Origin of the sequence: Corynebacterium sp. HMSC036E10, from assembly GCF_001836265.1 — a bacterium.
In the GTDB taxonomy this organism is placed as follows: domain Bacteria; phylum Actinomycetota; class Actinomycetes; order Mycobacteriales; family Mycobacteriaceae; genus Corynebacterium; species Corynebacterium coyleae.
In genome coordinates this window covers 112,981-210,361 of sequence record NZ_KV827977.1, presented here as the reverse complement: position 1 = coordinate 210,361, position 97,381 = coordinate 112,981, and the positions used below count along the sequence as shown (strand labels likewise).

90 protein-coding genes, 1 tRNA gene and 1 pseudogene (1 of these 92 cut by a window edge) are annotated in these 97,381 nt (G+C 59.8%); 72 read left to right on the top strand and 20 right to left on the bottom strand.

What is annotated here, in order from left to right:
• Window positions 1–279 precede the first annotated feature (279 nt).
• The 22 genes and pseudogenes from HMPREF2736_RS04900 to HMPREF2736_RS04795 all read left to right on the top strand — a co-directional run bounded on the left by HMPREF2736_RS04900 (window position 280) and on the right by HMPREF2736_RS04795 (window position 22,121).
• Window positions 280–351 (top strand) — tRNA-Val (locus HMPREF2736_RS04900).
• Between the two features lie 184 nt (window positions 352–535).
• Complete coding sequence (locus tag HMPREF2736_RS04895) at window positions 536–1,135, top strand: copper resistance CopC family protein (RefSeq protein WP_070423061.1); 600 nt, start codon at window positions 536–538, stop codon at window positions 1,133–1,135.
• Window positions 1,136–1,144: 9 nt separating this feature from the next.
• Complete coding sequence (locus tag HMPREF2736_RS04890; RefSeq protein ID WP_070484859.1) at window positions 1,145–1,801, top strand: copper chaperone PCu(A)C; 657 nt, start codon at window positions 1,145–1,147, stop codon at window positions 1,799–1,801.
• A 14-nt stretch (window positions 1,802–1,815) separates the two neighbouring features.
• Entirely contained in the window at window positions 1,816–3,051 is a 1,236-nt protein-coding gene (locus tag HMPREF2736_RS04885; RefSeq protein WP_070816232.1) for a Dyp-type peroxidase, read from the top strand.
• 110 nt (window positions 3,052–3,161) lie between these two features.
• The gene (gene thrS, locus HMPREF2736_RS04880) at window positions 3,162–5,219 is read left to right on the top strand and encodes a threonine--tRNA ligase (RefSeq protein WP_070829016.1); all 2,058 of its coding nucleotides are present in this window, start codon (window positions 3,162–3,164) and stop codon (window positions 5,217–5,219) included.
• Window positions 5,131–5,787, top strand: a complete 657-nt coding sequence (locus tag HMPREF2736_RS04875; RefSeq protein ID WP_083284803.1) for an ATP adenylyltransferase — start codon at window positions 5,131–5,133, stop codon at window positions 5,785–5,787. The genes thrS and HMPREF2736_RS04875 overlap by 89 nt, the downstream gene beginning before the upstream one ends.
• Window positions 5,780–6,415, top strand: a complete 636-nt coding sequence (gene pgsA / locus HMPREF2736_RS04870; protein WP_070570439.1) for a phosphatidylinositol phosphate synthase — start codon at window positions 5,780–5,782, stop codon at window positions 6,413–6,415. The genes HMPREF2736_RS04875 and pgsA overlap by 8 nt, the downstream gene beginning before the upstream one ends.
• Window positions 6,416–7,354: a phosphatidylinositol mannoside acyltransferase gene (locus tag HMPREF2736_RS04865; protein WP_070770963.1), complete on the top strand. Its 939-nt coding sequence runs from the start codon at window positions 6,416–6,418 to the stop codon at window positions 7,352–7,354.
• A 3-nt stretch (window positions 7,355–7,357) separates the two neighbouring features.
• Window positions 7,358–8,428 (top strand): annotated as a pseudogene (locus HMPREF2736_RS04860) (glycosyltransferase family 4 protein); the annotation flags it as partial.
• A gap of 109 nt (window positions 8,429–8,537) precedes the next feature.
• Window positions 8,538–8,900 carry a hypothetical protein gene (locus HMPREF2736_RS04855; RefSeq protein WP_246822054.1) on the top strand — a complete coding sequence of 121 codons (363 nt, stop codon included), beginning with the start codon at window positions 8,538–8,540 and terminating at the stop codon, window positions 8,898–8,900.
• 70 nt (window positions 8,901–8,970) lie between these two features.
• Window positions 8,971–9,723 carry a YebC/PmpR family DNA-binding transcriptional regulator gene (locus HMPREF2736_RS04850; protein ID WP_070829014.1) on the top strand — a complete coding sequence of 251 codons (753 nt, stop codon included), beginning with the start codon at window positions 8,971–8,973 and terminating at the stop codon, window positions 9,721–9,723.
• Window positions 9,724–9,817: 94 nt separating this feature from the next.
• Entirely contained in the window at window positions 9,818–10,369 is a 552-nt protein-coding gene (ruvC, locus tag HMPREF2736_RS04845; protein WP_070451330.1) for a crossover junction endodeoxyribonuclease RuvC, read from the top strand.
• Window positions 10,366–10,980: a Holliday junction branch migration protein RuvA gene (gene ruvA, locus HMPREF2736_RS04840; protein WP_070829013.1), complete on the top strand. Its 615-nt coding sequence runs from the start codon at window positions 10,366–10,368 to the stop codon at window positions 10,978–10,980. Before ruvC ends, ruvA begins: the two co-directional genes overlap by 4 nt.
• Window positions 10,981–10,991: 11 nt before the next feature.
• A complete protein-coding gene (gene ruvB, locus HMPREF2736_RS04835; RefSeq protein ID WP_070423072.1) occupies window positions 10,992–12,068 on the top strand; it encodes a Holliday junction branch migration DNA helicase RuvB in 1,077 nt (358 codons plus the stop codon).
• 33 nt (window positions 12,069–12,101) lie between these two features.
• Window positions 12,102–12,392 carry a preprotein translocase subunit YajC gene (gene yajC, locus HMPREF2736_RS04830; protein WP_070451334.1) on the top strand — a complete coding sequence of 97 codons (291 nt, stop codon included), beginning with the start codon at window positions 12,102–12,104 and terminating at the stop codon, window positions 12,390–12,392.
• Between the two features lie 155 nt (window positions 12,393–12,547).
• Window positions 12,548–14,491: a protein translocase subunit SecD gene (gene secD / locus HMPREF2736_RS04825; protein ID WP_070451336.1), complete on the top strand. Its 1,944-nt coding sequence runs from the start codon at window positions 12,548–12,550 to the stop codon at window positions 14,489–14,491.
• Window positions 14,491–15,654, top strand: coding sequence for a protein translocase subunit SecF (gene secF, locus HMPREF2736_RS04820; protein WP_371326412.1), 1,164 nt, complete (start codon window positions 14,491–14,493; stop codon window positions 15,652–15,654). The genes secD and secF overlap by 1 nt, the downstream gene beginning before the upstream one ends.
• Before the next feature lie 33 nt (window positions 15,655–15,687).
• On the top strand, window positions 15,688–17,283 hold the full coding sequence (locus HMPREF2736_RS04815; protein WP_246822053.1) for an ABC transporter substrate-binding protein: 1,596 nt from the start codon (window positions 15,688–15,690) through the stop codon (window positions 17,281–17,283).
• 60 nt (window positions 17,284–17,343) lie between these two features.
• Complete coding sequence (locus HMPREF2736_RS04810; protein WP_070423077.1) at window positions 17,344–17,922, top strand: adenine phosphoribosyltransferase; 579 nt, start codon at window positions 17,344–17,346, stop codon at window positions 17,920–17,922.
• A 50-nt stretch (window positions 17,923–17,972) separates the two neighbouring features.
• Window positions 17,973–20,249, top strand: a complete 2,277-nt coding sequence (locus tag HMPREF2736_RS04805; protein WP_070570426.1) for a RelA/SpoT family protein — start codon at window positions 17,973–17,975, stop codon at window positions 20,247–20,249.
• A 50-nt stretch (window positions 20,250–20,299) separates the two neighbouring features.
• Window positions 20,300–21,025 (top strand): serine hydrolase domain-containing protein, encoded by a 726-nt coding sequence (locus tag HMPREF2736_RS04800; RefSeq protein WP_070829010.1) that lies wholly within the window; start codon window positions 20,300–20,302, stop codon window positions 21,023–21,025.
• A gap of 862 nt (window positions 21,026–21,887) precedes the next feature.
• Window positions 21,888–22,121 (top strand): serine hydrolase domain-containing protein, encoded by a 234-nt coding sequence (locus HMPREF2736_RS04795; RefSeq protein WP_070829009.1) that lies wholly within the window; start codon window positions 21,888–21,890, stop codon window positions 22,119–22,121.
• Between the two features lie 108 nt (window positions 22,122–22,229).
• On the opposite strand, the gene HMPREF2736_RS04790 is transcribed toward HMPREF2736_RS04795, so the two are convergent.
• Window positions 22,230–22,493 carry a hypothetical protein gene (locus HMPREF2736_RS04790; protein WP_070423079.1) on the bottom strand — a complete coding sequence of 88 codons (264 nt, stop codon included), beginning with the start codon at window positions 22,491–22,493 and terminating at the stop codon, window positions 22,230–22,232.
• Window positions 22,494–22,584: 91 nt separating this feature from the next.
• Entirely contained in the window at window positions 22,585–23,535 is a 951-nt protein-coding gene (locus tag HMPREF2736_RS04785) for a peptidylprolyl isomerase (RefSeq protein ID WP_070423080.1), read from the bottom strand.
• Window positions 23,536–23,704: 169 nt separating this feature from the next.
• Between HMPREF2736_RS04785 and hisS the strand changes: the two genes are divergently transcribed.
• A complete protein-coding gene (hisS, locus tag HMPREF2736_RS04780) occupies window positions 23,705–24,991 on the top strand; it encodes a histidine--tRNA ligase (protein ID WP_070829008.1) in 1,287 nt (428 codons plus the stop codon).
• On the opposite strand, the gene HMPREF2736_RS04775 is transcribed toward hisS, so the two are convergent.
• Genes HMPREF2736_RS04775 through HMPREF2736_RS04765 form a run of 3 tightly spaced genes read right to left on the bottom strand, consistent with a single transcriptional unit; the run spans window position 24,978 to window position 28,085 of the window.
• Entirely contained in the window at window positions 24,978–26,372 is a 1,395-nt protein-coding gene (locus HMPREF2736_RS04775) for an L-serine ammonia-lyase (protein ID WP_070484848.1), read from the bottom strand. The genes hisS and HMPREF2736_RS04775 overlap by 14 nt on opposite strands.
• Before the next feature lie 53 nt (window positions 26,373–26,425).
• The gene (locus HMPREF2736_RS04770; protein WP_070423083.1) at window positions 26,426–27,148 is read right to left on the bottom strand and encodes a CBS domain-containing protein; all 723 of its coding nucleotides are present in this window, start codon (window positions 27,146–27,148) and stop codon (window positions 26,426–26,428) included.
• Between the two features lie 16 nt (window positions 27,149–27,164).
• Window positions 27,165–28,085, bottom strand: a complete 921-nt coding sequence (locus HMPREF2736_RS04765; protein WP_070451349.1) for a KPN_02809 family neutral zinc metallopeptidase — start codon at window positions 28,083–28,085, stop codon at window positions 27,165–27,167.
• A gap of 169 nt (window positions 28,086–28,254) precedes the next feature.
• On the opposite strand from HMPREF2736_RS04765, the gene aspS reads away from it, so the two are divergent.
• From aspS to HMPREF2736_RS04685, 16 genes are all read left to right on the top strand, one after another.
• Window positions 28,255–30,066 carry an aspartate--tRNA ligase gene (gene aspS, locus HMPREF2736_RS04760; RefSeq protein ID WP_070423235.1) on the top strand — a complete coding sequence of 604 codons (1,812 nt, stop codon included), beginning with the start codon at window positions 28,255–28,257 and terminating at the stop codon, window positions 30,064–30,066.
• A gap of 8 nt (window positions 30,067–30,074) precedes the next feature.
• Complete coding sequence (locus HMPREF2736_RS04755; RefSeq protein WP_070829007.1) at window positions 30,075–31,415, top strand: phosphotransferase; 1,341 nt, start codon at window positions 30,075–30,077, stop codon at window positions 31,413–31,415.
• A 4-nt stretch (window positions 31,416–31,419) separates the two neighbouring features.
• The gene (locus HMPREF2736_RS04750; RefSeq protein ID WP_070451351.1) at window positions 31,420–32,784 is read left to right on the top strand and encodes a replication-associated recombination protein A; all 1,365 of its coding nucleotides are present in this window, start codon (window positions 31,420–31,422) and stop codon (window positions 32,782–32,784) included.
• A gap of 71 nt (window positions 32,785–32,855) precedes the next feature.
• Window positions 32,856–35,525 carry an alanine--tRNA ligase gene (gene alaS, locus HMPREF2736_RS04745; protein WP_070484844.1) on the top strand — a complete coding sequence of 890 codons (2,670 nt, stop codon included), beginning with the start codon at window positions 32,856–32,858 and terminating at the stop codon, window positions 35,523–35,525.
• A 111-nt stretch (window positions 35,526–35,636) separates the two neighbouring features.
• The gene (gene ruvX / locus HMPREF2736_RS04740; protein ID WP_070423088.1) at window positions 35,637–36,125 is read left to right on the top strand and encodes a Holliday junction resolvase RuvX; all 489 of its coding nucleotides are present in this window, start codon (window positions 35,637–35,639) and stop codon (window positions 36,123–36,125) included.
• 2 nt (window positions 36,126–36,127) lie between these two features.
• Window positions 36,128–37,279 carry an endolytic transglycosylase MltG gene (mltG, locus tag HMPREF2736_RS04735; RefSeq protein WP_070829006.1) on the top strand — a complete coding sequence of 384 codons (1,152 nt, stop codon included), beginning with the start codon at window positions 36,128–36,130 and terminating at the stop codon, window positions 37,277–37,279.
• 20 nt (window positions 37,280–37,299) lie between these two features.
• A complete protein-coding gene (locus tag HMPREF2736_RS04730; RefSeq protein ID WP_070829177.1) occupies window positions 37,300–38,139 on the top strand; it encodes a shikimate dehydrogenase in 840 nt (279 codons plus the stop codon).
• 56 nt (window positions 38,140–38,195) lie between these two features.
• On the top strand, window positions 38,196–38,615 hold the full coding sequence (locus HMPREF2736_RS04725; protein ID WP_070451359.1) for a prepilin peptidase: 420 nt from the start codon (window positions 38,196–38,198) through the stop codon (window positions 38,613–38,615).
• Window positions 38,616–38,652: 37 nt separating this feature from the next.
• Window positions 38,653–39,879, top strand: a complete 1,227-nt coding sequence (aroC, locus tag HMPREF2736_RS04720; protein WP_070829005.1) for a chorismate synthase — start codon at window positions 38,653–38,655, stop codon at window positions 39,877–39,879.
• Between the two features lie 97 nt (window positions 39,880–39,976).
• Window positions 39,977–40,456, top strand: coding sequence for a shikimate kinase (locus tag HMPREF2736_RS04715; protein WP_070829176.1), 480 nt, complete (start codon window positions 39,977–39,979; stop codon window positions 40,454–40,456).
• Window positions 40,457–40,497: 41 nt separating this feature from the next.
• A complete protein-coding gene (aroB, locus tag HMPREF2736_RS04710) occupies window positions 40,498–41,550 on the top strand; it encodes a 3-dehydroquinate synthase (RefSeq protein ID WP_070829004.1) in 1,053 nt (350 codons plus the stop codon).
• A 3-nt stretch (window positions 41,551–41,553) separates the two neighbouring features.
• Window positions 41,554–41,988, top strand: coding sequence for a type II 3-dehydroquinate dehydratase (gene aroQ, locus HMPREF2736_RS04705; RefSeq protein WP_070423092.1), 435 nt, complete (start codon window positions 41,554–41,556; stop codon window positions 41,986–41,988).
• Window positions 41,988–43,079: an aminopeptidase P family protein gene (locus tag HMPREF2736_RS04700; protein WP_070451367.1), complete on the top strand. Its 1,092-nt coding sequence runs from the start codon at window positions 41,988–41,990 to the stop codon at window positions 43,077–43,079. The genes aroQ and HMPREF2736_RS04700 overlap by 1 nt, the downstream gene beginning before the upstream one ends.
• Window positions 43,080–43,130: 51 nt before the next feature.
• Entirely contained in the window at window positions 43,131–43,694 is a 564-nt protein-coding gene (gene efp, locus HMPREF2736_RS04695) for an elongation factor P (protein WP_070451369.1), read from the top strand.
• On the top strand, window positions 43,694–44,251 hold the full coding sequence (gene nusB / locus HMPREF2736_RS04690) for a transcription antitermination factor NusB (RefSeq protein WP_070829003.1): 558 nt from the start codon (window positions 43,694–43,696) through the stop codon (window positions 44,249–44,251). The genes efp and nusB overlap by 1 nt, the downstream gene beginning before the upstream one ends.
• A 165-nt stretch (window positions 44,252–44,416) precedes the next feature.
• Window positions 44,417–47,833 (top strand): choice-of-anchor M domain-containing protein, encoded by a 3,417-nt coding sequence (locus HMPREF2736_RS04685; RefSeq protein ID WP_371326409.1) that lies wholly within the window; start codon window positions 44,417–44,419, stop codon window positions 47,831–47,833.
• Window positions 47,834–47,867: 34 nt separating this feature from the next.
• On the opposite strand, the gene HMPREF2736_RS04680 is transcribed toward HMPREF2736_RS04685, so the two are convergent.
• Entirely contained in the window at window positions 47,868–48,335 is a 468-nt protein-coding gene (locus tag HMPREF2736_RS04680; protein ID WP_070451375.1) for a YbjN domain-containing protein, read from the bottom strand.
• Entirely contained in the window at window positions 48,332–48,814 is a 483-nt protein-coding gene (locus tag HMPREF2736_RS04675; protein WP_224212667.1) for a YbjN domain-containing protein, read from the bottom strand. Before HMPREF2736_RS04675 ends, HMPREF2736_RS04680 begins: the two co-directional genes overlap by 4 nt.
• Window positions 48,815–48,971: 157 nt before the next feature.
• On the opposite strand from HMPREF2736_RS04675, the gene pyrR reads away from it, so the two are divergent.
• The 11 genes from pyrR to metK all read left to right on the top strand — a co-directional run bounded on the left by pyrR (window position 48,972) and on the right by metK (window position 60,498).
• Entirely contained in the window at window positions 48,972–49,532 is a 561-nt protein-coding gene (gene pyrR / locus HMPREF2736_RS04670; protein WP_070423098.1) for a bifunctional pyr operon transcriptional regulator/uracil phosphoribosyltransferase PyrR, read from the top strand.
• Window positions 49,533–50,471 carry an aspartate carbamoyltransferase catalytic subunit gene (locus HMPREF2736_RS04665; protein WP_070423099.1) on the top strand — a complete coding sequence of 313 codons (939 nt, stop codon included), beginning with the start codon at window positions 49,533–49,535 and terminating at the stop codon, window positions 50,469–50,471.
• The gene (locus tag HMPREF2736_RS04660) at window positions 50,468–51,751 is read left to right on the top strand and encodes a dihydroorotase (RefSeq protein ID WP_070451380.1); all 1,284 of its coding nucleotides are present in this window, start codon (window positions 50,468–50,470) and stop codon (window positions 51,749–51,751) included. The genes HMPREF2736_RS04665 and HMPREF2736_RS04660 overlap by 4 nt, the downstream gene beginning before the upstream one ends.
• Window positions 51,752–51,755: 4 nt before the next feature.
• Window positions 51,756–52,217, top strand: coding sequence for a carbamoyl-phosphate synthase domain-containing protein (locus HMPREF2736_RS04655; protein ID WP_070816216.1), 462 nt, complete (start codon window positions 51,756–51,758; stop codon window positions 52,215–52,217).
• Between the two features lie 22 nt (window positions 52,218–52,239).
• Complete coding sequence (carB, locus tag HMPREF2736_RS04650) at window positions 52,240–55,614, top strand: carbamoyl-phosphate synthase large subunit (protein ID WP_246822051.1); 3,375 nt, start codon at window positions 52,240–52,242, stop codon at window positions 55,612–55,614.
• Window positions 55,614–56,432: an orotidine-5'-phosphate decarboxylase gene (gene pyrF, locus HMPREF2736_RS04645; protein ID WP_070829001.1), complete on the top strand. Its 819-nt coding sequence runs from the start codon at window positions 55,614–55,616 to the stop codon at window positions 56,430–56,432. The genes carB and pyrF overlap by 1 nt, the downstream gene beginning before the upstream one ends.
• Before the next feature lie 231 nt (window positions 56,433–56,663).
• Window positions 56,664–56,987, top strand: a complete 324-nt coding sequence (gene mihF / locus HMPREF2736_RS04640) for an integration host factor, actinobacterial type (RefSeq protein WP_070423240.1) — start codon at window positions 56,664–56,666, stop codon at window positions 56,985–56,987.
• 2 nt (window positions 56,988–56,989) lie between these two features.
• Window positions 56,990–57,577, top strand: coding sequence for a guanylate kinase (gene gmk / locus HMPREF2736_RS04635; protein WP_070423104.1), 588 nt, complete (start codon window positions 56,990–56,992; stop codon window positions 57,575–57,577).
• A gap of 13 nt (window positions 57,578–57,590) precedes the next feature.
• Entirely contained in the window at window positions 57,591–57,905 is a 315-nt protein-coding gene (gene rpoZ / locus HMPREF2736_RS04630; protein ID WP_371325710.1) for a DNA-directed RNA polymerase subunit omega, read from the top strand.
• Window positions 57,906–57,978: 73 nt separating this feature from the next.
• Window positions 57,979–59,208: a bifunctional phosphopantothenoylcysteine decarboxylase/phosphopantothenate--cysteine ligase CoaBC gene (gene coaBC / locus HMPREF2736_RS04625; protein ID WP_141761586.1), complete on the top strand. Its 1,230-nt coding sequence runs from the start codon at window positions 57,979–57,981 to the stop codon at window positions 59,206–59,208.
• A 72-nt stretch (window positions 59,209–59,280) separates the two neighbouring features.
• Window positions 59,281–60,498 (top strand): methionine adenosyltransferase, encoded by a 1,218-nt coding sequence (gene metK, locus HMPREF2736_RS04620; protein ID WP_070829000.1) that lies wholly within the window; start codon window positions 59,281–59,283, stop codon window positions 60,496–60,498.
• On the opposite strand, the gene HMPREF2736_RS04615 is transcribed toward metK, so the two are convergent.
• The 3 genes from HMPREF2736_RS04615 to HMPREF2736_RS04605 are packed head-to-tail and all read right to left on the bottom strand — an operon-like array spanning window position 60,495 to window position 62,699.
• Complete coding sequence (locus HMPREF2736_RS04615) at window positions 60,495–61,343, bottom strand: hypothetical protein (protein ID WP_070828999.1); 849 nt, start codon at window positions 61,341–61,343, stop codon at window positions 60,495–60,497. The two genes, metK and HMPREF2736_RS04615, sit on opposite strands and share 4 nt — an antisense overlap.
• 3 nt (window positions 61,344–61,346) lie before the next feature.
• Entirely contained in the window at window positions 61,347–61,751 is a 405-nt protein-coding gene (locus HMPREF2736_RS04610) for a hypothetical protein (RefSeq protein WP_070828998.1), read from the bottom strand.
• An 18-nt stretch (window positions 61,752–61,769) separates the two neighbouring features.
• Window positions 61,770–62,699 (bottom strand): polysaccharide deacetylase family protein, encoded by a 930-nt coding sequence (locus HMPREF2736_RS04605; RefSeq protein ID WP_070828997.1) that lies wholly within the window; start codon window positions 62,697–62,699, stop codon window positions 61,770–61,772.
• Window positions 62,700–62,886: 187 nt separating this feature from the next.
• On the opposite strand from HMPREF2736_RS04605, the gene HMPREF2736_RS04600 reads away from it, so the two are divergent.
• The 18 genes from HMPREF2736_RS04600 to secG all read left to right on the top strand — a co-directional run bounded on the left by HMPREF2736_RS04600 (window position 62,887) and on the right by secG (window position 81,286).
• Window positions 62,887–64,896, top strand: a complete 2,010-nt coding sequence (locus HMPREF2736_RS04600; RefSeq protein ID WP_070828996.1) for a primosomal protein N' — start codon at window positions 62,887–62,889, stop codon at window positions 64,894–64,896.
• Window positions 64,897–64,935: 39 nt separating this feature from the next.
• Window positions 64,936–65,436 carry a peptide deformylase gene (def, locus tag HMPREF2736_RS04595; RefSeq protein ID WP_070829174.1) on the top strand — a complete coding sequence of 167 codons (501 nt, stop codon included), beginning with the start codon at window positions 64,936–64,938 and terminating at the stop codon, window positions 65,434–65,436.
• Between the two features lie 2 nt (window positions 65,437–65,438).
• The gene (gene fmt / locus HMPREF2736_RS04590; RefSeq protein WP_070820273.1) at window positions 65,439–66,365 is read left to right on the top strand and encodes a methionyl-tRNA formyltransferase; all 927 of its coding nucleotides are present in this window, start codon (window positions 65,439–65,441) and stop codon (window positions 66,363–66,365) included.
• Window positions 66,362–67,840, top strand: coding sequence for an RsmB/NOP family class I SAM-dependent RNA methyltransferase (locus tag HMPREF2736_RS04585; protein WP_070828995.1), 1,479 nt, complete (start codon window positions 66,362–66,364; stop codon window positions 67,838–67,840). The genes fmt and HMPREF2736_RS04585 overlap by 4 nt, the downstream gene beginning before the upstream one ends.
• Before the next feature lie 9 nt (window positions 67,841–67,849).
• On the top strand, window positions 67,850–68,512 hold the full coding sequence (gene rpe, locus HMPREF2736_RS04580) for a ribulose-phosphate 3-epimerase (RefSeq protein ID WP_070423113.1): 663 nt from the start codon (window positions 67,850–67,852) through the stop codon (window positions 68,510–68,512).
• A complete protein-coding gene (gene ribD, locus HMPREF2736_RS04575) occupies window positions 68,509–69,504 on the top strand; it encodes a bifunctional diaminohydroxyphosphoribosylaminopyrimidine deaminase/5-amino-6-(5-phosphoribosylamino)uracil reductase RibD (protein ID WP_070614998.1) in 996 nt (331 codons plus the stop codon). Before rpe ends, ribD begins: the two co-directional genes overlap by 4 nt.
• A gap of 3 nt (window positions 69,505–69,507) precedes the next feature.
• On the top strand, window positions 69,508–70,095 hold the full coding sequence (locus HMPREF2736_RS04570) for a riboflavin synthase (protein ID WP_070614999.1): 588 nt from the start codon (window positions 69,508–69,510) through the stop codon (window positions 70,093–70,095).
• An 11-nt stretch (window positions 70,096–70,106) separates the two neighbouring features.
• Window positions 70,107–71,423, top strand: coding sequence for a bifunctional 3,4-dihydroxy-2-butanone-4-phosphate synthase/GTP cyclohydrolase II (locus HMPREF2736_RS04565; protein ID WP_070829173.1), 1,317 nt, complete (start codon window positions 70,107–70,109; stop codon window positions 71,421–71,423).
• Window positions 71,424–71,442: 19 nt separating this feature from the next.
• On the top strand, window positions 71,443–71,928 hold the full coding sequence (ribH, locus tag HMPREF2736_RS04560) for a 6,7-dimethyl-8-ribityllumazine synthase (RefSeq protein ID WP_070423117.1): 486 nt from the start codon (window positions 71,443–71,445) through the stop codon (window positions 71,926–71,928).
• 72 nt (window positions 71,929–72,000) lie between these two features.
• Window positions 72,001–72,534: a PH domain-containing protein gene (locus HMPREF2736_RS04555; protein ID WP_244268731.1), complete on the top strand. Its 534-nt coding sequence runs from the start codon at window positions 72,001–72,003 to the stop codon at window positions 72,532–72,534.
• A gap of 3 nt (window positions 72,535–72,537) precedes the next feature.
• Window positions 72,538–74,598: an excinuclease ABC subunit UvrC gene (gene uvrC, locus HMPREF2736_RS04550; RefSeq protein WP_070451404.1), complete on the top strand. Its 2,061-nt coding sequence runs from the start codon at window positions 72,538–72,540 to the stop codon at window positions 74,596–74,598.
• 89 nt (window positions 74,599–74,687) lie between these two features.
• Complete coding sequence (rapZ, locus tag HMPREF2736_RS04545) at window positions 74,688–75,596, top strand: RNase adapter RapZ (protein ID WP_070615004.1); 909 nt, start codon at window positions 74,688–74,690, stop codon at window positions 75,594–75,596.
• Window positions 75,596–76,576, top strand: a complete 981-nt coding sequence (gene yvcK / locus HMPREF2736_RS04540) for a gluconeogenesis factor YvcK family protein (RefSeq protein WP_070423121.1) — start codon at window positions 75,596–75,598, stop codon at window positions 76,574–76,576. The genes rapZ and yvcK overlap by 1 nt, the downstream gene beginning before the upstream one ends.
• A gap of 54 nt (window positions 76,577–76,630) precedes the next feature.
• Window positions 76,631–77,620 carry a DNA-binding protein WhiA gene (gene whiA, locus HMPREF2736_RS04535; protein WP_070423122.1) on the top strand — a complete coding sequence of 330 codons (990 nt, stop codon included), beginning with the start codon at window positions 76,631–76,633 and terminating at the stop codon, window positions 77,618–77,620.
• Between the two features lie 260 nt (window positions 77,621–77,880).
• Window positions 77,881–78,891, top strand: coding sequence for a type I glyceraldehyde-3-phosphate dehydrogenase (gene gap / locus HMPREF2736_RS04530; protein ID WP_070423123.1), 1,011 nt, complete (start codon window positions 77,881–77,883; stop codon window positions 78,889–78,891).
• Window positions 78,892–78,984: 93 nt separating this feature from the next.
• Window positions 78,985–80,196 carry a phosphoglycerate kinase gene (pgk, locus tag HMPREF2736_RS12650; RefSeq protein WP_070770984.1) on the top strand — a complete coding sequence of 404 codons (1,212 nt, stop codon included), beginning with the start codon at window positions 78,985–78,987 and terminating at the stop codon, window positions 80,194–80,196.
• Window positions 80,197–80,208: 12 nt separating this feature from the next.
• Window positions 80,209–80,982 (top strand): triose-phosphate isomerase, encoded by a 774-nt coding sequence (gene tpiA / locus HMPREF2736_RS12645; RefSeq protein ID WP_070615009.1) that lies wholly within the window; start codon window positions 80,209–80,211, stop codon window positions 80,980–80,982.
• Window positions 80,983–81,049: 67 nt separating this feature from the next.
• Window positions 81,050–81,286 carry a preprotein translocase subunit SecG gene (gene secG / locus HMPREF2736_RS04515; protein ID WP_070423126.1) on the top strand — a complete coding sequence of 79 codons (237 nt, stop codon included), beginning with the start codon at window positions 81,050–81,052 and terminating at the stop codon, window positions 81,284–81,286.
• A 7-nt stretch (window positions 81,287–81,293) separates the two neighbouring features.
• Here secG and pgl read toward each other — a convergent pair whose 3' ends face one another.
• The 5 genes from pgl to tkt are packed head-to-tail and all read right to left on the bottom strand — an operon-like array spanning window position 81,294 to window position 87,720.
• Window positions 81,294–81,992, bottom strand: a complete 699-nt coding sequence (gene pgl / locus HMPREF2736_RS04510) for a 6-phosphogluconolactonase (protein ID WP_070423127.1) — start codon at window positions 81,990–81,992, stop codon at window positions 81,294–81,296.
• Window positions 81,989–82,909, bottom strand: coding sequence for a glucose-6-phosphate dehydrogenase assembly protein OpcA (locus HMPREF2736_RS04505; protein WP_070828994.1), 921 nt, complete (start codon window positions 82,907–82,909; stop codon window positions 81,989–81,991). The genes pgl and HMPREF2736_RS04505 overlap by 4 nt, the downstream gene beginning before the upstream one ends.
• Before the next feature lie 22 nt (window positions 82,910–82,931).
• Window positions 82,932–84,449 carry a glucose-6-phosphate dehydrogenase gene (gene zwf, locus HMPREF2736_RS04500; RefSeq protein WP_070828993.1) on the bottom strand — a complete coding sequence of 506 codons (1,518 nt, stop codon included), beginning with the start codon at window positions 84,447–84,449 and terminating at the stop codon, window positions 82,932–82,934.
• 1 nt (window position 84,450) lies between these two features.
• Entirely contained in the window at window positions 84,451–85,542 is a 1,092-nt protein-coding gene (gene tal, locus HMPREF2736_RS04495) for a transaldolase (protein WP_070828992.1), read from the bottom strand.
• 6 nt (window positions 85,543–85,548) lie between these two features.
• On the bottom strand, window positions 85,549–87,720 hold the full coding sequence (gene tkt / locus HMPREF2736_RS04490; RefSeq protein WP_371326408.1) for a transketolase: 2,172 nt from the start codon (window positions 87,718–87,720) through the stop codon (window positions 85,549–85,551).
• 155 nt (window positions 87,721–87,875) lie between these two features.
• On the opposite strand from tkt, the gene HMPREF2736_RS04485 reads away from it, so the two are divergent.
• On the top strand, window positions 87,876–88,793 hold the full coding sequence (locus tag HMPREF2736_RS04485) for a heme o synthase (protein ID WP_288870091.1): 918 nt from the start codon (window positions 87,876–87,878) through the stop codon (window positions 88,791–88,793).
• A 10-nt stretch (window positions 88,794–88,803) separates the two neighbouring features.
• Here HMPREF2736_RS04485 and HMPREF2736_RS04480 read toward each other — a convergent pair whose 3' ends face one another.
• Genes HMPREF2736_RS04480 through mptB form a run of 5 tightly spaced genes read right to left on the bottom strand, consistent with a single transcriptional unit; the run spans window position 88,804 to window position 94,112 of the window.
• The gene (locus HMPREF2736_RS04480) at window positions 88,804–89,781 is read right to left on the bottom strand and encodes a quinone oxidoreductase family protein (RefSeq protein WP_070828991.1); all 978 of its coding nucleotides are present in this window, start codon (window positions 89,779–89,781) and stop codon (window positions 88,804–88,806) included.
• A gap of 1 nt (window position 89,782) precedes the next feature.
• The gene (locus HMPREF2736_RS04475; RefSeq protein WP_070828990.1) at window positions 89,783–90,736 is read right to left on the bottom strand and encodes a COX15/CtaA family protein; all 954 of its coding nucleotides are present in this window, start codon (window positions 90,734–90,736) and stop codon (window positions 89,783–89,785) included.
• 45 nt (window positions 90,737–90,781) lie between these two features.
• Window positions 90,782–91,570 (bottom strand): ABC transporter permease, encoded by a 789-nt coding sequence (locus HMPREF2736_RS04470; RefSeq protein WP_070828989.1) that lies wholly within the window; start codon window positions 91,568–91,570, stop codon window positions 90,782–90,784.
• Window positions 91,571–91,574: 4 nt separating this feature from the next.
• A complete protein-coding gene (locus tag HMPREF2736_RS04465; protein WP_070570366.1) occupies window positions 91,575–92,501 on the bottom strand; it encodes an ABC transporter ATP-binding protein in 927 nt (308 codons plus the stop codon).
• A gap of 6 nt (window positions 92,502–92,507) precedes the next feature.
• Window positions 92,508–94,112: a polyprenol phosphomannose-dependent alpha 1,6 mannosyltransferase MptB gene (gene mptB / locus HMPREF2736_RS04460; protein ID WP_141761601.1), complete on the bottom strand. Its 1,605-nt coding sequence runs from the start codon at window positions 94,110–94,112 to the stop codon at window positions 92,508–92,510.
• A gap of 194 nt (window positions 94,113–94,306) precedes the next feature.
• Between mptB and HMPREF2736_RS04455 the strand changes: the two genes are divergently transcribed.
• The 3 genes in view from HMPREF2736_RS04455 to sufD are tightly spaced (each overlapping or abutting the next) and all read left to right on the top strand, a layout consistent with a single transcriptional unit that may run on beyond the window.
• On the top strand, window positions 94,307–95,011 hold the full coding sequence (locus tag HMPREF2736_RS04455) for a helix-turn-helix transcriptional regulator (RefSeq protein ID WP_070423137.1): 705 nt from the start codon (window positions 94,307–94,309) through the stop codon (window positions 95,009–95,011).
• Window positions 95,004–96,449, top strand: coding sequence for a Fe-S cluster assembly protein SufB (gene sufB, locus HMPREF2736_RS04450; RefSeq protein ID WP_070570362.1), 1,446 nt, complete (start codon window positions 95,004–95,006; stop codon window positions 96,447–96,449). Before HMPREF2736_RS04455 ends, sufB begins: the two co-directional genes overlap by 8 nt.
• Window positions 96,450–97,381 carry the 5' portion of a Fe-S cluster assembly protein SufD gene (sufD, locus tag HMPREF2736_RS04445; protein WP_070828987.1) on the top strand. Its footprint extends 232 nt past the window's final position, so only the first 932 of its 1,164 coding nucleotides appear in the window; it begins with the start codon at window positions 96,450–96,452; its stop codon lies beyond the right edge, outside the window. It begins immediately after the preceding gene.

Below are 97,381 nucleotides of genomic sequence, written 5' to 3'. Positions count from 1 at the left end.
AGGTGATGCGCTACCAACTGCGCTACATCCGCATGCTCTCCGCGCTTACCGCGCTGATTGCGAGAACAAACCTTATCCTCATTCACCGCTTGTATCCAAATCGGCAGTTCACGGCACTTGGTGCGGGTTGGTTAATGAGGTTTCAGCGATGTAATTCTCGGGAGCCGCACGCGATTCAAGGTGTCAAACTAGGCAGGGGAAGGCTCTCTTGGGGGGAAAGTGGTTGTGGCCTGCGGATTCGTCCGTGGCGCTCCATCCGTGTAATCTAGCAACTCGTTCGGTCCTATGGCTCAGTGGAAGAGCGTTCCGTTCACACCGGAAAGGTCGCTGGTTCGATCCCAGCTAGGACCACAACGCAAACCGTCAGGAAACTGACGGTTTTTCTTTTTCTTCAGGCAGTCAGGCTGGGGTCTGCGATTCCTAGCTGCCAATATTGGGGGTTTTGTGCCAGTGTGGGAACTATTCGGCCGTTTTAGGCGACTACTCATTTCGAGTGCGAAAATTACGCACTCAATAGTTTGAACAAGGAGACGAAATGCCCAAACCTGCACATTGCAGGCAAGTTGCACGAGTGGGCGGTATTGCTGCCGCGGCGTTGGCAACTGCTCTGGTTACCTCGGCTCCCGCGGTCGCGCATGACGTTGTTATCGGATCCAACCCCGAAAACAAGTCTGTGGTGCAGGACTTTCCTGAGCGGATCGAGCTGGAGTTTTCTGGCGAGCCCAAGGAAGGTTTCAATACCGTCGCCATCTCACGTACGGAGAATGGAAGCACGGATGTGCTGTTCACCGGCGAACCGGTAATTGAGGGCCGAAACGTCACACTCGACCTTCCGCCAGATCTGCAGCCGGAGGCCGGAGACTACAAAGTTGGCTTCCAAATCGTCTCGTCCGACGGACACGCAACTAAGGGCATGACCTCGTTTAGCTATCAGCCAGATGGCGCTGGCTCGCAATCGCAACAGGATTCGACCGCTACTAACGCTGCAGAAACGAATGAAAACTCAAGCGTTTCTGCTCTCTGGCTGCTTGCCCTTGGCACCATCGTGCTTGCGGTCATCGCGGTGTTGGCCGTGACGAATCGTTCGAAGAAGAGCAAGACCATAACTGATGACGTGCGCAAAGGCGCGCAGTAAGGAAACATGATGAAGAATCGTTTGATGGCCACGGCAGTTGTCGCTGCTTTCGCTTTGACCCCGGCGCTGACCGCCTGCTCTAGCGACTCTAATGAGGCGGCAACCGACACAGCTACCTCGTCCGCTGCAACGTCGGCAAGTGAGACTGCCACGGATGCTGCCGCCACCTCGGACGTTGAACTCGTCGATGGCACTGTGCGTGCAAAGGCTGCCAAGGACGCAGAAAATGGCAGTGATATGACGGCGATCTTTGGCACCTTGAAAAATGGCACGGATGAAGACATCCACGTGATTGGCTTCACTACCTCGCTGGGTGAAGCCATGTACGAAATCCACGAGGTTGTGGATGGCGTCATGCAGGAGAAGGAGGGGGGCATCGTCATTCCGGCCGGTGGCACTTACGAGCTGAAGCCGGGCGGTGACCACTTCATGGTGATGGGCTACCCGGACGAGATTCCTGCTGGAGACACCGTTGATGTCACGCTGCTGACTGAGGGTGGCACCACCATTGATATTCCGGAAGTAGCCGTCCGTACCATGCTGCCGGGCGATGAGGACTACGGCGAGGATGGCCAGGTCATGGACCACAGCCAGCACAAGCACGGCGACGATGCAGCGCATGGCGAACACGCCGAGCACAGCGAAACCGCTGAGCACAAGCACTAGGAGGAGCGAATTCAATGGTTAAGCCACAGCGTGGCGGAGTTTCCCGCCGGGTGTTTCTGGCCGGTGCGGCTGGGGTGGCGGGGGTTGCGTCATCAAGCATGGCGCTCGTTGCGTGTAGCGGTGAGGATGATCGCGAAACTGCATCACGGGCACTTACCGAATCAACTATCGCATTCGATGGCGCTCATCAGGCAGGCATCCAAACGACTACACAAGCGAATCTCAACCTCGTTGGGTTCAACCTCAAAGACGGCGTGGAGGCCGATGGAATCCGCCGTCTAATGCGGTTGTGGACGGAAGATGCGCGAGAGCTCGTCTCCGGCCGCAACCCTTTGTCAAGCCTTGAGCCAGAAATGGTAGACAGGCCAGCAAACCTCACAATCACATGCGGCTTGGGCGAGCGAATCTTTGACGTCGCCGCCCCCAAAAGTAAGCCGGCGTGGCTGCACGACATTGAGCCGATGCCACGGGAGAAACTCGTTCCAGAGTGGGGACAAACCGATATCGTTCTCCAGATCTGCTCGGATGACCCGATGGTGTGTGCATGGGTAATGCGCCACATGACCCGCGCAGGGATGGACTACGTAAAAACTGCGTGGGTGCAGCAAGGGTTCATGAACGCCTACGGCAATATTCCGAAAGGCCAAACCCCGCGCAACCTCTTCGGTCAAGTCGATGGAACCGTCAACCCACATTCGGACGATGAATTCGCGGAGCAGGTGTTTCACGAGGATGGCTCTTCCTCACTGGTAGTGCGCCGGATCGCGATGGATCTCGACGATTGGGAGCGGCTCGACCGGGCTTCACGCGAGGAGTCTGTCGGCCGCAGGTTGAGCGACGGTGCCCCGCTCACTGGCGACAGCGAATTCGACAAACCAGATCTCGATGCAATTGATGAATACGGTCTGCCCGTCATTGACAGGAACTCGCACATGGCGCGAGCAATGCCGCCGAAGGACCATCCGGAGCAGCGTTTCTTACGCAGACCGTACAACTACAACCTTCCGCCGGACCCGAACTCGAAAGGTCTCTCAAATGCAGGCTTGGTCTTTCTGACTTTCCAGAAGGACCCGGATATCCAGTTCACGCCGGTGCTTCGCCGTCTGCTGGAGATGGATCGCCTTAACGAATGGACGACTCACATTGGTTCCGCGGTGTACTGGGTGCCACCGGGCACTGTGGAGCCGGGTAGTGGTAACTCCGGTGATACGTACTGGGGCGAAGCCGTACTTTCCGGCACTCGGGGGTAGAATCCCTATCGACCGGCGTGCGTCTGCGCCGTCGGGACAGTGAACAGCACGATGGGGTTGCGTCCAGGTATGACGCAGCCCAATGACGCGCAAAGGAGCGCACGACACCTATGTCAAACGAAGCAGTAGTCGAGTTTGCAACGTTCGAGGTCCCCGCAGGCACCGCCGTGGGTGCAGCGATGCGGGAGTTGAACTTGCCAAACAAGGGCGACGACGCCGTCGTTTGCGTCTTGGATGCAGAGGGCGAACTCAAAGATCTTTCCCACGTGCCGGAGCAAACCGCCACGTTCACTCCTGTCCCGGCAAACACTGAGCTTGGTCGCTCGGTTATCCGCCACTCCTGTGCGCACGTACTTGCACAGGCTGTTCAGGCGGAGTTCCCGGGAACCAAGCTGGGCATTGGCCCTGCGATTGAAGACGGCTTTTACTACGACTTTGATGTCGCCGAGCCGTTTACGCCTGAAGATCTGAAGACGCTTGAACGGCGTATGAAGAAGATCATCAAGCAAGGCCAGAAGTTTGTCCGCGGTGTCTACGCATCCGTGGAGGAAGCAGCCGAGGATCTCAAGGATGAGCCGTACAAGCTCGAACTGATCAACGACAAGGGCAACGTCGACCCAGATTCTGACGAAGCTACTGAAATCGGTGCAGGCGAGCTGACCCACTACGACAACGTCAATCCCCGCACGGGCGAGGTGGAGTGGCATGACCTGTGCCGTGGCCCGCACGTGCCAACGACGAAGTACATCCCGGCATTCGCACTGACCCGTTCGTCCGCTGCCTACTGGCGAGGCGACCAGGACAATGCTGGTCTGCAGCGTGTCTACGGCACTGCGTGGGAGTCGAAGGAAAAGCTCGACGAGTACATGACCATGCTCGAGGAGGCTGAGAAGCGCGATCACCGCCGTCTTGGCAATGAGCTGGATTTGTTCTCCTTCCCAGACGAGGTCGGTTCTGGTCTTCCGGTATTCCACCCGGACGGTGGCATCGTGCGTATGACCATGGAGCAGCACTCGCGTGAGCGTCACGTGGCAGCCGGCTACTCCTTCGTCAACACCCCGCACGTGACCAAGGGTGACCTTTTCACGAAGTCTGGTCACCTGGATTGGTACGCGGACGGCATGTTCCCGCCGATGAAGCTCGACGGTGAGGTTGACACTGACGGCAACGTGACTAAGCAGCCGGTGGACTACTACGCCAAGCCGATGAACTGCCCGATGCACAACCTGATCTTCGACTCTCGTGGTCGTTCCTACCGCGAACTTCCGCTGCGTTTGTTCGAGTTCGGCACGGTGTACCGCTACGAAAAGTCTGGTGTGGTGCACGGTCTGACTCGTGCTCGTGGCTTTACCCAGGATGATGCTCACATCTACTGCACTGAGGAGCAGCTGGAAGAAGAGCTCACCAGCGTTCTGGAGTTCATCATCTCGCTGCTGCAGGACTACGGTCTGGATGACTTCTACCTCGAACTGTCCACGAAGGACCCGAAGAAATACATTGGCGACGACGACATCTGGGAGCGTTCCACGAGCATTCTCGAGTCGGTGGCGAAGAAGTCTGGCCTTGAGCTGGTTCCGGACCCTGCCGGCGCCGCTTTCTATGGCCCGAAGATTTCGGTGCAGGCACGCGACGCCATCGGTCGCACCTGGCAGATGTCGACCGTCCAGTTGGACTTCAACCTTCCTGAGCGCTTTGACCTGACCTACACCGCCTCTGACGGTTCGAAGAAGCGTCCGGTGATGATCCACCGTGCACTCTTCGGCTCGATCGAGCGTTTCTTCGGCGTGCTGCTCGAGCACTACGCGGGTGCGTTCCCGGCATGGCTGGCGCCACACCAGGTTGTGGGTATTCCGGTTGCTGATGCGTTTGCCGACCACCTTGATGGGGTCGTCGCAAAGCTGCGCGAGCGCGGTATTCGTGCAGAGGTTGACCACTCGGACGACCGCATGCAGAAGAAGATCCGTACGCACACCACGAACAAGATCCCGTTCATGCTGCTTGCGGGTGAGCGTGACGTTGATGCCAACGCTGTGAGCTTCCGCTTCCTTGATGGCACGCAGATCAACGGCGTGAATGTCGATGAGGCAGTGGAGATCATCGCGGACTGGATCGCGGCGAAACGTAACGATCAGCCGAGTGAGGCAAACGTTGCAGCCCAGCGGCAGTAATCATGGCGAGGACCCCTACATCGATACCGGTGTAGGGGCTCCTGACCGTCTTGTACGTCTGTGGGCGCCCTACCGGTCGAGTTACATTGCGTCGGCGCCGAGATCGTCGAAAAGCAATGACCCGTTTCTAGAGATACCGAAACTCAGCGACGAAGACGGATTGATTATTGCCCGTGGCACGCGTGTATACGCGGTGTTGAACCTGTATCCGTACAACGCCGGACATCTCATGGTTGTGCCGTATCGCAAGGTCGCGGAGCTTGAGGCGCTTGACGACGAAGAAACAACCGAACTGATGGCGTTTGCCAAGCATGCGGTAAAGACGCTGAAGCATGTGTCGAACCCAGAGGCGATTAACGTCGGTTTGAACCTGGGCAAAGCGTCCGGAGGGTCGGTTGGAGATCACCTGCATCTGCATGTGGTTCCGCGTTGGTCCGGCGACTCGAATTTTATGACTGTGCTTTCCGGAACCAAGGTTCTGCCGCAGCTCCTGCGAGAGACTCGCGAGCTGCTGGCGCAGGGGTGGCGCGAGGTCGAACAGGGCGAGGGGAGAAGCCACGATGCTTAGTGTGCATGGGCGTAAACCGGCAGCTGTTGTCGTGGAACCGGTGGCGAAGGGCTTGTTGAAAGCCGGCGTCACGCCGAACATGATCACCCTTGCCGGCACGATTGCCACGATGCTGGCGATGATGGTTCTCATCCCGACGGATCATCTCGTGTGGGCAGCGGTGTTGAGCACGATTTTTGCAGCGTGTGACATGGTGGACGGCACCATGGCGCGATTACGTGGTGGTGGGACGGCTTTCGGCGCAACACTAGACGCCAGTTGTGACCGTCTCACGGACGGCGCCCTGTTTGGGTCGATCGCTATGTGGATGGTCTACGTTGCGGACTTGTCTGCGGCCCATGTTGCAGCCTGCCTAGCTGTGTTGGTCCTCTCGCAGGCGATCAGCTACATCAAGGCGCGCGCTGAAGCCGGCGGCATCAGCGTCGTCGGCGGCCTCATTGAACGGCCAGAGCGTTTGATCCTTGCTTTGGGCGGGCTAGCGCTCGAGGGGTTTGGGGTGCCCAACGCTGTCGTGGTGTCAATTTGGATTCTGTTAGCAGGGTCGTTGTTTACCGTGGTGCAGCGGCTGGTCTTCGCCGCGCGAGACGATCAGGCGAACGCGAAGATGGCGCCACCAGCAGGGGCGTAGATGAGCGGCATTGGAAAGCGTGTGTCTTCGGCGGGTTACATCGCCGGGTGGAAGATCGTCGGGGCGCTTCCGGAGTGCCTCACGCGTCCGTTAGCTGCTGCTGGTGCGGATTGGGTATCAAACGACGGCGCCGGAATGGACATGCTGCGCCGCAATCTCACACGCGTCGTCGGTGCAGAAAACGTCACCAAGGAGCTGGTGCGTGACAGCATGCGTTCCTACGCAAGATATTGGCTCGAAGCTTTCCAACTGCCTCGCATTGCGGATGATCCAAACTTGGATGAGCGACTCACTGCAGGTCTGGTTGGTAGGGAGTATTTGCAGGAGTCGATCGATGCTGGCAACGGGGTCGTACTGACTCTGCCGCATTCCGGGAATTGGGATATGGCGGGAATGTGGCTTGCAAAGCACTATGGAACGTTTACAACGGTTGCTGAGCGGCTCAGGCCTGAGAAGCTGTTTGATGCGTTCGTGGAGTATCGCGAAAGCCTGGGTTTCGAAGTACTTGCCCTCACCGGGGAGAAAACTCCTCCCTATGCAAGGCTCAAAGAGGTCCTCCAAGGCGGGGGCATCGTGTGTTTGATGGGCGAGCGCGACCTTGGGCGTCGAGGCGTGCCAGTGACATTTTTCGGCGAGGATACGACTTTTCCTGTAGGGCCAGCAAAGTTGGCATTGGAGACAGGCGCGAGCCTTCACACAGTGCATACGTGGTTTGCAGGTTCGCAGACGGATCCTCGCTGGGGGATGAGCGTTGCACCTGCGCTGAAAGTAACCACGCTTGAGCGAACGGTGCAGGCAATTGCAGACGAGTTCGCTGTCGCGATTGCCCACCACCCGCAGGATTGGCACATGCTGCAGCCGTTGTGGCCTGTCGATGTCCCGGTTCGCGGGAGGCGCTGGGCGCTCGACAACCGTTCAGACATCTCAAGGGAGACCTAGCCGATGCGGGTTGGGCTAGTCTGCTCCTATTCTTTTGATGAACCTGGTGGGGTTCAAGCGCATGTCCTTGACTTGGCGGAGCGGTTGCGGGAAATGGGACATCACAGTGAAGTCCTCGGCCCTGCATCTGCCGATACACCGTTGCCCGAGTGGGTAACTCGGGGCGGGCCAGCGGTTCCGATTCCTTACAACGGTTCTGTGGCGCGCTTGTCGTTTGGCCCGCGAGTAGTGAGGACGACCAGGCGATTCATCGAACTCGGCGATTTCGACGTGCTGCATATCCACGAGCCAAATTCGCCGGGCTACGCCATGGTTGCGAACCGAATAGCCGCGGGTCCGATCGTGGCTACCTATCACACCTCTGCGGAGAGCTCCTACGCGCTGAAAGTAGCACTGCCTGCGTTGCGAGCGAACTTGGAGAAGATTCGTGCCGGAATCGCAGTGAGCGAGTTGGCATGGCAGTGGCAGGCAGAACAGATTGGCACTGACCCTGTGATCATTCCGAACGGAGTTGACACGCGACGCTTCGCGCGGGCTCGTGGTGTGCGCAATGACTCTTCAGACGTGGAGGTTGTGTTCCTTGGGCGACTCGACGAGCCACGTAAAGGCCTCGATGTGTTTTTGGCTGCACTGGAGCGTCTTCCGCGCCTTCCTCAGGTGACGGTGATGGGCGGAGGTGCTGCACGCGAAATGGACGGGGTGCGTTTCGCTGGGAAGGTTACGGAGGATGAAAAGGTCGAGATTCTCGGCCGCGCCGACATTTTTGTTGCCCCGAACCTCGGCGGCGAGTCGTTTGGCATCATTCTGGTCGAAGCAATGGCGGCGGGGTGTGCCGTGGTAGCCAGCGATATCCCTGCTTTTGCCGCCGTTGGCTCTGACGCTGCGGCATTCTTCCCGCCGGGGGATCCCGATGCTTTGGCGCAGCAGTTGCAGCTGCTTATCGACGACGCCACTTACCGCAATGACTTGATTAACCGAGGCGCACGTCGGGCCAGGGGATTCGACTGGTCAGTGGTGGCGAACCGTATTTGCGCTGTGTATGAGGCTGTTTCCTACAACGAGAAGGTGAGGATTGAGGGTGACATTTGGTGTCGTGCTTCTCGTCGTCGCGCTGATCTGCGTTGTCATTGTGGCTGCCTGGGCGTTTCACACTGCGCAGCGACTTCACCGATTGCATATTCGTTTGGATAGGTCCCGTGATGCGCTGCAGGCTGCTCTTGACCGCCGCTGCGCTGTAGTTGCGGCGCTGTTTCCGGAGCTCGCGAAGCAGGCTCACGAAACGGAGGCGCTTCGGTTCAGCTCGAAGGATCTTCGGCTGCGTCTTGGCGCTGAGGGGGATCTGATGCAGGTGGTCAGGGAGTCGTCGCAAAGCGGTGGCGACGTACCGGCTGAACTCCGTGATGCACATACCCGAGTAGAACTCGCCCGGCGGTTCTATAACGATGCGGTTGCGGATACGTTGGCGCTGCAGTTGCGACCTATGGTGCGGTTTTTCCGTCTTGGCGGTACTGCGGTAGTGCCGCAGTTTGCCACCGACGGCCAGTAACAGCGTATTTGTGCAGCTGGCGTATACTTGCGCTCTGTTAACCGTCAACAGAGGAATGAAGGGGTGCTCGATGGCAGGCCACTCAAAGTGGGCAACGACCAAGCACAAAAAAGCGGCGAACGATGCAAAGCGTTCCAAGCTCTGGGCGAAGATGATCAAGGATATCGAGGTCGCCGCCCGCACAGGCGGCGGTGACCCCGCTGCTAACCCGACCCTCGATGACATGATCCGCAAGGCGAAGAAGGCCTCGGTCCCCAACGACAATATCGAGCGCGCTCGCAAGCGTGGCTCCGGCGAGGAAGCCGGCGGATCCGACTGGGAAACTGTCATGTACGAGGGCTACGGCAACAACGGTGTTGCTGTGTTGATTGAGTGCTTGACCGACAACCGCAACCGTGCCGCAACCGAGGTACGTACCGCCATGACCAAGAACGGTGGCAACCTGGGCGAGTCCGGCTCTGTCAGTTACATGTTTGAGCGCACCGGTGTGGTCACGATCAAGAAGGGTGACCTCTCCGAAGATGACGTGCTGATGGCAGTGCTCGACGCTGGCGCTGAGGAAGTCAACGACCTCGGTGAGGAGTTCGAAATTACCTGCAAGCCGACTGACCTGCCTGCAGTGCGTGAGGCCCTGATCGGTGAAAGCATCGAGATTGAAGACGCTGGCCAGGAATTCCGCGCCGACGTTCAGGTCGATCTGGATCTCGAGGGCGCACAGAAGATGATGCGCCTGATCGACGCGTTGGAAGATTCCGACGACGTTCAGAATGTCTACACCAATATGACGATCTCTGACGAGGTTGCAGCGCAGCTCGACGCATAACACTTCGTCGTGAACCGGCGCGCCCTCTTTGAGAGGCGCGCCTTTTTCGCACGTTGTGGTAGAACATATGTGTCATGAGCGAAGGAGTGGTTGCGTGAACCTCGAAGGACTACGGGTGATGGGAATTGATCCCGGTCTGACGCGTTGTGGCTTGTCTGTTGTGCAGGCAGGTCGCGGCCGCCAGATCATTCCCGTAGCAGTTGGCGTCGTGCGAACTCCCTCAACAGCGGAGCTTGCGGAGCGCCTGCTCAGAATCTCTCGGGCGGTGGGCGAGTGGATGGATGATTACCAGCCCGATGTTGTTGCTATGGAACGTATCTTTGAACGTGGCAACGTCTCCACGGTGATGCACACAGCGCACGCTGTCGGTGTCATGGTCTTAGCCGCTGCGGAGCGTGACATCCCGGTGCACATGTACACCCCTTCAGAGGTAAAGAAAGCAATATCTGGCAACGGGCGTGCGGACAAGAAGCAAATGACCACTATGGTCACGCGCATTCTTGGTTTGAGTGAGGCGCCGAAACCAGCAGATGCTGCTGATGCGCTGGCCATTGCAGTCTGTCACTGCTGGCGCGCGCCACTTATCGCTCGAACGCAACATCTCCAACAACTTCAACACCCCAATACGAAGGCGGCAGTGCAATGATTGATTCTCTCAACGGTGAGGTGCTCACTATTGGTCTCGACCATGCGGTCATTGAGTGTTCTGGGGTGGGCTATAGGTTTCTTGCTACACCGCAAACGCTTGGCGGTCTTGTGCGTGGTGAAACGCGTCGAGTGATGACCTCGATGGTGGTCAAAGACGACGGCGTCACCTTGTATGGCTTTGGCGACAATGAATCGCGCGAGATGTTCCATAAGTTGCAGACCGTGACTGGCTTGGGTCCGAAGTTGGCTATTGCCGCGTTGTCTGTTTTTGAGCCTGGCGAGCTTTCGACGCATATTGCAAACGGTGACGCGAAGAAGGTTCAAACGATCCCCGGCGTGGGCAAGAAAATGGCCGAGCGCATGATCCTCGAGCTCAAGGACAAAGTTGAAGCGATGTTGCCGGCGCAGTTACCAAACGGTGCGGCGGCTGGTACAGCAGCAAAGCCAGCCACCACTTACGCCTCGGAACAGGTTGTGGAAGCGCTGGTCGGACTCGGATTCCCAGAGCGTACGGCACAGTCGGTCGTAGATCAGCTGACAACAGACCAGCCGGATCTCGACGCTTCTGCGTTGTTGCGTCAAGCGCTGACGCATTTAGGCAAGAAGTAGGCTAAAGCGCAATGTCTGATGTGGAAAAGACCGAGTTCCAGCTCCCTGAAGGTTTTTCAGCGAAAGCACCGTCGCCTGTCGACGCCAACGTGCAGGCCGACGAACACGATATTGAGCGTTCGTTGCGTCCGAAGTCCATTCAGGAATTCATCGGCCAACCCAAGGTACGAGAACAACTCAGTCTTGTGCTTACGGGCGCCCGAAATCGTGGTGTGACGCCGGATCATATCTTGCTGTCTGGTCCGCCTGGACTGGGCAAGACCACAATGGCAATGATCGTCGCACAGGAATTAGGCACGTCGTTGCGCATGACCTCCGGGCCTGCTCTTGAACGGGCAGGCGACTTGGCGGCGATGTTGTCTAACTTGATGGAGGGCGATGTGCTCTTCATCGATGAGATTCACCGCATCGCACGGCCGGCTGAGGAAATGCTCTATATGGCCATGGAGGATTTCCGTATCGACGTCATTGTTGGCAAGGGCCCGGGCGCGACATCGATTCCGCTAGAGATTCCTCCGTTTACCCTTGTCGGGGCAACCACGAGGGCAGGTATGCTCACCGGCCCGTTGCGTGACCGCTTTGGGTTTACAGCTCAAATGGAGTTTTACGATGTCGACGACCTCACCAAGGTTGTCAGCCGTGCAGCGAACATCCTTGGGGTGCAGATTGATACTGACGCTGCGGTTGAGATCGCCTCGCGTTCACGTGGAACCCCGCGAATTGCGAACCGACTCCTGCGTCGAGTGCGCGACTGGGCTGAGGTCCATGGCGACGGCAGGGTAAACCTGGATGCCGCACGAAGTGCGCTCGAAGTGTTCGATGTCGACGAGCTAGGGCTAGATCGCCTCGACCGTGCTGTGCTTGGCGCCTTGATCAGGGGGCATGGCGGTGGACCGGTAGGTGTAGGGACCCTTGCGATCGCGGTTGGCGAGGAATCCGGCACCATCGAAGAGGTCTGTGAGCCTTATCTGGTGCGCGCGGGACTGATGTCGCGAACAGGCCGGGGGAGGGTTGCTACCGCCGCCGCGTGGGAGCACTTGGGTTTGCAGGCACCTCCCGAAGCGCCTGGGCAGATGCCGCTCTACTAAGCCCACGATTGTGTTGTGCAATGATGGTTTCTCATGGAACCAATTTTGCTCATTGTCATTCTGGCCTTGTTCTTGCTGCCTTCCATCCTCATGATGCGTGGCCAGAAGAAGCGTCAGGCTCAGATTGAACAACTGCGTCAGTCGATTCAGCCTGGCGACCAGATTGTCAACGTTGCAGGCTTCCACGCCACGGTCGTGGAGCACAATGGCGAGACCATGCTTGTGGAGCTTGCCCCGGGTGTAGCCGTGACGATGGATACGGCTGGTGTGATGCGCAAGATTGAGCCTGTGGCACCTGTCGACACAAATGAGGTACCCAACTAAGTTTTTCTGGCCTGATGGCGTAGCATATTTGCGTTGTGCCATCACCGGCTCGCGCGATTGTTTGTGTCCACCGCACCTTGAAAGATGCTGCTGGATCGGCGTGTGCGCCGGTGTAAGGCGGAAAACCCGAGCCTGAACAAAGAGGAGTCTGCTCAGTGTCTACACGCACTCGGCGATCCGGCGAGGCGAAGTCGAAGCGGCAGTGGCCCGCGAAGGCGCTTGCCCTATTCGCTCTCATCGTCATCGGCGTCTACGCCCTTGTATTTTTTACCGGCACGAAGAGTGCTACCCCGAAGCTAGGTATTGACTTGCAGGGCGGTACTCGTGTGACACTGGTGCCGCAGGGTGAAGAGCCTACGTCAGAACAGCTCCAGGATGCTCGTCGGATTCTGGAGAACCGTGTCAACGGCATGGGCGTCTCGGGTGCATCGGTCGTCGTCGATGGCAACACCATCGTGATCGAAGCAGCCGGTGACGATACCTCGGAGATCCGTAACATCGGACAGACCTCCCAGCTGTTCTTCCGACCTGTGCTTGACCCTCCGGCTGCAAACCCGGCTGAAGCAGATAAAGCCATCTCGGATATGGCAAACGAGTGGGTAAAGTACGGCATCTTCACGCCCGAAGAGGGCCAGTCACTGCTGAAACAGTTCGCGGCTCGCAAGGAGCAGGCTGAGAAACAAGCCGAGGAGCAGGCCAAAGCTGCTGAGTCAGGCGATGCAAACAACCCAGAGGTTGGCAAGGACGTCGCGCCAAGCGAGGAAGAAGCGCCAGCAGAGCCGAAGAACGTCCCACAGATTTCCGCTGAACCACTGCCGGAACCGAACGGCCCGGTTGAGGCCGCTGAGCGCCGCCAGGAAACAACCGAAATGCTGCGGAAGACCCGCCAGTCGACTGACCCGACTCAGCAGTACGCTGCGTTGACGTTGATGTCCGCACGCTGCTTCGGCCAGGCAACCGACCCGCTCGCTGGCTCGGATAAGCAAGATCTTCCGCTAGTCGCTTGTGACCCGTCGACCGGTCAGGCGATGTTGCTTGACGAGGTCCCCCTGCTGAGCGGTGTAACAGATCCGGAAGGGCCCCGCCTGACCGGCGAGCAGATTGATACCAGCCGCGCGATTACCGGCGGATACAACCCGCAGTCGGGACAGATGGAGATCAGCTTCGCCTTCAGCCAGGCTGGTGATGTCAACGGTTCCGCTACCTGGGCGAAACTCACCAGTGAGATGCTGCAGAAGCAGATTGCAATCACACTTGACTCCCAGGTGATCTCCGCGCCAGTTATCCAGGGCGCAACCCCAGTCGGCTCCGCAACCTCGATCACGGGTCAGTTCACTCAAGAGGAAGCTGAGGGGCTCGCAAACAACCTGCGCTACGGAGCACTGCCGCTGTCGTTCGCCGGTGAAAACGGTGAGCCAGGCGGAACTGCGATGACGGTTCCCCCTTCACTCGGTCAGGCCTCCTTGAAGGCTGGCCTGTATGCGGGGCTGGTGGGTCTTGCCATGGTGGCGATCTTCGTTTTCGCCTACTACCGCCTCTTCGGCTTCATCTCGTTGGTCACCCTGGCAGCAGCGGGTTTGCTTGTCTACGGCATGCTCGTGTTGCTCGGTCGCTGGATTGGATACTCGCTCGACCTGTCGGGCATCGCTGGTCTGGTCATCGGTATCGGTACGACCGCAGACTCGTTCATCGTGATTTATGAGCGCATCAAGGACCAGGTACGCCACGGCAAGACATTCCGTTCGGCGACCGCGTCCGGTTGGGAACGGGCCAAGGAGACGGTCATCACAGGCAACATGGTGACTCTGATTGGTGCGGTCATCATCTACTTCCTGGCAGTTGGCGATGTCAAGGGCTTCGCCTTCACCATGGGTCTGACAACCATCTTCGACCTGTTGGTCACCTTCCTGGTCACTGCGCCGCTTCTGGTGCTCGCATCTCGCAGCAATTTCTGGTCGAAGCCGTCTGTCAACGGTATGGGTGCCGCGTTCCGCACCGCAGAAGAACGCCGCGCTGCAGGTGATCTTGAGGAGGGCGACGGCGTCGTCGTCAAGCAACAAGCTTCCGTGGAAGCATCCGCCGCGAATGAGGAGGCCTAATCATGTCGAGCACTGTAGCTACGACCGAAACCCCCACGACGAAGCGCGGCTTTGCACGTCGCGACCGTGAATCGCTGTATGACGGCTCCGGCGGCCTCGACTTCGTTGGGCACCGCAAGACCTGGTACAGCATCACCCTCGGACTTATGGTGGTCGCGATCCTGGCGATGTTCATTCGTGGCTTCAACATGGGTATCGACTTCGAGGGCGGCACCAAGCTGACGATGCCTGCCGGCGATTTGGTCGCGACCGAGGTCGAGGAAACCTTCGTCGAGGCCACCGGTGTGACACCTGAGCTCACCCAGATCGTTGGCGCTGGCGACGCCCGCACGCTGGAGATCAACTCTGCCCACCTCTCGCAGGAGCAGATCGATGCCGCGCGTCAGGCTATTTTCGATACCTACCACCCACAGGATCACAACGGTGAGCCGAGCGCTGACGCTATCGGTGACTCCACCGTGTCGGAGTCGTGGGGTTCCACGATTACGAACCGCATGCTCCTGGCTATGGTCGTGTTCCTTTTGGCAGCGTCGGTGTACGTCGCGGTGCGTTTGCAGCGCGCAATGGCGCTGGCTGCCATGGGGGCGCTGTTGGTTGATGCCATCCTTATCATGGGTATCTACGCATTGTTCGCCCTTGAGATCACCCCAGCGATGATCATCGGTTTCCTGACTGTGTTGACGTTCTCGCTTTACGACACAGTGATTGTGTTTGACAAGGTCAAGGAGAACACGTCGGGAGTGCTTGATTCTCGACGATCCACCTACGCGGAAGAGGCCAACCTCGCGGTCAACCAGACCGTAATGCGTTCGATTTCCACCTCGGTTATTTCTGCGCTGCCGATCATCGCACTGATGATTGTCGCGGTATGGATGCTGGGTGTGGGTACTTTGAAGGACCTTGCGCTCATCCAGCTCATTGGCGTCATTCAAGGCGTGATCTCCTCGTTGTTCTTGGCCACCCCGATGTTGGTCAGCCTGGTAAACCGCCGTCAGGAGCACAAGGACCACAATGCTGCGGTTGAGGCATTCCGTAGCCGTGGCCAGGTCGAAGGAGTTGAAGAGGAACCGGTCGAAGAGAAGAAGCGCCACGTGGCTACTCCGATTCGACCTGTGGAAGACACGGGTGCATCTTCGACAAGCACCTGGCGTCCGAACGCGTAAGAAAGCGGCTGAAACCTAGTGGTGCGTGGACTCATGAGACCGAAAATGGTGATTGGCAGCAAGGTTGCGGCTGTGTTGGCCGCAACGGCGCTGGTGCTTTCCGGGTGCGCATCTTCAGACAACGACGATGATGAGTCCACGAAACTTTTCGGTTACCAGGTAACAAGCAATCTGCGCACCACAAACGCTGGGTCCCTCGAAGGATCGACAGACTTAGCGCAATCGTTGTCCGGTCGCCTGTACCCCGGGGTGTATGTTCCTGGTCCAAGCGGACAGTTGATCCCCAACACTGACCTTGTAAAAACTCAGGTGCTTCCGGGGGATCAGCGCAAGGTGATTTACACCTTGTCGGAAGCGGCGGTGTTTTCGGACGGCACTCCCGTCACCTGCGCTGACTATCTTTTGACGTTTACTGCCGGGCAATACCCGGCGACGTTCGGTTCGAATATGCCTTTGTTCGGCGACACGGACTCGCTGTCGTGCACACCCGGATCGAAAGAGTTCACTGTGACCTTCAAGGAAGGCCGTGGTGCACGCTGGCGTGGCCTTTTTGAACCAGGCACGGTCCTTCCCGCACATGCTGTTGCTGCAAAGACCAATCGATCTGTCGAGGACCTCGTCGCTGATCTACTCTCGGATGATCTGGAGCGACTCAAACCAATCGCGCAGGTGTGGCGCCACGGGTTTGACCTCAAAGAGTTCGATCCTGAACTCCAAGTCTCGTTTGGCCCGTTCAAGGTTGCGGAGGTAGGAGAGAAGGGCCAGGTTCGGCTCGTCGCTAATGAGCATTACTACGGGGACGCTCCGCAGACAGCAGCAATGGTGGTGTGGCCTGGTTCCGTAGATTCTGCGGAGCTAGCAGCATCCAAGGCGATGAAGATCGGCGACCTGCGGCAGTTGCAACCACAGTGGTACGACGAGGACGCAGAAGGCAATCGATTGGATGTGAAAACGGCCATCGGTGAGCTCACCGAGATGTTGACCCTGCCGGAGGTTGGTTTTTGGGCGGATCCGGAGAACCGGAAGGCACTTGCACGTTGCATCGATCCTCGCGCTGTTGCCGCCGCTTCAAGTGAGAAGGCCGGGGTTGAAGTGCCAGTTGCACCGTTGCATGTCATTCAGCACACCGATCCGTTGGCTCAGCGTATGGCAGATATCGCTGCTCCGCTTTTGGACGTGAATATCCAGGAAGCTTCCGCACTTCGGGGTTCCACGTTGCGTATCGGTTACGTGTATCCGGACGACCGTTGGGCCGCGATGGTGGAATCGATGCGCCGCACCTGCGAGCCAGCAGGAATTACGATCATCGACGTCACAGGCGAGGGGAAGACGCTCGCTGACCTGCCTCACGTGGAGTACGACGAGTGGCGCAACGAATCCGTGCATGACGGCGAAGCCGACGCTATCTTGCGAGTCGTTGACCCGATGAGCGAGTACCCAGCGGCCAACAATCGCGCCCAGGATCTGGGGGCGTTGCGTGCCCAGGAGGGGCATCTGTGGAAGACGCTGCCATCGATTCCGCTGGCCGCACAACCCCGAACCTTTGTCGTCGATAATGCAGTGCGCAACGTGGTGCCGTATACAGGACTTTCCGGCATTGGCTGGAACATGGACAGATGGTCCAACTGACCAAACTTAATTCCCGACCCTAAAAACCCGATAAACCTGACCAGGAGACGATCCGAAATCATGTCGCCCACCCCGTCGATCAGCCCGCATGGCGGTCAGCCTTACGCTTCCGCTCTTGAGGCACTGCAGGACAAGATTCGCCGCGTTCCGGATTTTCCGGAGCCGGGAGTGCTGTTCGAGGACCTGACTCCGGTGCTTGCCGACCCAGCCGCGCTCAACGTGGTCATTGCAGAGATGGCCGAGGCGAGCAAGGAGCTCGGCGCCGATCTCGTCGGCGGTCTTGATGCCCGAGGGTTTTTGCTCGGCTCCGCTGTGGCGTACGAGATGGGCACCGGCATCCTTGCGATTCGCAAGAAGGGCAAGTTGCCGCCACCGGTGATTACCCAGGAGTACACCACGGAGTACAGCTCCGCTGCGCTGGAGATCCCCGCTAATGGGGTGGATATCTCTGGCAAGAGCATTGTGCTTGTCGACGACGTCCTGGCTACCGGCGGGACGTTGATCGCGGCGCGCGACTTGATTGAGCGCGCCGGCGGGCGAGTTGCCGGCTACGTCGTCGTCTTGGAAGTCCCGGGACTTGGAGGGCGCGAGCGACTCGACGGCGCTCCGCTTGTGGTTTTGGGGAAAGAAGAAAACTAGCCGGGTAGTATCACAGACTTAGTACCTGCTGACAGTGGAGGAGTCCTGACATGACAGATAAACCAGTCAAACGGTCGGGCCCGACCGTGCGCAGTGTCTCCGCCAGGTTGGCCCGCTCTCTTACGGGAGGTGGGCGTCCGCGAACGAACCCAGTGCTCGATCCGCTGTTGTCGATTCACCACAAGTATCACCCGAAGGCTGACGTAGAGCAGCTTGGATTTGCATACGAAACGGCAGAGCGGTTGCACGAGGGTGTGTTCCGCAAGTCAGGTGATCCCTACATCACCCACCCGCTCGCCGTCGCAACGATTTGTGCCGAGATTGGTATGGATACCACCACGCTGGTGGCGGCTCTGCTCCATGACACGGTAGAGGACACCGACTACTCACTTGATGAGCTCACCCGTGATTTTGGCCCTGAAGTGGCCAAACTTGTCAATGGCGTGACCAAACTGGACAAGGTCGCGCTCGGCGCCGCCGCAGAAGCGGAAACGATCCGCAAAATGATCGTTGCTATGTCCGAGGATCCTCGCGTACTGGTGATTAAGGTCGCGGACCGATTGCACAACATGCGCACAATGCGTTTCTTGCCGCCGGAGAAGCAGGCGAAGAAGGCGCAGGAGACGCTCGACGTCATCGCACCGTTGGCGCACCGCTTGGGTATGGCGACGGTGAAGTGGGAGCTAGAAGATCTCGCGTTCGCTATTTTGCAGCCGAAGAAGTACGAGGAAATTGTGCGTCTTGTGGCGGATCACGCTCCGTCACGCGACCGTGCCCTGCGCGAGATCACTACCGATCTGCAGCGCGAGCTGAGCACGAATGGCATCCAGGCTGAGGTCATGGGCCGTCCGAAGCACTACTGGTCGATCTATCAGAAGATGGCTGTGCGCGGTCACGACTTCGCGGAGATCTTCGATCTGGTCGGTATCCGTGTTCTGGTGGATACGGTGTATGACTGCTACGCCGCTGTTGGTGTGGTCCACTCGCTGTATTCGCCGATGCCGGGCAGGTTCAAGGACTACATTTCCAACCCGCGTTTCGGTGTCTACCAGTCGCTGCATACGACGGTGATGACGACGACCGGTCGCCCCCTTGAAGTGCAGGTGCGTACACACGAGATGCACTACAACGCCGAATACGGTGTGGCTGCCCACTGGCGTTACAAAGAGACGAAGGGCTCCCACAAGGGCGATCAGGCCGAGGTCGACCAGATGGCGTGGATGCGTCAGTTGCTTGACTGGCAGAAGGAAGCCGCGGACCCGAATGAGTTTTTGGACTCGTTGCGTTACGACCTGACAAGCCAGCAGATTTTCGCGTTCACTCCGAAGGGCGATGTAGTGGATTTGCCGGCAGGCTCTACTCCGGTCGATTTCGCCTACGCCGTGCACACTGAAGTTGGCCACCGCTGCATTGGTGCGAAGGTTAACGGCAAGTTGGTCACCCTAGAAACCGAGCTGAAGTCCGGCGACAGGGTAGAGATTTTCACTTCAAAGGATCAAAACGCTGGGCCAACGCGCGATTGGCAGGACTTTGTTGTCTCCCCGCGCGCGAAGGCGAAGATTCGACAGTGGTTTGCCAAGGAACGTCGCGAGGAGCAGCTCGACGCGGGTCGCGATGCCCTGGCTGCTGAGGTGCAGCGTGGCGGGCTGCCGTTGCACAGGCTGTTTACCAACGAGTCGATGCGCCAGGTAGCAACGCGTTTGCACTACCAGGACGTTGATGCGCTGTATACGGCTATCGGCGCGGGAACAGTGTCTGCAGCGCACGTCGCGCACTTGCTCATGGACATGTTCGGCGGCGACGATGACGCCGTAGACGCCCTCACAGCGCGTACCCCTGTTTCTGCACTTGTTCGCCCGCAAACAACCGGCGACGGCCCTGCGATCCTGGTTGAGGGCAGCCCGGATGTGATGGCGAAGTTGGCGAAATGCTGCCAACCCGTCCCCGGCGATGCCATCTTCGGGTTTGTCACCCGTGGTGGGGGAGTTTCCGTGCACCGGACTGACTGCACGAACGCGACCAAACTTAACGACGAGCCAGAGCGTCTCGTCGACGTGTCATGGTCCGCCCCCGGTGGCACCAAGAGTGCGTCACGCGCGACGATTCAGCTGGAAGCACTCGACCGCAATGGTCTGCTTACCGAGACCACCGGGGTGCTCTCCGAGGCGAAACTCCCAATCCTCGCGATGTCGTCTCAAGCAGGGGAGGACCGAGTGGCGACGATCCGACTGACCATTGAGGTGTCAGACATCAAACAACTCGGCTCGATCATGAACCAGATTCGCAACATTGAAGGTGTGTTCGACGTCTACAGAGTGACTGCGTAACCTAAGCTCGTTCGAGACCTGTTCAACGTTGCGTTGATAGGAAGGTTGCGATGCGGTTCAAACGGGTCACCCTTGCACAAGAGCTGACAGGGGATGCGTCTCTTGCGCGGCTACTCTCCTCATTGGCAACACGGGCGAGTGCGGATAGTTATCCTCTTCGCAATGTTGCGTCTTGCCTTGTTGAAGACGGAAAGGCCAACTTTGCTGGGCTCGGGGCGGATGAGCACACCGAGTTCGAGATTGCCTCGATAACCAAGACGTTCAATGCCGAGCTGCTCGAGCAAGCCATTACCAAGGGGTTGGTTGACACCGATACAACGGTCGGAGATGTGCTTGGGCAGCGTGTGCGAGGTAACGCATTAGCAGATGTGAAGCTGGCTGAATTGGCGAACCACACCTCGGGCTTGCCACGAACCGGCAAGCAACGACTGCGAAACATTGCACGAGCACTTCTCGGCTTGAATCCTGACGTAGGAGTCACATCCGAGGATGTCATCGAGCAGGCACTGTCAGCGACACTGCGAGAGCGTGGCGTGGAGGAATACTCTAATCTTGGCCACGACTTGCTCGGGTTTCTACTGGCCAGGGTTTCCACCACGACCTACCCGACGTTGATCAAAATGTGGGTGCTCGACCCGTTGGGGATGACGGAGACTTACGTCGCTTTGCCTGGAACAGTCGGACCGGATAGACCCAGGGGGTCTCCGCACTCGGTCTACCTGTTCAAGCTTGGGAGATGGACTGTTGCGACCGGCTATTTGGTAGCAGTGTCGTGACTATCCGGTAGCGCTTCAGTGAAGCATCCGGTAGCAGCTCAAATTGCATGGGGTGATGATGGTTCCTGTATCCGCTTCATTAGGGTGCGGGACGTTCCAGATGAAGTCCGCATTTGAAATTGGAGCTATGCTGCGGAAGCCTCCCCGACCGCCCCAACTCATCGGCACTAACGAAGCCGGGTTGCATTTCATCTCGCTTCAGGAGCGGCCCAAGTTCATCCTTGATACCTGTCGATTCGGAGTAGTTGGTACCACGATTCCACGTAGTTGGTACCGTTGCTCCACGTACTCGGTACTGCAGATCTCTTTCACAGTTGATGCTGGAAGCACCCTGCTTCGGTGATGTTGTGTCAGCGTGACCTGTTATAAGAAGTAGACGTCTGGAGCCTGCTCGCGGACTGCACCGCTGTCTCGACACCAGGCCGACAACAGTGGTGGGCATTCTGGGCAGCCCGGGGTCCGAGCGTTCTAAGCGCCGAAGACACATTGAACCGTTGCAGGCAGGCAGTTGCGAGTAACGCTGCCGGAGAGCCGTCTGCAGCATAATGGCCACCGAATCCGTATAGAAGTCATCACCATGCGCAACGGCGCCGCCTCAGTGGGCTGCTCGAACGACTAATGCCTAACAGCCGGGGCCGTGCAGTCGGCTCAGTTCGGCTGTCCACGTACCAACTAATTGGAACGCGGCAGTACCGAGCCTTCAGGACGCCGGTACCAAACCCGCCCCTGACAACGCGACCATCCCTGAATTCTTCACCGGCTCGCCGACGGTGCCGAGCCCGGGTGAGCCTCCGCTACCGGATGCTCACTCAGCCGCTACCAAATACTCACCACACCGCTACCATTTCTGTCTTCTGAACAGATGGACGGCACAGCTCCAGCCGGCGGCCTGCGTTCGACCACCTCGGACATGGCGAAGTACGCCATGCATATCCTTGAGCGTCGCAGTACGCGATTTACGTGGGCGAACATTAAGGGCACCGAACTGTACTGGCATAACGGTGCAACGCGGGGATTCTCCTCGATGCTGCTGCTGGACTTAAGCACTCAGCGTGCATCGTTTGTCACGACGGATTCGTATGCAGACATTGAATAGATTGCGTTTGAACTCATAGGCCTGCATGACCCAGCGCGAGAGAAATGACCACGAAACAGAAAAGCGTCTCCGGCGAGAAACCGGAGACGCTTTTCGCAGTGACGCGTTTTATCGCATGAACTTCATGGCAACCGTAGCCACCTGGCTCAGGATGCCGATGATCGCGGTGACAACTGCGAGCCAATCCTGGATCTCGGACGGGCTCATGTCGCGCATGGACGAGCCCTCTTCGTTGGACGAAGATCCATTGTCGTTAGTGGTGTTGGTGGTGTTATCGCCGACGACGGTCGGCGCAGCCTGAGCCACACCTGCACCGGTGAAAGCGACTGCGGTGACGGTAGCGGCTGCAACAAGGCTGGTGCGAGTCTTCATGAGGGTCCTCACTGAAAAGGTTTGAAACGGAATCTCTGCAGGATGCTATCGCCTGCGAGGGTTGCGTGCAATAGCGATATGTATGTGAGTGCTACTTCACGCTTGCTGCGGTGATACGCACTTCCTCGGCCGGTGCGCCGTCAGTCCCGCCGCCTTCAACGCCCTTTTCGGCGATCTTGTCCAGGGTGGCAAGGCCCTCGTCGTCAATCGTGCCGAAGTAGGTGTACAGCGGCGGCAGGACCGAGTCGCCGTAGTTAAGGAAGAACTGGGAGCCGTTGGTGTCCGCGCCGGCGTTAGCCATGGCGATCGTGCCACGGTCATAGCGCTTAGGCTCGTTTTGCAGCATCATCTGCAGGGTTTGGTTTTTGGTTGCCTCATCCATATCGGCTGGTAGGTCGAGACCTTCGGTGTCGATGCCGTCGAGTGCCTCGTCAGTGGGAAGCTCATTGGCGAACTGGAAGCCAGGGCCACCCGCACCGGTGCCATCCGGGTCGCCACACTGCAGCACCTTCAGCCCGTCGGCAGTGGTCAGACGGTGGCAGACCGTGTCGTTGAAGTATCCCTCGGAGGTCAGGTACTCGATGGCGTTGACCGTGCACGGGGAAGCTGCGCGATCGAGCGTCATGCCGATCGGACCCTGGTTGGTCTCGAGCTCGACGGTGACGGTGCCTTCGGTGGACACGTTCTCGGTCGGCGGGGTGCCAGCGCGCAGCTCAGCGCCGTCCTCGTTTTCATAGGTGCACGAGACGGTAGCCGGCAAGGCCTTCTCGCGCTTCGTAGCAATCGGCGCGAAGGTGGAAGCGTCGAATTCTTCCTGTTCCGCGTTGTCAGTCTCCGAAGCGGCGGAGGTATCGTCAGTTGCTAGATTGTCCTCGTCGCCCTGGTTGGCTGCGACGTAGATGCCGCCACCAATCAGCGCGATGGCAACGGCGGAAAGCGCTGCGACAGACCACGGGCGGGACTTTTCCTTGCGGTCGCGGGAATCGAGTTCCCGTTCCAGATTGGACAGGGCCTCTTTGCCACGCTGTTCGTTGCTAGCCACTGGCGATGCACCTCTTCGAGTATCGGGGAAAGCGCGTGCGTGATGTCGTCGAAAAGCACGCGCGCATTGAACGGTGCAAAAGCCTAGCAGGGCTAATCGCAACAGCGGTGGAAAGACCACAGCGACAAGTGCGCCCGCACAGGGGAGAGGTTGGTTAGACTAAGGCCTCGTGAGTGAGAATCAAGCCGAGCAGTTCCAAAAACTTTCCGCACCGAAAGGCGTGCCCGATTATGTGCCGCCCGCCTCGAGTGCGTTCATCCATGTCCGCGACGAGTTCGCGCGCCAGGCACGGATCGCTGGCTACCAACACATTGAGCTGCCGGTGTTCGAAGACACCACCTTGTTTGCCCGCGGCGTCGGTGAATCTACTGACGTAGTGAGCAAGGAGATGTACACCTTCGAGGACCGCGGTGGCCGTTCGGTAACGCTGCGTCCCGAGGGCACCGCCGGCGTCATGCGCTCCTTCATCGAGCACAACATGGACCGCGGTTACCTGCCCGTGAAGCTCAACTACTACGGACCGTTCTTCCGCTATGAGCGCCCGCAGGCCGGACGCTACCGTCAGCTGCAGCAGGTGGGCGTGGAAGCCATTGGTGTCGACGATCCGCTGCTCGACGCCGAGGTGATCGCCTTGGCAGACCGCAGCTACCGTGCGATCGGCCTGAGCGGTTTCCGTCTGGAGATCACCAGCCTCGGCGACAAGAATTGCCGCCCGGCCTACCGCGAGAAGCTGCAGAAGTTCCTGTTTGATCTCCCACTCGACGAGGAAACTCGCCACCGTGCTGAGATCAACCCACTTCGAGTGCTCGACGACAAGCGTGAGGCGGTCCGAGAGATGACCGCCGATGCGCCGTTGATGCTGGATCACCTTTGCGACGAATGCCGTGCCCACTTCGAGGCCGTCACCGCAGCGCTGGATGACTTCGGCGTGCCGTACGTCATTAACCCACGCATGGTTCGTGGTTTGGACTACTACACCAAGACCACCTTCGAGTTCGTCCACGATGGCCTCGGCGCACAGTCCGGCATCGGTGGCGGTGGACGATACGACGGCCTGATGGCCCAGATTGGCGGCCCGGACCTCTCCGGCATCGGCTACGGTCTCGGCGTTGATCGCGCGGTACTCGCCCTCGAAGCTGAACGCGTCGAGCTTGAAGCAGCAGCCCACCGTGTCGATGTGTTCGGTATCGCGATTGGTGACGAAGCACGAGTGAAGATGAGCAAGCTTGTCGGCGAACTCCGCGCGGCCGGTATCAGCGCCGACATGGCTTACGGCCACCGCGGGCTCAAGGGCTCAATGAAGGGTGCTGACCGCGCGGGCGCACGCTTCGCGCTGGTGCTCGGCGAGCGTGAGCTGGAGGCAGGCGAGGTTGCAGTCAAGAACCTCGCCGAGCACTCACAGGAGGCCGTTGCGCTTTCCGCTGAAGCGGTCGCGCAGGCAATCAGCACTCAGTAATGTTCACGGGCAGGCCGAGCTGGACTGCGAGGCCACCCATGGACGTTTCCTTGTACTGAGTCATCATGTCGCGGCCGGTGGCTGCCATGGTCTCCACCACGTCGTCGAGGGTGACGATGTTGGTGCCATCTCCAAGCTTTGCCAACCGTGCCGCGTTGATGGCCTTTACGCCACCAATTGCGTTGCGCTCGATGCACGGAACCTGGACCAGACCGCCCACAGGATCGCAGGTCAGGCCAAGGTTGTGCTCGAGCGCGATCTCAGCTGCGTTTTCAACCTGCTCAGGGGTGCCGCCCAGGATTGCGCACATGCCAGCAGCGGCCATCGAAGAAGCCGAACCGACCTCGCCCTGACAGCCGACTTCTGCGCCTGAAATCGAGGCGTTGGTCTTGATGATCGACCCGATCGCACCAGCCGTAAGCAGAAATTCGCGGGCGCGCTCAGCAGTGAAGTCGTCGGTGAAGTCGCGGCAGTAATGCATAACTGCAGGGATAATGCCGGCTGCGCCGTTCGTTGGCGCGGTAACCACCTGGCCGTGAGCAGCGTTTTCTTCGTTCACGGCAAGCGCGTACAGGTTCACCCATTCCATAGCGTCAAGCCCACGGGCAGTGGATGCTTCGTACTCTGCAGTCAGTAGACGGTGAAGACGGTTCGCGCGACGCCTTACGTTCAAGCCGCCGGGAAGGATTCCCTCTGTCTTCAGGCCATGCGCAACGCATTCCTGCATGACGTCCCACACCGCATCCAAATGGGAGTTGAGTCGCTGCGCCCCGTGGATCGACTCCTCGTTCGCACGCATGATCTCTGCGATTGTCATCCCATGTGTTCGGCATTGCTCCATGAGTTCTGCGCCATTGTTAAACGGGTAGGGGACCGTCGCAATTTCACGAGCGGATGCAACACCGGATTCTTGTCGGTGCGCTTCCATCTCCCAACGATCCAGAATGAATCCGCCGCCGACAGAGTAATAGTCCTCGCGTTCGGCGATCATGGTGCCGTCTGTGTCCCACGCATCGAAGATGAGACAGTTCGGGTGTTCGGCCACCGGTGCCGGGTCGAAGCGAAGCTCGTACTCCACGCGCCCTGTCGGGCCTTCGATCACGCCTGTGGAAGGGATCGGCTCGCCAGGTTTTGGAGCAATGTCTGCAGAAGTGGTGGTGGGGGTGTACCCAACCAGCCCGAGCAACGCAGCACGGTCGGTGCCGTGGCCGACTCCCGTGGCGGCGAGGGAACCACGCAACTCTACGACAACCTTCGCCGGTACCTTCCCGAGTTTCTCCACAAACGTCATTGCGGCCCGCATCGGGCCAACGGTGTGAGATGAGGATGGACCGATGCCGATACTGAACAGGTCGACAACACTGACAAAGTTTGCTGACATGCGGCGAATCCTACCGCAGAAACCGGTTGTGGCTCGTCGATAAGCGGGATGCGCTACTGCGCTTGAGATAGTGCAGGGATGTCGGTTGCCCCCAAAACCGAGATCGGCCGCTGGTTTGCCTTGCCGTGCTCGGTAATGATGGCCAGGCGAGGCACCGCGCCGGTTTCCAATGGAGTACTCAACGCATCAACAGCACGTGCGGCGGTTACGGTCCGTGGAAGAAACACCGGGTGGTCGAGTTTGCCACTGTGGGTGAGCACATCGCGAACGGTGGTAGCGGGAATGCGGTCATCATCTGTCAGTTCCGCCGCCACCCAGCGCGCGATTGCATTCGTGGTGAGCAGCCCGACGCACTTGCCTTCGTCGTAGATCGGGAATTGCGTTAGTCCCTGTGTCGCGATTGTCTTCAATGGCTCATGAATGTCCGTCTCCGGCGTAAACGTCACCACCTTCTGGTGTGGGACCACCTCAAGGGCCAACGGTGGGGAGAGTATCGCGTCGCGCAAATGCTCGATTGTTTGAACCGTCTCGGGGAGCGGCTCTGCAATCGGGCGGAGATTGTCGTACTCCCCATGGCTAATCGCGTTGCGCAGATCCGCAAACTCACGCAAGGTCTCGGCCTGGTCGCGAGCAAGAATCCCTTTCTTTGCGGCGAGGCCCACCATCCACGTAAACGAATCGGATCGTTTGGCATCCAATTCGCTGCGCAAATGCGACTCGATCGAATTGAAGGCGGCAAGGAACGGGATAGCGCGGTTTGGTGCGGACTTGGTCATAAGCGAACGGTGCCTTTTAGTTGTAGACACCGCGGTTGAGCGTGTCGCAGGCGGCCATCTGTCCAGAGTTGTATCCGGAATTAAACGCTTCCATACGCTGCTCAGAGGAGCCATGCGTCCACGCATCCGGGTCGACGTCGCCGCCTGAGCGTCGTTGAATGTTGTCGTCGCCAATCGAACGGGCGGTCTGCAGTGCCTGCTCGAGCTGTTCGTCGGTGATCGGTTCCAAAACGCCCTGCTCGGCAGCATGTTTTGCCCAGATTCCGGCGTAGCAGTCCGCCTGCAGCTCAATTGCGACAGCCGCAGAATCCTGGCCTGGGTTCTTATAGTCGCTCAGCCCCAACGTTCCTTCCAGATGCTGGATGTGGTGGCCGTACTCGTGGGCAGTTACGTACTCCTGAGTAAGCGGACCGTTCGCGCCGCCGAGTTGGCCCAGCTGCTCAAAGAAGCTCACGTCAAGGTAAGCGGTGGTATCGCGAGGGCAGTAGAACGGGCCGGTATCGGAGGTAGCGTAGCCGCAGCCAGTGGTGACATCGTTGCGGAAAAGCACCATATCTGCCGGCTCAAATTCGACATTCGCCTGCGCGGGGAGTACTTCGCTCCAAATCTGTTGGGCAGACCCGAAGGTTGCCGCCGCGCGGCAATCGTCGTAGGTGTTCGAGGATCCTTGTTCGTTGCAATGCTCGAGTGAGTAGTCACCCTGCGACTCAGACTGGGATTGAGAATTGCTCCCGCCGCCAAGGAGTCCATCTAACGCACCGCTGAAGTACAGCACCGCGAGCAATATCAAGATGACAGTCCCTCCGCCACCGCCGCGAAGCAGCATCGGAAGAATTGCCATTGCGCCGGGGCTGACCCCGCCGCCTCCGCGACCGGAGCCGGAGCTTGTCCTGACGTTGCCGCCCTGACCCTGCGCGTAATCACCACGAAATGTCATGGCTGAATTGTGCCAAAGATCCCTACCGAGTGTCGCGGTTGGGCCAAAACATCGTGTCTCGAGCGACTGGGGTGGTGTGGGGCGGACCTCGCCGAGGCACCACTCAGCCGGGGTAGGTAGACTTTGTCAGGTTAGATTCGCCATCACGTGGAAGGACGTGGAAGAAACCGTGCTGCGCACTCACCTTGCGGGGAACTTGAACAAAGAACTCGACGGTCAGACCGTCACGCTCACAGGTTGGGTGGCCCGCCGCCGTGACCATGGCGGGGTCATCTTTATCGATCTGCGGGACCGCTCTGGTCTCGCTCAGGTTGTATTCCGTGAGTCCGAAGTAGCGGAGGCTGCACACGACCTGCGCAGCGAGTTCGTCATCCAGGTCACCGGTGTGGTTGAGCCACGCCCGGAAGGCTCTGCGAACCCGAACCTTGCATCCGGTGAAATCGAGGTCAACGTCACTGACCTGAAGGTGCTGAACAAGGCTGCAGCCCTGCCATTCCAGATCGAGGATGCATCCTCCAATGAAGTTGGCGAGGAAGCACGTCTGAAGTACCGCTACCTGGACCTGCGCCGCGAGCGTCAGGCTAAGGCAATTCGCCTCCGCGCTAAGGCCAATCAAGCCGCCCGTCGCGTCTTGGACAACCACGACTTCACCGAGATCGAAACGCCTACGCTGACGCGTTCGACCCCGGAAGGTGCACGTGACTTCCTTGTTCCTGCTCGTTTGAAGCCAGGTTCTTGGTATGCGCTGCCGCAGTCGCCGCAGCTCTTTAAGCAGCTGCTGATGGTCGCGGGCATGGAACGCTACTACCAGTTGGCACGCTGCTACCGCGATGAAGACTTCCGCGCAGACCGCCAGCCTGAGTTCACCCAGCTCGATGTCGAGGCATCCTTCGTTGATCAGGACGACATCATCGAGCTGGCCGAGGAAATCCTCGTCGAGCTTTGGAAGCTGATCGGCTACGACATTCAGACGCCGATTCCGCGCATGACCTACAAGGAAGCGATGGAGAAGTACGGCTCCGACAAGCCGGACCTGCGCTTCGACATTCCATTGGTCGAGTGCACCGACTTCTTCAAGGACACCACCTTCCGCGTTTTCAAGGCCGAGTACGTGGGTGCTGTTGTGATGGAAGGTGGCGCATCCCAGCCTCGTCGTCAGCTTGACGCATGGCAGGAGTGGGCAAAGCAGCGCGGTGCGAAGGGCCTGGCCTACATTCTCATTCAGGAAGACGGCGAGCTCACCGGTCCGGTGGCGAAGAACATCACTGACGAGGAAAAGGCTGGCATCGCTGCGCACGTCGGTGCGAAGCCGGGTGACTGCATCTTCTTCGCAGCAGGCGAAACCAAGGCGTCTCGTGCACTGCTTGGCGCAGCCCGCGGTGAGATTGCGCGCAAGCTTGACCTGATCAAGGAAGGCGATTGGGCGTTCACGTGGGTTGTGGATGCACCGCTGTTCGAGCCTGCTGCAGACGCAACCGCATCCGGTGATGTCGCGTTGGGCCACTCTAAGTGGACCGCAGTCCACCACGCGTTTACCTCTCCGAAGCCGGAGTTCCTGGACAACTTCGAGCAGAACCCGGGCGAGGCTCTCGCCTACGCATACGACATTGTGTGCAACGGTAACGAGATCGGTGGCGGCTCCATCCGTATTCATGAGCACGATGTCCAAAAGCGCGTGTTCGAGGTCATGGGCATCACCGATGAGGAGGCCGAAGAGAAGTTCGGCTTCCTGCTCGAAGCGTTCAAGTTCGGTGCTCCTCCGCACGGTGGTATTGCCTTTGGCTGGGACCGCATCGTGTCGTTGCTCGGTGGGTTTGAATCGATCCGCGATGTGATCGCTTTCCCGAAGTCCGGCGGCGGTGTCGACCCGCTTACCGACGCGCCTGCTCCAATTCCGGCTGAGCAGCGCAAGGAAACTGGAGTGGACTTCAAGCCGAAGAAGGTTGAAGACAAGGCAGACGGCGAAACGGACACGAAGTAGCCGATTGAATGCAGCCACCGCAGGAACCTGCTCCTGCGGTGGCGCACGACAAAGGGGACCGGATGCAGCCCGAGCAAGTAAGTGACGAGCAAGTCGTTGCAAGCGCTACAGACATTCTCACTCGCCGTTACGGCGGTGAGCAGTCGTTGTTTGAGGTTGAACGCCTTAATGGCTCCGGTCCCTCGATCGTGTTGAGGGCTCGTGTTAAAACGAACCCGTTTTTCCAGCAGCGCTCAGTCATCATTAAGCAGGCGCCGCCAACGGAGTCTGTCTTCGAAGAGGCGGCGTACCTTCGAGAGGTTGTCGCGTACCAATTCGCCACTTCCTTAAGTGAAAAGACCAGGCCTGGCCCTGCGTTGTTGGGCTACGACACGCAGCAACGCATCATTATCATCACCGACTCCGGTGATGGGGAAACTCTCGCAGAAGCGCTTGAGACTGCAAGCGAAGAGGACCACATCGCACTGTTGCGCAGCCTGGGCACAGCACTTGGCCGAATGCATGCAGGTACTGCCGATGAAGAGGAAGCGTTTAACGTCTTACTGCATCGGATGACGCGTTCACGGCCCAACGCTGCACCGCTGCAACGTTTGAGGGACCGGTTGCTGTCCCATCGGATCAGAGTTGGCTTGCGGATCATGCGTGAGGCCGGAATTGAGATTCCTCAAGAGGTGGTTCTCACCGCTCGTAACATCGAGCGCCGGCTGCTGCGTGGCGGTATGCGTGCTTTTACGCCGTTTGACCTGGCACCAGATAACGTCATTCGGTCTGGGAACTCGTTTCACTTTCTTGATTATGAATCAGCGGGCTTTCGGGATGTTTCATTCGATGTTGCCTACGTAGTTGCGCGGTTCCCGGTGTATTTGGCTTCGCAGCCGTTTAACGAGGAAGCGACCAAGGCGTTCGTCGATGCGTGGCGGATACAGGTCTCTGACCTTTGGCCAGGAGTGCAGCATCCGGATACGTTGCAGGCGCGCATCACGGGTGCACTGGTGGGGTGGGCGCTTAGTAGCGTCGCCATGTTGGAACCGAAGCCTATGGCCGCGTTGTTGCAGGATGATCCGACATTTGAGGAAGAGCTTGAAGCTGCTGGTCTTTCGGCAGGTGATATTCAGGATTTTGATCTTGTAGATGGGGTAGCCGAAGCCATTGGCGACGACGCCGAAGAGAATGCTGGCGTTGTGCTTCGACCGCGAGGTGGAGAACCATTGACCGAAGATGAGCTTCTCGTGCGACGTGATTTGCGCGAGACGTTCGAGTCGTTGGCAGCTTATGCGGGTAGCGGTAAAGACCCCGCATACGTTGTCGTTGCTGAGTTCGCGTCCGAGGTCGCAAGGCGGTTGCGTTAAGGCAATGGGCCAAGAAGAACTTTTCGCGGCTGCTTCTAGCAACGACGTTCCCGGTGCAGCATCGGGGAATAGGGGTACCTCATTTTTTGAAGCTGGCTCGACAGCACCGCTGGCCGCACGGATGCGCCCCCAGTCCCTAGATGAGGTAGCGGGGCAGAAGCATTTGCTCAGCGAGGGAAAGCCGCTGCGTCGGCTCATCGAAGGCTCTGGTGCAGCATCGGTGATTTTGTATGGTCCGCCTGGGACAGGTAAGACCACGATTGCATCGTTAATCGCAAAAACGATGGGGCAGAACTTTGTGGCGTTGTCCGCGCTGTCTTCCGGCGTGAAAGAAGTCCGCGCGGTTATCGACGAGGCGCGGCGTGACCTCATCCGCAGTGAGAAAACCGTGCTCTTTATCGACGAGGTCCACAGGTTTTCTAAAACGCAGCAGGATGCGCTGCTTGCGGCCGTCGAGAATCGCACAGTGTTGCTGGTTGCCGCCACGACGGAGAACCCGAGTTTTAGCGTTGTTGCTCCGTTGTTGTCGCGCTCGCTGCTGCTCAAGCTCGAGTCGCTTAGCGACGAAGACCTTGGCGGAGTCATCGACCGCGCATTGGCAGATGAGCGGGGGTTGCAGGGGCAGGTTTTGCTTGACGACGAAGCCCGCGCACAACTCATTCTGCTCGCTGGAGGCGATGCGCGTCGGGCGCTGACGTACCTCGAAGCTGCCGCTGAAGCTGTTTCTGGCGGTGGCACGATCACGCTGGAGATTGTGCGTGAAAACGTCAATCGTGCGATTGTTCGCTACGACCGCGATGGCGATCAGCATTACGACGTGGTCAGCGCCTTTATCAAGTCGATCCGCGGGTCTGATGTCGATGCAGCGCTGCATTATCTGGCGCGAATGATCGAGGCCGGGGAGGACCCCAGGTTTATCGCACGACGTCTGGTCATTCACGCTTCGGAAGATATTGGTATGGCAGATCCGACTGCGTTGCAGACTGCTACCGCTGCGGCGAATGCAGTGCAGTTTGTCGGCCTGCCAGAAGGGCGTCTTGCGCTAGCACAGGCGACAATTCACCTGGCTACGGCGCCGAAGTCGCCTGCCGTCATTAAGGCCATCGATCGTGCTTTAGCGGACGTGCGTGAGGGGCATGTGCCTCCAGTGCCGGCCCATTTGCGCGATGGCCACTATGAGGGCGCAAAACAGATGGGCAATGCGGTTGGATATGTCTACCCGCATGACGACCCGCGGGGAGTGGTCGAGCAGCAATATATCCCGGATGGGCTGGAAGAAGCGGTGTATTACGAGCCGACGGAACACGGCGCGGAGCGCCGAATTAGCGAGTTTATTGGTCGGTTACGCCGACTTGTTCGCGGGCGGTAGCCCAACTGTAGAGGAGTCGCGGGTAAAGTAAGCGCGGAAAAACTCCGGAGCAGTTGAAAGGACACCGAAGCGTGCAAACCCATGAGATCCGAGAGCGGTTTACCAACCATTTCGTTGAGGCCGGGCACACCCCGGTACCGAGCGCCTCGCTGATTCTCGACGATCCGACGCTGCTGTTCGTCAACGCAGGAATGGTGCCGTTCAAGCCGTACTTCTTGGGCGATCAGACCCCAGACTTTGCCAATGGCACGGCGACATCGATTCAGAAGTGCGTGCGTACCCTCGATATCGAGGAAGTGGGTATCACCACCCGCCACAACACGTTCTTCCAGATGGCTGGCAACTTTTCGTTTGGTCAGTACTTCAAGGAAGGCGCCATTACTCACGCGTGGAACCTGTTGACGGGTGCTGTTGCTGACGGTGGCTATGGCCTTGATCCGGAGCGTCTCTGGGTTACGGTCTTCCTTGACGACGACGAGGCGGCCGCAATCTGGCGCGACAAGATTGGCGTTCCGGAAGAGCGTATTCAGCGCATGGGCATGGAGGATAACTTCTGGTCCATGGGTATCCCCGGTCCGTGTGGCCCTTGCTCTGAGATCTACTACGACCGGGGCCCGGAGTACGGCAAGGAAGGCGGCCCAATCGCCGACGACAACCGTTACATGGAGATCTGGAACCTCGTGTTCATGGAGTCCATTCGCGGCGAAGGTGATAAGAAGGGCAACTTCGAGATTGTCGGCGAGCTGCCACAGAAGAACATCGATACCGGTCTTGGCATTGAGCGTGTGGCCTGCATCCTGCAGGAAGTAGACAACGTCTATGAGACGGACCTTCTGCGTCCAGTCATCGATGCAGCGGTAGAACTGACCGGTTCGAAGTACGACGACGGCAACAAGGAAGACGACGTCCGTTTCCGCGTGATCGCTGACCATGCCCGTACCGGCATGATGATCATCCTCGACGGTGTTACCCCGTCGAATGAGGGCCGCGGCTACATCCTGCGCCGTCTGCTTCGCCGCATCATCCGCTCCGCGCGTCTGTTGGGTGCGACGAAGCCGGTTATGGAGACGTTCATGAACACGATCATGGACACCATGACGCCGTCCTTCCCCGAGATCGCGGACAACCGCGAGCGCATTTTGCGTGTTGCTGTTGCGGAAGAAAAGGCGTTCTCCAAGACACTGGAGTCCGGCACGTCGCGCTTCGACGAAGCCGCAACCGCAGTGAAGGCTTCGGGTGCTGCTGTCCTGCCGGGTGATCAGGCCTTTGAGCTGCATGACACCTACGGCTTCCCGATCGACCTGACGGTCGAGATGGCGCGCGAGGCCGGCCTGGACGTCGATATGGATGCCTTTAACGCTGCGATGCAGGAACAGCGAGAGCGCGCGAAGGCCGACAACAAGGCGAAGAAGCACCGCAACGTTGACGAGTCGCTGTACCGCGAATGGGTTGACAACAACCCGACGGAATTCGTCGGCTACGAGCAGTTGGTCCACGACGGCACGGTCATTGGCCTCGTGCGCGACGGTGAGAAAGTTGGCGAGGTTTCCCAGGGCGACGAGGTCGAGGTCATCCTCGACGTCACCCCGATGTATGCCGAATCTGGTGGTCAGATGGCCGACCGTGGCCGCTTGATCATGGGGGACACGATCCTCAACGTCAACGACGTGCAGCGCGTGGGCAAGAAACTGTGGCTGCACAAGGCGACGGTCCAAAACGGTGGACTGGATCTCGGCTCGACGGTCACGGCTGAGGTTGACGGTGCGTGGCGCCACGGTGCCCGCCAGGCGCACTCCGCAACGCACCTCATTCACGCGGCGCTGCGTGAGGTGCTCGGCCCCACAGCAGTCCAGGCTGGTTCCTTGAACAAGCCGGGTTACCTGCGCTTCGACTTCAACTACACCGAGGCGCTGACCGAGGCACAACTGCAGGAGATTGCGACGATCACGAACCAGGCTGTCGACGCAGACTTTGCTGTCAACACCATTGAGACCACGCTGGACAAGGCGAAGGCCATGGGTGCGATGGCGCTGTTCGGCGAAAGCTACGGCGACGTTGTCCGCGTCGTCGAGATCGGCGGACCGTTCTCCGTCGAGCTTTGTGGCGGTACCCACGTGGAGCACGCCTCCCAGATCGGCCCGGTCGCCGTGCTTGGCGAGTCCTCGGTCGGTTCCGGAGCCCGCCGTATCGAGGCGTACTCCGGTATGGATTCCTTCAAGTACCTGTCGAAGGAGGCAGCGCTGGCTTCTGGCCTGGCTGCGGAGTTCAAGACGCCGACGGAAGATCTTCCGGACCGTATTGCCCAGCTTGCTGAGCGACTGCGTGCGGCTGAAAAGGAAATCGAGAACCTGCACCGTCAGCAGCTGTTGGCTTCCACTGCAAGCCTTGCGGAGGAAGCAGAGACCATCGGCGCGCGTCGCCTCGTCGCAAAGCAGCTGCCCGACGGGATCAACACGGGTGATTTGCGCACGATTGTTTCTGACCTGCGTGGCAAGTTGCAGTCCGAGGATGCGCTGATCGTGCTGACCTCGAAGGTTGGCGACAAGGTTTCTCTGGCGGTTGCAGCAACAAAGGCTGCAGTGGAAGACGGCATCAAGTCGGGAGACGTGGTCAAGGTGCTTGGCGAGTACGTCGATGGCAAGGGTGGCGGAAAGCCTGACCTTGCGCAGGGCTCTGGTGCGAAGCCCGAAGGCATTCCTGCTGCTTTGTCCGCTGTGCGTGACTGGCTTCGCCGGGACTAAGCCTCGCGTTCGCGGACAAAATCGACGCTGACACGCCGAATGCGCGTCCGACGAGACGCACAGCTAACGGCTAGGTTGAGACCAGGCCAGCAGACACGGAAAGGAGCAGCGATGAAGGTGGAGCCAGATCGCCCTGGGGTCGACGACCCCGGTGCGGGACGCCGACTTGGCATTGATGTCGGCACTGTGCGCATTGGCGTTGCCCGCTCCGACCGGGATGCCCGCCTGGCAACACCGGTCGAAACGATTGACAGAGTGACCGGCTTCAAGGACCGCGATGGGCAAGATATCGAGCGGATATTGGAACTCATCGCTGAGAATGAAGCAGTCGAAGTCATTGTGGGGCTTCCTCGTGATCTGCAAGGCAATGGATCAAAAAGCGTGAAACATGCGAAGGAAATCGCATTCCGTATTCGCCGGCGTAGCGATGTGCCGGTGCGGATGGCGGATGAGCGTCTCACCACAGTTGCTGCGACGCATTCATTGCGGATGTCTGGTGTGAATGAGAAAGCAGGCCGTGCGGTCATTGATCAAGCAGCTGCTGTAGAGATTTTGCAATCGTGGCTTGACGGCCGACTGAACTACCTCAAGGAGAACTAACCGTGTCTACCCGTGAAGCCGCACGCCGGCGTACCCGAGGCACCGCGGTGCTAGTCGCATCCATTTTGCTCATCATTGGCCTTGTCGCTTGGATTGCCGTCTTGCGCAACCTTTCGGGTTCGGCAGACTTTGAGGGTGCAGGCAACGGTGAGGAACAGGTCGTTCAAATCAAGGAGGGATCGAGCCTGTCAGCGCTCGGCCCCGAGCTTGAAGAGCGCGGCATTGTTGCCAGCGACGGTGCTTTCCAAACAGCGGCAGCGAATAACCCTGATGCGGGAAACATTCAGCCCGGCTTCTACAGATTGCAGGGCAAAATGAGCGCGAAGTCAGCGGTTGAGGCACTCCTTGATCCCGCGCAGCGCATCACCCCTCTGCAGGTTTACGGAGGTGCGACGTTGATGGATGTCAACGTCGTTGGCGGCCAGACTCGGTTCGGTATTTTCTCGATGATCCAGTCGGCTACCTGTGGCGAGGAGGTAACACCGGATTGCGTCAACGTGGAGAAGCTGAACAACGCTGCGGCGAACAGTGATCCTGAGAAGCTCGGTGTGCCGGAGTGGGCTCGTGAAACGGTTGCTGCCCGTGCTGGCGACGCGAAGCGTTTGGAGGGCCTCATTGCCCCTGGTGAGTACATCATCGACCCGCACGCGAGCGCCGAGGATATTCTTTCGGATCTGGTGACGCGTTCTGCGAAGCAGTATGACGCAACTGACATTGTCAACCGCGCGCAAGCGATTGGCTTGAGCCCGTACGAGTTGCTTGTCGCTGCGTCCTTGGTTGAGCGTGAGGCGCCGGCCGGAGAGTTTGACAAGGTCGCTCGCGTCATCTTGAACCGTCTCGATGAGCCGATGCGACTGGAATTCGACTCCACGGTGAATTACGGGCTGCCGAGCGTTGAGGTTGCAACCACAGATGAAGACCGCAAGCGGGTTACTCCGTGGAACACGTACGCAATGGATGGCCTGCCGCAAACACCGATTGCATCTCCGTCCATTGAGGCGATCGATGCAGTAGAGCACCCAGCTGACGGCAACTGGCTGTTCTTCGTCACCGTGGACAAGGACGGCACAACCATCTTCAACGACACGTTCGAGCAGCACCTCAATGACACGCAGCGCGCGATCGAGTCGGGCATCCTGGACTCGCAGCGTTAGTTATGGAGTCGTCGCGCAGCATGAACTCAGCCAAACCTGTGTCGGGGACTGTGACGAATCGGGCAGCGGTCCTCGGTTCACCGATCGAGCACTCCTTATCGCCGGTTCTTCACAATGCGGGTTACGAGGCGGCGGGCCTCACTGGGTGGCATTACTCGCGCCAACAGTGTGTTGCGGATGATTTGGCTGATCTCGTCTGCAACGCTGATCCGAGTTTCCGGGGCTTTTCTGTAACCATGCCGTGCAAGTTTGCCGCTCTCGAGGTGGCGGATGAAGTCACTGATAGGGCACGTGAGATCGGCTCTGCAAACACGCTGACGCGTATCGACGACAACCGTTGGCGCGCCGACAATACTGACTGCGAGGGCGTGATTGCTGCCATTGGGGAGTTACTTGGTCCTGATTCCCCGGTTCACGCCGTTATCGTTGGCGCGGGCGGTACAGCGCGCGCAGTGATGTGGGCCTTGCGGCATATCGGAGTCCGTGAGGTAACCGTGGTCAACCGCACTGACCGCAGCGGGGAGTACACAGACCTTGCTGCGGGGATGGTGCTTAACTTCGTGGATTTCGAGGCACCTCTAGCGGACATTACGTCCGCATCGGACCTCGTCATTTCGACTGTCCCCGCCGGGGCAGCTGACTACGTGGCATCCGATCTTGCACACGCCCCGGTGTTTGACGTGATCTACGACCCGTGGCCCACGCGGCTCGCCGTAGAGGCTGCAGCGAACGGCTACCGCACCGTTGGTGGACTGTCGATGCTTGCCGGACAGGCGTACGCTCAGTTCGAGCAATTCACCGGTGTGGACGCACCGCGACAGGCGATGCGCGACGCGCTGATGCGGCACGCGAACTCGTAAGAAGCAGCTCGCTTGCCAGAGCGGTTCGAAGTACTCAACTTCGGTACGCTGTCCATATGGAATTCGGGGGAGTTTTGGGGGCCACTGTTGCTGCCTGTTGGACAGCGGCCCTGATGGTGTTTGATGTTGCGTTTCGGCGTCTGCCGAATGCGCTGACAGTGCCGCCGGCCATTGTGGCGCTGATTGCTTGCCTTCTCGCGCCATTTCTTGGCGAGGCGACGTTGCTGTGGGCACTGCTGTGGCCGGGGCTGTATCTGTTTTCCCCTCAGGGGGTCGGTGGTGGGGACGTTAAGTTGGCGCTGCCGCTGGCGATGGTGTGTGTGATCTCCGGAAAACTGCCGGCGGTACTCGTTGCGATTGGTGTGTCCGGCCTGCTCACAGTCTTAATGGCGTGGTTAAGTCGCAGCCGAACCGTCGCACATGGTCCATCGATGCTTGCCACAACGTGGCTCGTCGTAATGTATTTCGGGGTATAAGCACATCTATCGCAGCTGCTTGTGCGAGAATGTCGCCATGCTTCGTTGGACTACAGCCGGTGAATCGCACGGCCAGGCCCTCGTAGCCCTCGTTGAGGGCATGCCTTCTGGGGTGCCGGTATTGAAAGAAGAAATTGCTCATCAGCTCGCTCGTCGCCGTCTCGGTTATGGCCGTGGCGCGCGAATGAAGTTTGAGGCAGATGAGCTCACTTTGCTGACGGGCGTCGTGCACGGCTCATCTATCGGTAGCCCGGTGGCTATCCAGATTGGCAACACCGAGTGGCCGAAGTGGACCACGATCATGTCTGCTGAGCCGGTTGATGCCTCTGACCCTGAGGTGGCAAAAGAGTTGAGCTCTGGTCGCGGTGCGTCGTTGACCCGTCCGCGTCCGGGGCACGCCGATTTCGCCGGCATGATCAAATACGGTTTCGGTTCTGCACGTCCTGTGCTTGAGCGTTCCTCTGCACGAGAGACTGCTGCCCGCGTAGCAGCCGGTACGGTTGCCCGTAGCTACCTGCGTGAGGTTCTCGGGGTTGAGGTGTTTTCCCATGTGGTGTCGATTGGGGAGTCGGTGCCGTACGCAGGAGAATCGCCAAGTTTCGGAGATATCGAGGCAATTGATGCTTCCCCTGTTCGTGCGTTTAACAAGGACGCCGAGGCGGACATGGTCGCGTGCATTGAGGCTGCGAAGAAATCGGGCGACACGCTCGGCGGGATCGTTGAGGTCATTGTGGATGGGCTGCCGATCGGCCTTGGTTCCCACATTTCTGGCGAACGACGCTTGGATGCGCAGTTGGCAGGCGCGCTGATGGGTATCCAGTCGGTGAAAGGCGTCGAAATCGGCGACGGTTTCGAAGAGGCGCGTCGCCGTGGATCGCAGGCACACGACGAAATCGAGCGCACCGAAGATGGTGTGCGGAGGCTGACCAACCGTGCAGGCGGTATCGAAGGTGGCATGACGAATGGGGAGCAGTTGCGCGTTCGCGCTGCGATGAAGCCCATCTCGACTGTCCCTCGTGCCTTGACGACGGTTGATATGAGCACCGGCGACGCTGCCACGGGGATTCACCAACGCTCCGATGTCTGTGCCGTGCCCGCTGGTGGTGTCGTTGCAGAGGCAATGGTTGCGCTTGTTCTGGCACAGGCTGTCTCTGAGAAATTCGGGGGAGACACGATTGAGGAGGTGAAGCGCAACGTAGAGTCGTACAAGGAGTACGTCGCACAACGTCTTGCGTTTGATCAAGTTAGGGATGCCGATGACTGAGCTCACTGATTTGCAGGCAGTAGAGGCATGCAACGAGGAGTCAACAAATACAACTCCGGCGACGGTTCATACGGCTCCTCGCGTGGTGCTCGTCGGTATGCCGGGGTCGGGTAAGTCAACGATTGGTCGTCGAATAGCTAGCGCGCTGAACCTGCCGATCATGGATTCGGATCTGCTCATCGAGCAGGCTGAAGGCAAAGCGTGTGGCGAGGTGTACGCCGAGTTGGGTGAGGATGCCTTCCGTGAGCTCGAAGTCGGGTTTGTGGCACGTGCTCTGGCCACCGGTGGGGTAGTGAGCCTCGGGGGCGGTGCGATCGTGACCGAGGAAGTGCGACAGCTGCTGCAGCGCCACACTGTTGTTTGGATCGATGTCAGCGCGGAAGAGGGTATTCGCCGCACAGCACAGGATTCCACTCGACCAGTGCTTGACAGTGATGATCGCGAGCAGCGTTACCGCGACCTCATGGATCAACGTGAACCGCTGTACCGCGAAGTGGCCACGTTCCGCGTCCGCACGGACGCGCGGCCACCGCAGCGTGTTGTCGCAGAGATTTTGGGTTTCATCGACGGCGAGTAGTTTCCGTCAGGCTTCAGTTCTGTCAAGCGAAGGAGCAAACAATGGCAGTGGTATCCGTCACGGGCCCAAGTCCGTACGACATTCATATTGGCAGCAATAACCTTGACGCCGTAGCAGGTCACCTTGCGGATTCCGGCGCACGCCGTGTGCTGGTGGTCCACCAGGAACCGTTGCGTGCCGTTGCTGAGGACCTTGAGCACATGCTTGAGCAAGCGGGCCTGGCGCCGGTCTTGGCATGTGTTCCCGATGCGGAGGCTGGAAAGGATCTTCCGGTGCTTTCCCACTTGTGGGACGTGTTAGGGGAGCACGGGTTCTCGCGCCAGGACGCCATTGTCGGTTTGGGCGGCGGCGCTGTGACAGATCTTGCCGGTTTCGCCGCGGCCACGTGGATGCGCGGCATCAAGGTTGTGCATGTGCCGACGACATTGCTCGCCATGGTTGATGCGGCAGTCGGCGGCAAGACTGGCATCAACACGACCGCAGGCAAAAATCTCGTCGGTGCGTTCCACGAGCCGAATGCGGTGTTTATTGATCTCGCTCGTATTGCAACGCTGCCTGAGCAAGAGGTTGTTTCAGGTTCTGCTGAGTTGGTAAAGACGGGCTTTATTGCGGACCCGCGGATTTTGGAGCTCTATCAGGAGGGCCCAGAGCATCACTGGGCGGAGCTTGTCGAGCGCTCTGTCAGCGTAAAAGCCAAGGTCGTGGGGGAGGACCTCAAGGAAGCTGGGCTGCGCGAGATTCTTAACTATGGCCATACTCTGGGACATGCGATCGAACGTCGCGAGCATTACATGTGGCGCCACGGCAATGCCGTCGGGGTGGGCATGATGTTTGTGGCACACCTTGCTCATGCGCGTGGGCTTATCGACGATGACCTGGTCGCCCTCCACGAGACCGTCATCAGTGGCGCGGGACTTCCCACGCGCTACGAGGTCGGTGCGTTTGAAGAGTTGCATGAGGCGATGCTTCTGGACAAGAAGAACCGCGACGGCAAGATCCGATTTGTAGTCCTGGACGGCCTTGGGTCCTGCACTCGCCTGGAGGACGCAACTGTGGAAGAGATGCGCGCGGCGTACGCAAAGATTTCGGAGTAGAACATGAAAATCTTGGTACTCAATGGTCCGAACCTCAATCGACTCGGCAAACGCCAACCGGAGGTGTATGGGACGGTCACGCTGGCGGACGTCGAAAAGCAATTGCACGATCACGCAGCCGATCTTGGGGTTGAAGTGGAGTGCCGCCAGTCCAACTACGAGGGCCAACTCATTGACTGGGTGCATGAAGCAGCCGATAACACTTGGCCGGTGATCATTAACCCGGGTGGTTTTACCCATACCTCGGTTGCGCTTCGTGATGCACTGGTAGAACTAAATGATCACCAAGGTTTTATTGAGGTGCATATTTCGAACGTGCACGCGCGCGAGTCGTTCAGGCACCATTCGTACCTCTCGCCAATCGCCGTAGGCGTGATCGCGGGGTTGGGTACGGAAGGCTACCGGCTCGCGTTGGACTACTTCGCAAGGAGGAAATGATGGCATTGGCCGATACTCGTTTTGAAACTCGTCGGAGGAAACTCTCGTCGCAACTTGCGGCACAGCGTATCGACGACATGCTGGTCACCCATTTGACCCACGTGCGTTACCTGTCTGGTTTCTCCGGCTCGAACGGCGCGCTTCTGGTGTCGAAAGACCGTACTGCGAAGATCGCAACCGACGGTCGTTACACCACCCAGATTGCTGAAGAGGTCCCGGACATCAAGGCGACGATTGCTCGCGCGACAGCAACCGAGTTGTTGTCGCAGGTTACCGAAGGCCACCGTGTGGGCTATGAGGCCGATTTCGTTTCCGTTGCGGAGCTCAAGCGCCTCGAGGATGCATGCCCGGAGGGCGTAACCCTTGTGCCGGTTTCTGGCGTGATTGAAGGGATCCGCTTGTTTAAGGACAACCTTGAACTCACCCGTCTGACTGAGGCTGCCGAGCTGGCCACACAGGCGTTGGAGGAACTCGTCGCCGCAGGAGAATTGCGAGCAGGCCGTTCTGAGCGTGACATTGCCGCTGACCTTGAGTACCGCATGCGTCGACTTGGTGCAGAACGCCCAAGTTTTGACACGATTGTCGCCTCCGGCCCGAACGCCTCGAAGCCACACCATCAGGCCGGCGACCGTCTTATCGCCGAAGGCGATTTGGTGACCATTGATTACGGTATGCACCGCCTCGGGTTCAACTCCGATATGACCCGTACGTTTGCTATCGGGGAAATCGGTCAGTTGGAGCGCGAGATTTACGAAGTGACGCTTGCATCCCAGCTTGCTGGCGTGAAGGCAGCCACGGCGGGAACGGCACTTGTGGATGTAGACAAGGCCTGCCGCGACGTTATTGAAGAGGCAGGCTTCGGCGAGTACTTCGTTCACTCCACTGGCCACGGTGTCGGCCTGGACGTGCATGAAGCCCCGTCTGCCGCACAGACCGGCAAGGGAGACTTAAAGGAAGGTATGACCCTGACCATTGAGCCGGGGATTTACATTCCGGGCAAGACCGGTGTGCGTATCGAGGACACGTTGATCATCACATCAGGGAAGCCACGGATTATCACCAAGTACCCGAAGGAATTGACGGTGCTGTAGCATTGCTGTGTTTGTACACGTTCCGAAACAATTACGAGGAAGGTACCACCCATGGCAACTACCGCCGATTTTAAGAACGGTCTTGTGCTGAAGGTCGATGGCAAACTGCAGCAGATCGTTGAGTTCCAGCATGTCAAGCCCGGTAAGGGACCGGCATTCGTGCGCACCAAGCTTAAGGATGTCGTCTCCGGAAAGACCGTTGAGAAGACGTGGAACGCAGGTGTGAAGGTGGAGACCGCGACGGTTGATCGTCGCGATATGACCTACCTGTACAACGACGGCACGAGCTACGTTGTCATGGACGACAAGACCTTCGAGCAGTTCGAGCTGCCGGCCGACAAGTTCGGCGATGCAGCACGCTTCCTGCTGGAGAACATGCATGTTCAGGTTTCTTTCCACGAGGGTGAAGCACTTTTCGCTGAGCTTCCGATCTCTGTGGACCTCAAGATCGAGCACACCGAGCCGGGTCTGCAGGGCGACCGTTCCACCGGTGGTACCAAGCCGGCAACGCTGGAGACCGGTGCTGAGATCCAGGTTCCGCTGTTCCTGGAAACCGGCAACGTGGTCAAGGTTGACACGCGTACTGGCGAGTACCTCTCTCGCGTGAACAACTAATGCTCGACTACAAACGTCATGGCGCCCGTTACCGGGCGCGCCGTCGTGCGGTAGACATGCTGTTCGAGGCGGAGACACGGGACATCGATCCGGTGGCAATCGTTGAAGATCGTACCGAGCTTTCACGGAATCCGTTGAACGCGGTCGCACCGGTCGCTGATTACACCCGCGAGATCGTCGCAGGTGCTGCGGAGAAACTCGACGACTTGGACGACGCGATTGAGCGCTCACTCAGCGAGGACTGGGAGCTGTTTCGCTTGCCAGCCGTCGACCGTCAGATCCTGCGTGTGGCCGCCTGGGAGATTTTGTTTAACGACGAAGTCGATGCGCCAATCTCGATCAAGGAAGCTGTCGAGATGGCTTCTGAGTACTCGGGCGCCAAGGCTGCGCCTTACATCAACGCTGTGTTGGATCGGATTGCATCGTCCGTTGATCCGAAGTCGCCGTTCTTCGTGTCGCCTGATAGCGAAGAAGACGCCGAAGATACCGACCAGTCCGCAGACCAGGACGGTGGCGTAGGCGTGGCGGAAACGTCGGAGGATAACGGCTCCGAGTAATCCAACTCGCTCAAGCCCAGATAGGCCGTTGCCAGCAGGTTTTCCTCATTAGTGAATGAACCTGCTGACAACGGTTTTGTTTTTTCTTCGGTTCTTCCTCGACTGTGCCCAGACACCTGTAAGGTTACTAACGACAATCATTTTCAGTAACCTTAAGGAGCGGCCATGCCCCGCTGTACTACTTCCGCTATGGGCGATCTAAAAGACGTGCATCCTCGGAAGAGCTTTGTAGCGCTGTTATCCGCGGTAGCGCTCACGGTGCTGTGTGCACCGTTGTCGTGGAGTGAAGCCTCACAGCCGGTTGTGCGAACCCAAACACACGTCGACTCACCCCACGCTGTGTGGGAGGATGGAACGTTTCGCCTCATGTCCAATAGTGCGGGCTACCTGCCCATTGAGGACACCGTGAACTGGGTGAGTAGGGGACGCGTGGACGGCGGCCTAGGTGCCTACGCCTGGCGTGTGCCTGACGATCCCCGATTCGATTTCCTCGACCCTTACGACGAGCAACTGATGTACTTCGGTGGGCCCGCGCACGGTTTCCCTAAGAGCACCATGCCGATTTGGGCAGGTTTCGGAGCGGCCGCTGACTTGCCGACAGAGGATTTCCGTGCGGCTTCCTTCAACATGGAGATCGTCGATTTCCACGGTCCCGGAAAGATGGAGTTGTTTAACTACAGCGACGAGGTCTATCCGCTTAACCGGCTCTGGTCGTCCCACGATCCAGGTTTCCGTGCAACGTGGGTCAACGCCGGTACTCACACTCACAACTCGACGACCTTCACTCGACCGGGGCGCTATGAGGTGACGTATCGGGCGACAGCCCGTGGCAAAGACGGTGCCTTTATCCATTCGGAACCCCAGACACTCGTGTGGCAGGTCGGCGGTACGAACCCGGCTGACCGCACAATCAACGATTTGCCCCGAGCCTATAGTCAGGCAAACACGTCGGGGACAGGTTCCCCAACGTTCCAGATGCGCCCTGCACAAGGAGAGACCAAGGGCGCACAGGAGGGGATCCTGACCAATTTGGCGTTTGATACCGGTAACCCGAAAGATGCTGGGCATGTCGTGTTCCTTATCAACGGTTTCTACCTTGCGGAACGGGAAGTAGTCGGCGGCAAGGCCTCGTGGGATGAGATGATCGGCGAAGAGTTTTCCGACTTCCAGGCGGTCTACATTCCTGTATCTGGATCGCCGTCGCCACGTTGGATTTCTGCGCCGTTGACGTTTAGGACTGGGGCGGTGGCGTCGTCGACAAGCGAGCGCGCTGAGGAGCTTCCAACCCCGCAGATGGATGACATCGCGCCTTTTGAAACCGAGCCGTTCAACATCACCAGTCCAGATGTCGTGGTGTCTACTGGAGAGGTCTACGGCGAGGACGACCGCAACATCGACATCACGGTGCGCCCAGCTGATGATCGCACCACGCTTCGTGTCTCCGGTGGTTTCTACCGCATCGACGGTGACCCGTTGACTGAATTGCCAGAACACGCCATCGCCGATTGCGAAATTGAATTCACCTCAGCTCCTGGCGGCCGAACCAGCAAACAACTCGTTGACGGTTGCCGCCGTCCTGGGCATCAATTGATCCTCAAGATTGTGCCCGAAGCGCGATCGAACGCCACTGACGCAGCTTTGTTTAACCACCTGCAGGAGGCTGATTACTCGCCGATTCCCGAGACCACAGTGACGTTGGGTGAAGCACCTGCAACGCCACCTGCAGCACCGACTGCAACCTCTGAAGCGCCGTCGCCGCAGCCGTCTTCACCGGCGCCTTCACCGGCGCCTTCGGCGGAACCCTCACCATCGTCGACGCCCACTCCAGCGCAGGAGAAAGTGCTCAACCTGCACTCCGGGCACGTCGATATTGCACCGCTCTACGAGTCAGGCACACTTCACCTGCGCGTGAAAGACGAGACGAATCTTTACGACAAGGGTGCGGTGTGGCGCTCGCCATCCAGCGTTGCTTTCACCGTGCCGAAACAGGTCGGGACAGTGCTGGATGACGATATCGAAGGCTTCGCAAAAGCAGGGGAGGTCGCATATATTCTCCCAGAAACACAGCGCCGTGGAGTTGTCTGGCCTGGCTTAAGCACAGAGCATGCTTTCGGTGAGACAGGGAAGAACTACACCTTCACGCTGACACCTGTATCTGCACCACGGGGCGGTAACTGGATCGCGTTTCGCGGTGATCAGACAGATCCGAGCATGCGTCTTGCAGGCAACGACGCAACCCGTGCGTACACCACCGACGGTCCAGAACACATGCATGTTTCCTGGGCCTTTAATAAGCCAGGCAGCTATGAAATCGGAGTGTCCGTCGCCGAGGTAGGAGGATCCACATCAAAGCAGGAAATTCTGCGGTTCGAGGTAGCAGCCGACGGGGAGTTCGTTCCGCCGACGGTGCCCGACACGACGGTGGCGACAACGGCACCAACGCCGGCACCGACAACGGCACCAACGGCAGCACAGACAACGGCACCAACGGCAGCACCGACTACGTCTGCCCAGGCGACGCCCCTGCCGTCCTCAGAACCTCCCGCTGAGACTACGCCGGTCGAGATCACCACAGGCCATGTTGATTTTGGTCCAAAGGTTATCGACGGCAAGACTGGCTTCTTCGTCCACGAAGGAAGTACCCATCACATCCCCGAATCAGTTGCACTGCGTGTATTCGACGCTCGGAAAACTACGATCGATCAGCGCACTGCACAGGCTGCAACGAATGTCGGATTCCTCCAGGAAGGTGACACGGTGTATCACCTTCCGCTCGGGCAGCTTCACGACGCCGTCTGGCCCGGGTGGGACACGATGAAAGTAGCGGAGACTTACCCAGATGGTGTCAACATTGAAGTGCGCCCGAAAACTGCGCCAACAGGTGGACGTTGGTGGGCGGGGCACCTGCCAACTATCGGCGTGCCGCCTGCGACGTTGGCCGATGATTCCCAAACGCACACCATCACGGGAGTCACACCGGGCAATTTCCACGTGCACGCAGACTGGATCTTTACGCAGCCCGGCGTCTATGACATTGAGATGCGTACCGTTTCGCTTAGCGGCGAACCTGTGACGGAATGGTCAACGGTGACGTATCTCGTTGGCGATGACACGCAGATTTCCAGCAGGAACGACGTGCCTCAGGCGTCGCCATCGGCCAGCGGCTCGACATCGGCCAGTGGCTTGCCAACGCCTACCAGCCCAACGAGCACCAGCCCAACGAGCACTGTGCGAGAGAGTCAACAGGCAACCGCTCGGCCAACTGTGTCTGCGACGGTGACTGCGTCCGCGTCACGGACTGCGGCATCATCAACGGGCTCGAAACAGAAAACCCCTACGAGCCTCACGACCCCCACGACGCAGCGGTCGCGTGCAAGCTCGGCGGTTGCGCAAGGCGCAGCCGTCGGCAGCACACAGAAGGTGGCGCGGGGGACCGGAGAAGGTACCGCGCAAAGCCCTCGTGTCTCTGATGAACAACGAGGAGGTTCGCTGGCCTCGACGGGAGCTGAAGTCCGCAATGCTCTCGGCTTGGCAATCGCGTGCCTCATCGTTGGAGGCGTTTTGATGAGCAGGCGTAAATAGGGGAGAAGGGCGACCTAAGCGGTGAGAAAACCGCTTAGCTCTCCTCGGTATCGTTCTGCGCTGCGCTTGCTTCCTCAGCGGTGCGCTTGATCTCGCCCACCAGCACCTGCATGGCATCTTGGGTTTCCAACACACCAGCAACAGCGGCCTTGAGCGAGGACGCGAGTTGCTCGTCGCTTAGCCCTGCGCCGATCGCGATTTCCGATTCGGTGCGCACAACGATCGTCTCGGTGCGGTTGACCACGAGCGCACGCGCGTCGAGGTACGAGCTGTTGACCTGGTTTGCGGCCAGGTACAAGGTGGCATCGGGCGTGTCGGACGGGGTGTCGGTAACCGAGTCCGCACGCAGGATCAACACTGAGTCCAACAGGACAAACAGCAGGTTGAATCCCTTGTAATGGGCGTGGCCTGCGCGGCCAGACGGGTCGTCGGAAACTTCGATGCCCTGCTTCGCCATCGTTTCGATGACGCGGTCGATGGTTACTTGAGTTGCGGTGCTCACTGCTGCGGTTCCTCCCAGTTCACGACGGTCGGGAAAGTGGTTTTGAGGTAGTCGAATGCCTGAAGCGTGGCGTCGATAGACGTCACAATGAAAGAGCCGAGCTGGTTGAATGAGGCTCCATCGGCGATGTTCATCGAGCGAATGGCGCTCACAGCCAGGTTGTCCTCACCGCGTTCGAAGAAACGCAGGGTCGGTGCAAAATGCGTCTGGTTGTGCTCGTTGCAGGCAAACAGCACCTGCGATGCGCTATCGCGGGGAAACTCGCCACGCCACAGGGCCTCGAAGATGAGGTGATCGCCGTCGAGGGCAATGACGATTGCTGCGTTGATAAAACCAGAGCGCACGGCTTGATCTTCGACGCGGTATTCAAGGTTTTCTTCCTCAAAAATCGCGGCGATTGCTTCGGTAGTCACCGGTTCCGGAACGTTGCGTTCTGGGTGCTCGTTGGGCTGGATGGCTTCAGTCTCTTCTGTAGTCACACTTGCGAGAATACCCATCTGGGTGAAACTCCTCGCGATGGCGCGGTGCTGGTGCTAATGTGAAGCGCAGTCTCCGAGACTTCACACGGCCCCGATAGGCGGGACCGCGTCGATATTTCCTTTAAATGCCGCACAGAGAGGCGGGGAAGGAGGTTCGATGAGTGGAAACGAACGGTCGACGGTTGAGCTGCTGAACGCTCAGGACGTCGGTCGCACTGTTGCACGCATCGCGCACCAGATCATCGAGAAGACAACGCTGGACGACAGCGACGGACCGCAGGTCATTCTGCTGGGGATCCCGTCCGGTGGTGTTCCGTTAGCGCAGCGTATTGCGGAAGCGGTTGAAGAATTTTCAGGCGTGAGCGTGCCAGTAGGCAGTCTCGACGTCACTTTGTACCGCGACGATCTCCGCGACAAGCCACATCGGGCACTGCGCCCAACCCACATTCCGGTCGACATCGACGGGGCAATTGTCGTGCTTGTCGACGATGTCTTGTACTCCGGCCGAACCATTCGCGCCGCCCTTGATTCGCTGCGCGACATCGGTAGGCCAGCCGCGATCCAGCTCGCAGTGCTGGTCGATCGTGGCCACCGGGAACTGCCAATCCGCGCGGATTACGTAGGCAAGAACATCCCCACATCGAAGGACGAAGATGTCACTGTCGCGATCGCCCAGCTCGACGGTGAAGATCGCGTGACCCTGGAACGGGAGGCGTAAATGAGGCACCTCATCGATATTGCAGATCTCAGCCGCGAAGAGATCATCGAGCTGATGGATGAAGCGGACCGCTTCCGGGAAGCTCTGGATGGTCGTGAGATCAAGAAGCTTCCGACCCTGCGCGGCCGCACTGTGATGACGTTGTTCTACGAGAACTCGACGCGTACCCGCTCGTCGTTTGAGACAGCGGGCAAGTGGATGAGCGCCGATGTGATCAATCTGTCTGCGTCTTCATCTTCGGTGAAGAAGGGTGAATCGCTCAAAGACACCGCTGCAACCTTGGAGGCAATCGGTGCAGACGCGATCATCATGCGCCACCCTGCTTCGGGTGCGGCACAGCTTCTGGCCAAGTGGTTGCCGAATACAAGCATCGTGAACGCAGGTGACGGCCAGCACCAGCACCCGACACAGGCTTTGCTGGATGCGGTGACCATGCGCCAGCACATTGGCGATGTCGCTGGAAAGCGCGTCCTGATCGTCGGCGATATTTTGCACTCCCGTGTTGCTCGCTCGAACGTGGACCTGCTGCACATCTTGGGCGCAGAGGTTGTGTTGGTTGCGCCGCCGACGCTGCTGCCTACCGGTGTGGAGTTCTGGCCGGCACGTGTCTCGTATGACTTCGATGCCGAGATTGAGCACGCAGATGTCGTGATGATGCTGCGCGTGCAGGCCGAGCGCATGAACGGCGGGTTCTTCCCGTCGCACCGCGAATACGCCACCTTGTACGGCTTGAGCGTTGATCGAGCCGACCGCATGAAGGATTCGGCGTTGATCATGCACCCGGGTCCGATGCTGCGCGGCATGGAAATTAACTACGACGTGGCTGATCGCGACAATGCTGTCGTCCTTGGCCAGGTCTCTAACGGCGTGTACACCCGCATGGCCGTGTTGTTCACACTGCTCGCCGGCACTGGCGGCGAAGAAGGAGCGATCAAGTGACCAAGCTTGCACTCAACAACGTTCGTCCATATGGCGAGGACGTGACCAGCATTCTCATTGACGTGGAAGACGGTGTCATCGACTCCATTGGGGACAACCCGTTTGACGATGCTGATGAAACCATCGACTGTGGTGGCAACGTATTGCTTCCTGGTCTCGTCGATATGCACGTGCACCTGCGTGAGCCGGGCCGCGAGGACACCGAAACCATCGCTACCGGCTCGGATGCTGCCGCCAAGGGAGGCTTCACCGCTGTATTCACCATGGCGAATACCAACCCAGTGATCGACCAGCCGTTCCTCGCCGAGGCGGTCTGGGAGAAGGGCCAGACGTACGGTAAATGCGATGTCTACCCGGTGGGCTCGATTACCAAGGGACTCGAGGGCAAGACGCTCACCGAGATCGGTCTGATGGCCCGCAGCGGTGTGCGCATGTTTTCCGACGATGGCAAGTGCGTCAACGACCCGCAGCTCATGCGCCGCGCTATCGAATACGCCAAGGCACACGACGTGATTCTTGCCCAGCATGCGGAAGACCACCGCATGACCGAGGGCGCTGTAGCCCACGAAGGCGAGCAGGCAGCGCGCCTGGGGCTTCGAGGTTGGCCGCGTGTCGCGGAGGAATCCATCGTCGCACGCGACGCGATCATGACTCGTGACTACGGTGGTCGTTACCACCTCTGCCACGCGTCGACCGAAGGCACGGTCGAGCTGCTTCGGTTCGCCAAAGCACAGGGCATCAACGTTACGGCAGAGGTCACCCCGCACCACCTGCTGCTTACCGACGAAATGCTGTCCACCTACGACGGCCTGTTCCGCGTCAACCCTCCACTGCGCGAAAAGCGCGACGCTGAAGCGCTCAAGCAAGCGCTTCTCGACGGCACCGTGGACGTCATCGCCACCGACCACGCTCCTCACGGATCTGAAGACAAGTGCGTGGAGTTCGAGCACGCCAAGCCAGGCATGCTCGGCCTAGAAACGTCCATGGCGATCGTGCACCGAGTCTTCGTCGAATCGGGTCTTGCTGACTGGCGCTTCGTGGCCAAGGTCATGAGCGAGCGCCCTGCCGAAATTCTGCGGCTTGAGGACCAGGGCCGTCCGATCGCGGTTGGCGAGCCAGCAAACCTCACCTTGATTGATCCACAGGACACCTGGACCGCAAAGGGCAAGGATATGGCGTCGAAGGCGTCGAACACTCCCTACGAAGGCATCGAATTTAACGCACGCGTAGTTGGCACCTGGCTGCGCGGCACCCAAACCTACTCTGCAAAGAAGGCCTAAACCCATGACAAAAACACAGCAGCAGCGCACCCGCGCACAACTCGTCCTCGACACAGGCGAGAAATTCACCGGCTTCGTCTTCGGCGCAGCACCGGAAGGTGACATTGAAGGCGATCTCAAGAGCATCATCGATATGTTCGGTTACGAGCGCGAAATGTGCTCTGCCGATAACGACGGCAAGATCCTGGTGTTCGCTACACCGCACATCGGCAATGTTGGCTGGACAGGTGAAGGAGCAGGGGAGGAACGTACAGCAATCACGGCAAAAGCCGTGGTGATCCGCGATCTCGCTCGCATCGCATCGAACCAGGAAGCAAAGCACAGCCTGGAAGAAGAAATGAAGGCGCAGGGCATTACCGGCATCTGGGGTGTAGACACCCGCAGGCTGGTCCGCCACGTCTCTCAGGCGCAGCACGAGGGTAAGTCGGTGCGCGTGCAGGTAATCGTCGAAAAGCAAGAAGCTTAAAAGAAAGACCAGGAGAAACATTATGAAGCGAGAAGATCTCAACCACGTCCTGGTCATCGGCTCCGGGCCGATCGTCATCGGACAGGCGTGCGAGTTTGACTATTCCGGCACCCAGGCGTGCCGCGTGCTCAAAGAAGAAGGCCTGCGCGTCACCCTGGTGAACTCGAACCCGGCAACGATCATGACCGACCCTGAGTTCGCCGACCACACGTACGTAGAGCCGATCCAGCCGGAGTACATCGACCGCATCCTCGCCCGCGAGGCAGAGCAAGGCCACCCGGTTGATGCGATTCTGCCGACGCTTGGTGGGCAGACTGCGCTGAACACAGCCATCAAACTCGACCGCCTTGGCATTCTGGAAAAGCACGGCGTTGAACTCATCGGCGCAGACATCGACGCGATTGAGCGCGGCGAAGACCGCCAAAAGTTCAAGGACATTGTTGAAAAGATCGGCGGCGAGTCCGCCCGTTCCCGTGTCTGCTACACCATGGAAGAAGTGGAAGAAACCGTCGCGGAGCTCGGCTTCCCAGTCGTCGTGCGCCCGTCGTTCACCATGGGTGGTCTCGGTTCCGGCCTTGCCTACGACATGGACGACTTGCACCGCATCGCCGGCGACGGCTTGACCGCATCGCCAGAAGCGAACGTGCTCATTGAAGAATCCATCCTCGGTTGGAAAGAAATCGAGCTCGAGCTCATTCGTGACTCGGATGACAACTGCATTACGGTTGCGACGATTGAGAACGTGGATGCCATGGGTGTCCACACGGGCGACTCTGTCACGGTGGCGCCGGTGTTGACGATGACCGAGCCCGAGGTCACCAATATGATCGAACAAGGCAAGGCCATCATCCGTGAAGTCGGTGTCAGGACCGGTGGCTGCAATATCCAGTTCGCCATCAACCCCAAAGACGGCCGCATGATCACGATCGAGATGAACCCGCGCGTGTCGCGTTCGTCTGCACTTGCGTCGAAGGCGACCGGCTACCCGATTGCAAAGGTGGCAACCCGACTCGCCATTGGCTACACGCTCGACGAGATTGCTAACGACATGACCGGTGGCGCAACCACTGCGCTTGAGGAGCCGTCCCTCGACTACGTCATCGTCAAGATGCCACGCTTTACCTTTGAGAAGTTCCCGGGCTCGGACGAGACTCTGGGCACCTCCATGAAGGCGGTTGGCGAGGCCATGGGTATTGGCCGCAACTACATCCAGGGCCTGAACAAGGTCATGCGCTCGATGGAAGACAAGCCAAACGGCTTCTGGACTCGTTCCGACGAGTACGTCGCAGGAGAGCGTGCAAATGACGTCGCAGCGGTGCTCGAAGACCTTAAGGTGCCGACCGACAAGCGTCTCTACGATGTCGAGCTTGCGCTTCGCCTCGGCGCGAGCGTTGATGAGGTCTACGCAGCCTCCGGTATCGATCCGTGGTTCCTCGAGGAAGTCGCTGGGCTGGTCGAGTTCCGCCAGGTGCTTATCGACGCCCCTGTGCTTGACGCAGGTCTCCTGCGTGAGGCAAAGGCTCAAGGCTTGTCCGACGCCCAGATTGCTACGCTGCGCCCAGAACTCGCGGGCGAAGACGGCGTGCGTCAACTGCGATGGACGCTGGGTATCCACCCGACCTTCAAGACCGTGGACACCTGCTCGGGCCAGTACGAGGCGAAGGTTCCGTACTTGTACTCGGCGTACGAACTCGACCCGGCTGCCGAGTCTGAGGTTGACCAGTTCACCGGTGCAAAGGAAAACAGCAAGGGCAAGGTCATCATCCTGGGCTCTGGTCCGAACCGCATTGGTCAGGGCATCGAGTTCGACTACTCCTGTGTCCACGCCGCCCTGGAACTGTCCCGCGTTGGCTACGAGACCGTGATGGTCAACTGCAACCCGGAGACCGTTTCTACCGACTACGACACCGCGGACCGTCTCTACTTCGAACCGTTGACGTTCGAAGACGTGATGGAGATCTACCGTGCGGAAGCCGCTACCGGTGAGGTCGCTGGCGTTATTGTGCAGCTCGGCGGTCAGACCCCGCTGGGCCTCGCGCAGCGTCTCGCGGATGCGGGCGTGCCGGTTGTCGGTACGAGCCCCGAGGCAATCGATCTGGCGGAGGACCGCGGCGAGTTTGGCAAGGTGCTCGAAGCAGCCAAGCTTCCAGCTCCCGCATTTGGCACCGCAACCTCCTTCGAAGAGGCTCGCGAAGTGGCCAACAAGGTTGGTTACCCCGTCCTCGTGCGCCCGTCTTACGTGCTCGGAGGCCGTGGCATGGAGATCGTTTATGACGAAGACTCCCTGCGCAACTACATCGAGCGCGCAACCGAGCTCAGCCCGGACCACCCAGTGCTTGTGGACCGCTTCCTTGACAACGCCATCGAAATTGACGTCGATGTGTTGTCTGACGGCAACGAGGTCTACCTCGGTGGTCTGATGGAACACATCGAGGAAGCCGGCATTCACTCTGGCGACTCCGCCTGTGCGCTTCCGCCGATGACGCTCGGCCCCGACGACATTGAAAAGGTCCGTCGCTCCGCTGAGGCACTCGCTCACGGTATCGGGGTGAAGGGTCTGATGAACGTCCAGTTCGCATTGAAGGACGACATCCTCTACGTCATCGAGGCAAACCCGCGCGCATCGCGTACGGTGCCGTTCGTCTCCAAGGCGACCGGCGTCCACCTTGCGAAGGCTGCAGCACGCGTCATGCTCGGCGCGACGATCGCTGAACTTCGCGACGAGGGCCTCATCCCGTCCGACTACGATGGCGGATCCTTGCCGCTGAACCACCCGATCGCTGTGAAGGAAGCGGTACTACCGTTTAGCCGCTTCCGCCGCCCAGACGGGTCGATTCTGGACACCATCCTCGGCCCGGAAATGAAGTCCACCGGTGAGGTCATGGGGCTTGCCCCGTCGTTCGGTGTGGCATTTGCTAAGACCCAGGCCGCTGCTTACGGCGAACTGCCAACGGAGGGCACGGTCTTTGTCTCCCTGGCTAACCACGACAAGCGCACCCTGATCTTCCCGATCCAGCGTTTGTCCACCATGGGGTTCAAGGTGATCGCGACGGCAGGTACAGCGCAAATGCTGCGCCGCAACGGCATCGAGTGCGAAGTAGCACTCAAGGGCTCCGAGGTCCGCGAAGGTGCGAAGGGTCGTTCCATCGTGGAGCGGATCTTGGACGGTGAGATCGACCTCATCCTGAACACTCCGGCGGGCTCGACAACCGCGCGCCACGATGGCTACGACATCCGTGCCGCAGCCGTGATCGCGGATGTACCGATCATGACCGATGTGCAGGGTGTTACCGCCACAGTCCAAGGCATCGAAGCAGTGCGCAGCAACTCTATTGATGTGACCAGCCTCCAGGAGCTCGAGCACAGCGTCTCCAAGAACGCAGAGGGTGGCCAGTAGTGGTACAGCCCAATGCCTCCTTCGGGGAGCGTCTCGTTGCCGCTGGTAACGAATATGGCCGACTGTGTGTAGGCATCGACCCGCACGCGGCGCTGCTAGACAAGTGGGGTCTTCCGGACACCATTGATGGTCTGCAACGGTTTTCCTCGACTTGTGTCGAGGCCTTTGCAGGATCAGTTGCGTTGGTCAAGCCACAGGTTGCCCTCTACGAGCGGTTCGGCTCTGCGGGTTTCGCGGTACTCGAGGAGACCCTCGCCGCACTCCGTGAGAGCGGGACGCTCGTCGTCGCGGACGCCAAGCGCGGCGATATCGGCTCCACGATGGCTGGATACGCCGCCGCGTGGCTGCAGCCAGGCTCACCGTTGGAAGCGGACGCGCTCACGCTGACACCGTATCTGGGTGTCGGGTCGCTGGAGCCTGCCATCTCACTTGCTGCAGCGCACGGTAAGGGCGTGTTCGTGATGTCTGCGAACTCCAACCCTGAAGCTGAAGCGTTCCAGACGAGTGAAATCGATGGACGCATGGTGTCGCAGTGGATGGTCGATGAATGCGCCACGTACAACCAGGGCGCTGCAGTAGGCCACGTTGGTGTCGTTGTCGGTGCAACCGTGGCGAAGCCGCCGGTGCTCGACGCGCTCAATGCTCCAGTGCTTATGCCTGGAGTCGGAGCGCAGGGAGCGACGATGGAAGACGTGGCGCAGATTGCAGGTGCAAACGCACACCTGGTGTTCCCGAATGTTTCCCGTTCCGTCTTGTCTGCTGGGCCGGACGTTACTGAACTGCGGAAACGTGTCGCTGAACTGGTAAAACAGCCATAACTAGCGGGTCCATTTCATCGGCTGAGAAAAACCCTGGTAGTTTAGGTGCGTCGCAACGGTGACATGGAGAAATGCAGCAAGAATGCGCTCCATTTTCCCGGTGCCAACCAGATGCAGTGTTAGACTGTGTCGGATGCGGTGCGCCTCCTGGAACGCAGAGTGTGGAGGAGGCCCCGCGCCGACACGAGTCGGCCTGAACATATTGAATGAACTACCTACATGGAGGAACCCGTGGCACTTCCACAGTTGACCGATGAACAGCGCAAGGCAGCCCTCGAGAAGGCGGCTGAGGCTCGCAAGAAGCGCGCTGAGCTGAAGGCCTCCCTGAAGCGCGGCGAGACCACGCTCAAGGACGTGCTGGAGAAGGCTGACACCGACGAGATCATCGGCAAGACCAAGGTTTCCGCTTTGCTCGAGGCCATGCCGAAGGTTGGCAAGGTCAAGGCTCGCGAGATCATGGAGGAGCTGGAGATCGCTCAGACCCGTCGCCTGCGTGGCCTGGGTGAGCGTCAGCGTCGTGCTCTGCTCGAGCGCTTCGGCTTCGAAGAGAACTAAACATGGCTGAGGTGGCGCCCCGCGGGCAGCTGGTCGTTTTGGCCGGACCGTCTGCCGTAGGTAAGTCAACGGTGGTTAGCCGCCTGCGCGGCGAGGTGCCGGACCTCTACTTTTCTGTCTCGATGACAACTCGGGCTCCACGCCCGGGCGAAGTCGACGGCAGGGATTACTACTTCGTCTCCTCGAATGATTTTCAACAGCGCATCGATGCTGGTGAGATGCTGGAATGGGCTGACATTCACGGAGGCCTTCAGCGCTCGGGCACGCCTGCGGGTCCGGTCCGTGAAGCTCTTGCAGACGGGCGCCCGGTACTCGTAGAGGTGGACCTCGCAGGTGCTCGCAACATCAAGCAGCTCATGCCTGAAGCGCGTACAGTGTTCCTTGCACCCCCGTCGTGGGAAGTCCTCGTTGAACGTCTCACGGGTCGTGGGACCGAGACGGAAGCTGTGATTGAGCGCAGGCTCACCACCGCGCGCGAGGAGCTCGATGCGCAAGGGGAGTTCGACACCGTTGTTGTGAATGACGATGTCGACGATGCCGTTGCACACATTGCGCGCATCCTTCTAGGCGCAACATCCGACAACAATTAGCGAGTGGGTTTTAGTGACTGAATCAACCAATGACCTGTCGCAGGACACCGCTGTTGAGGAGACTCAGCAGGAACGTGTCTACGACACCCCGGACGGCATTACCGCGCCCCCGATCGATGAACTGCTGACGAAGGTCTCGTCGAAGTACGCTCTGGTGATTTTTGCAGCCAAGCGTGCACGTCAGATCAACAGCTTCTACCAGAACTCCGAAGATGGTGTTTTCGAGTTCATCGGCCCGCTGGTAACGCCAGAGCCTGGTGAGAAGCCGCTGTCGATCGCGCTGCGTGAGATCGAGGCAGGTCTCCTCGAGCACGAGGAAGGCCAGTAAACGCTTCTGCTAATGACGCCGTTGTGTGAGCCATTGGGGCTTCCGCAACGGCGTTTTTGTATGCTTGGCCCACATGAGCGAAGCCACGTCTGCCCCCAAGAACGTTGTGATCGGTGTCTCCGGCGGAATTGCTGCGTATAAGGCATGCCACTTGGTCCGCGACTTTAAAGAGCATGGCGATAATGTGCGCGTTATCCCTACGGAAAGCGCGTTGTCGTTTGTGGGTGCGGCAACATTTGAGGCGCTGAGCGGAAACCCTGTTGATACTGGGGTATTCAAACGTGTCGACGAAGTCCAGCACGTCCGTCTCGGTCAAGAGGCCGATCTCATCGTTGTCGCACCTGCAACCGCTGATCTCATGGCCCGTGTCGCAGCAGGCCGAGCAGATGACCTGTTGGCTGCAACCATTCTTGTGGCCACATGCCCCGTCGTGCTTGCGCCTGCAATGCACACCGAAATGTGGCATAACCTAGCGACGCAACACAATGTAGAGGTGCTTCGTTCGCGTGGGATTACGGTTCTTGAGCCGGCGCATGGGCGCCTGACGGGTAAGGACACGGGTCCGGGTCGTTTGCCGGACCCTGAGGCGATTGCGCAGCTAGCCCGTACGGTGTTGGCAACCGGTCCAATGAAGCAGACGCTCGCAGGAACCCGCGTACTTATTGGCGCGGGAGGAACGCAAGAAAATATTGATCCTGTGCGTTTCATTGGTAACCGATCCTCTGGCAAGCAGGGGTTTGCACTCGGGGACATCGCAGCGCAGCGGGGAGCACAGGTCACGATCGTGGCTGGAGCAACCGCGGAACTATCTGTGCCCTCAGGGGCGGAGGTGGTGCGTGTGCAATCCACACGTGAGATGAAAGACGCGATGGATGAGCGTGCCGCAGGCGCAGACATCATCGTGATGGCGGCCGCTGTGGCCGATTACCGTCCAGAATCTGAAGCTACGACGAAACTGAAGAAGGGCAAGAGCGATGACGCGCTCTCCGTTGTTCGCTTGACCGAGAACCCGGACATCCTTAAAGGTCTCGTCGAAAAGCGAGATGCTGGCGAGACTCATGCCACGATCGTCGGGTTTGCAGCTGAGACGGACAACGAACTTGAGAATGGTCGCGCGAAACTCAAGCGTAAGGGCGCGGATTTGCTCATGCTGAACTCGGTTGCTGGTGGCAATGTGTTTGGCCAGTCAACTAACCGCGGTTGGTTGTTGAGTGCGTCTGGCGAAGAACTGGAAATTGAGGACGGAACGAAACACGAGGTAGCTGCTCGGATCTGGAATGCGATTGAAAAGCTTCGCGCTTAGCTTTGCGTACTTAGACCGCTTGGTCTAGTGTGTTGGAGAATCAGCCTCAAGGCCACGTAAAGGAAAGATCCGTTGTCACTCGACACTTACTACCGACTGTTCACCAGTGAGTCCGTCACTGAAGGGCACCCAGACAAAATCTGCGATGCGATCTCGGACGCGATTTTGGACGACATGCTCGCGCAGGACCCACAGTCCCGCGTTGCAGTGGAAACCCTCGTTACCACTGGACAGGTTCACGTTGTTGGAGAGGTTCGCACGTCTGCGTACTCCAATATTGCGAAGATCGTGCGCGACAAATTGGTGGAAATCGGGTTCACCTCTTCCGAGGTTGGTTTCGACGGCAACAGCTGTGGCGTCAACATCGCAATCGGTGATCAGTCGCAGGAGATTGCGGATGGCGTGACCACCTCCCAGGAGGTGCGCGAACAGTCCTCCACTGAAGAGACTGACCAGTCTGGTGCGGGTGACCAGGGACTGATGTTTGGGTACGCCTCCAACGAGACCCCTGAGTACATGCCGTTGCCGATTGCGACTGCGCACCGCCTTTCACGCCGACTGTCCCAGGTGCGCCACGAGGGCATCGTCGATGGCCTTCGCCCAGACGGCAAGACTCAGGTCACGTTTGCGTACGACGGTGATACTCCGGCGTTTATCGACACGATCGTGATCTCCACGCAGCACGACCCACACTTCACTGGTGAGGCACTTGAGAAGGCGCTGCGAGAGCACGTTATCGCTTGGGTCATGGAAGACGCCGGTCTGGAGAAGTTCTACCGCGAGGACACCAAGGTCCTGATCAATCCGTCTGGCTCGTTTATCTCCGGTGGTCCGATGGCGGACGCAGGCCTGACCGGACGCAAGATCATTGTGGATACCTACGGCGGTATGGCACGCCATGGCGGTGGCGCGTTCTCTGGCAAGGATCCCTCAAAGGTGGACCGCTCCGGCGCGTATGCGACACGTTGGGTGGCGAAGAACATTGTCGCTGCGGGCCTCGCAGACCGTGTTGAGGTTCAGGTTGCGTACGCAATTGGTCGTGCAACCCCGGTTGGCCTGTACGTGGAGACGTTCGGTACCGCCGCTGAGGGGCAGACCAACGAGTCGATCCAGCAGGCAGTGGAGAAGGTCTTCGATCTGCGACCGGATGCGATCATCCGTGATTTGGATTTGAAGCGCCCGATCTACAGCCAAACCGCTGCCTACGGCCACTTTGGTCGCACAGACATCGATGTGCCTTGGGAGCACACCGACAAGGTGGACGACTTGCGCGCAGCCGCAGGCGTTTAAGTTTCCTTCGAAGCCGCTTGGGGTTTGTCCCAGGCGGCCTTTTGCTGTTCAGACTTCTTGTGGTTGCGCAAGGCCACGATTCCGACAACCACGCCAATGAGGATTGGCAGCCAGATCTTGGAGTATTCGAGCGCAACAAGAACCCACTCGGGCAAGTCCGGGAGGTCTAATTCAGGCCAGTTGATCTGGGGGAGCGGAAGATCCATTTGGGGAAGGTGCGGGACCGGAAGATCCATGTGCGGCAAGGTGATGTCGGGGAGTTCCCAGTCCGGAAGGTAGCGCAGAAGCCGGTCGATGATTCGGCTTACGATCGGACCGAGGACAATCACCGCCAGCGCCCAGCCACCTTTGCCCAAGCCTTCGGCCATAGGGATGAGTGTGCGCTTGAGCGAACTCGATTCCATTGTCCGACGCCGTTTCGCACCGCGTGAGCCTTCTGGAGGGTCGAACTCGACGATGGTGTCGCCCTCCCGAAACTCGACACTGAGCAGTTCGTCGAAGCCACTTGCACGCAGTTTAAGGTGAGGCTTTTGGCGGTCAACGCCGATCCCCATTGGAGTCTCGAGTTTTGCCCCGCCGTTTCCAAAAAGGGGGAGTCGCCCGCTGTTCACGTCGTTGTAGCGGTGCTGCACGGTGCCGTCGACACGCACTTCCATGCGCTCACTCGGATTCTTTGCCCAGAGTTCGACGCGTTCGGGCAGCGTGTGTTTGTCTGTGGCCAGGGTGCCTTCCTTGTCAGTCTCATCTCCGGACCACTCAGGGTCCTCTGCCGCGAAGTCGCGGTCGAATCCCACACGCAGTTCGATAAGCCCATACTTCGGGTGGTTGAGGCTCCAGGTTTCCATCGGCTACACCTGCGCACTGCTTGTCGACGACACCGGGGCCGGCTGCTTGCGCACCAAAGACATCAGCCATGCGCAAAGTGCCGACACGACAGCCACGCCGAGTGCATAGATGAAGGTGCCGTCATTGAAGTAAAGCATCTTCGCCACCCAGAAACCGCCAGCGGCGGATAGTGGCAATGTCCAAGAGGGACGGAAGCAGTAGCCGTCGACAAGCCCTGCGATGGCAGCGACAGCAAAGATGAAACCAACGAGGAGCCATGGCGTGCCAGCGACGGGAATGACGAGTGCAGGTGCGATCACATACAGTGCAAAAACGGCATAGGGAAGTGCCTTGAGCCAACCTTCGCGGTCTGCAGTGTCTTCCGATTGCTCGTCTGTATGCTCGCCATGCTCGCCTGGATCAGTCATGGCGACGAAGTCTAACGGCTAATTCGCGTGGGTGTACACACGCCCCGGGACGGGGTCCTTAATCATCTCGTCGAGGCTTACCGGACGCAGCCCCTTGGCGCGCAGACCATCGATGATGCATTCCGCTGCGTTGATGGTCGGCTCGTGGATGTCGTGCATGAGCACAATCGATCCAGCTTGCGCCTGATTGACCGCTATGGAGCAGGTGCGTGCGGTGTCACGGTGGCTCCAATCCATCGTGTCAACGTCCCAAATTGCCAGCGATAGGCCACGGGCCTTGGAAGCATTGATTACACGGCCGTCGTAGGAACCATAGGGCGGGCGCACCCAGTGCACCTTCACTCCCGATTGCTTCTCAATGGCAGCACTCGTGTCGCTGAGCTGTGACCCGATCGTTGCGTCGGATTGGCGCGCCAGGTCCGGGTGTGAATACGAGTGGTTGCCAATCGTGTGGCCCTCGGCGCGGATGCGGCGCAGGATCTTCGGGTTTGCATTGACGTTGTTACCGACGACGAAGAACGTCGCATGCGCATTCTTGCGCTTGAAGATGTCGAGCAGGCGGTCCGTACCGGGAACCGGTCCGTCGTCGTACGTAATTGCTACGCAATTGCTGCAGTTGGCCGCGTTAGGAGACAACGTTGGCTCCGCTGCCGGGACCACGGTTACCGGCACAGTCTCTTCTTCCTGCGGTGCAGGGCGCAGGTGAGGTGGCACGCTATCTCGAACTTGTTGGGGGAGTTGGTTGTATGCCTTGCGCCAGTTGTCCTGTACGGCTTGCTGTGCGCCTTGCGACGAGCCGTGGATGTAGGCGGATACGTTGTCGATCGGCGAGCCGTTACCTGGACTAAGTATCGGGCCAAGGGAGGAGCCTGCAAAAAGCAGTTGTGTCTGCTTGCTTCCTAGCGAAAGATTTGTGACGTCAACCGCATGTGCTTGGGGAGCAGTCATGGCTCCTGCGGCAACTGCAGTGGATATACAGACGGATAAGACTGCGGGAAGCAGACGTTTCATGGCGGAAGCGGGTCCCTCATCGGCGCGATTGATTTGTGATGCATCTATTACTACCGCACTGTTTCGCACAGCTGAGCCTTAGGTCCGGAGTGTCGTGTCGTGGCGTGGTTTAGAATGCTGCACCATGTCCAACACGCGAGCTGCCAACCTGCCTGTGGCCCGCGTGCTGCCTATGTTGGGGCTCGCGCACCTTGATCGGGCCTTCGATTATCTTGTCGACGAGCAGGATGCCGAAGCCGCACAGCCAGGCGTCCGCGTGCGGGTTCGGTTTGCAGGCAGGCTCGTGGATGCGATCGTGCTGGAGCGGGTGTCGTCGACAAGCCATGAAGGCTCACTGCGCTTCATCGAACGCGTCATCTCACCCGAGGTCGTGGCCCCGGAGCACACGCGCATGCTTATCGACGCACTCGCGGACCGGTACGCAGGCATCCGATCCGACATTTATCGCTCTGCAATACCCGCGCGACATGCGAAAGCGGAAGAAACGGATACCTCCACACCATGGGTGGAGCTCGGGGAGGTAGCCGAGCCGGACCTTTCCGCATGGACGACGTACACACACGGTGAGTCCTTCGTCGATGCCGTAGTAGAGGGAAAGCTGGCTCGTGCCGCGTGGCAGTTGGTGCCGGGCGAGGATTGGCCTGCCGCGCTTGCCGCACTCGCTGTCAAGGTGGCAAAGGACGGCGGTGGCGCGCTCATTGTGGTTCCGGACCAAGATGCTGTTGACCGTTGCGAGGAAGCGCTACGCGAGCTCGTTGCGGCAAAACAAGTGACGACTCTGACCGCCTCCCAGGGACCCCAAGCACGGTATTCCCGCTACCTGTCCGTTCTGCACGGCCAAGGGCGCATCGTGGTGGGGACTCGCTCCGCCGCATTCGCGCCGGTGCAGAAATTGCGGTTGATGGTCGTGATGTTCGACGGCGATGACAACCTCGTGGATCCCCGCGCGCCCTACGTTCACGCCAGGGAGGTGCTCACGACGCGCTCGAGCCTTGAGCGCGCATGTTTGGTCATTGGCGGATTCTCACGCACAGCAGAGGCGCAACTGTTGGTGGAATCTGGCTGGATGCACGAACTGGTTGCACCCCGCCAAACGCTTCGTACACGTTCGCCTTACATTCACGCCGCGGGCGATTCTGACTTTGAGCTCGAACGGGATCCAAGGGCGAAACAAGCCCGTCTTCCTTCGTCAGCATTTGCGGCTGCGACGAAAGCCCTTGAGCGAGGCACTCCTGTGTTGTTCCAGGTTCCGCGCACCGGGTATATCCAATCACTCGCCTGTGGGCAGTGCCGTACACCGTCGCGTTGCCGTTGGTGCAACGGTCCACTGGGGTTGCCCTCCGGCGGTGAAGCAGCGGCACCGACATGCCGGTGGTGTGGCCGAATGGATCCTGCACATGTGTGTCCGGCATGCGGTTCCCGGCGTGTGCGGGCTGTCGTGTTGGGCACCGAACGCACCGCAGAAGAGCTTGGCCGTGCGTTTGCGAAATATAGGGTCAAAACGTCCGGGGGCGATCGTATTTCGCGCACGATTGACGCGGGGCCTGCGATTGTCGTCGCCACGCCAGGCGCAGAACCTCGAGTACCAGGCGGATACGGTGCTGCTGTGCTGCTTGACGCGTGGGCGCTCGTACAACGCCCTGACTTAAGGGCAGTGGAGGACACGCTGTCGAAATGGATGGCTGCTGCCACGCTTGTCCAACCGCATGCCGATGGCGGAGAAGTCGTAGTGGTAGCGGAGCCGAGCATGCCGGTCGTGCAGCATCTCATTCGCTGGGACGCGCCGGGATTTGCAGCTGCAGAGCTGGCTTTGCGCCGCGAGGCGAGATTTCCGCCGGCGGTCCACGTTGCCGTGGTTGACGCGCCCCGAGACGCGCTGGAGCCGTTCTTTGAGCGCACCGACCTGCCGGACTACGCGGAGATCCTGGGGCCTGTGGATTTGCCCCCGGGTGTGCGTTTGCCCGGCGAGTGGGATCAGCGTGAGTACGGTCCGGCGCAGCGCATGCTGGTGCGCGCGCCGTTAACTGGGCGGTCTGCGCTGGGCAAGGCGCTGCGGGCAGGGGCAGTCGCGTGGACGACGTCGAAGCAGGAGCTGCCACTGCGTATCCAGGTCAATCCGGTGGATATCGGGTAAGCGAAATTTCGCTTGTCCAGGTCAGTACACTTGGCGTTCATGGCCATACGCGACATTCGTCTATTCGGGGATCCGGTGCTCAACACGGCAGCGGAGGAGGTGGATGTGTTCGACGAACGCCTGCACAGGCTTGTGGGCGACATGCTTGAGACGATGGATGCGGCTGGGGGTGTTGGCCTAGCGGCCAACCAGGTCGGTGTCGCACAGCGAGTGTTTGTGTTCGATTGTCAGGGCCTTCGGGGACACACCGTGAACCCGGTGTGGACGCCGTTGGGCGAAGATACCCAGATCGGTGTGGAGGGATGTCTTTCGGTGCCTGATGTTCGCGGGACTGTTGAGCGACACAACACCGTGGTTGCCCATGGCGCCGACATGTATGGGCGCCCGCTGACGCTACGCGGCAGCGGATTGCTCGCACGCTGCATTCAGCACGAAGCAGACCATCTCGACGGCGTGATGTTTACGGCTCGAATGTCGCCAGCTGACCGCAAAGCGGCACTCGATGCGATTGCCGCGGCGGAGTGGAATAAGGAGAACTAACCGTGAGACTTGTATTTGCAGGCACCCCTGAGCCGGCGGCAGTGGCACTGGAGCGGCTGCTGGCATCGGAACATGAGGTAGTGGCCGTGCTGACGCGACCCGATGCACGCAAAGGCAGGGGGCGCACGTTGCATCCGTCGCCGGTGAAGGCAGTTGCACTCGAGCATGGCATTGAGGTGCTCACACCCGAGAAACTTGACGACGACACCGCGGCCCGACTGCGCGACATCGCCCCAGACGCGATCCCGGTCGTTGCGTACGGCAACCTGATTCCTGCTGGCATGCTCGATATTCCGACGCACGGTTGGGTGAACTTGCACTTCTCGCTGCTGCCGCAGTGGCGCGGTGCTGCGCCGGTACAGGCCGCGATCCGCGAGGGCGATGCCACCACCGGTGCGACGACGTTCCGGATCAACGAAGGGTTGGACACCGGCGACATTTTGGACACGCTCACAGACACAATTTCCGACGACGACACCGCCGGTGTTCTTCTCGAGCGTTTGGCGTACTCCGGCGCAGACCTGCTCGTTCGCACCATGGATGGTCTTGAATCCGGCACACTGACGCCGAAAGCACAGCCTGAAGAGGGAACCTATGCGCCAAAGATTCTCACTGCAGATGCGCGCGTTGACTGGGCCGCCGATTCCACGGTCATCGATCGGGCAATTCGGGCGCATACTCCAGCGCCTGGTGCATGGACTATGCGAGGCGAGGAGCGGTTCAAGCTCGGGCCAGTAACGTCTGTCGATTCAACCGAGCTCGCCCCGGGCCAGGTTGCATTTGGCAAGAACGAGGTGCGAGTGGGAACCGGTACTCGTGACGTCGTGCTCAGCACGATTCAGGCACCCGGCAAGAAAATGATGAACGCAGCTGATTGGGCTCGAGGCTTGGCAAACGACGTGCGGGCGGAAGGGATGACGTTCGAATGAGTGGTGGATTCCGGTCACGCGCAGCAGGGCGCCGTGAACACCAGCCGAAGCGAAACGGACGAGCAAACACGCGGCAAGCGCCGAGGCGTCGCAAAGAAGCAGCACCCGTGAACGAAACCGCACGCATCGGTGACCCGGCGCGCGAGGCGGCATTTGAGGTGTTGGTACGCGTCGAGCGCGACGCGGCGTTTGCAAACCTCACCCTGCCGACGGTCTTGCGTGAGCGAAAGATCACCGGTCGTGACGCTGCGTTTGCAACCGAGCTGACTTACGGCACGCTGCGCAGCCTTGGCGTCCTTGACGCGGTGATTGCAGAAAACGCATCCCGCGGCCTGGACCGAATGGCTGTTGAAGTGCTGACCGCGTTGCGGCTCGGCACCTACCAGTTGCTGTACACGCGAGTGGAGGACCATGCGGCCGTCGACACCTCCGTACGTTTGGTTGAAGCGGCCGATCAATTCAAGGCCAAGGGCTTTGTCAACGGCGTATTGCGCTCGATTACGCGGACTCCAGCGGAGGAGTGGCTCCGCAAGCTTGAACCGGAGGACCCGCTTGCTGCGGTGGCGTTCCGCCATGCGCACCCGGTGTGGATCGCGGAATCGATCCGTGCTGCACTGGGCTCGAGAGACGACGAGCTTGAGGCCGCACTTGAGGCTGATTCAGCCCGCCCGGTCGTACATCTTGTTGCTCGACCAGGCGAGATGAGTGCGGAGGAGTTAGCGCTGGTCACTGGCGGAGAAGAGGGGCGCTACTCACCGTACGCCGTCTACCTCCCTGAAGGTGATCCAGGACAGTTGCAGCCGGTACGCGAGGGGCTCGCCGCAGTCCAGGACGAGGGCTCGCAGGTGATTGCGCGTGCGGTAGTGGACGTGCCGGTCGAAGACGACCAAGGCCGATGGCTCGACTTGTGCGCTGGGCCGGGAGGTAAGGCGGCGCTTATGGGGGCGTTGGCTGCTATCGATGGCGCAGTAGTTGATGCCGTCGAAGTGAGTCCGCACCGTGCTGAACTCATTCGGAAAACCGTGCGTGATCTTCCTGTGCGCGTCCATACTGCCGATGGTCGTCGTTCTGGCCTTGAGCCGGGCTACGACCGTGCTCTCGTCGACGCACCCTGTTCCGGTCTCGGAGCGCTTCGCCGCCGCCCAGAGGCGCGTTGGACCAAGCGTGAGGAAGACATCGCGGAACTCAACGTGCTTCAGCGCGAATTGCTCTCGGCTGCAATCGAGCTAGTTAAGCCCGGCGGTATTGTCGTCTACTCCACGTGCTCACCCGATGTGCGCGAAACCAGGGGAATCGTCGACACGATCCTCGCTGATGGCAAGGTCGAGGAGCTCGATGCGAGCCAGTACGCAGCGGGCATGGATGACGTTGGCGACTTGCCAAGCGTCCAGATGTGGCCGCACCGACACGGAACAGACGCTATGTTTTTCGCTGTACTGCGAAAACTCGGACCCGAGCCGACCACCGAAGTTTAAGGACACCTCATGATTTACATCGCACCATCAATTCTTGCCGCTAATTATGCAGCGCTTGGCGACGACGTCCGCAAGGTCCCCAACGCAGACCTGATCCACGTTGACATCATGGACGGCCACTTTGTGCCCAACTTGTCCTTTGGTCCCGACGTGACCAAGGCGGTTGACGGCGTGACGGACCAATTCCTGGATATGCATTTGATGATCGAGGAGCCGGAGCGGTGGTTTGAAACCTACGTCAAGGCCGGCGGCGACCGCCTCGTGTTCCATGTCGAAGCGACCGACGACCATGTAGCTGCTGCGAAGCAGTGCCGCGAACTCGGTGTACAGTCCGGCTTCGCCATCAAGCCAGGGACCGCAATCGAGCCGTACCTCGATGACCTCGAGCATTTTGATCAGGTCATGGTCATGAGTGTCGAGCCAGGATTTGGCGGCCAGAAGTTCATGCCCGAGGTCCTGGGCAAGGTGATGACGCTTCGCGATCGCATTGCGGAAGCGGGCCTGGACACAATCATTGGTATCGACGGTGGCATTGCCAACAGCACTATCGCACAAGCGGCAGCGGCCGGTGTGGACGCATTCGTTGCTGGTTCCGCCGTATTCGGCGCTGATGACCCAGCCCAGGCGGTAGAGCGCCTCCGCGAGTTGGCAACTGAGGCTGCGCAGGCGTGACACGTGATAATCCCGCGTTAGCCAACGCGGTTTCTGCGGCCATAGCGGCGGGTGACGCAGTGCGCGGGACGACCTCGCCGAACCCGCCGGTGGGCTGCGCAATCGTGACCGCATCCGGGGAAGTTATCGCGACTGGCGGGACCTCTCCCGCGGGCGGGCCCCATGCTGAGGTCAACGCCCTGCGTGAAGCGGGACCACGGACGAAGGGCGCGACAGCCGTTGTCACTTTGGAACCGTGCAACCACACTGGCAGGACAGGTCCGTGCACCCAAGCGTTGGTGGATGCCGGAATTGCGAGGGTGGTGTATCTGACCGCTGATCCGTTTGAGCCTGCATCCGGCGGCGCGGATTGGCTGCGAACACATGGATTGGATGTGGCCCTACTTCACACCCGTGTGGAGGCACTGCAGCCCTGGCTTCGCTCGGTGCGCAACAACCGCCCGAGTGTGACGCTGAAGTTTGCGTCGACGCTGGACGGGTTTACGGCAGCGGCCGATAAGACGAGCAAGTGGATCACTTGCGACGAAGCCCGCGCCGCTGTGCACGCAGATCGCACGAAACGTGACGCGATTGTCATTGGCACGGGGACCGCGCTTGCTGACAACCCATCGTTGACCGCCCGCCACAGCGATGGCGCTCTGTATGAGCACCAGCCGCGACGTGTGGTCGTCGGTAAGCGGGCTGTTCCCAGCGGCAACCTGACCGAGCTCGGGTTTGAGCAATACGACACTCCACAGGCCGCGCTGACAGCGCTGTGGGATAGCGGCGCGAGAGATGTGCTTGTAGAAGGCGGGGCAACATTGGCGGCGAGTTTCCTGGAACTCGACCTGGTCGACGCGGTGCAGGCCTACATTGCCCCTGCACTGCTGGGGGCCGGACGGGGAGTGCTCGACTGCGAAATCGCGGGAACGATTGGTGACGCTAAACGTTTCCGCACCACTGATGTGCGCCGGATCGGCAACGATGTGCTTATAGAAATGGAGAAGGACTGAACTGTGTTTACGGGACTCGTTGAGGAGATTGGTGTCGTTGACACGCTTGAACAGCTCGAGGATGCCGTTCGGATCGCGGTACGTGCGTCGAAGGTCACCGAGGATGCATCACCGGGAGACTCCATCGCGGTCGACGGCGTGTGTCTGACGGTGGTTGACAACGTTGCTGGCGTATTCACCGCTGACGTGATGCGCGAAACGCTGGATCGCTCGCGTCTCGGCACCTATAGCGAGGGGAGCAAGGTCAACCTAGAGCGCGCGTTGGCTGCTGGTCAGCGCATGGGCGGACATATCGTGCAGGGCCACGTCGATGGTGTCGCCGAGGTTGTCTCTCGCACGCCTTCGCAGCACTGGGAGGTAGTGCGCTTCACTCTGCCCGCGAATCTTGGTCGGTATGTGGTGGAGAAAGGATCCATTACGGTCAACGGAACGTCGCTGACGGTTTCCGCGGTTGGAGACGATTTTTTCGAGGTGTCGCTGATCCCCACCACGCTGCGCGATACCACTGCTGGTGACCTTACGGTCGGTGATCCAGTGAACCTCGAGGTGGATATCGTGGCCAAGTACGTTGAGAAAATGGTGCAGGGCTAGGGTTGAACGGTATGACAGCATCCGCCGGTAGCGCCGGTAATCACACCACCGAATTGGACACCGAGTTGAACACTGTGGAGGAGGCGATTGCCGCCATCCGCGAGGGCAAAGCAGTCGTCGTCGTGGACAGTGAGGATCGCGAAAACGAGGGCGATCTCATCTTCGCCGCACAAGACGCCACGCCGGAGTTGGTGGCGTTTATGGTGAGGTACACCTCTGGCTACATTTGCGTGTCCATGTCGGACGAACGGGCCACGGCCCTCGATCTGCCCCCGATGGTTGCGCAAAACCAGGACCTGCACGGGACTGCCTACGCCGTGACCGTTGATGCAGCAACCGGCACCACCGGTATTTCCGCACGTTCGCGCGCCACGACGATCGCATTGCTTGCCGACGATTCCGCGACCCCAGAGTCGTTTACGAGGCCCGGACACGTTGTGCCCCTGCGGGCGCGTGACGGGGGAGTACTTGTCCGGGACGGACACACGGAGGCAGCGGTAGACCTTGCGACGCTTGCGGGTAAGGCCCCTGTCGGTGCCCTGTGCGAGATCGTTTCTGAAGATGACCCTGCAGACATGGCTCGATTCGACGAGCTCCGCAGGTTCGCGAATACGCACGGGCTTCCGATGATTTCGATCGAGCAGCTCGCTGCGTACCGTCGCCAGCATGAACGATTTGTCGAACGCAGCACTGCTACTCGTTTACCAACGGAGTTCGGTGAATTCACTGCGGTTGGCTACCTGGATACGTTGACTGAGACCGAGCATGTTGCGCTGATCGCTGGGGAACTTGATGCACTGCGCGACGCCGAGGACGTTCTCGTCCGCGTGCATTCGGAATGTCTCACCGGCGATGTGTTTGGCTCCCGCCGTTGCGACTGTGGTCCGCAGCTTCAGGAATCAATGCGCCGCATTCAGCAGGAAGGCCGCGGCGTTATCGTCTACTTGCGTGGACATGAGGGACGCGGAATCGGGTTACTCGCCAAGCTGCGCGCCTACCGTTTACAGGACGACGGGCTCGACACCGTTGATGCAAACCTTGAACAAGGCCTGCCAGTCGACGCACGCGACTATTCCGCAGCAAGCGACATCCTTGCAGACCTGGGTATCGGTTCGGTCGATCTGATGACCAACAATCCCCAAAAAGTCGATGCCTTTGCCGGTCTGATCCCCAAGGTTGCTCACCGCAGTAGGATCGAAGTGGTTCCTAACCACGACAACATCGCCTATTTGCGGACGAAGCGCGACAGGATGGGACACGACCTGCCCGGCATTCTCGGTTGGGCTGAAGAACACAACACACAACACCCACAACACCACACCAACTAGGTATCAAGGAGACCCACCAGTGGCAGCTACTGGAGCACCCGAGGACTATTCCCTGCAAGCGGAGGGGCTTACCGTCGCTGTCGTTTACACCCGCTGGAATGAAAAGATCGTCGAGATGCTGCGCGCTGGCGCACGAGATGAGGCCCGAGAACTGGGCGTTAAAGTCGATGAATATGCGGTAGCAGGCGCGTTGGAGTTGCCAGTTGTGGTGCAGGCATGCGCAAAGCGCTACGACGCGGTAGTGGCCCTCGGCTGCGTCATCCGTGGCGAAACTGCCCACTTTGATTACGTTTGCGACTCTGTCACCGCTGGCCTCACCCGTATTGCATTGGATGAGGAAACGCCGGTAGGCAACGGCGTGCTCACGGTTGAAGAAGAAGACCAGGCTTACGAGCGTGCCGGTGGGGAAGACGCGAAAGAAGACAAAGGCGCCGAAGCGATGCGTGCGGCCGCTGGGGCCTTAGTTGAACTGCAGAAAGTTCGCGCTTTGCCGCTAAAGGGTTAAAGTAGCCGGAGCGAGCGCGGCACGGAGTCGTCGAGAAGCAAGAGCGTTTTCAAGTTGACAAGGAGTGCGGAAGTGACTGATCAACCAGCAGGCACACACATAACGAACGAGCAGGAAGCTGCTTATCTGACTGCGCTTGATCCGCACGCCAACACCTCGACGAAGCCGTGGGAGCTTGAGATTTCGTCGAGGTACCTGCGAACCGTGGCGATCGGCTGGATCATCCTTGTCATGGCCGTGCATTTCTTCATGGCGTGGGCCGTGGACGCGCAATTCTCGGGCATCGCGATTACCAGCGTGGATAAGTTCGCGTTCGTGGGCGTTGGCCTGATTATTTCCGTCCTGTCCTGGATCGCACTGACTCGCCCTCGGGTGCGCGCCAACGAAGACGGTGTCCAGGTAGCCAACATCATCGGCACCCGTTTCTACCCCTGGACCGTCATTTACGGTTTGAGCTTTCCCAAGGGCTCCCGCATGGCGCGACTCGAACTTCCGGAATTCGAGTACGTCACCCTGTGGGCGATCCAATCAGGCGATAAAGAGCGCGCGATTCAGGCTGTCGAGCAATTCCGCAAGCTCGAAGCCAAATACATGCCTAAGGATTAACCCTTGGCTGACCCCCAGTCTTACCGCCCAGCGCCCGGAACGATCCCAACCGATCCGGGCGTGTATAAGTTCCGGGACCGCGACGGGCGTGTCATCTACGTTGGCAAAGCCAAAAATCTTCGTGCGCGCCTGAGCAACTACTTTCAGCCACCGGAGACTCTGCACCCGCGGACCCGGCAGATGGTCTACACCGGCGCTTCAGTCGAATGGACCGTTGTCGCATCCGAGGTAGAGGCGCTCCAGCTCGAATACACATGGATCAAGCGCTTCGACCCATGGTTTAACGTCATGTACCGCGACGACAAGACATACCCAATGCTTGCCGTCAGCGTGCGCGAACGCTACCCGCGCGCGTTCTTCTACCGTGGCCCCAAACGTAAGGGCGTACGCTATTTCGGCCCGTACTCGCATGCGTGGGCGGTGCGCGAGACCCTCGATCTGCTCACGCGCGTGTTCCCGATTCGGACGTGTTCCAACGGTGTGTTTAACCGTCACGAATCCCTTGGACGCCCTTGCTTGCTTGGCTACATCGACAAGTGTGCGGCACCCTGCGTCGGTCGTGTCGACGAAGCCGAGTACGACGAGATCGTCCAGGGCTTCCTTGGCTTCATGGCAGGTCGCTCCGAGAAGCTTGTCCGTGGCATCACCGCACAGATGGAGGAGGCCGCGGAAAACCTCGAGTTTGAAAAGGCGGCGCGGCTTCGCGACGACCTCGGTGCCGTCGAAAAGGTAATGGAGCGCCAGACGGTCGTCCTCAGCCAAGACACCGATGCGGACATCATCGCCTTTGATACCGACGAGCTTGAAGCGGCGGTGCAGATTTTCAACGTCCGTGATGGGCGCATCCGTGCACAGCGGGGCTGGGTCGTGGAAAAAACGGGCGATGAGCCCGGAGCAGCAGAACGTCTGGAGGAAGGCCAGACCGACCCAACGTTGCCAACGTTGATGCAGAACTTCCTGGTCCAGTACTACTCGGATGCGGTCGAGCGAGTGAAGCAAGAGCGTGAAGAGGACCGCAAGATCGAAGCGCAGAAGGTTCGTCGCCGAGGCGTAGATCAGGAGTCACGTGCGCAAGCGGCGGCACCGATGCCGGTGCCGCGTGAGATTCTCGTCGAGACGCTGCCCGCGGAACTGCCGGAAGTGACCCAACTGCTCGAAGAACTACGTGGCGGGCCTGTGGACCTTCGCGTGCCGCAGCGTGGTGATAAACGTGCACTGATGGAAACAGTGCACAAAAACGCCGCCGAAGCGCTCCACCAGCACAAGTTGAAGCGGGTCGGTGACCTGACCGCACGATCGCAGGCCCTGCAAGATATCCAGGACGCGCTCGGGATGGACGAAGCGCCGCTGCGTATTGAATGCACCGATATTTCCCACATCCAAGGCACCGACGTTGTAGCCTCCCTCGTGGTGTTCGAGGACGGTTTGCCCAAAAAGAACGACTACCGTCGATACCGCATCAAGGAGGCAGCCGGCGATGGTCGATCCGACGACGTCGGGTCCATCGCCGAGGTCACACGCCGGCGCTTCAAGCGCTACAACGAGGACAAACTCGCCAACCCTGATGAGGTCGCTGAGGCGCAGACCTTCGAGGACGAGGCCGACGAATCGACCGGTGCGAAACGCTTCGCTTACCCTCCTCAGTTGTTCATCGTCGACGGCGGCAAACCCCAGGTTAATGCCGCACAGGCTGTGTTCGACGACCTCGGCATCGTCGATGTACAACTCATCGGATTGGCCAAACGCCTCGAGGAAGTGTGGGTGCCGGACGACGACGAGCCGGTGATCCTGCCGCGAAACTCCGAAGGCATGTATCTGCTCCAGCAGGTGCGTGATGAGGCCCACCGGTTCGCTATCACCTACCACCGCCAGCAACGCTCGAAGCGCATGCGAGCGTCCGCCCTCGACGCAGTCCCGGGACTAGGCCCCGCGCGGAGAACCGATTTGGTGAAGCACTTTGGCTCGGTGAAGAAGATCAAAGAGGCTTCTATCGAGGAGATCCAGGAGGTTAAAGGCGTCGGTCCGAAACTCGCCGCGACGATCTACGAGCACCTTCATACGTAGCTGGTTGTGAGGCTGGCTTTGCGGCAGCTTTTGCGGCAGCTTTTGCGGAACCGCGACGCGGCTCGCTGCGCTTCGTTAGGATGAGCGCCATGTCCACAGCTTCTGCTCAAGCATTGCCACACGATTTGCGTTCCGCCAGTTGGCGTCCGGTGATCATCACCGGTTTGTCCGGTGGCGGATTGTCCACCGCAGCGAAAGTATTCGAGGACAAAGGTTTCTTCGTTTCTCAGAATCTGCCACCCCAGTTAATTCTGGAGCTTGTGGACCTTGCAGCAGCGGACGATTCCCCAGTGGAACGGCTGGCGGTCGTGTCGGACGTGCGCGCAGACCGGTTCAACGGTTCATTGGCCGACACCCTTGAGGGGCTCCGTCGACGTGGTTACTCACCGTTCGTGCTGTTTCTTGAGGCGCGTGACGATGTGCTGATCCGCCGATTCGACTCCGTGCGGCGCACGCACCCGCTGCAGGGCGATGGTACCTTGCAGGACGGCATCGATCGCGAACGCGAGGAAATGGAAGGCATCCGTTCGGCCGCAGATGTCATCATCGACACGTCCAATTTGTCTGTGCACGACCTACGCCGCGCTGTTGAGGCATCGGTCGGCGAGCTGCCGGTGGAGCGTCAACACGTCACTATTGAGTCTTTCGGATTCAAGCATGGTTCGCCACGTGACGCTGATCTGATCATTGATGTGCGATTCCTACCCAACCCATACTGGGTTGAGGAGCTGCGCGACTTCCGCGGTATCGACGCACCTGTAGCAGACTATGTCCTGTCGCAGGATGGTGCGAAGGAATACGTGGACCATTTCGTTGATCTGTTGTCGAGCACGTTGAAGGGCTACCGCCACGAAGGTAAGGACTTCATCACTGTGGGCGTTGGCTGCACAGGTGGGCACCACCGCTCGGTTGCGGTCGCAGAAGCGATCGGGAAGCGACTGCGACAGCAGGGCCAAGTTGATGTCAATGTCATCCACCGTGATTTGGAGAAGCACTAATGCGCGCGACTGATCCCGCGGCGATGACGTACACATGCCTCGGAGGAGGGCATGGGCTCTACCAGACGCTCACGGCCGCGCGCGTTGCCGGCGCAGCTCGTATTAACGCTGTGGTGACAGTTGCCGATGACGGCGGCTCGTCGGGCCGCCTGCGTCGCGAGATGGAGATTGTTCCTCCGGGAGATCTCCGCATGGCGCTGGCAGCGCTTACCGACGACAGCGGGGACGGCGCAATGTGGCGCGACACGCTCCAGCACCGCTTCGGTGGGCATGGCGCAATGGCTGGACACGCCTTGGGAAACTTGATCATCGCCGGACTTGCGGAGCGCCTTGGTGACACACAAGCGGCGCTGGACCAGGTTGGCAAATGGACCGGCTCCCAGGGACGAGTCATTCCAGTGAGCCCACAACCTCTCGACATTGAAGCTGATGTTGCAGGGCTTGACGACGACCCACGGGTGCTGCGCTCTGTACACGGCCAAGTCGCCGTTGCGACGACACCGGGCACTGTGCGCCGTGTGCGGCTGACTCCGTCCGAACCGCCAGCGAGCCGGGACGCCATCCAGGCGATCATGGACGCGGATCTGGTCACCATTGGGCCTGGTTCGTGGTTTTCCTCTGTGATCCCGCACCTGTTGGTGCCTCAAGTGTGTGATGCGCTGAACGAGACCGAAGCGAAGGTGGTTGTGGTACTCAACCTCTCCCCAGAAGCAGGGGAGACCCATGGGTTTACCACCGAGCGTCATATCCATGTCTTTGCGCAACACGCCCCCAACCTGCGGGTTGATTGCTTCCTGGCGGACAGTGACATGGTGACTACGCACGGTGAACGTGAAAACGTCCGCCGTGCGGCGGAACGGCTCGGCGCGGACGTCGAGTACCGCTCCTTACGCGTCGAAGGCGACGATGGTGTGAAGCGCAACCTTCATGATCCGTTGAAGCTTGCCGCGGCGCTCAAGGACCTCTCGACGAGCAGCTAACAGCTGCAAGCTAGACTGCTCCGGGTTGAAGGGGGCGATGAAAGGACGGAAACATTGGCGCTTACGGGCAAGGTGAAAGAAGAGCTACTCGCCGTATCTTGTGGTACCACCGAGGCTCGGGCGGCGGAAGCCACCGCGCTTATTCGTTTCGCCGGCTCGATCCAGCCTTCCGATAACGGTCTGGCCATCGTCGCAGAATTCGGCGAGAAGCCGGTGGCGGTGAGGCTCGCGGAATCCATTCAAGAACTCTGCGCAGTCCAGCCTGCCATCGAGACCGTACCCCCTGTCCAAGGCAGTAAAGACACCACGTATGTCGTTCGAGTGGAACGTGACGTGGCTGATGTCATCCGCCGGCTGAAGCTTGTGACAGCGTCTGGTCACCCGGTGGTTGGTATGCCGCGACAGGTGATTTCAGGATCAATGGCCGGCGTTGAGGCAGCTTGGCGTGGCGCGTTTCTCGCGCGAGGAAAGCTGATGGAGCCTGGCCGTACCGCGACCCTTGAAGTGGCGTGCCCGGGCCAGGAAGCTGCGCTCGCACTCGTTGGGTTGGCCCGTCGTCTGTCGGTGACCGCGAAGACCCGTGAAACCCGAGGTGTGGAGCGAGTGACTATCCGCGACGGCGAGACCATCGGAATCCTGCTGAGTCGTATGGGGGCACCACTGACCCGCCTGGAGTGGGACCGCAAGCGCGCGGCGAAGGCTGTGACAGCGAAGGTAAACAACCGCTTGGCTACCTTCGATGACGCCAATACGCGCCGTTCGGCGCAGGCTGCAGCAGCTGCTGCAGCACGGGTGGAGCGTGCGATGGACATTCTTGGCGACGATGTTCCTGAGCACCTTGCGGAAGCGGGCTACCTCCGCGTGGAACACCGCCATGCTTCACTCGAGGAACTTGGTCGTTTGGCTGACCCGCAGATGACCAAGGACGCCGTTGCAGGACGTATTCGACGACTGCTGTCGCTCGCTGATCGTCGAGCAGCCGAGATGGGGATCCCGGACACACACGGAGTGGAAACGGCTCCGAATCCTGTGAATTCAGATTAACGCCCAGAACGTGTTCGGAATCACAGTTTCCTCTGGGGTACATGAGATGCCCTGAGCGGGCGGTATTTTCCCCAAGGGGAGTGGGGGTGCTGAGGTGTCGTGGTGTGGGAAACCACATTCAGAATCGGCACGGCGGGGGAATGCTCCCCCTGGTTGCGGGGAGGGGGCCTTGGGGCGAATTTGCGCCCTGCAGGCTGTGAGAGGCGCAGATACACTGGCTTGCGTACGAGGTTTTCTACAACCATCGAGGAGAAAATACAGTGACTACGCGCATTGGCATTAACGGTTTCGGTCGTATCGGACGTTCCGCGCTCCGCATCATCGAGGACGAGTACAAGGGCGAGCTCGAAGTCGTCAAGATCAATGACTTGACGAACAATGAGACTCTCGCACACTTGCTGAAGTACGACACGGCCTACGGCCAGTTCAAGCACGACATCGAGTACGACGACCACTCGATCTCTATCGATGGCCGCCGTATTGAGGTCTCCGCTGAGAAGGACCCGGCAAACCTCGCCTGGGGTGACCTGGATGTTGACATTGTGCTGGAGTGCACCGGCGTATTCCGCAAGGGGCCGGAGGCTCAGGCACACATTGATGCTGGCGCGAAGAAGGTCATCATCTCCGCACCGGGCAAGGAAGTTGACGGCACCTACGTGTGGGGCGTGAACCATGCCGACTATACGGGCGAGGAGAACATCATCTCCGCGGCATCGTGCACCACGAACTCGCTCGCGCCGGTTGCGAAGGTCCTCGACGAGGCGTTCGGTATCGAGCGTGGCCTGATGACCACCATCCACGCTTACACAGGTGACCAGCGGATCCAGGATGCTCCGCACAAGGACCTGCGTCGCGCCCGCGCGGCAGCGCAGAACATCGTTCCGACGACCACCGGTGCAGCTAAGGCTGTGGCGCTCGTGCTCCCGAGCCTTGAGGGCAAGCTCGATGGCTTCGCAATGCGTGTGCCGACCATCACCGGTTCCGCCACCGACCTCACCGTGACCCTGGGCAAGGATGTCACTGTCGAGGAGGTCAATGCGGCAGTAAAGAAGGCTGTGGAGGACAGCGAGTTCGGCCAGGCGCTGAAGTACACCGAGGACCCGATCGTCTCTTCCGACATCATCGGTGACCCGCACGGCGCTATCTTCGACGCTGGCATGACTCGCGTCATCGACGGCAACCTAGTCAAGATCATCTCGTGGTACGACAACGAGTGGTCTTACACCGCCCAGTACATCCGTCTGACCAAGCTGGTCGCGGACAAGCTCTAAGTTATGGCACCCCCGGGTCCGTGGCGCTTCCAGCGCGGCGGACCCGTTTTTCATACGATGGGATGCGTTCACCGAACTAAAAGGAGAGACCCCTTGACTAAGAACTTGCAGCAGCTTCTCGACGAAGGCGTCGACGGCCGCCACGTCCTCGTTCGTTCCGACTTCAACGTTCCGCTCGACGAGAACGGCAACATCACCGATGCCGGTCGCATTGACGCGTCGCTGCCTACGCTGAAGGCGCTTCTCGACGGCGGCGCGAAGGTCATCGTTATGGCACACCTCGGCCGCCCGAAGGGCGAGGTGAACCCGAAGTTTTCTCTCGCACCGGTTGCAGAGGCACTGTCTGAACGTCTCGGGCAGTTTGTCCCGCTGGCAGGCGACGTCAGTGGCGAGGACGCCCACGAGCGTGCCAACGGCTTGACCGAGGGCGAAATTCTGCTCCTGGAAAACGTTCGTTTCGATCCGCGCGAGACTTCAAAGGACGAGGCGGAGCGCGCGGAGTTCGCGGCTGAGCTCGCTGCGTTGGCGGCTGACAACGGCGCGTTCGTCTCTGACGGTTTCGGCGTTGTGCACCGTGCCCAGGCGTCTGTGTACGACGTTGCGAAGAAGCTGCCGGCGTACGCGGGCTTCCTCGTCGATAAGGAAGTAGAGATCCTGTCTGCGGTCAAGGACAAGCCAGAGAACCCCTACATTGTGGTGCTCGGTGGCTCGAAGGTGTCCGACAAGCTCGGTGTGATCGAGGCGCTTGCAGAGAAGGCAGACAAGATCATCATCGGTGGTGGCATGTGCTTCACCTTCCTTGCGGCCCAGGGCCACAACGTGCAGAAGTCGCTGCTGCAGGACGACATGATCGATACCTGCAAGGAGCTCATCGCACGTTTCGGCGAGAAGCTGCTTCTGCCGGTTGATGTCGCTGCGGGTGCTGGCTTTGACAAGGACACCGAGAAGAAGGTCGTCGGCCTGGATGAGATTCCGGAGGGCTGGATGGGCCTGGATATCGGACCGGAGACCGCAAAGAACTACGCCGAGGCAATTAAGGGCTCCAAGACGGTGTTCTGGAACGGCCCCATGGGTGTGTTTGAGTTCCCGAACTTCGCCGACGGCACCAAGGCAGTGGCTGAGGCAATGATCGCAGCGACGAAGGACAACGGTTCCTTCACGGTTGTCGGCGGCGGCGACTCGGCGGCATCCGTGCGCACTCTGGGCCTCGACGAAGAGGGATTCTCCCACATTTCGACCGGCGGTGGCGCTTCCCTCGAATTGATTGAGGGTAAGGACCTGCCTGGCGTTTCTGTTCTGCAGTAAGGAGGTCTATCCATGGCACGTACACCACTCATCGCGGGCAACTGGAAGATGAACCACGATCACCTTGAGGCGATCCAGAGCGCGCAGAAGCTTGTCTTCGCGTTCCCGAAGGATGGTTACGAGGTAGTCGATATCGCCCTGACTGTCCCGTTCACAGACCTTCGTTCAATCCAGACGTTGGTGGAAGGCGACAAGCTCCAGATCACCTACGGCGCGCAGGACGTGTCTGAGCACGACAACGGCGCGTACACCGGCGACATTTCTGCCGCGATGCTGGAGAAGCTCGGCTGCACCTGGGTGGTCGTCGGCCACTCGGAGCGTCGCGAGTACCACGGCGAAACCAATGAGCAGGTCGCTGCCAAGGCGAAGAAGGCCCTTGAACACGGCATCACGCCAATCGTCTGCGTCGGCGAGCCACTCGAGGTCCGCGAGGCGGGCGACCACCTCGACTTCGTGGTCAAGCAAACGCGTGAGTCGTTAGCTGGTGTGGATGCGTCCAAGGTCGTCATCGCCTACGAGCCCGTCTGGGCAATCGGTACTGGCAAGGTAGCCTCCGCCGCGGACGCGCAAGAGGTCTGCCACGGCATCCGTGAACTTGTCCGTGAGCTTGCGGGCGACGACGCAGCCGAGCAGGTCCGCATCCTCTACGGCGGTTCGGTGAAAACGGACACCGTCGCAGAGATCGTGGGCCAGCCCGACGTCGACGGTGGACTCGTCGGCGGTGCCTCCTTGGATGGACAGGAGTTTGCGAAGCTTGCCGCCGCTGCCGCGAACGCGTCGATGTAAGTTCCCACCAGAAAGTGGTGTAGGCTCAACAGAGTTTGCACCAATGTGATTTGGAAAGGTATCGCAGATGGCTCTTGCTCTCGAGATCGTGCTGGTGATTTCGGCGATCCTCATGACCGTGTTCGTCTTGCTGCACAAAGGCAAGGGCGGCGGTCTGTCCAGCCTCTTCGGTGGCGGCGTTCAGGCGAACCTGTCCGGCTCCACCACCGTGGAGCGCAACCTGGACCGCGTGACCGTGCTGATGGCGATCATCTGGATCGCCTGCATCATCGGTCTGAACCTGATCCAGACGTTCGCGTCCTAACAGCGAATTAGTTCAACGGTCCTGCTGCATCCTCGGTGATGCGCAGGACCGTTTCTTTACGCCCAACTGCGCCGGCGACCGGCCAATCCTGAGCTGCCGTAACACCGTCACCTGCGTGGGAGGCAGCCTCGGCTTTCTCTGCGCCGGAAACGAGCAACCACACACGGTCGGCTGACTGGACCGCAGGCAGGGTCAGGGTTGCCCGCTCGGCTGGTGGCTTGGGGGAGTCAGTAACCGTGACGACCATGGCATCATGTTCGCGCACGGCGCTGGTGTGAGGGAACAGCGAGTTGATGTGACCCTCGCCGCCCATACCGAGCAAGTGGAGGTCGAAGCCATCCGGCGCAAACTCCGCTAAGGCTGCTTCATAACGCGCTACCGCGGCATCCATGGGCCCACCGTCCAACCCGTAGCCGTGGATGTTCGCTTCGGGTATGTCGACATGGTCAAGCAACGCCTCCCGGGCCTGGCCCTCGTTGGACTCGGGGTGGTCTACCGGTACGTTGCGTTCATCGCCGAAAAACACGTCTACGTTTGCCCAGTCGATCGCTTCGGTGCGCAGACGTCGCAGGAGAGCGATGCCCGCGGTTCCGCCGGTCAGTACCACTCGAGCGCGGCCGTCGCCAGAGCGCTGAGCGTCGCGGATGACGGCCGCAACGTCGGCGGCGGTGTCGTCGATAAGAGCCTCGAGATTCGGATAAATCATGCGTGTCGTACCTTTCCTAAGCCGTTCAAAGCGTTGCCGTAGATGGCATCGGGACCGAGGTGGCGAAGTTCTTCGGCAAGACATTCGGCGTCAGTGCGCTCACCCATTGCGACGCGCGAGTCAGCCATGTCTGGTACCGAAATGCGTACCGTGTACTCACCCTCAGCAACGACTTCAACATCGCCACCGTCTGTGTGGATGATGGTGTGGGCGATGGGGAAGCCGGAGATATGCTCGTCGCAACGTGTTACCTCCACATCGAGGCTGTCAGCAAGCCAGCCGGCCGCAAGATCCACGCTGGGGTCTCCAGGAGCACCGGCGACCTCTGCACCCGTGATTGTGTGCTCAGGGAACCGGTCAAGCGCCGAAGCGAGAATTCCCCTCCAGGGAGTGATTTGAGACCACAACATGTCGGAATCGCCGGGCGTATAGCCTGCCGCCAACTCCGCGAGCGATCCATCGCGGCTCGCACCACGAATGTTGGTAATGCGACGTTGCGCAATGTGTCCCAACTGATCTTCGGCGGGCCGTTTTGGAGCAGCGCCTGGCCAATATGAGACGACGGGGGTGTCGGGAAGCAGAAGGGGTGTCACCACGGCACCGAGGTGCTGCGTCAATTCACCGCACAGATGCATGACGACGACCTCGGACGCGCCAGCGTTGGACGCAACCATCACTTGAGCGTCGAGACGCGATTCCTTAGCCGGGTCGCCGGAGACCAGCACGAGTACACGTGCTGGGTGCTCGAAAGAGGCGTCCCGGAGGGTGGACAAGGTGTCGTCGAGAAGCTCGCTGTCTTCATCTACCGCAACCAAAAGCGTCAGGACGCGACCGGTAGCTAGCGAATGGCTCTCGCGCACGCGTGCGAGTGACGTCTCAATTTGTTTCGTGGTGGTGTTAGGAAGATCGATGATCATACGTCGAACCCTTTCCGTTCCGTTACGGACGACGCCACGCCCGGCCCTCGCGGGCAAGCATCTCATCAGCGGACGCAGGACCCCAGGTGCCTGCCTCATAGTCTTCAGGGGCGCCATGTTCCGCCCAGTAGTCCAACACCGGATCCAGAATCTGCCAACTGCGCTCCACCTCGGCGTTAGTGGGGAACAGGCTGGACTCGTCAAGCAGCGCATCAAGGATGAGACGCTCGTACGCCTCTGGGGACTGTTCCGTGAACGCCTCCGAGTAGTGGAAATCCATGTTCACGTCCCGAAGCTCCATACCCGGGCCGGGGACCTTCGAACCGAAGCGCATGAGAACACCTTCGTCGGGCTGGACGCGGATGACCACTGCGTTGTTGGTCAGCAAATCCGTCTGGCCTTCTGTAAACGGCTGGTACGGGGGTTGTTTGAAGACAAGCGCGATTTCGGTCACCCGTCGGCCTAGGCGCTTGCCGGTGCGCAGATAAAACGGCACACCAGCCCAACGTCGCGACGCGATTTCTAGCGTGCATGCTGCGTACGTCTCAGTTGTCGAATTCGGATCGAATCCGTCTTCCTCCCGCAGCCCTACGACGCGTTCAGAGCCCTGCCAACCCGCGGTGTACTGGCCGCGTGCCGTCGTCTCAGAGAACGGGCCGACAGCGGTGGTGGCACGAAGCACCTTAAGCTTCTCCGCGCGCAGCTGCCGTGGCGAGAACGATGTCGGCTCCTCCATGGCAACCAACGCGAGCAGCTGAATCAGGTGGTTCTGGATAACATCGCGCGCTGCGCCGATGCCGTCGTAGTAGCTCGCCCGACCACCGAGGCCGATGTCCTCGGCCATGGTGATCTGCACATGGTCGATGTAGTGCGAGTTCCACACGGGCTCGAAGAGCTGGTTAGAAAAGCGCAGGGCCAAAATATTTTGGACGGTTTCTTTGCCCAGATAATGGTCGATGCGGAACACGGAGCGCTCGTCGAACACGGCGCCTACCACCTCGTTGAGCTGGTGTGCTGACTGCGCGTTGTGCCCAAATGGCTTCTCGATGATCACGCGCCGCCACTCGCCTTCACCTGCGTGGGCCATACCGCTGCGATCAAGTTGGTGGATCACATCCGCGAAAAAATCGGGAGGTACCGACAGGTAGTACGCCCAGTTGCCAGCAGTGCCGCGTTCGGCGTCACTGCGTTTCAACGTGGCCGCAAGGGCGTCGAAGGCGTCGTCGTCATCAAAGTTGCCCTTGACAAACTGAAGACCTTCAGCGAGGCGCTGCCACACATTCTCATGAAAGCTAGTGCGCGCGCCCGCATCGATTGCTTCACGGACATAGGCCTGAAAATCAGCCTGTGTCCAGTCCCTCCGCCCGTAGCCGACGAGCGTGAACCCGCCGGGGAGCAGACCGCGATTCGCTAGATCATAGATCGCGGGAAGAAGCTTTTTGCGGGCCAGATCGCCGGTCACACCGAAGATAACCATGCCGGAAGGTCCGGCGATCTTGGGCAGCCGCTTGTCCTCAGGGGAACGGAGTGGGTTAGTCACATTAGGCGAGTTTAGCTGTCATCGAATCGAGCAGCTCCTGCCACGCGTCCACAAACTTCTCTACGCCTTCGCGCTCTAGCGTGGCGACGACATCCTCAACGTCAATGCCAACCTCACGCAGCGCCGCAAACACCTCGCGGGAGACAGCTTCGGTGCCGGTGAGCGTGTCGCCGTGCACACCGCCATCCGCGAGCGCCGCGTCAAGAGTCTTCTCCGGCATCGTGTTTACAGTATCCGGTCCGGCCAGCTCCGTGACGTACATCGTCGCAGGGTACTCAGGGTTCTTCACACCCGTTGACGCCCAGAGCGGACGCTGCTTGTTCGCGCCGTTAGGCAGTTCGTCGATGAGCTCCGCCTCGAACTCCTTTTGGAACAGTGCATACGCCAAGCGGGCGTTCGCAATGCCTGCCTTGCCGCGAAGCGCGAGAGCCTCGTCGGTGCCGATGACCTCGAGGCGCTTGTCCACCTCGCTATCCATACGGGATACGAAGAACGATGCCACCGAATGGATAGCGCTGACATCGTGGCCGTTCGCGGCAGCCTGACGGATGCCTTCCTTGTACGCGTCGATGACCTGCTGGTAGCGCTCTACCGAGAAGATCAGCGTCACATTGACCGAAATGCCTTCAGCGAGGGCGGCGGTGACGGCCGGAAGCGACTCGTCGGTCGCGGGAATCTTGATCATCAAGTTCTCCCGGTCGACCTGGTTCCAGAGCTCCTTTGCCTGTTCGATGGTCTTTGCCTCGTCGGCTGCGTAGCGAGGATCTACTTCAATGGACACGCGACCGTCCTTGCCACCCGTTGCCTCGAACGTATCGCGGAACAGGTCGCACGCATCTTGAACGTCCTTGACGCTCATTGCGTAAACCGCTGCATCAGCAGCAGATCCAGCAGCCTTCAACTCGGCGAGTTGCTCGTCGTAGTGTGTGCCCGAGCTCATCGCCGCAGCGAAGATCGCCGGGTTAGTGGTTACGCCGACAATCGATTTCGATGCCTTCACTTCAGCAAGGTTGCCGGTAGCAATGCGTTCACGCGACAGATCATCCAGCCACGTTGACGTGCCTACGTTGTACAGATCGTCGATAGCAGTCATGCACTCCTACTTTCCGTCGCCGCGGGTTGGTTCGGACTCAGTTTCGCCGACACGCTGGCTCGTTGGCACGCTGCGGTTATCGCGCACGCATGCAAGAGTCTCGCGGGCGACGCGGACAACATTGTCGGTGGTGAAACCAAAGCGTTCGAAGAGCTCCGAGCCCGGGGCAGAAGCACCGAAGTGCTCCAGCGATACGGCGCGGCCGAACTCGCCGAGGAAACGGAACCACGGCATGGAGGTTGCTGCCTCGACAGACACACGGGCCTTGACCTCGCGAGGCAAAACAGCGTCGATGTAGTCGTCGTCCTGTTCCATGAACCAATCAATGGACGGCACGGAAACCACACGCGTTGCGGTGCCATCTTCCTCGAGCACCTTGGCGGCCTCAACCGCGTACTGCACCTCGGAGCCGGTCGCCATGATGATCAGGTCCGGAGTCTCCTTCGAACTCTCAACCAGGACGTAAGCGCCGCGGGCGACACCGTCGAACGCCTTCTCCTTGGTGCCCTCGAGCACCGGCAGGTTCTGGCGCGACAGGGCCAGGGCCTTCGGCTGTTCCTTCGTCTCGAGTGCGGCGATCCACGCAGCAGAAGTCTCGTTCGCATCTGCCGGACGAATCACGGCAACGTCCGGGATGGCGCGCAGCGCAGCCAGAGTCTCCACCGGCTGGTGAGTTGGGCCGTCCTCGCCGAGGCCGATCGAGTCGTGCGTAAACACGTAGTAGCCATCGATGCCGGACAGTGCGGCAACGCGGATGGCGGGGTAGAGGTATTCAGAGAAGATGAGGAAGGTGCCACCGTATACGCGAGTGCCACCGTGCAAGGCAATGCCGTTCATGACAGCGCCCATCGCGTGCTCACGAATACCGAAGTGGAGGTTGCGGCCGTACGGGTTCGCCGTGAACATCTCCGTAGAGATCGACTCAGGACCGAACGACGGCTCGCCCTTAATGAGGGTGTTGTTGGAACCAGCAAGATCCGCAGAACCGCCCCAGAGCTCAGGCAGCATAGCGGCCGCAGCCTGGATCGCAGCTTCAGAAGCCTTTCGGGTAGCTAGGCCCTTGGCATCCGGTTCCCAAGTGGGGAAGTCCTTCTTCCAATCCGCAGGCAGCTCACGGGCAGTGAGGCGATCCAGCAGCGCCTTGCGTTCCGGGTTTGCCGCAGCCCAGGCGTTGAACTTCTCATCCCACTGGGCACGCTTTTCGGCTGCGCGCTCACGCAGCTTGCGGGTGTGGTTGATCACGTCGGCTTCCTCAGGGAAGTGAACGTCGGTATCGAAGCCGAGTTCAGCCTTCACCGCAGCTACCTCGTCCGCGCCGAGAGCTGCGCCGTGGATAGCACCAGTGTTCATCAGGTTCGGGGCCGGGTAGCCGATGACGGTCTTCACACGGATAATGGTCGGCTTCGTGGTCTCGGCCTTCGCCTCTGCGACGGCTGCTTCGATTGCCACGACATCCTCGCCCGACTCGACGGTCAGCGTCTGCCAACCGTAGGCCTCGTAACGCTTCATCACGTCTTCGGTAAATGCGATTTGGGTGTCGTCCTCAATGGAGATCCGGTTGTCGTCCCAGAACAAGATGAGGTTGCCCAGCTGCTGGGTACCTGCAAGCGAAGATGCCTCTGCGGTAACGCCTTCTTGGAGGCAGCCGTCGCCGGCGATGGCATAGATGTAGTGATCGAACGGGGACTCGCCAGCAGGCGTCTCAGGGTCGAAGAGGCCACGCTCTCGTCGAGAAGCCATTGCCATGCCCACAGCGGAGGCAAGGCCTTGGCCGAGTGGACCCGTAGTGATCTCCACATGGTCAGTGTGGTTGTACTCCGGGTGCCCCGGCGTCTTTGCACCCCAGGTGCGCAGATCCTTCAAGTCCTGCAGCTCGAGGCCGAAACCGCCGAGATAAAGCTGGACGTACTGGGTCAACGACGAGTGGCCGTTGGACAAAACGAAACGGTCGCGGCCAACCCAATCCTTGTCGGACGGGTCCACATTCATCACACGCTGGAACAGGGTGTAGGCGAGCGGCGCCAGGGACATCGCCGTACCCGGGTGTCCGGACCCGCAGTTCTCCACCGCGTCGGCCGCCAGCACGCGGGCAGTATCAACTGCACGGGTGTCAGTATCGGTCCAATCCGACGGGTAGTTGCGGACAGTCATGGCTTGCAGCTCGGGTGGCAGCGTCACTTCATTCCTCGCTTAAGTTGAGTCTGATGAGGTCTCCCAAGAGCATACTGCGTGACCCTTATGGCGTGTTCGATTCGTGCCTACAGTGGGGGAACGGCTACCATCGTCCAAAGGTATGAGTGCCCTGCGCCACCTGAAGAATAAAAAGGAGAGAGTTGTTGGAGACCATTAAGGCATATTTCGCGTTGACGAAGCCGAGGGTCATTGAACTACTCCTGGTCGCCGCAATCCCGGCGATGCTCCAGGCTGACCGCGGCGAAGTTCACGTTTGGCTCGTCTTCGCAACTCTCCTCGGAGGCTGGATGGGCGCCGGCGCCGCAAACACGTTCAACATGGTGGCCGACTACGACATCGACCAGAAGATGGGGCGTACGCGCGCCCGCCCGCTGGTCCGTCACAAGATCACCAAGCAAAAGGCCGCTATTTTTGCATGGGCACTGCTGATCATCAGTGTGCTGTGGCTTGGTTTGCTCTGTAAGTCCTGGTTGGCGGCGTTCTTCATCATCTTGACCAACGCGTTCTACATCTTCGTCTACACGAAGTGGCTCAAGCGCCGCACGTGGCAAAACGTGATTTGGGGCGGCGCGGCTGGCTGCATGCCGGTGCTCGTCGGTTGGGCCGTGATCCGCGACAACGTCACCGACGGAACGCCAGACCACTGGTGGCAGGCCATCGTGATGTTCCTGATCATCTTCTTCTGGACGCCACCGCACACCTGGGCGCTAGCAATGAAGTACAGGGAAGACTACGCGCGTGCGAATGTGCCGATGCTGCCGGTGGTGGCCTCGCCAGAAGAAACCAGCCGTCAGATCGTGCTGTACTCCTGGCTGACCGTCATTGTCTCGTTTGGCCTCGTGCCGGCTGCGTCGTGGATTTACCTCGTGATTGCCGTGGTATCCGGTGTCGCATTCCTCGTCATGGCGACCAAACTGCACAACGGCATCGTGCGAGGCGAGAAGGTCAAACCGTTGAAGCTGTTCATCTTGTCGAACAACTACCTCGCGGCCCTGTTCCTCGGCCTGTCCTTTGACGCCGTGCTCGGCTGGGAGACTATCGGAGAACTGCTCTTCTAATCCCGCTCGATTAATCCCGATCGATCTTGAGCACCACAGAACCTGTGGTCTTACGCGCCTGCAGATCCTCATGGGCTTTGCGGGCGTTCTTGAGCTCATACGGCGGGTGGACGCGCATCCGGACGGTACCGTCCTCAATCGCACGGACAACTGCCTGTGCGCGCATGAGGAACTCCTCGTCTGTGGCAACGTAGTGCTTCAGCGAGGGGCGGGTGAGGAACAGTGCTCCGTGCTGGTTCAACTCTTGAATCTTGAACGGCTCCACGTCGCCCGACGCGGAACCGAAGGAGCACACGAGGCCGCGCGGACCTGTGACCTCAAGGGCAAACTGGAAAGTGTCCCTGCCAACGCCGTCGTAGACCACGTTGACGCCCTTGCCACCGTTGACTTCCTTGATCTCCTCTGCGAGAGCGGAGCCCTTGTCTCCGTAGCGGAACACCTTGGTCGCTCCGGCTTTGTACGCGAGATCCTCTTTCTCGTCACTCGAAACAATCGAATAAACCGTGGTTTCGAGCGCCGCAGCCATCTGGGTCAGGATAAGGCCGACGCCACCGGCGCCAGCAGTGATGACCATGGTGTCTCCCGGCCTGGTATCTCGAACACCGTGGATAAGGTAGTGCGAGGTCATCCCCTGTAGAAGCATGGATGCCGCAACCTCGGGCTGCACGCCTTCCGGCACTGCGACGAGACGGTTGCGGTCGACGGCAACCTTCTCTGCGTAGGACCCTGGAGCGTCGTGCCAAGCGACGAGCGTACCCGGCGCGATTTCCCCCAATGGGTCGTCGACCACTCGGCCGCAACCTTCGGTGCCGGGGATGTAGGGAGGCTCAGAGGCGTACGTTCCGGAGCGGAAGTACGTGTCTATGTAGTTGACGCCGGCATAGTCGACGTCGATAAGCAATTGCCCCTCGCCTGGAACGGGATCGGCGATCTCGGTGTATTCGAGTACCTCCGGGCCGCCATGTTTGGTAACAAGAATTGCCTTCATGTCACACTAGCGTAGGCAAACGACGCTTTCCGTGTGCGAAAAGGAATGCACTAAATGCCACGACCGTTGATGACATGCCGATGTGGACTGGGATTGTCCAGCGTGGAACACCCATCCTGAACTGGATGACGCCGATGGCCCACTGCACAAAAATCAATGCAATGAGCACCCAGACGGTTCGTTTTGCGTCTGCAGGGGCATCAGAGCGGCGCAAGATGAAAGCGACGACGAAGGTTGCGATGAGGTAGACGTACATGCAGATGGCGTGGACATAGGCGAGCATCCGGGTGTCGAGGTCGAGACGACCTTCCATGCCAACACCGGAATCACCCGAGTGTGGACCCGAGCCGGTAACCATAGTGCCGGTAACGAGGACAAAGCAGAGCGCGACGGCGGCGATGACAGTCCAGGTCTGAGCATGCGCGGGGAAGCGGCGCGTCGGCTCGGCCGCATCGGTTTCTGCGATGCGCATGTAGAGCACTGCCGCAACCCACACGAGCAGCATCGACGGCAGGAAGTGCACCGCGACGGACCACCATTGCAGGTCGAGGCGTACTGAAATGCCGCCGATGACGGCCTGGACAACAACGCCGAGGAAGGAAACCCAAGCCATCGTCTTGATTGCGTCGCTGCGCTTCGCTTTGTATACCGCAATTAGGACAAGGACTGCGGCAGCGGCGACGACGAAGGCGAGCAGGCGGTTACCAAACTCGATTGTCTGGTGAATCCAAGGTGCAGCGCCCGCAACCGGCACGAGTGAGCCCTCGTGGCACAGCGGCCAGGTGTCGCAACCGAGACCGGAACCGGTCACGCGGACAAGCGAGCCGGTGACCGTAATGCCACCTTGGCAGATGAGCAGCACCATGCCGAGAACGCGCTGCAGGTGGAGTGAGGGATCTTGCCAGGCCTCTTTGAAGCGGCTTTGGGACTTTGGCTGGGCGGTGGTGGTCGACAAAACTTCTCCAACTTTCGGATGAATAACGGCTTGAGTGTATCGCGGTTAGTCGTCAAAGCGGAACAGGCGCACCGCCCCGATGATCGCTAGGACAGTCCATACTGCGAGCGAGACCCAAGCCGACACGTTAAAACGCAGGTCAACAGCATCTGCCAAAGCGCCGGCTAGCGCGACCGTGGGCACAGCATTCCAAACACCGGCACTAGAAAGGTCTCCGGAATAGACCACCCATCCAACAATGCCCATGAACGCAATCCAGATCAGGTTTGCCAGCGCAAGGACTAGCTCGGAGCTAAACGTGCCGCCCATCAGTAGTCCCATGGCGGTAAACGCCGCCACGCCGAACAGCAGGGTAATCAGGCCGAATCCAGCGCCTGCGACCGAAACTCGCCAGCCCAGGTATAGGGCAATCGCGCCGAGGACGACGATCTGTACCAAAACGGTGGCGAGAACACCGAAGATTTTCCCGGCGACAATGGTCCATGGTGGCACGCCCGAGGCGCCCACGCGCTTGAGCGCTCCGTATCGACGATCAAACGCAAGGGCAATCGCCTGGCCCGTGAAGCCAGCCGAGGTAGCAGCAACAGCAAACACCATCGGAACGAGTGCGTTGAAGTCGGTGTCGTCGCCAAACATCGGTATGTGCGTGGCTGCGATGAGCACCGCAGCAGGGATGATGAGGTTGACGAGGAGCTGTTCGCCGTGGCGCAGCATCAGCCTTGCTTCAACGCGGCCTTGTGCCAGTGCCATCTGTGCAAGTGATGCACGTTGCGGGTTCGGCGTGAAAATACCAGGGGTAAGAGCTCGGTCGGTGGTCTGGGCTTGCGTGGTCATTGCGTTAGCTCCTCAACTCTCGTCCGGTGATATCCAAAAAGACGTCCTCAAGGTCGCGGTGCGACATCGACAAATCCCGGATCAGCACGTTTTGCTGGGCAGCACTTCGCGCAAGCGCTTCGATGACGGCCGGGGAACCGGCGCCAAGAATTCGGTAGCGCTGAGGGCTGACTGCCTCGGCGGTAATGTCGAGCGCTCGGAGTTCGTCGTTAAGCAGGTGCACATCGAGCTTACGGTCCGTGCGGACAGCAACAACCGGGTACTCCTCATGACTGGTCAACTCCGCTGGGGAGCCTTGGGCGACGAGTTTGCCATGGTCAATGATCGCAACGTCGTCGGCGAGCGTTTCCGCTTCGTCCATCAAGTGGGTGGTAAGGAGCACAGTGGTGCCGTCACGCTTCATCGCCTGGATGATGTCCCATACTGCGAGGCGCGACTGGGCATCCATGCCTGCAGTGGGTTCGTCGAGGAAGATTAGTTCTGGGCGACCAATCATCGCGAGCGCGAGCGACAGTCGCTGCTGTTGGCCGCCCGACAGGCGGCGGTACGTGGTCTTCGCTACGCCTTCGAGCCCGAGCAGCTCTATAAGCCAGTCCGGGTCGTGAGGATTGGTGTTGTACCGCGCAGCGAGCTGCAGGATCTCGCGAACCTTCAACGACGCATAGGATCCGCCCCCTTGCAGCATGATGCCGATGCGGTCACGGACCTTCTGCGGTTGCGTGACAGGGTCGATGCCAAGCACCCGGATTGACCCGGAGGTTGGTGTGGTAAACCCCTCGCACATCTCAATCGTCGTCGTTTTGCCGGCACCATTCGGGCCGAGCAGTGCCAAAAGTTGACCACGTCGCGCGGTAAACGTCAGTCCGTCGACAGCCCGCTTTTCGCCGTACTCCTTGACGACATTGTCGACTTCAAGAGCAAGATCACTCATGGCCGATCAGTCTAGCCCGCGGCCCCGCCAGTACCGGAAACCCAACCAGGCAACAAGCACTAACGCAGTGAACGCAACAGCGGCTGACCCGTAGATTGTCACCACAGCAAACGGCGGCAGTGCCAGCCCGCGCGGGAGTACAAGGAAACTAAAAACCGCGCTATAAGACGCCACAATCACCCGGAAAAAGAACCGGTTCGCCCAGGCCGCTAGCGGCAAGATCGCCCAGAGCGGATACCAGGGGTGCACCACCGGGAACAGGATCACGAGCACCAGCATGGATACGCCGAGCCCGCCGACGGGGTGGATCGTGCCCTTGAACGTGGCCCACAACATGCGGACCGCGAACGCTGCAGCTACGGCGAGCCCTGCGCCACGCGTAATGACGAGTATCGCCTCGGTCTGATCGCCAAGTCCCAGCAGCATCCCAATGAATCCGCTGATGACGCCGATGTCGGTGGTCAGCGAGAGCCAACTGCGTATCGACGCAGCACCGCCCTGTCCCGTCACCCACCCGAACCCGATGCCGGTACCGAGGGAGACGAGTGTGATCGTCGCTAAGAAAATAAGCGTTTGCACGGCGACTGCCCGCGCAATGGAGCGCACCGTAGAGACTCCCTTGAGGTGAAAACTGCGCGCGAGCGCCATGCCAATAAACCCCAGCGGGATGAACCCGGTCACCTTCACCAACCCCGCACAGGAGAGGAGAACGCCCGATGCTATCAGGGTGATCCAGGTACGGAACGTTGCGTCGCCAATTCGGATCGGATCGACTGCTCTGAGCCCGAGCTCGAGGCCGACGAGGACGAAGCCGACCAGTAACGCCTCGTTGTGAATACCTCCGACCAGGTGCAGGATGGTCAGTGGGTTGAGCAGGCCGAGCCACAGCGCAGCCGAGGCGTTGACGCCACACCGTTGCGCAAGGGCGCGCAGCCCCCACGATGCTGCGAGCAATCCCGCGACAGAAAGCACACGGTGCAGGAAGACCCCCCAAAACACTGCATCGGTGGTAACAATGGAAATTAACGCCGCGATGCCGAGTGCGACCGGCCCGTACGGGCTTGGAGAGTGCGCCCAAATGAACGGCACAGATCTGGCCAGTGGGTGGTCGACGCCGAGGATCTCTACTGGCCCGGCGGCGTACGGGTCAAGGCCCATGCGCACAATCGCGCCGTTAGCCAAATAAGAATAAATGTCCTGAGTGAACAGGGGCGCGGTCAACATTAATGGCAGCACCCATGCGACGAACGTGCGCTGCAGCGCCGGTGCTCCGATGCGTGGTGCGTGCCCACCTGCACCGACAAACGGCGCCATAATCAGCCATGACGCGACAAGCATGCCCACGCCGATGAGCACGATGGCGTTAGAAGCCAGCATCATTCGGCTCATGGTGGCCCCAAAGGGGAAGGCGAACCACGGATTATCGACGACTGGGAGCGCCCCGCCACCTAAACCACCTAGCGCGATGAGACACGCGCCCAGGGCTCCGAGCCAGCGCAAAAGGAAAAACCGGTCCCGCTCCCGGTAAGACGGTTGTGGAATGGACGAACCACCATCAAACCCGGGCGACGGATTGTGCAGTTCCGAGGAACGCGAACCGGGCCGCCCCATGTGGGGAAACTCCGCAAGGACCGCACGGCCAGGGCGCCGCAGACGCGGCAATCTCGGCGAGCGGGGAGGCTGGGCAGTCACGTCGCTAGAGCTTACTTGGTGCACGCCACGCCAAGGAGACCCGCTTCGGCGGGAATAATTACGACACACTAGTGTTGTGTAAAGGCGAGCAGAGAGCCAAGGAAAGGGGTTGCATGGTGGCAGAGAAAGACACTGCATACCGCGCGAACGGAACAACCCGTTCGCAGGTGATGTCTATCCTGCTCAAACAAGGGCCCGTTGCGGCGGCCGAAATCGGCACCGAGCTTGGACTTTCGCCCGCCGGCGTACGACGCCATCTGGACAAACTCGTTGAAGAAGGGATGGCAGAAACCTGCCCGCCGCGCGCGGTAGCAGGAGATCAGGCATCCCGCGGCCGTCCCGCAAAACACTTCCAGCTCACCGTCAAGGGCAGGGAAGAGTTCGGTACGAGCTACGACACCATCGCACTTGAGGCCGTTGATGTGATCGAATCTATCGGCGGCGAGGAAGCAGTGCGTGAATTCGCTCGCAGGAGGGCCGAACGCATCTTCGCAGATGTCCAGACTGGTGCTGACAGTGACGACCCGGAAGCAGCAGTGCAAGCTGTTGCTGCCGCGCTCGAAGCCCACGGATACGAGCCCACCGTCAGGCGTACGCCAGCAGGTATCCAACTGTGCCAACACCACTGTCCAGTCTCCGCGGTAGCGGCTGAGCATCCAGAATTGTGCGAGGCGGAACACGAGGCCATTGCGCGCATCGTCGATACGCATGTGCAACCGCTCGCCCTTATTGTGGACGGACACGGCATCTGCACGACTAACATCCCTCTCGCCCCAAAGGCGGGAAACGAAACGAAAGGAGCGGCTGACAATGACTGAAGCGAAGCCAACGCCAGGTCTTGAAAAGCCGATGAACGACGACGAGATCATCGAGTCCATCGGCGCTTACAACTACGGCTGGCACGACTCCGATGTTGCCGGCGCATCCGCGCGACGCGGCCTCAACGAGGACGTTGTCCGCGACATTTCCGGCATCAAGGAAGAGCCGGAATGGATGCTGAACCAGCGTCTCAAGGCGCTCGAGATCTTTGAAAAGAAGCCGATGCCGACCTGGGGCGCAGACCTCTCCGGCATCGACTTTGACAACATCAAGTACTACGTCCGCTCCACCGAGAAGCAGGCGACCTCCTGGGAAGACCTGCCGGAGGACATCAAGAACACCTACGACAAGCTGGGCATCCCCGAGGCAGAGAAGCAGCGCCTCGTTGCAGGCGTTGCAGCACAGTACGAGTCCGAGGTTGTCTACCACCAGATCCGCGAGGACCTGGAGGAAAAGGGTGTCATCTTCGTCGATACTGACACCGCGCTGCGTGAGCACGAGGACCTGTTCAAGGAGTACTTCGGCTCCGTCATTCCAGCCGGCGACAACAAGTTCTCCGCGCTGAACACCGCAGTGTGGTCTGGTGGCTCCTTCATCTACGTCCCGCCGGGGGTCCACGTGGACATCCCGCTGCAGGCCTACTTCCGCATCAACACCGAGAACATGGGCCAGTTCGAGCGCACGTTGATCATTGTCGACGAGGACGCGTACGTGCACTACGTCGAGGGCTGCACCGCCCCGATCTACAAGTCGGACTCCCTGCACTCCGCGGTGGTGGAAATCATCGTGAAGAAGGGCGGCCGCTGCCGCTACACCACCATCCAGAACTGGTCGAACAACGTCTACAACCTGGTCACCAAGCGTGCCAAGGCTGAAGAGGGCGCGACCATGGAGTGGGTCGATGGCAACATTGGCTCCAAGGTGACCATGAAGTACCCGGCTGTCTGGATGACCGGCGAGCACGCTCGCGGTGAGGTGCTTTCCGTCGCATTCGCAGGTGAGGGCCAGTTCCAGGACACTGGTGCGAAGATGACGCACATGGCTCCGCACACGTCGTCGTCGATCGTGTCCAAGTCCGTCGCCCGCGGCGGTGGCCGTGCCGCATACCGTGGCTTGGTTCAGGTCAATGCCAATGCGAACGACTCCGCATCCAACGTTGAATGCGACGCGCTTCTGGTCGACAACATTTCCCGCTCGGACACGTACCCATACAACGACATTCGTAACGATCGTGTCACGCTCGGCCACGAGGCGAAGGTGTCCAAGGTTTCCGAGGACCAGCTGTTCTACCTCATGTCCCGTGGCATCGCCGAGGAAGAGGCAATGGCAATGATCGTGCGCGGCTTCGTCGAGCCGATCGCCAAGGAGCTGCCAATGGAGTACGCCCTCGAGCTGAACCGTCTCATCGAGCTGCAAATGGAAGGATCGGTGGGCTAAATGGCTGAAACCGTCAAGAACGCCACCACACACAACAACAAGGGCGACCTGTACTCCTCCTTCAATGTCGAGGATTTCGAGGTCCCAGGCGGCCGCGACGAAGTCTGGCGCTTCGTCTCCCTACGTCGCCTGCGCGGCCTGCACAACGGCCAGTTCGCGCCGCAGGCTCCCGCCCAGATCACAGTTGACGCTCCGTCTGAGGTCACCGTTGAGCAAGTTGCGCTTGACGACGACCGCGTGACCGCCGCCGGAGCCCCCGTCGACCGCATCGCCGCCCAGGCGTGGACCTCCTCCGAAAACGCCACCCTGGTATCGGTGCCAGCAAACGTCGAGCTCAACGACACAATCACCATCACCGTGACCGGCGCAGGCGCAGACGTCACGACGTTTGGCACCATCGTTGTCGAGACCGGCGCGAACTCCGGCGCAACCGTGCTGGTGCGCTACGAAGGCTCGGGTACTCACGCCGACAACGTCAACTGGGTCATCGGCGAGGGCTCCCGCGTCAATGCCGTCATCGACGCCGAATGGGATCTTGATGCAGTACATGTTGGCCAGCAGGCGATCGTCGTCAAGCGCGATGCAACCCTGCGTCACCATGTCGCAACCTTTGGCGGCGAGGTCGTGCGAATCTCCCCACGCGTGTCCTTCGAGGCACCGGGCGGCGACGCTGAGCTGACCGGCGTGTACTTCGCCGATGCGGGCCAGTACATTGAAAACCGCCTGCTCGTCGATCACGGCGTACCGAACTGCCGCTCCAACGTGCTCTACAAGGGCGCCCTCCAAGGCGACAAGGCCTCCGGCTTGCCCGAGGCCCGCACCTGCTGGGTCGGCGACGTGCTCATCCGCGCCGAAGCCCAAGGCACCGACACCTACGAAACCAACCGCAACCTGGTGCTCACCGACGGTGCACGCGCCGACGCAATCCCGAA

What these genes read in the sequence shown, in the direction of transcription:
- HMPREF2736_RS04895 (WP_070423061.1), top strand. Translation starts at nt 536, where the DNA reads ATGCCCAAACCTGCACATTGCAGGCAAGTTGCACGAGTGGGCGGTATT.
- HMPREF2736_RS04890 (WP_070484859.1), top strand. Translation starts at nt 1,145, where the DNA reads ATGAAGAATCGTTTGATGGCCACGGCAGTTGTCGCTGCTTTCGCTTTG.
- HMPREF2736_RS04885 (WP_070816232.1), top strand. Translation starts at nt 1,816, where the DNA reads ATGGTTAAGCCACAGCGTGGCGGAGTTTCCCGCCGGGTGTTTCTGGCC.
- thrS (WP_070829016.1), top strand. Translation starts at nt 3,162, where the DNA reads ATGTCAAACGAAGCAGTAGTCGAGTTTGCAACGTTCGAGGTCCCCGCA.
- HMPREF2736_RS04875 (WP_083284803.1), top strand. Translation starts at nt 5,131, where the DNA reads ATGAGGCAGTGGAGATCATCGCGGACTGGATCGCGGCGAAACGTAACG.
- pgsA (WP_070570439.1), top strand. Translation starts at nt 5,780, where the DNA reads ATGCTTAGTGTGCATGGGCGTAAACCGGCAGCTGTTGTCGTGGAACCG.
- HMPREF2736_RS04865 (WP_070770963.1), top strand. Translation starts at nt 6,416, where the DNA reads ATGAGCGGCATTGGAAAGCGTGTGTCTTCGGCGGGTTACATCGCCGGG.
- HMPREF2736_RS04850 (WP_070829014.1), top strand. Translation starts at nt 8,971, where the DNA reads ATGGCAGGCCACTCAAAGTGGGCAACGACCAAGCACAAAAAAGCGGCG.
- ruvA (WP_070829013.1), top strand. Translation starts at nt 10,366, where the DNA reads ATGATTGATTCTCTCAACGGTGAGGTGCTCACTATTGGTCTCGACCAT.
- ruvB (WP_070423072.1), top strand. Translation starts at nt 10,992, where the DNA reads ATGTCTGATGTGGAAAAGACCGAGTTCCAGCTCCCTGAAGGTTTTTCA.
- yajC (WP_070451334.1), top strand. Translation starts at nt 12,102, where the DNA reads ATGGAACCAATTTTGCTCATTGTCATTCTGGCCTTGTTCTTGCTGCCT.
- HMPREF2736_RS04815 (WP_246822053.1), top strand. Translation starts at nt 15,688, where the DNA reads ATGAGACCGAAAATGGTGATTGGCAGCAAGGTTGCGGCTGTGTTGGCC.
- HMPREF2736_RS04810 (WP_070423077.1), top strand. Translation starts at nt 17,344, where the DNA reads ATGTCGCCCACCCCGTCGATCAGCCCGCATGGCGGTCAGCCTTACGCT.
- HMPREF2736_RS04805 (WP_070570426.1), top strand. Translation starts at nt 17,973, where the DNA reads ATGACAGATAAACCAGTCAAACGGTCGGGCCCGACCGTGCGCAGTGTC.
- HMPREF2736_RS04800 (WP_070829010.1), top strand. Translation starts at nt 20,300, where the DNA reads ATGCGGTTCAAACGGGTCACCCTTGCACAAGAGCTGACAGGGGATGCG.
- HMPREF2736_RS04795 (WP_070829009.1), top strand. Translation starts at nt 21,888, where the DNA reads ATGGACGGCACAGCTCCAGCCGGCGGCCTGCGTTCGACCACCTCGGAC.
- HMPREF2736_RS04790 (WP_070423079.1), bottom strand. Translation starts at nt 22,493, where the DNA reads ATGAAGACTCGCACCAGCCTTGTTGCAGCCGCTACCGTCACCGCAGTC.
- HMPREF2736_RS04775 (WP_070484848.1), bottom strand. Translation starts at nt 26,372, where the DNA reads ATGTCAGCAAACTTTGTCAGTGTTGTCGACCTGTTCAGTATCGGCATC.
- HMPREF2736_RS04770 (WP_070423083.1), bottom strand. Translation starts at nt 27,148, where the DNA reads ATGACCAAGTCCGCACCAAACCGCGCTATCCCGTTCCTTGCCGCCTTC.
- HMPREF2736_RS04765 (WP_070451349.1), bottom strand. Translation starts at nt 28,085, where the DNA reads ATGACATTTCGTGGTGATTACGCGCAGGGTCAGGGCGGCAACGTCAGG.
- HMPREF2736_RS04755 (WP_070829007.1), top strand. Translation starts at nt 30,075, where the DNA reads ATGCAGCCACCGCAGGAACCTGCTCCTGCGGTGGCGCACGACAAAGGG.
- HMPREF2736_RS04750 (WP_070451351.1), top strand. Translation starts at nt 31,420, where the DNA reads ATGGGCCAAGAAGAACTTTTCGCGGCTGCTTCTAGCAACGACGTTCCC.
- ruvX (WP_070423088.1), top strand. Translation starts at nt 35,637, where the DNA reads ATGAAGGTGGAGCCAGATCGCCCTGGGGTCGACGACCCCGGTGCGGGA.
- HMPREF2736_RS04730 (WP_070829177.1), top strand. Translation starts at nt 37,300, where the DNA reads ATGAACTCAGCCAAACCTGTGTCGGGGACTGTGACGAATCGGGCAGCG.
- HMPREF2736_RS04725 (WP_070451359.1), top strand. Translation starts at nt 38,196, where the DNA reads ATGGAATTCGGGGGAGTTTTGGGGGCCACTGTTGCTGCCTGTTGGACA.
- aroC (WP_070829005.1), top strand. Translation starts at nt 38,653, where the DNA reads ATGCTTCGTTGGACTACAGCCGGTGAATCGCACGGCCAGGCCCTCGTA.
- HMPREF2736_RS04715 (WP_070829176.1), top strand. Translation starts at nt 39,977, where the DNA reads ATGCCGGGGTCGGGTAAGTCAACGATTGGTCGTCGAATAGCTAGCGCG.
- aroB (WP_070829004.1), top strand. Translation starts at nt 40,498, where the DNA reads ATGGCAGTGGTATCCGTCACGGGCCCAAGTCCGTACGACATTCATATT.
- aroQ (WP_070423092.1), top strand. Translation starts at nt 41,554, where the DNA reads ATGAAAATCTTGGTACTCAATGGTCCGAACCTCAATCGACTCGGCAAA.
- HMPREF2736_RS04700 (WP_070451367.1), top strand. Translation starts at nt 41,988, where the DNA reads ATGGCATTGGCCGATACTCGTTTTGAAACTCGTCGGAGGAAACTCTCG.
- efp (WP_070451369.1), top strand. Translation starts at nt 43,131, where the DNA reads ATGGCAACTACCGCCGATTTTAAGAACGGTCTTGTGCTGAAGGTCGAT.
- nusB (WP_070829003.1), top strand. Translation starts at nt 43,694, where the DNA reads ATGCTCGACTACAAACGTCATGGCGCCCGTTACCGGGCGCGCCGTCGT.
- HMPREF2736_RS04685 (WP_371326409.1), top strand. Translation starts at nt 44,417, where the DNA reads ATGCCCCGCTGTACTACTTCCGCTATGGGCGATCTAAAAGACGTGCAT.
- pyrR (WP_070423098.1), top strand. Translation starts at nt 48,972, where the DNA reads ATGAGTGGAAACGAACGGTCGACGGTTGAGCTGCTGAACGCTCAGGAC.
- HMPREF2736_RS04665 (WP_070423099.1), top strand. Translation starts at nt 49,533, where the DNA reads ATGAGGCACCTCATCGATATTGCAGATCTCAGCCGCGAAGAGATCATC.
- HMPREF2736_RS04655 (WP_070816216.1), top strand. Translation starts at nt 51,756, where the DNA reads ATGACAAAAACACAGCAGCAGCGCACCCGCGCACAACTCGTCCTCGAC.
- carB (WP_246822051.1), top strand. Translation starts at nt 52,240, where the DNA reads ATGAAGCGAGAAGATCTCAACCACGTCCTGGTCATCGGCTCCGGGCCG.
- gmk (WP_070423104.1), top strand. Translation starts at nt 56,990, where the DNA reads ATGGCTGAGGTGGCGCCCCGCGGGCAGCTGGTCGTTTTGGCCGGACCG.
- coaBC (WP_141761586.1), top strand. Translation starts at nt 57,979, where the DNA reads ATGAGCGAAGCCACGTCTGCCCCCAAGAACGTTGTGATCGGTGTCTCC.
- HMPREF2736_RS04615 (WP_070828999.1), bottom strand. Translation starts at nt 61,343, where the DNA reads ATGGAAACCTGGAGCCTCAACCACCCGAAGTATGGGCTTATCGAACTG.
- HMPREF2736_RS04610 (WP_070828998.1), bottom strand. Translation starts at nt 61,751, where the DNA reads ATGACTGATCCAGGCGAGCATGGCGAGCATACAGACGAGCAATCGGAA.
- HMPREF2736_RS04605 (WP_070828997.1), bottom strand. Translation starts at nt 62,699, where the DNA reads ATGACTGCTCCCCAAGCACATGCGGTTGACGTCACAAATCTTTCGCTA.
- HMPREF2736_RS04600 (WP_070828996.1), top strand. Translation starts at nt 62,887, where the DNA reads ATGTCCAACACGCGAGCTGCCAACCTGCCTGTGGCCCGCGTGCTGCCT.
- def (WP_070829174.1), top strand. Translation starts at nt 64,936, where the DNA reads ATGGCCATACGCGACATTCGTCTATTCGGGGATCCGGTGCTCAACACG.
- HMPREF2736_RS04585 (WP_070828995.1), top strand. Translation starts at nt 66,362, where the DNA reads ATGAGTGGTGGATTCCGGTCACGCGCAGCAGGGCGCCGTGAACACCAG.
- rpe (WP_070423113.1), top strand. Translation starts at nt 67,850, where the DNA reads ATGATTTACATCGCACCATCAATTCTTGCCGCTAATTATGCAGCGCTT.
- HMPREF2736_RS04565 (WP_070829173.1), top strand. Translation starts at nt 70,107, where the DNA reads ATGACAGCATCCGCCGGTAGCGCCGGTAATCACACCACCGAATTGGAC.
- rapZ (WP_070615004.1), top strand. Translation starts at nt 74,688, where the DNA reads ATGTCCACAGCTTCTGCTCAAGCATTGCCACACGATTTGCGTTCCGCC.
- yvcK (WP_070423121.1), top strand. Translation starts at nt 75,596, where the DNA reads ATGCGCGCGACTGATCCCGCGGCGATGACGTACACATGCCTCGGAGGA.
- tpiA (WP_070615009.1), top strand. Translation starts at nt 80,209, where the DNA reads ATGGCACGTACACCACTCATCGCGGGCAACTGGAAGATGAACCACGAT.
- secG (WP_070423126.1), top strand. Translation starts at nt 81,050, where the DNA reads ATGGCTCTTGCTCTCGAGATCGTGCTGGTGATTTCGGCGATCCTCATG.
- pgl (WP_070423127.1), bottom strand. Translation starts at nt 81,992, where the DNA reads ATGATTTATCCGAATCTCGAGGCTCTTATCGACGACACCGCCGCCGAC.
- HMPREF2736_RS04505 (WP_070828994.1), bottom strand. Translation starts at nt 82,909, where the DNA reads ATGATCATCGATCTTCCTAACACCACCACGAAACAAATTGAGACGTCA.
- tal (WP_070828992.1), bottom strand. Translation starts at nt 85,542, where the DNA reads ATGACTGCTATCGACGATCTGTACAACGTAGGCACGTCAACGTGGCTG.
- HMPREF2736_RS04480 (WP_070828991.1), bottom strand. Translation starts at nt 89,781, where the DNA reads ATGAAGGCAATTCTTGTTACCAAACATGGCGGCCCGGAGGTACTCGAA.
- HMPREF2736_RS04470 (WP_070828989.1), bottom strand. Translation starts at nt 91,570, where the DNA reads ATGACCACGCAAGCCCAGACCACCGACCGAGCTCTTACCCCTGGTATT.
- HMPREF2736_RS04465 (WP_070570366.1), bottom strand. Translation starts at nt 92,501, where the DNA reads ATGAGTGATCTTGCTCTTGAAGTCGACAATGTCGTCAAGGAGTACGGC.
- mptB (WP_141761601.1), bottom strand. Translation starts at nt 94,112, where the DNA reads ATGGGGCGGCCCGGTTCGCGTTCCTCGGAACTGCACAATCCGTCGCCC.
- HMPREF2736_RS04455 (WP_070423137.1), top strand. Translation starts at nt 94,307, where the DNA reads ATGGTGGCAGAGAAAGACACTGCATACCGCGCGAACGGAACAACCCGT.
- sufB (WP_070570362.1), top strand. Translation starts at nt 95,004, where the DNA reads ATGACTGAAGCGAAGCCAACGCCAGGTCTTGAAAAGCCGATGAACGAC.